This is a genomic window from Streptomyces sp. NPDC104831, assembly GCF_055583025.1.
In genome coordinates this window covers 36,013-139,161 of record NZ_JBVJOT010000019.1, presented here as the reverse complement: position 1 = coordinate 139,161, position 103,149 = coordinate 36,013, and the positions used below count along the sequence as shown (strand labels likewise).

At 73.6% G+C, this 103,149-nt stretch carries 88 protein-coding genes and 1 tRNA gene; 34 read left to right on the top strand and 55 right to left on the bottom strand.

All coding sequences use genetic code 11. From position 1 onward, the window contains the following. Positions 1-820: 820 nt before the first annotated feature. Complete coding sequence (gene trpS, locus ACZ63H_RS15990) at positions 821-1,846, top strand: tryptophan--tRNA ligase (protein ID WP_469865315.1); 1,026 nt, start codon at positions 821-823, stop codon at positions 1,844-1,846. A 53-nt stretch (positions 1,847-1,899) separates the two neighbouring features. Here the strand turns inward: trpS and proC are convergent, their stop codons facing one another. The 4 genes from proC to ACZ63H_RS15970 form a co-directional block, all read right to left on the bottom strand. Then, on the bottom strand, positions 1,900-2,712 hold the full coding sequence (gene proC / locus ACZ63H_RS15985) for a pyrroline-5-carboxylate reductase (protein ID WP_469865313.1): 813 nt from the start codon (positions 2,710-2,712) through the stop codon (positions 1,900-1,902). Positions 2,713-2,777: 65 nt separating this feature from the next. After that, positions 2,778-3,572 carry a class I SAM-dependent methyltransferase gene (locus tag ACZ63H_RS15980; RefSeq protein WP_469865311.1) on the bottom strand — a complete coding sequence of 265 codons (795 nt, stop codon included), beginning with the start codon at positions 3,570-3,572 and terminating at the stop codon, positions 2,778-2,780. A gap of 201 nt (positions 3,573-3,773) precedes the next feature. Then, entirely contained in the window at positions 3,774-4,298 is a 525-nt protein-coding gene (locus ACZ63H_RS15975; RefSeq protein ID WP_469865309.1) for an EamA/RhaT family transporter, read from the bottom strand. Positions 4,299-4,362: 64 nt separating this feature from the next. Then, positions 4,363-4,686 carry an SH3 domain-containing protein gene (locus ACZ63H_RS15970; RefSeq protein ID WP_469865307.1) on the bottom strand — a complete coding sequence of 108 codons (324 nt, stop codon included), beginning with the start codon at positions 4,684-4,686 and terminating at the stop codon, positions 4,363-4,365. A gap of 161 nt (positions 4,687-4,847) precedes the next feature. Here ACZ63H_RS15970 and ACZ63H_RS15965 point away from each other — a divergent pair, with 161 nt between their 5' ends. Then, complete coding sequence (locus ACZ63H_RS15965) at positions 4,848-7,028, top strand: serine/threonine-protein kinase (RefSeq protein ID WP_469865305.1); 2,181 nt, start codon at positions 4,848-4,850, stop codon at positions 7,026-7,028. A gap of 100 nt (positions 7,029-7,128) precedes the next feature. Here ACZ63H_RS15965 and ilvD read toward each other — a convergent pair whose 3' ends face one another. The 4 genes from ilvD to ACZ63H_RS15945 all read right to left on the bottom strand — a co-directional run bounded on the left by ilvD (position 7,129) and on the right by ACZ63H_RS15945 (position 11,595). Then, positions 7,129-8,982, bottom strand: coding sequence for a dihydroxy-acid dehydratase (ilvD, locus tag ACZ63H_RS15960; RefSeq protein ID WP_469865303.1), 1,854 nt, complete (start codon positions 8,980-8,982; stop codon positions 7,129-7,131). 120 nt (positions 8,983-9,102) lie between these two features. Beyond that, the gene (locus ACZ63H_RS15955) at positions 9,103-9,744 is read right to left on the bottom strand and encodes a TetR/AcrR family transcriptional regulator (RefSeq protein WP_469865301.1); all 642 of its coding nucleotides are present in this window, start codon (positions 9,742-9,744) and stop codon (positions 9,103-9,105) included. Continuing rightward, positions 9,741-10,568 (bottom strand): sugar phosphate isomerase/epimerase family protein, encoded by an 828-nt coding sequence (locus ACZ63H_RS15950; protein WP_469865299.1) that lies wholly within the window; start codon positions 10,566-10,568, stop codon positions 9,741-9,743. Before ACZ63H_RS15950 ends, ACZ63H_RS15955 begins: the two co-directional genes overlap by 4 nt. A gap of 94 nt (positions 10,569-10,662) precedes the next feature. Then, on the bottom strand, positions 10,663-11,595 hold the full coding sequence (locus ACZ63H_RS15945; protein WP_469865298.1) for a Ppx/GppA family phosphatase: 933 nt from the start codon (positions 11,593-11,595) through the stop codon (positions 10,663-10,665). Positions 11,596-11,666: 71 nt separating this feature from the next. Between ACZ63H_RS15945 and ACZ63H_RS15940 the strand changes: the two genes are divergently transcribed. Next, complete coding sequence (locus tag ACZ63H_RS15940) at positions 11,667-12,515, top strand: DUF3109 family protein (RefSeq protein ID WP_469865296.1); 849 nt, start codon at positions 11,667-11,669, stop codon at positions 12,513-12,515. An 81-nt stretch (positions 12,516-12,596) separates the two neighbouring features. On the opposite strand, the gene ACZ63H_RS15935 is transcribed toward ACZ63H_RS15940, so the two are convergent. Continuing rightward, positions 12,597-14,456 (bottom strand): hypothetical protein, encoded by a 1,860-nt coding sequence (locus ACZ63H_RS15935; protein ID WP_469865294.1) that lies wholly within the window; start codon positions 14,454-14,456, stop codon positions 12,597-12,599. A 187-nt stretch (positions 14,457-14,643) separates the two neighbouring features. On the opposite strand from ACZ63H_RS15935, the gene radA reads away from it, so the two are divergent. Together radA and disA are read left to right on the top strand one after the other, a co-directional pair. After that, entirely contained in the window at positions 14,644-16,053 is a 1,410-nt protein-coding gene (gene radA / locus ACZ63H_RS15930) for a DNA repair protein RadA (protein WP_469865292.1), read from the top strand. Positions 16,054-16,133: 80 nt separating this feature from the next. Next, on the top strand, positions 16,134-17,258 hold the full coding sequence (gene disA, locus ACZ63H_RS15925; protein WP_030781598.1) for a DNA integrity scanning diadenylate cyclase DisA: 1,125 nt from the start codon (positions 16,134-16,136) through the stop codon (positions 17,256-17,258). A gap of 101 nt (positions 17,259-17,359) precedes the next feature. On the opposite strand, the gene ACZ63H_RS15920 is transcribed toward disA, so the two are convergent. After that, positions 17,360-18,193 (bottom strand): hypothetical protein, encoded by an 834-nt coding sequence (locus tag ACZ63H_RS15920; RefSeq protein WP_469865289.1) that lies wholly within the window; start codon positions 18,191-18,193, stop codon positions 17,360-17,362. Positions 18,194-18,373: 180 nt separating this feature from the next. On the opposite strand from ACZ63H_RS15920, the gene ACZ63H_RS15915 reads away from it, so the two are divergent. The 5 genes from ACZ63H_RS15915 to cseC all read left to right on the top strand — a co-directional run bounded on the left by ACZ63H_RS15915 (position 18,374) and on the right by cseC (position 22,816). Further along, positions 18,374-19,249 (top strand): HhH-GPD family protein, encoded by an 876-nt coding sequence (locus ACZ63H_RS15915; RefSeq protein WP_469865287.1) that lies wholly within the window; start codon positions 18,374-18,376, stop codon positions 19,247-19,249. Positions 19,250-19,523: 274 nt separating this feature from the next. Further along, on the top strand, positions 19,524-20,063 hold the full coding sequence (locus tag ACZ63H_RS15910; protein WP_318202078.1) for a SigE family RNA polymerase sigma factor: 540 nt from the start codon (positions 19,524-19,526) through the stop codon (positions 20,061-20,063). 41 nt (positions 20,064-20,104) lie between these two features. Continuing rightward, positions 20,105-20,713, top strand: a complete 609-nt coding sequence (locus ACZ63H_RS15905; RefSeq protein WP_469865285.1) for a hypothetical protein — start codon at positions 20,105-20,107, stop codon at positions 20,711-20,713. Positions 20,714-20,751: 38 nt separating this feature from the next. Beyond that, the gene (gene cseB / locus ACZ63H_RS15900) at positions 20,752-21,450 is read left to right on the top strand and encodes a two-component system response regulator CseB (protein ID WP_469865283.1); all 699 of its coding nucleotides are present in this window, start codon (positions 20,752-20,754) and stop codon (positions 21,448-21,450) included. Between the two features lie 10 nt (positions 21,451-21,460). After that, positions 21,461-22,816, top strand: a complete 1,356-nt coding sequence (gene cseC / locus ACZ63H_RS15895; protein ID WP_469865281.1) for a two-component system sensor histidine kinase CseC — start codon at positions 21,461-21,463, stop codon at positions 22,814-22,816. Positions 22,817-23,182: 366 nt separating this feature from the next. Here the strand turns inward: cseC and ACZ63H_RS15890 are convergent, their stop codons facing one another. Beyond that, positions 23,183-24,754 carry an MDR family MFS transporter gene (locus ACZ63H_RS15890; RefSeq protein WP_469865279.1) on the bottom strand — a complete coding sequence of 524 codons (1,572 nt, stop codon included), beginning with the start codon at positions 24,752-24,754 and terminating at the stop codon, positions 23,183-23,185. 124 nt (positions 24,755-24,878) lie between these two features. Here ACZ63H_RS15890 and ACZ63H_RS15885 point away from each other — a divergent pair, with 124 nt between their 5' ends. Next, on the top strand, positions 24,879-25,478 hold the full coding sequence (locus ACZ63H_RS15885) for a TetR/AcrR family transcriptional regulator (protein ID WP_469865277.1): 600 nt from the start codon (positions 24,879-24,881) through the stop codon (positions 25,476-25,478). A 1-nt stretch (position 25,479) separates the two neighbouring features. Here ACZ63H_RS15885 and ACZ63H_RS15880 read toward each other — a convergent pair whose 3' ends face one another. After that, a complete protein-coding gene (locus ACZ63H_RS15880) occupies positions 25,480-26,031 on the bottom strand; it encodes a M23 family metallopeptidase (RefSeq protein ID WP_469865275.1) in 552 nt (183 codons plus the stop codon). A 477-nt stretch (positions 26,032-26,508) separates the two neighbouring features. On the opposite strand from ACZ63H_RS15880, the gene ACZ63H_RS15875 reads away from it, so the two are divergent. Beyond that, a complete protein-coding gene (locus tag ACZ63H_RS15875; RefSeq protein WP_469865273.1) occupies positions 26,509-27,150 on the top strand; it encodes an HAD family acid phosphatase in 642 nt (213 codons plus the stop codon). A 60-nt stretch (positions 27,151-27,210) separates the two neighbouring features. After that, positions 27,211-30,234, top strand: a complete 3,024-nt coding sequence (locus ACZ63H_RS15870; protein ID WP_469865271.1) for an NACHT domain-containing protein — start codon at positions 27,211-27,213, stop codon at positions 30,232-30,234. Between the two features lie 53 nt (positions 30,235-30,287). Here ACZ63H_RS15870 and ACZ63H_RS15865 read toward each other — a convergent pair whose 3' ends face one another. Beyond that, positions 30,288-32,813 carry an ATP-dependent Clp protease ATP-binding subunit gene (locus ACZ63H_RS15865; protein WP_189997828.1) on the bottom strand — a complete coding sequence of 842 codons (2,526 nt, stop codon included), beginning with the start codon at positions 32,811-32,813 and terminating at the stop codon, positions 30,288-30,290. A gap of 430 nt (positions 32,814-33,243) precedes the next feature. Here ACZ63H_RS15865 and ACZ63H_RS15860 point away from each other — a divergent pair, with 430 nt between their 5' ends. After that, positions 33,244-33,912, top strand: coding sequence for an SCO3374 family protein (locus tag ACZ63H_RS15860; protein WP_469865269.1), 669 nt, complete (start codon positions 33,244-33,246; stop codon positions 33,910-33,912). Here the strand turns inward: ACZ63H_RS15860 and ACZ63H_RS15855 are convergent. The 10 genes from ACZ63H_RS15855 to ACZ63H_RS15810 all read right to left on the bottom strand — a co-directional run bounded on the left by ACZ63H_RS15855 (position 33,891) and on the right by ACZ63H_RS15810 (position 42,440). Continuing rightward, a complete protein-coding gene (locus ACZ63H_RS15855) occupies positions 33,891-34,226 on the bottom strand; it encodes a histone-like nucleoid-structuring protein Lsr2 (protein WP_030606126.1) in 336 nt (111 codons plus the stop codon). The genes ACZ63H_RS15860 and ACZ63H_RS15855 overlap by 22 nt on opposite strands. 204 nt (positions 34,227-34,430) lie before the next feature. Continuing rightward, positions 34,431-34,964: an amino-acid N-acetyltransferase gene (locus ACZ63H_RS15850; protein WP_469865266.1), complete on the bottom strand. Its 534-nt coding sequence runs from the start codon at positions 34,962-34,964 to the stop codon at positions 34,431-34,433. Positions 34,965-34,973: 9 nt separating this feature from the next. Continuing rightward, positions 34,974-35,396 (bottom strand): BlaI/MecI/CopY family transcriptional regulator, encoded by a 423-nt coding sequence (locus tag ACZ63H_RS15845; RefSeq protein ID WP_469865328.1) that lies wholly within the window; start codon positions 35,394-35,396, stop codon positions 34,974-34,976. A 254-nt stretch (positions 35,397-35,650) separates the two neighbouring features. Further along, entirely contained in the window at positions 35,651-35,827 is a 177-nt protein-coding gene (locus ACZ63H_RS15840; protein WP_467936156.1) for a hypothetical protein, read from the bottom strand. Positions 35,828-36,164: 337 nt separating this feature from the next. Continuing rightward, positions 36,165-36,815: a hypothetical protein gene (locus ACZ63H_RS15835; RefSeq protein WP_469865326.1), complete on the bottom strand. Its 651-nt coding sequence runs from the start codon at positions 36,813-36,815 to the stop codon at positions 36,165-36,167. Between the two features lie 130 nt (positions 36,816-36,945). Further along, positions 36,946-37,743: a type III pantothenate kinase gene (locus ACZ63H_RS15830; protein WP_030606136.1), complete on the bottom strand. Its 798-nt coding sequence runs from the start codon at positions 37,741-37,743 to the stop codon at positions 36,946-36,948. Positions 37,744-37,748: 5 nt separating this feature from the next. Beyond that, complete coding sequence (gene nadC / locus ACZ63H_RS15825; protein WP_469865264.1) at positions 37,749-38,726, bottom strand: carboxylating nicotinate-nucleotide diphosphorylase; 978 nt, start codon at positions 38,724-38,726, stop codon at positions 37,749-37,751. Between the two features lie 5 nt (positions 38,727-38,731). Continuing rightward, positions 38,732-40,453: an L-aspartate oxidase gene (locus ACZ63H_RS15820; protein ID WP_469865262.1), complete on the bottom strand. Its 1,722-nt coding sequence runs from the start codon at positions 40,451-40,453 to the stop codon at positions 38,732-38,734. After that, positions 40,450-41,442, bottom strand: a complete 993-nt coding sequence (gene panC / locus ACZ63H_RS15815) for a pantoate--beta-alanine ligase (protein WP_469865260.1) — start codon at positions 41,440-41,442, stop codon at positions 40,450-40,452. Before panC ends, ACZ63H_RS15820 begins: the two co-directional genes overlap by 4 nt. Further along, positions 41,439-42,440 carry a Rossmann-like and DUF2520 domain-containing protein gene (locus ACZ63H_RS15810; RefSeq protein WP_469865258.1) on the bottom strand — a complete coding sequence of 334 codons (1,002 nt, stop codon included), beginning with the start codon at positions 42,438-42,440 and terminating at the stop codon, positions 41,439-41,441. Before ACZ63H_RS15810 ends, panC begins: the two co-directional genes overlap by 4 nt. Positions 42,441-42,608: 168 nt before the next feature. On the opposite strand from ACZ63H_RS15810, the gene ACZ63H_RS15805 reads away from it, so the two are divergent. Continuing rightward, a complete protein-coding gene (locus ACZ63H_RS15805) occupies positions 42,609-43,805 on the top strand; it encodes a threonine aldolase family protein (protein WP_469865256.1) in 1,197 nt (398 codons plus the stop codon). Positions 43,806-43,947: 142 nt separating this feature from the next. Here the strand turns inward: ACZ63H_RS15805 and ACZ63H_RS15800 are convergent, their stop codons facing one another. Next, complete coding sequence (locus ACZ63H_RS15800) at positions 43,948-44,154, bottom strand: hypothetical protein (RefSeq protein WP_469865254.1); 207 nt, start codon at positions 44,152-44,154, stop codon at positions 43,948-43,950. Positions 44,155-44,318: 164 nt separating this feature from the next. On the opposite strand from ACZ63H_RS15800, the gene ACZ63H_RS15795 reads away from it, so the two are divergent. After that, positions 44,319-45,422 (top strand): DUF5937 family protein, encoded by a 1,104-nt coding sequence (locus tag ACZ63H_RS15795; RefSeq protein ID WP_469865253.1) that lies wholly within the window; start codon positions 44,319-44,321, stop codon positions 45,420-45,422. Positions 45,423-45,450: 28 nt separating this feature from the next. Here ACZ63H_RS15795 and ACZ63H_RS15790 read toward each other — a convergent pair whose 3' ends face one another. After that, complete coding sequence (locus ACZ63H_RS15790; RefSeq protein ID WP_469865251.1) at positions 45,451-46,122, bottom strand: response regulator; 672 nt, start codon at positions 46,120-46,122, stop codon at positions 45,451-45,453. A gap of 107 nt (positions 46,123-46,229) precedes the next feature. Continuing rightward, the gene (locus ACZ63H_RS15785; RefSeq protein ID WP_469865249.1) at positions 46,230-47,435 is read right to left on the bottom strand and encodes a sensor histidine kinase; all 1,206 of its coding nucleotides are present in this window, start codon (positions 47,433-47,435) and stop codon (positions 46,230-46,232) included. Positions 47,436-47,553: 118 nt separating this feature from the next. On the opposite strand from ACZ63H_RS15785, the gene ACZ63H_RS15780 reads away from it, so the two are divergent. Beyond that, the gene (locus ACZ63H_RS15780; RefSeq protein WP_469865247.1) at positions 47,554-48,741 is read left to right on the top strand and encodes an SAM-dependent methyltransferase; all 1,188 of its coding nucleotides are present in this window, start codon (positions 47,554-47,556) and stop codon (positions 48,739-48,741) included. A gap of 34 nt (positions 48,742-48,775) precedes the next feature. Here the strand turns inward: ACZ63H_RS15780 and ACZ63H_RS15775 are convergent, their stop codons facing one another. Next, positions 48,776-49,927 (bottom strand): NADH-quinone oxidoreductase subunit D, encoded by a 1,152-nt coding sequence (locus tag ACZ63H_RS15775; RefSeq protein ID WP_469865245.1) that lies wholly within the window; start codon positions 49,925-49,927, stop codon positions 48,776-48,778. A 31-nt stretch (positions 49,928-49,958) separates the two neighbouring features. Here ACZ63H_RS15775 and ACZ63H_RS15770 point away from each other — a divergent pair, with 31 nt between their 5' ends. Together ACZ63H_RS15770 and ACZ63H_RS15765 are read left to right on the top strand one after the other, a co-directional pair. Continuing rightward, entirely contained in the window at positions 49,959-50,462 is a 504-nt protein-coding gene (locus ACZ63H_RS15770; RefSeq protein WP_469865243.1) for a PH domain-containing protein, read from the top strand. Further along, positions 50,459-51,796, top strand: coding sequence for a PH domain-containing protein (locus ACZ63H_RS15765; RefSeq protein ID WP_469865241.1), 1,338 nt, complete (start codon positions 50,459-50,461; stop codon positions 51,794-51,796). The genes ACZ63H_RS15770 and ACZ63H_RS15765 overlap by 4 nt, the downstream gene beginning before the upstream one ends. Positions 51,797-51,870: 74 nt before the next feature. Here the strand turns inward: ACZ63H_RS15765 and ACZ63H_RS15760 are convergent, their stop codons facing one another. Together ACZ63H_RS15760 and ACZ63H_RS15755 are read right to left on the bottom strand one after the other, a co-directional pair. After that, the gene (locus ACZ63H_RS15760) at positions 51,871-53,841 is read right to left on the bottom strand and encodes a hypothetical protein (RefSeq protein ID WP_469865239.1); all 1,971 of its coding nucleotides are present in this window, start codon (positions 53,839-53,841) and stop codon (positions 51,871-51,873) included. Between the two features lie 97 nt (positions 53,842-53,938). After that, complete coding sequence (locus tag ACZ63H_RS15755; protein ID WP_469865237.1) at positions 53,939-55,066, bottom strand: alpha/beta hydrolase; 1,128 nt, start codon at positions 55,064-55,066, stop codon at positions 53,939-53,941. A 203-nt stretch (positions 55,067-55,269) separates the two neighbouring features. Between ACZ63H_RS15755 and ACZ63H_RS15750 the strand changes: the two genes are divergently transcribed. From ACZ63H_RS15750 to ACZ63H_RS15725, 6 genes are all read left to right on the top strand, one after another. Then, on the top strand, positions 55,270-57,105 hold the full coding sequence (locus tag ACZ63H_RS15750) for a phosphatidylglycerol lysyltransferase domain-containing protein (RefSeq protein WP_469865235.1): 1,836 nt from the start codon (positions 55,270-55,272) through the stop codon (positions 57,103-57,105). Between the two features lie 106 nt (positions 57,106-57,211). After that, positions 57,212-58,126 carry a dihydropteroate synthase gene (folP, locus tag ACZ63H_RS15745; RefSeq protein WP_469865233.1) on the top strand — a complete coding sequence of 305 codons (915 nt, stop codon included), beginning with the start codon at positions 57,212-57,214 and terminating at the stop codon, positions 58,124-58,126. Further along, the gene (locus ACZ63H_RS15740) at positions 58,123-58,656 is read left to right on the top strand and encodes a nuclear transport factor 2 family protein (protein WP_469865231.1); all 534 of its coding nucleotides are present in this window, start codon (positions 58,123-58,125) and stop codon (positions 58,654-58,656) included. Before folP ends, ACZ63H_RS15740 begins: the two co-directional genes overlap by 4 nt. Before the next feature lie 309 nt (positions 58,657-58,965). After that, entirely contained in the window at positions 58,966-59,325 is a 360-nt protein-coding gene (gene folB / locus ACZ63H_RS15735) for a dihydroneopterin aldolase (RefSeq protein ID WP_469865229.1), read from the top strand. Then, complete coding sequence (gene folK / locus ACZ63H_RS15730; RefSeq protein ID WP_467936115.1) at positions 59,322-59,933, top strand: 2-amino-4-hydroxy-6-hydroxymethyldihydropteridine diphosphokinase; 612 nt, start codon at positions 59,322-59,324, stop codon at positions 59,931-59,933. Before folB ends, folK begins: the two co-directional genes overlap by 4 nt. 79 nt (positions 59,934-60,012) lie before the next feature. Then, positions 60,013-60,501 (top strand): DUF3180 domain-containing protein, encoded by a 489-nt coding sequence (locus ACZ63H_RS15725; protein ID WP_318202111.1) that lies wholly within the window; start codon positions 60,013-60,015, stop codon positions 60,499-60,501. Between the two features lie 25 nt (positions 60,502-60,526). Here the strand turns inward: ACZ63H_RS15725 and folE are convergent, their stop codons facing one another. From folE to dacB, 6 genes are all read right to left on the bottom strand, one after another. Next, positions 60,527-61,132, bottom strand: coding sequence for a GTP cyclohydrolase I FolE (gene folE / locus ACZ63H_RS15720; RefSeq protein ID WP_467936113.1), 606 nt, complete (start codon positions 61,130-61,132; stop codon positions 60,527-60,529). A gap of 134 nt (positions 61,133-61,266) precedes the next feature. Then, positions 61,267-63,306, bottom strand: a complete 2,040-nt coding sequence (gene ftsH, locus ACZ63H_RS15715) for an ATP-dependent zinc metalloprotease FtsH (RefSeq protein ID WP_469865227.1) — start codon at positions 63,304-63,306, stop codon at positions 61,267-61,269. 196 nt (positions 63,307-63,502) lie between these two features. Next, positions 63,503-64,063: a hypoxanthine phosphoribosyltransferase gene (hpt, locus tag ACZ63H_RS15710; RefSeq protein ID WP_030606186.1), complete on the bottom strand. Its 561-nt coding sequence runs from the start codon at positions 64,061-64,063 to the stop codon at positions 63,503-63,505. 121 nt (positions 64,064-64,184) lie between these two features. Further along, positions 64,185-65,213 (bottom strand): tRNA lysidine(34) synthetase TilS, encoded by a 1,029-nt coding sequence (gene tilS, locus ACZ63H_RS15705; protein ID WP_469865225.1) that lies wholly within the window; start codon positions 65,211-65,213, stop codon positions 64,185-64,187. Positions 65,214-65,405: 192 nt separating this feature from the next. After that, positions 65,406-66,506, bottom strand: a complete 1,101-nt coding sequence (locus tag ACZ63H_RS15700; protein WP_467936220.1) for a zinc-dependent metalloprotease — start codon at positions 66,504-66,506, stop codon at positions 65,406-65,408. A gap of 112 nt (positions 66,507-66,618) precedes the next feature. After that, positions 66,619-68,172 (bottom strand): D-alanyl-D-alanine carboxypeptidase/D-alanyl-D-alanine endopeptidase, encoded by a 1,554-nt coding sequence (dacB, locus tag ACZ63H_RS15695; protein WP_469865324.1) that lies wholly within the window; start codon positions 68,170-68,172, stop codon positions 66,619-66,621. A 124-nt stretch (positions 68,173-68,296) separates the two neighbouring features. Here dacB and ACZ63H_RS15690 point away from each other — a divergent pair, with 124 nt between their 5' ends. Together ACZ63H_RS15690 and ACZ63H_RS15685 are read left to right on the top strand one after the other, a co-directional pair. Continuing rightward, positions 68,297-68,788, top strand: coding sequence for an inorganic diphosphatase (locus tag ACZ63H_RS15690; RefSeq protein WP_189303680.1), 492 nt, complete (start codon positions 68,297-68,299; stop codon positions 68,786-68,788). Positions 68,789-68,918: 130 nt separating this feature from the next. Then, positions 68,919-70,580: a threonine/serine exporter family protein gene (locus tag ACZ63H_RS15685; RefSeq protein WP_469865223.1), complete on the top strand. Its 1,662-nt coding sequence runs from the start codon at positions 68,919-68,921 to the stop codon at positions 70,578-70,580. Between the two features lie 27 nt (positions 70,581-70,607). On the opposite strand, the gene ACZ63H_RS15680 is transcribed toward ACZ63H_RS15685, so the two are convergent. Both ACZ63H_RS15680 and ACZ63H_RS15675 read right to left on the bottom strand, forming a co-directional pair. Beyond that, the gene (locus ACZ63H_RS15680; protein ID WP_469865221.1) at positions 70,608-71,645 is read right to left on the bottom strand and encodes a DedA family protein; all 1,038 of its coding nucleotides are present in this window, start codon (positions 71,643-71,645) and stop codon (positions 70,608-70,610) included. A 160-nt stretch (positions 71,646-71,805) separates the two neighbouring features. Continuing rightward, positions 71,806-72,606: a MerR family transcriptional regulator gene (locus tag ACZ63H_RS15675; protein ID WP_469865219.1), complete on the bottom strand. Its 801-nt coding sequence runs from the start codon at positions 72,604-72,606 to the stop codon at positions 71,806-71,808. 114 nt (positions 72,607-72,720) lie between these two features. Between ACZ63H_RS15675 and ACZ63H_RS15670 the strand changes: the two genes are divergently transcribed. Next, positions 72,721-74,127: a glutamate decarboxylase gene (locus ACZ63H_RS15670; protein WP_469865217.1), complete on the top strand. Its 1,407-nt coding sequence runs from the start codon at positions 72,721-72,723 to the stop codon at positions 74,125-74,127. Positions 74,128-74,155: 28 nt separating this feature from the next. On the opposite strand, the gene ACZ63H_RS15665 is transcribed toward ACZ63H_RS15670, so the two are convergent. The 3 genes from ACZ63H_RS15665 to ACZ63H_RS15655 form a co-directional block, all read right to left on the bottom strand. Continuing rightward, the gene (locus ACZ63H_RS15665; RefSeq protein WP_469865215.1) at positions 74,156-74,797 is read right to left on the bottom strand and encodes a PadR family transcriptional regulator; all 642 of its coding nucleotides are present in this window, start codon (positions 74,795-74,797) and stop codon (positions 74,156-74,158) included. Positions 74,798-74,960: 163 nt separating this feature from the next. Further along, positions 74,961-76,421 carry an aldehyde dehydrogenase family protein gene (locus ACZ63H_RS15660; RefSeq protein WP_469865213.1) on the bottom strand — a complete coding sequence of 487 codons (1,461 nt, stop codon included), beginning with the start codon at positions 76,419-76,421 and terminating at the stop codon, positions 74,961-74,963. Between the two features lie 95 nt (positions 76,422-76,516). Next, positions 76,517-77,341: a helix-turn-helix domain-containing protein gene (locus ACZ63H_RS15655; protein ID WP_469865321.1), complete on the bottom strand. Its 825-nt coding sequence runs from the start codon at positions 77,339-77,341 to the stop codon at positions 76,517-76,519. A 368-nt stretch (positions 77,342-77,709) separates the two neighbouring features. On the opposite strand from ACZ63H_RS15655, the gene ACZ63H_RS15650 reads away from it, so the two are divergent. Beyond that, a complete protein-coding gene (locus tag ACZ63H_RS15650) occupies positions 77,710-78,183 on the top strand; it encodes an ATP-binding protein (protein WP_469865211.1) in 474 nt (157 codons plus the stop codon). Positions 78,184-78,325: 142 nt separating this feature from the next. On the opposite strand, the gene ACZ63H_RS15645 is transcribed toward ACZ63H_RS15650, so the two are convergent. From ACZ63H_RS15645 to rpmG, 5 genes are all read right to left on the bottom strand, one after another. Next, positions 78,326-78,595, bottom strand: coding sequence for a DUF397 domain-containing protein (locus tag ACZ63H_RS15645; RefSeq protein ID WP_030781778.1), 270 nt, complete (start codon positions 78,593-78,595; stop codon positions 78,326-78,328). Positions 78,596-79,147: 552 nt separating this feature from the next. Then, a complete protein-coding gene (gene rpsR, locus ACZ63H_RS15640) occupies positions 79,148-79,390 on the bottom strand; it encodes a 30S ribosomal protein S18 (RefSeq protein WP_469865209.1) in 243 nt (80 codons plus the stop codon). Beyond that, entirely contained in the window at positions 79,390-80,559 is a 1,170-nt protein-coding gene (locus ACZ63H_RS15635) for a CobW family GTP-binding protein (RefSeq protein ID WP_469865207.1), read from the bottom strand. Before ACZ63H_RS15635 ends, rpsR begins: the two co-directional genes overlap by 1 nt. Continuing rightward, positions 80,556-80,810, bottom strand: a complete 255-nt coding sequence (locus ACZ63H_RS15630; RefSeq protein ID WP_469865205.1) for a type B 50S ribosomal protein L31 — start codon at positions 80,808-80,810, stop codon at positions 80,556-80,558. The genes ACZ63H_RS15635 and ACZ63H_RS15630 overlap by 4 nt, the downstream gene beginning before the upstream one ends. 9 nt (positions 80,811-80,819) lie before the next feature. Next, entirely contained in the window at positions 80,820-80,984 is a 165-nt protein-coding gene (rpmG, locus tag ACZ63H_RS15625) for a 50S ribosomal protein L33 (RefSeq protein WP_469865203.1), read from the bottom strand. 61 nt (positions 80,985-81,045) lie between these two features. On the opposite strand from rpmG, the gene rpmB reads away from it, so the two are divergent. The 3 genes from rpmB (at position 81,046) to ACZ63H_RS15610 (ending at position 82,272) form a co-directional block, all read left to right on the top strand. Next, positions 81,046-81,282 carry a 50S ribosomal protein L28 gene (gene rpmB / locus ACZ63H_RS15620; RefSeq protein ID WP_469865201.1) on the top strand — a complete coding sequence of 79 codons (237 nt, stop codon included), beginning with the start codon at positions 81,046-81,048 and terminating at the stop codon, positions 81,280-81,282. Next, positions 81,282-81,587: a 30S ribosomal protein S14 gene (gene rpsN / locus ACZ63H_RS15615; RefSeq protein WP_469865199.1), complete on the top strand. Its 306-nt coding sequence runs from the start codon at positions 81,282-81,284 to the stop codon at positions 81,585-81,587. Before rpmB ends, rpsN begins: the two co-directional genes overlap by 1 nt. A 169-nt stretch (positions 81,588-81,756) precedes the next feature. Continuing rightward, a complete protein-coding gene (locus ACZ63H_RS15610; protein WP_469865197.1) occupies positions 81,757-82,272 on the top strand; it encodes a DUF4232 domain-containing protein in 516 nt (171 codons plus the stop codon). Positions 82,273-82,481: 209 nt separating this feature from the next. Here the strand turns inward: ACZ63H_RS15610 and ACZ63H_RS15605 are convergent, their stop codons facing one another. Further along, positions 82,482-83,591 (bottom strand): DUF2786 domain-containing protein, encoded by a 1,110-nt coding sequence (locus ACZ63H_RS15605; RefSeq protein WP_469865195.1) that lies wholly within the window; start codon positions 83,589-83,591, stop codon positions 82,482-82,484. A 233-nt stretch (positions 83,592-83,824) separates the two neighbouring features. Here ACZ63H_RS15605 and ACZ63H_RS15600 point away from each other — a divergent pair, with 233 nt between their 5' ends. Beyond that, positions 83,825-84,571: a Clp protease N-terminal domain-containing protein gene (locus ACZ63H_RS15600; protein WP_469865193.1), complete on the top strand. Its 747-nt coding sequence runs from the start codon at positions 83,825-83,827 to the stop codon at positions 84,569-84,571. 49 nt (positions 84,572-84,620) lie between these two features. Next, the gene (locus tag ACZ63H_RS15595; protein ID WP_469865191.1) at positions 84,621-86,309 is read left to right on the top strand and encodes a bifunctional 3'-5' exonuclease/DNA polymerase; all 1,689 of its coding nucleotides are present in this window, start codon (positions 84,621-84,623) and stop codon (positions 86,307-86,309) included. Between the two features lie 55 nt (positions 86,310-86,364). Here the strand turns inward: ACZ63H_RS15595 and ACZ63H_RS15590 are convergent, their stop codons facing one another. The 9 genes from ACZ63H_RS15590 to ACZ63H_RS15550 all read right to left on the bottom strand — a co-directional run bounded on the left by ACZ63H_RS15590 (position 86,365) and on the right by ACZ63H_RS15550 (position 102,916). Next, on the bottom strand, positions 86,365-89,604 hold the full coding sequence (locus tag ACZ63H_RS15590) for an AfsR/SARP family transcriptional regulator (RefSeq protein WP_469865189.1): 3,240 nt from the start codon (positions 89,602-89,604) through the stop codon (positions 86,365-86,367). 541 nt (positions 89,605-90,145) lie between these two features. Further along, positions 90,146-90,222: transfer RNA gene (locus ACZ63H_RS15585), tRNA-Thr, on the bottom strand. Between the two features lie 108 nt (positions 90,223-90,330). Beyond that, on the bottom strand, positions 90,331-91,968 hold the full coding sequence (locus ACZ63H_RS15580; protein WP_469865187.1) for an alpha/beta hydrolase: 1,638 nt from the start codon (positions 91,966-91,968) through the stop codon (positions 90,331-90,333). A 75-nt stretch (positions 91,969-92,043) separates the two neighbouring features. Beyond that, a complete protein-coding gene (locus ACZ63H_RS15575; protein ID WP_469865185.1) occupies positions 92,044-93,249 on the bottom strand; it encodes a DNA polymerase III subunit delta' in 1,206 nt (401 codons plus the stop codon). A 289-nt stretch (positions 93,250-93,538) separates the two neighbouring features. Beyond that, the gene (gene tmk / locus ACZ63H_RS15570) at positions 93,539-96,970 is read right to left on the bottom strand and encodes a dTMP kinase (protein ID WP_469865183.1); all 3,432 of its coding nucleotides are present in this window, start codon (positions 96,968-96,970) and stop codon (positions 93,539-93,541) included. 132 nt (positions 96,971-97,102) lie between these two features. Next, positions 97,103-99,946 carry a type I DNA topoisomerase gene (topA, locus tag ACZ63H_RS15565; RefSeq protein ID WP_469865181.1) on the bottom strand — a complete coding sequence of 948 codons (2,844 nt, stop codon included), beginning with the start codon at positions 99,944-99,946 and terminating at the stop codon, positions 97,103-97,105. 257 nt (positions 99,947-100,203) lie between these two features. Then, positions 100,204-100,401: a hypothetical protein gene (locus tag ACZ63H_RS15560; protein ID WP_469865179.1), complete on the bottom strand. Its 198-nt coding sequence runs from the start codon at positions 100,399-100,401 to the stop codon at positions 100,204-100,206. A gap of 321 nt (positions 100,402-100,722) precedes the next feature. Beyond that, positions 100,723-102,243: a DUF7059 domain-containing protein gene (locus ACZ63H_RS15555; RefSeq protein WP_469865177.1), complete on the bottom strand. Its 1,521-nt coding sequence runs from the start codon at positions 102,241-102,243 to the stop codon at positions 100,723-100,725. Between the two features lie 61 nt (positions 102,244-102,304). Then, on the bottom strand, positions 102,305-102,916 hold the full coding sequence (locus tag ACZ63H_RS15550; RefSeq protein ID WP_469865175.1) for a small secreted protein: 612 nt from the start codon (positions 102,914-102,916) through the stop codon (positions 102,305-102,307). Positions 102,917-103,149 lie beyond the last annotated feature (233 nt).

The window sequence follows — 103,149 nt, the reverse complement described above, 5'->3', positions numbered from 1 at the left end:
TAATCGGGATGAACACCACGAGAGCGGTGCGAGAGGAGGAATAGTCCCCTCGCACACAGCGTCCTCGCTGTGTTTTTTCAAAGGAACCTCGTCCCGGTCGTGATGACCGGAGACGGGGTATCAACATATCTGGCGTTGACTTTTGGCACGCTGTTGAGTTCTCAAGGAACGGTCGCTTCCTTTGTACTCACCCTCTCGGGCTTTCCTCCGGGCGCTTCCCTTCGGTCTTGCGTTTCCGACTCTATCAGATCTTTTCTCGATCCGATTTCCTCGGTGCTTTCCAGGTTCCCGCTCTCGCGTTTCCCTTTCCGGCGGTTCCGACTCTATCAGATCCTTTCGGCGACTGATCCCCGGTCAGCGGGGTTTGTCTTCCCGGCCGTTGGGCCGTTCCGACGAGTGAGACTTTAGCGGATTCCCGGCTCCCGAGCTAATCGGGGACCGACGCCCTTTCGAACGCGGATTCCTCATTTCGCAAATACGCACGCCAAAGCAGCGACGCCGGAGCGTCGACGGAGTGGGTGGTGCTTGCGGAATGGCTGTCCGGGGACCGACCGGAGTCGGCGCTCACGTCGGACAACTCGGAGAACAGTACGGATCGGCGGGGGGCGTGTCAACCCACTGCCGGACAGCACTCCCGAGGCGTACCGTGGACGGCGTGATGACGCGTACGTGCACCCAGCTCTGGTGGGCCGCCTGACGGCGGCCGTACTCACGTATGCACTCGACGGCCGCCGCTTCGGCGGCCGTTCTCGTCTCTCCCTCCGGGTCTTGAGGGGGCCGGCCGCAGGGGCGGCGGTCCCGACCTGAAGAAGGAGTGGACATGACCCGGGTTTTCAGCGGGATCCAGCCGACCGGACATCTGACCCTGGGGAACTACCTGGGGGCCATGCGCCGCTGGGCCGAGGTGGACCAGTACCGGGCGGACTCGCTGTTCTGCGTGGTGGACCTGCACGCGCTGACCGTGGACCACGATCCGGCGCGGCTGCGCAGGCTCAGCCGGCAGACGGCGACGCTGCTGCTGGCGGCCGGGCTCGATCCCGAGGTGTGCACCCTGTTCCTGCAGAGCCATGTCGACGAGCACACGCGGCTGTCGTACCTGCTGGAGTGCGTGGCGACCGACGGCGAGATGCGGCGGATGATCCAGTACAAGGAGAAGTCCGCCAAGCAGCGGGAGCGCGGTGGCGGCCTGCGGCTGTCGTTGCTGACGTACCCGGTGCTGATGGCCGCGGACATCCTGGCGTACGGCGCGGACGAGGTGCCGGTCGGTGAGGACCAGGCGCAGCACGTGGAGCTGACCCGGGATCTGGCGGTGCGGTTCAACCAGCGTTACGGGCACACGTTCGTGGTGCCCCGGTCGACGCTGCCGCCGGTGGCGGCGCGGGTGATGAACCTCCAGGACCCGACGCGGAAGATGGGGAAGTCGGACGAGTCGGGGACCGGGGTCGTCTATCTGCTGGACGAGCCGGACGCGGTGCGCAAGAAGGTGCTGCGGGCCGTGACGGACAGCGGACGGGAGGTCGTCTACGACCGCGAGCGGCGGCCGGGCGTCGCGAACCTGCTGGACGTCCTCGCCGCGTGCACGGGCGGGCGCCCCGAATCGCTGGCGGGCGGGTACGACTCGTACGGCGCGTTGAAGAAGGACACCGCGGAGGCCGTCGTGGAGGTGCTGCGGCCGGTGCGGGAGCGGCACCGGGAGCTGTGCGCCGATCCGGCGTACGTGGAGGGGGTGCTGCGCGAGGGCGCGGAGAAGGCGCGGGCGCTGGCCCGGCCGACGGTCGACGCGGCCCACCGGGCGATCGGGCTGCTGCCGCCCGTGGCCCAGCCCGCGCCGGACGCCGCTCGGTAGCCGGTCACCGGCCCGCGGGCGGTGCGGTGGGCGCCGCCCGCGGGCCGGGGCGGTCAGTCCTTCTTGCCGGAGGCGAGTTGGCGGCTGCGGTCGCGGGCGGCTTCGAGGGCGGCGATGAGGGCCGCGCGTACGCCGTGGTTCTCCAGCTCGCGGATGGCGTTGATCGTGGTGCCGGCCGGGGAGGTGACGTTCTCCCGGAGCCTGACGGGGTGTTCCCCGCTGTCGCGGAGCATCACGGCGGCGCCGATGGCGGACTGGACGATCAGTTCGTGGGCCTTGTCGCGGGGCAGGCCGAGCAGGATCCCGGCGTCGGTCATGGCCTCGACCAGGTAGAAGAAGTAGGCCGGGCCGGAGCCGGACAGCGCGGTGCAGGCGTCCTGCTGGCTCTCCGGGACGCGCAGGGTCTTGCCGACGCCGCCGAAGATCGCCTCGGCGTGCGCGAGGTGCCGCTCTGTCGCGTGGCTGCCGCCGGAGATGACCGACATGGCCTCGTCGACGAGGGCGGGGGTGTTGGTCATGACCCGGACGACGGGGGTGCCCGGGGCCAGGCGCTCCTCGAAGAAGGAGGTGGGGATGCCGGCGGCTCCGCTGATGACCAGGCGGTCGGCGGGCAGGTGCGGGGCGAGTTCGTCCAGGAGGGTGCCCATGTCCTGCGGCTTGACCGTGAGGATCAGGGTGTCGGCGGTCTTGGCGGCCTCGGTGTTGGAGACCGGGTCGACGCCGTGACGGGCGCGGAGTTCTTCGGCGCGTTCGGGGCGGCGGGCGGTGACCAGGAGGTCGGTGGGGGCCCAGCCGGCCCGGAGCATTCCGCTGAGCAGGGCTTCGCCGATCTTGCCGGTGCCGAGGACTGCGACTTTCTGGCTCATGCGGATCAGTCTGGCACCGGGGTGCGGTGTGCGGGCCGGTTGTCCGGTGGGCGGAACGGGGCGGGTCAGGGGGTTCGGGCGACGATGAGGAGGACGTCGTAGGTCTCCTCCACGACGCCGTCCGGGAAGACCTCCAGCAGGTGGGCGCGCTCCTGTTCCAGGAAGGCGGCCGCGTGCTGCGCGGGGGTGACGAGGAGGGCGGAGTGGGTGGCGACGTTGGCGAGGTGGGTGTCGATCGGGACGCGGCGGCTCCAGCGGACCGTGCGGCGGGTGAAGTCGAGGCGTCCGCTGGGGTCGGCCCGCTCGACGCGTTCGCCGGCCTTGCGCTGCTCGGCGGCGACGTCGATGCCGAGGAAGCGTGCGGCCCGGCCGGCGGCGTCGGCCATCCAGTCGACGTCGAGGGCGTTGGTGTTCCACCACAGGGCGAGCGCGCCGCCCGGCCGCAGCACGCGCAGCGCCTCCGGGACCGAGCGCGCCGGGTCGGTCCAGTGCCAGGACTGGGCGTAGGTGAGGAGGTCGGCGGTGGCGTCCGCGAAGGGCAGGGCGTTGCCGTCGCCCCGGACGAGCGGGAGGTGCGGCAGCGCGCGGCGGAACTCGGCGGCCATGCCCGCGCCGGGCTCGACGGCGAGGACGTCGGCGCCGCGGGCGTGCAGCAGGGCGCTGGCGATACCGGTGCCGGCGCCGACGTCCACGGTCCGGGCGCCGGACAGGGGGCGGCCGGCCAGTTCCTCGACGGCGTCGAGGAGGGCGGGCGGGTAGGAGGGGCGGTTCGCGGCGTACTGGGCGGCGACCGCGTTGAAGGACCCGGCCCGGGCGGCGTGCGGGTCGGCGGAGGGGGAGGGCGGGGGGACGGCTGTCATGGGATCAGGTCTACGGCATCACGGTGGGCGCGGGAAACCCCGGGCGGGCCGGGGCGGGCGGTCCCGTGGGCGTCCGGCCGGCTGCCGTGCCGGGGGGCGGGGCCGGGGGGCGGGGCCGGGGCGCGTCGGGGGAGGGAAGGGAACGGGGTCCGTTCCGCCGGGGTGAAGCCCCGTGGCCGGCGGACCCGGGCCCGGCCGGGCTCAGCGGCGGCGCTTCTTGCGGGACGGGTTGCCGGTGCGGCGGGTGGTGCGCCGGGCGTGGGCCTCGCGGGCCCGTTCGTACTCCTCGCGGTGCAGCTTCTCGCCCGGTGCCTCGGTGAGGGAGCGGACGAAGTAGGCGAGGAGGGAGCCGACGAAGCCGATGGCGAGCATGCCGCGCAGGGACGCCTGGCGCTGCGGGTCGTGCCGCTTGCCGAAGCCCTCCCAGGTGTTGCGGAAGGCGAACGCGCTGCAGATCGCGAACATCACCACGATCAGCACGGTCACGAAGGGGCCGGTGTCGGCGATCCGGATGCCCTGGAAGGCGAGGCGGAGCACCAGGCAGGAGGCCGCGGCCGCGGCGAGGGCGCCGACGGCGACACCGGCGCGGCGGGCCGCGTAGCCGTTGTCGTGGCCGACCCAGGACGTGCCGAAGAAGCGCAGGGGCTCGGGGCGGGGGCCGTCGTCCCGCGCCGCGTCGCCGGTGGAGCCCGCCGGGCTGTCCGGGGTGCCGGTTTCGTCGCTCACGGCACGATTATGGCCCCGGCCGCGGAAGGGCCGGGGGCCGGGGCCGACCTGGGTCCGCGGCGGGTCAGCCGCAGCGGGGGGCGATGTAGCCGTCGCTGCCGGTGTGGACGTAGGCGTCGGAGACGTACTCGCCGTTGTCGATGAGGTCCCAGATGTTGGTGGTGCCGTAGGTGCCGGAGACCGTGGTGCCGGGTGACTGGCAGTAGATCGGCACCCGGACGCCCTCGGGCAGCTGGCGGATCAGGTTGTACTGGGTGCCCGGGCCGCTGCGGACGTTCAGCCGGACGCCGGGCGCCACGGCGTAGGTGCGTACGGCCGCCGCCGCCTGGGCCGTCAGGCCGTCGCGGCCTTCGTCCACGCTTCCGGCCTCTGGTGTGTCGACAGACATGAAAGTGGTCCTCCCCCGTCGCTTTCCGAATGCGGTGCGAGCCGTCGCGGAAACGCGTGCGCGACTCGGACGCAGACGCTAGCAAGCCGCCTCTGTCTCGTACGAGTCATCGACTAGGCTCCGTGCGTCGCGCGCGCGGACGAACAGCACGGGGGTGGTCCATGGCGCCACAGCGCAACGCCGGAACGGACGCGGAAACGGAACTTCCGGAATACGCCGGCCACTACCCACTGGAGTCCTGTCTCGGATCGGGTGGCATGGGCGTCGTCCACCTCGCCCGGAGCACCTCGGGGATGAAGCTCGCGGTGAAGGTGGTGCACGCCGAATTCGCCCGGGATCCGGAGTTCAGGGGCCGTTTCCGGCAGGAGGTGGCCGCCGCGCGCCGGGTCAGCGGTGCCTTCACCGCGCCCGTCGTCGACGCCGATCCGGAGGCCGACCGGCCCTGGATGGCCACCCTGTACATCCCCGGGCCGACCCTCTCCGAGCACGTCAAGCGGAGCGGGCCCATGACTCCGGAGCAGTTGCGGCGGCTGATGGCGGGGCTCGCCGAGGCGCTGCGCGACATCCACCGGGTCGGCGTGGTGCACCGGGATCTGAAGCCCGGCAACGTGCTGCTCGCCGAGGACGGTCCGAAGGTCATCGACTTCGGTATCTCCCGGCCGAAGGACAGCGAGCTGCGCACCGAGACGGGCAAGCTGATCGGCACCCCGCCGTTCATGGCGCCCGAGCAGTTCCGGCGGCCCCGGGAGGTCGGTCCGGCCGCCGACGTCTTCGCGCTGGGCTCGGTGATGGTGCACGCGGCCACCGGGCGCGGCCCGTTCGACTCCGACAGTCCCTACGTCGTCGCCTACCAGGTCGTCCACGACGAGCCCGATCTGACCGGAGTGCCGGTGGGGCTCGCGTCGCTGGTGCGCAGGTGCCTGGCCAAGGAGCCCGCCGACCGGCCCACCCCGGACGAGCTGATGCGGGAGCTGCGGTCGGTGGCGGCCTCGTACGACACCCAGGCGTTCATACCGGCGCAGCGGACGGGCGAGGAGCCGGGGACGCCGGCTCCCGGGGCCGCCCCGGCACCGGCCGCCGCGGGTCCCGGCCGGCGCCGGGTGTGGCGCACGGGGCGTCGGCGGGCGGCGGCGTCCGCGCCCCGGTCGGCGCCGGGCGGCGGCGGGCGGCCCGGGCGGCGGCGGGTGGTCGCGCTGGCGGCGGGTGTGCTCGGGCTGGCGCTGGTGGGCGGGCTCGTCGCGGTGTGGGCGGCGGGGCGAAACGATCAGGCCGGCCGGGGCGGGGACGCGCCGGCCCCTACGGCGGCTGCCGGGGGCTGGACGGTCCGGCCGGCGGTCGGCGGCGCGGGCATGCCGCAGTGCTCGTACGGCGCGGGGAAGCTGCTCTGCGCGCGGCCGGGCGTCGTCTTCGCGCTCTCCCCGGCCGACGGCCGGCTGCTGTGGCGGCACGGGACCGGCACCCGGTCCACGAGCGGCCCGCCGGTCGTCTCCGGCGGGCTGGTGCTGCCGTACCCGGACGGCAGTCCCCGGCTCGCGGGGCTCGACCCGGACACGGGCGAGGAGGTGTGGCGGCGCGGGCTGCCCGCCGGGACGACGGTGCGCTACGCCGGGGACACCGCCCTGCTCGTCGGGGCCGGCGGCACGGTCACCGGCGTGGACGGCGCGACGGGCCGTACCCGCTGGCACGGCACGGTCCCCGGGCAGGGCGTGCCGTTCTTCGACGCGTTCCCCGGCGACTCGGCGGCCTACGCGACCCGTACGTCCGCCGACGGCACGCACACCCGGGTGACCGCCGTGGATCCGGTGAGCGGCCGGGTGCGGTGGGACGCCCGTCTGCGCGGCTGGCTGAAACCGGTCGCCGCGGGGGCCGACGGGTCGGTGTTCCTCCTGGCCTTCGACCGCGGCTACGGCGCCCGGGAGGTGGTCCGCTACTCCCCCGCGACGGGTGCGACCCGGCGGGTGGCGCTGCCCGCCGTGCTGGACGGCGCGCACGCCACCGTGCGCGGGAACGTCGTCTACGTCCTGGCCACCGGGGGCTCCCTGGACGCCGTGGACGTGGCGGCGGGCCGGCGGCTGTGGCACCTGGAGACGTCGGTGAGCCGGGGTTCGCTGCCGGTCGCGCGGGGCGAGCGGGTGTACCTGACCGCGAGCGACGGCCGGCTGCTCGCCGTCGACGCCGGCGCGGGGCGGCTGGTCGGGCAGACGCCCGCGCGGCTCGGGACCGACTCGGCGCGGGTCATGAGCACCCCGCCCGCCCCGGTGCCGGTCGGCTCCCGGGTCTGCGCGACCGCGCCCGACGGCACCGTGTTCACCGTGGACGGCCGCTCGCCGGGGGCGTGGTGAGCCGGGCTTCCGGCCGCCCGCCGCCGGCCTGCCGGGCCGGGCGGCCGGGCACGGCGAAGGGGCCGCCCCCGTCCGGAGGGCGGCCCCTGTCCGTGGCCGGTCAGCCCAGGCGGGACACGTCGCGCACCGCGCCCTTGTCGGCGCTCGTGGCCATCGCCGCGTAGGCGCGCAGGGCGGCGGAGACCTTGCGGTCGCGGTTCTTCGGGGCGTAGACGCCGTTCAGGGCCTGCTCGCGGCGGGCCAGTTCGGCGTCGTCGACCAGCAGCTCGATCGTGCGGTTCGGGATGTCGATGCGGATGCGGTCGCCGTCGCGGACCAGGGCGATGGTGCCGCCGGAGGCCGCCTCGGGGGAGGCGTGGCCGATGGACAGGCCCGAGGTGCCGCCGGAGAAGCGGCCGTCGGTGATCAGGGCGCAGGTCTTGCCGAGGCCGCGGCCCTTCAGGTACGAGGTCGGGTACAGCATCTCCTGCATGCCGGGGCCGCCCTTGGGGCCCTCGTAGCGGATGACGACGACGTCGCCGTCCTTGACCTCCTGGGTGAGGATCCGCTGGACGGCCTCCTCCTGGGACTCGCAGACGACCGCCGGGCCCTCGAAGGTCCAGATCGACTCGTCCACGCCGGCCGTCTTGACCACGCAGCCGTCGACCGCGAGGTTGCCGCGCAGCACCGCCAGGCCGCCGTCCTTGGAGTACGCGTGCTCGGCGGAGCGGATGCAGCCGTTCTCGGCGTCCTCGTCCAGGGCCTCCCAGCGCTCGGACTGGGAGAACGCCTCGGCGGAGCGGACGCATCCGGGGGCCGCGTGCCACAGCTCGACCGCCTCGGGCGAGGGCGAGCCGCCGCGGACGTCCCAGGTCTTCAGCCAGTCGGCCAGGGACGGGCTGTGCACGGCGTGCACGTCCTCGTTGAGCAGGCCGGCGCGGTGCAGCTCGCCCAGCAGGGCCGGGATGCCGCCGGCGCGGTGCACGTCCTCCATGTAGTACGTGCGGTCCTTGGCGACGTTCGGGGCGACCTTCGCCAGGCAGGGCACGCGGCGCGAGACGGCGTCGATCTCGTCCAGGCCGAACGGGACGCCCGCCTCCTGGGCGGCGGCCAGCAGGTGCAGGATCGTGTTGGTGGAGCCGCCCATCGCGATGTCCAGGGCCATGGCGTTCTCGAAGGCCTGGAAGGTGGCGACGTTGCGGGGCAGGACGGTGTCGTCGTCCTGTTCGTAGTGGCGGCGGGTGATGTCCATGACCGTGCGGGCCGCGTTCTCGTACAGGGCGCGGCGGGCGGTGTGGGTGGCGAGGACCGAGCCGTTGCCGGGCAGGGACAGGCCGATGGCCTCGGTCAGGCAGTTCATCGAGTTGGCGGTGAACATGCCGGAACAGCTGCCGCAGGTCGGGCAGGCGTTCTCCTCGATGCGGAGGATGTCCTCGTCGGAGATCTTGTCGTTGACGGCGTCGGAGATCGCGTCGACCAGGTCGAGCGTGCGGACCGTGCCGTCCACCAGGGTGGCGCGGCCGGACTCCATGGGGCCGCCGGAGACGAACACCGTCGGGATGTTCAGGCGCAGGGCCGCCATCAGCATGCCCGGGGTGATCTTGTCGCAGTTGGAGATGCAGATCAGGGCGTCGGCGCAGTGGGCCTCGACCATGTACTCGACCGAGTCCGCGATCAGGTCGCGCGAGGGCAGGGAGTACAGCATGCCGCCGTGGCCCATGGCGATGCCGTCGTCCACCGCGATGGTGTTGAACTCGCGCGGGATGCCGCCGGCCTCCCTGATCGCCTCGCTGACGATCCGGCCGACCGGCTGGAGGTGGGTGTGGCCGGGCACGAACTCGGTGAAGGAGTTGGCGACGGCGATGATCGGCTTCCGGCCGATGTCCGCACCGGGTACACCGGAGGCGCGCATAAGGGCGCGGGCGCCCGCCATGTTGCGACCGTGGGTGACTGTGCGGGACCTCAGCTGGGGCATCGTCGCTCGCTCCTTCAGACGGGTGTGCCTGCTGTCGAGCGTACGCCGGTCATCCAGCTGGCGGGACAAGGTGTCCGAATCCCGGGACGCCCGTTTCACCGGACGCCACCGGACGGCCCCTCACGGCGCGGTCAGGTGCCCCTGTACGACGGGGGCGACGCGGGCGATGATCCGCTCCAGGTCCGCCGACGCCAGCGGTTCGATCCGGATCACGTACCGCAGCATCGCACAGCCCACCAGCTGGGCGGCCGCCAGCTCGGCGCGCAGCTCGGCGTCCGGCAGCTCCAGCTGGGCGGCGATGCGGCGCATCAGCTGGGTGGCGACCAGGCGGCGGAAGACGGCGGCGGCCGTGTCGTTGTCGACGGCCGAGCGCACGATCGCCAGCAGCGGGGGGCGCGTGGCGGGGTCCTCCCAGACGCCGAACACGAACCGGGTCAGCCGCTCGCCGATCCCGTCCGCCGGGCCCTCGGCGATCGCGTCCGGCGCGCTCAGGGCGGGGGCGAAGGCGACCGCGACGGCCGCCTCGAAGACCTGCTCCTTGGTGCCGAAGTAGTGGTGGACCAGCGCCGAGTCCACACCGGCGGCCTTGGCGATGGCGCGCACGGACGTCTTCTCGTACCCGCGCGCGGAGAACTCCTCGCGGGCGACGGCGAGGATCCGGTCCCGGGTGCCGGCCGACTCGGTGCGCGGGGGGCGGCCCCGGCGCCGGGCGGGAGGACCGGGGGTGCCGCCGTCCGCCGCCGGGGGGCGGGGCGCGGTCATCGCCGGGGCACCCGCACGGCCGCCGTGCTCAGGTGGGCGCGGGTGAAGGCCAGGGCCTCGGCGAGGTCGGCCTCGCGCTCGGCGCCGGACATCGCCCGCCGGGTGTTGACCTCGATCACCACGTGGCCGTCGAACCCAGTGCGCACGAGGCGCTCCAGCAGCTCGGCGCAGGGCTGGGTGCCGCGGCCGGGCACCAGGTGCTCGTCCTTGGCCGAGCCCCGGCCGTCGGCGAGGTGGACGTGCCCGAGCCGGTCGCCCATGCGGCCGACCATGTCGAGGGCGTCGGCGCGGGCCGTCGCCGTGTGGCTGAGGTCGATCGTGAAGTGGCGGTAGTCGTCGTGGGTGACGTCCCAGTCGGGGGCGTAGGCGAGCATCTCGCGGTCGCGGTAGCGCCAGGGGTACATGTTCTCGACGGCGAACCGCACGTCCGTCTCGTCCGCCATCCGCCAGACGCCCTCGACGAAGCCCCGGGCGTACTGCCGCTGCCAGCGGAACGGCGGATGGACGACGACGGTGGAGGCCCCGAGCCTCTCGGCCGCCGCCCGGGCCCGGCGCAGCTTCGTCCAGGGGTCGGTGGTCCACACCCGCTGGGTGATCAGCAGGCAGGGGGCGTGGACGGCCAGGACGGGGACGCCGTGATAGTCCGACAGCCGGCGCAGCGCCTCGATGTCCTGGCTCACCGGGTCGGTCCACACCATGACCTCGACGCCGTCGTAACCGAGGCGCGCGGCGATCTCGAAGGCGGTCGCCGTGGACTCCGGGTAGACGGAGGCGGTCGAGAGCGCGATGCGCACGTCCGTTGGTTCAGCCACGTCCGTCACCATACGGCGTCGGGCGGGGCGGGTGCCGGGTGCCGATTGTCCGTTGTGAGGTATGCCATGCGGGCGCCGCGGAGGCGGTGCCCCGCGGGCCGGGGCGCTATGCCGTGACCATGTGGTCGAGGCGCCGCAGGATCACGCCCTCCCGCAGGGCCCAGGGGCAGATCTCCAGCCGCTCCACGCCGAAGAGGTCCATCGCGCCCTCGGCCACCAGGGCGCCCGCGAGGAGCTGGCCGGCCCTGCCCTCGGACACCCCGGGGAGTCCGGCGCGCTGGCCCGCGGTCATGCCGGCCAGCTTCGGGACCCATGCCTCCAGGGACTCGCGCTTGAGCTCGCGCTGGACGTGGAGGCCGTCGGCGCTGCGGGCGGCGCCGGCTATGCGGGCGAGCTGCTTGAAGGTCTTGGAGGTGGCGACCACGTGGTCGGGGGCGCCGAAGCGGGCGAACTCGCCAACTGTGCGGGCGATCTCGGTACGGACGTGGCGGCGCAGGGCGCGGACGTCCTCCGGGGCGGGCGGGTCGCCGGGCAGCCAGCCGGCGGTGAGGCGCCCGGCGCCGAGCGGCAGGGAGACCGCCGCGTGCGGCTCCTCGTCCATGCCGTAGGCGATCTCCAGGGAGCCGCCGCCGATGTCCAGGACCAGCAGCTTCCCGGCGGACCAGCCGAACCAGCGGCGTACGGCGAGGAAGGTGAGCCGGGCCTCCTCCTCGCCGGAGAGGACCTGGAGGCGTACGCCGGTCTTGTCGGCCACGCGCCCCAGGACGTCGTCGGCGTTGCCGGCCTCGCGGACGGCGGAGGTCGCGAACGGCAGCAGGTCCTCGACGCCCTTGTCCTCGGCGGCCCGCAGCGCGTCCTGCACGACCTCGATCAGCTTGTCGATGCCGCCCTCGTCGATGGCACCGCTGTCGTCGAGGAGTTGGGCGAGCCGGAGTTCGACCTTGTGGGAGTGCGCGGGCAGGGGGCGCGCGCCGGGGTGGGCGTCCACCACCAGCAGATGCACCGTGTTCGAACCCACATCCAGGACACCGAGTCTCATGTACGGAACGCTACTGCCAGAACCCGCGTACTCGGTGTCCCCGGTGCTCCCCCGCCACTTACCCTGGACGGGTGCCAAAGACGAAAAAGGCGAAGGCCGACAAAGCAGGCAAGGTCGGCAAGGCGGGCAACGAGCGTGCGGCCGCCGGAACTCCCGAGGAGGCGAGGGTGAGCGACGAGAAGGGGCTCGACTTCGCCCGCGCCTGGGTGGAGTTCCCGGACCCGGCGGACGACGAGCAGGTCTTCCGCTGCGATCTGACCTGGCTGACCTCTCGCTGGAACTGCATCTTCGGCAGCGGCTGCCAGGGCATCCAGGCGGGGCGCGCGGACGACGGGTGCTGCTCGCTGGGCGCGCACTTCTCCGACGAGGACGACGAGAAGCGGGTCGCCGAGCACGTGGCGCGGCTCACTCCGAAGATCTGGCAGCACCACGACGAGGGCACGCGCGGCGGCTGGGTCTCCGAGGACGAGGAGGGCTCCCGGCAGACGCGGCCCTTCCAGGGTTCGTGCATCTTCCAGAACCGGCCGGGCTTCGCGGGCGGCGCGGGCTGCTCGCTGCACATCCTGGCCCTGAAGGAGGGGCGCGAGCCGCTGGAGACCAAGCCGGACGTGTGCTGGCAGCTGCCGATCCGGCGGACCTACGACTGGATCGAGCGCCCGGACGACACGCGCGTGCTCCAGGTGTCCATCGGCGAGTACGACCGCCGGGGCTGGGGCCCGGGCGGCCACGACCTGCACTGGTGGTGCACCTCGGCGACGTCCGCCCACGGGGCGGGCGAGCCGGTCTACGTCTCCTACCGCGCCGAACTCACGGAACTGATGGGCAAGGCCGGCTACGACCGCCTGGCCGAACTGTGTGAGCGGCGCCTGGCCTCCCAGCTGCCCCTGGTGGCCCCGCACCCCGCGGATCCCGTGGAGTAGCCGGGGTCTTCCACCGCCGCCCCGCCCGTCCCTGCCACCTGGCCGGCGGGCTGCCCCGCCTGCGCTCCCCTCCCCCGGTCCCTAGCTCTCCGAAGGGCTCGGCACCCCTGTTTCCGAGGGGGTCGGGAGCGGGGTGTCCGGGGTGGGCGGGGGCGGGGTGGACGGGGGCGGGGTCGGAGCCGGGGGCGGGGAGGTGCCGGCCGGTGGGGTGGCCGCGGGCGTGGAGGGCGTCGGAACGGCGGACGGGGAGGAGGGGCGGGGGGCCGGGCGGGCCGGTGCCGTGCCGTAGCCGTCGATGGAGACCACCGCGCCCGCCGGGGCCACCGCCACGCGCGCGTGCCAGGGGCCGGCGGGCTCGCGGAGGTGATCGACGTACACCTTGACCGTCAGCGTCCGGCCGGGGGCGAGCGTTCCCGAGGACCGGCTGAAGTAGAGCCACGCGGCCGGCGTGGACACCGACCAGCGGATCCCGGACGACCCCGGGGAGGCCGTGAGCGTGATCAGCGTGGTGTCCCCGTCGTTCGCCGCGCCGACCGCCAGCCGCGCCGCGTCCCTCCCGTCCGTGCCGCCGACGCTCACGACCTGCACGGAGACGTCCGCCTTGCCGGCGCCGCCGGTGCGCGGGCCCCCCTTCGCCCTGGCGTTCCCCGCATTCCCGTAGCCGTCGGCCGGGCCGTCGCCGGGCGCGTCGGGCTCCTGTGCCTCGCGGGCGGTCGCGGACGGCCCGTCGTCCTGCCCGGCCGGGCCGCCCCGGTAGGCGGCCCAGAGCGCGAGGACGGGCGCGGCGACCACCGTGGCGACCACCGTGGTCGTGACGGCACGCGCGCGCATCCGGTCCCGGCGGGCCGCCCGGTCCTCGGGGTCCATCGGGAAGCCGCGCCGGTCGAAGCGGGGCAGGCCCGCGCCACGCGCACGCGGCTGGTGCGCCAGCGCCACGTGGAGGGCCGTGCGCGGCGCCTGGAGGACGGGCAGCTCGGCGGGGGTGACCGTGGCGCCGGGCCAGCGGCCGGGGACGGCGCGCCCGGCGGTGCGGCGGCAGCGCGGGCAGTCGTCCACGTGCCGGACCAGCTCGCGGCGCAGGGTCGTGCTCAGGACCAGCCGGTTGTCCCCGATGAGGTGGGCCACGCTCGGACAGCCGCCCGCCTCGACGACCGCGAGGGCCGCGCGGGTCCGCTCGACCTCGCAGGCGGCGGAGGCGAGCAGCTCGCGCGCGGCGGCGGGCTGCAGGCCGAGCACGGCGGCGACCTCGTGGGCGGCGAGGTGGTGGCGGACGGCGAGTTCCAGGGCCTCGCGCTGCTCGGGGGTGGTCCCGGCCGCCTCCGGCCAGGCCAGCAGGGCGAGTTCGCGGCGCCGCCGCTCCTCGGCCTCCGGCGTGAGAGCCGCTTCCGGGGCGCCCGCGCCCCGTCCGGCACCTCTGCCCGCGCCTCTCGCGGCACCTCGTCCGATGTCCGCGCCGGCCCCGGCACCGAACCCCGGCCCGACCCCCGCCCCTGGCCCCGCCTCGAGCCCCGCGCCCGGACCCCTCGCGGCGGCCCCGCCCCGGCCCGCCGCGTGCGTGCCCTGGCGGCGCCGCTTCGTCTCGGCGAGTTGGCGCAGGCACGCCCAGCGGGACAGGGCGTAGAGCCAGGCCCTGAGGTCGTCGGGGGACTCGGGGCGGCGGTGGCCGCGCCGGCCCGCCACGGCGAGGGCGTCGGCGAGGGCACCGGTGGCCGCGTCGTGGTCGCACAGCACCGACAGGCAGTAGGTGAACAGGCCGTCCAGATACGAGTCGTAGGGCGCCGGCGCGCGCTGGGCGATGGCGCGCGCGGCGGCACGGTCGCGCGCCTCACGGGCCTCGCGCGCTTCTCGTGCCTCACGCGCCTCCCGTCGCGCGTCACACGACTCGTTCCGCGCCTGGTGCGCCCCGGCGGTGCGGGTGGTGGTCTCCGGGCTGCTGCTCATCACCCGTGCGACCGTAGGCGGCGCCGGAGTGCCCCTTCGGGAACCTTGAGCAGTTTTAATCCGTACGGGTGAAACGATCCCTCATAAGGGGACAAGGGCGCCGTGTCCCGGCTCCGGAACCCGGGAGGGCCGGCCGGGAAACGGCCGGTCCGGTCCCGTTGTCAGTGCCGGGGGCTACGGTTTCCGCATGGCTGCCCGTACCAAGACCACCAAGGACCGCCCGTCGTACCGCTGCACGGAGTGCGGCTGGCAGACGGCCAAGTGGCTCGGCCGCTGCCCCGAATGCCAGGCGTGGGGCACGGTCGAGGAGTACGGCGCGCCCGCGGTCCGCACGACGGCGCCGGGCCGGGTCAGCACCTCCGCGCTGCCCATCGGCCAGGTCGACGGCCGGCAGGCCACCGCCCGCACCACCGGCGTGCCCGAGCTGGACCGGGTGCTCGGCGGCGGCCTCGTGCCGGGCGCGGTGGTCCTGCTCGCGGGCGAGCCGGGCGTCGGCAAGTCCACCCTGCTGCTGGACGTGGCCGCCAAGGCGGCGAGCGCCGAGCACCGCACCCTCTACGTCACCGGCGAGGAGTCGGCGAGCCAGGTGCGGCTGCGCGCCGACCGCATCGGCGCCCTGGACGACCATCTGTACCTGGCCGCGGAGACCGACCTGGCCGCCGTCCTCGGTCATCTGGACGAGGTCAAGCCGTCCCTGCTGATCCTCGACTCGGTGCAGACGGTCGCCTCGCCCGAGATCGACGGCGCGCCCGGCGGCATGGCCCAGGTCCGGGAGGTGGCCGGCGCGCTGATCCGCGCCTCCAAGGAGCGCGGCATGTCCACGCTGCTGGTGGGCCACGTCACCAAGGACGGCGCCATCGCCGGCCCCCGCCTGCTGGAACACCTGGTGGACGTCGTGCTGCACTTCGAGGGCGACCGGCACGCCCGCCTGCGCCTGGTGCGGGGCGTGAAGAACCGGTACGGGGCGACGGACGAGGTCGGCTGCTTCGAGCTGCACGACGAGGGCATCACGGGCCTCGCCGACCCCAGCGGCCTGTTCCTGACCCGCCGCGCCGAGCCGGTGCCGGGCACCTGCCTGACCGTCACCCTGGAGGGCCGCCGCCCGCTGGTGGCCGAGGTGCAGGCGCTGACCGTGGACTCGCAGATCCCCTCCCCGCGGCGCACGACGTCCGGTCTGGAGACCTCGCGGGTGTCGATGATGCTGGCCGTGCTGGAGCAGCGCGGCCGGATCAGCGCGCTCGGCAAGCGGGACATCTACTCCGCGACGGTCGGCGGGGTGAAGCTGTCGGAGCCCGCCGCCGACCTCGCCGTCGCGCTCGCCCTGGCCTCCGCCGCCAGCGACACCCCGCTGCCGAAGAACCTGGTGGCGATCGGCGAGGTGGGGCTGGCCGGCGAGGTCAGACGGGTCACGGGGGTGCAGCGCAGGCTCGCCGAGGCGCACCGGCTGGGCTTCACGCACGCGCTCGTGCCGTCGGACCCGGGGAAGGTGCCGGCCGGCATGAAGGTGCTGGAGGTCGCCGACATGGGGGACGCGCTGCGGGTTCTGCCGCGCTCCCGTCGCCGAGAGGCCCCACGGGAGGCGGAGGAGCGCCGGTAGACTTTGCCCTGGTCTCGCCCGTCCGTACGAACCGAGTGCGGGTACGGGGGCGCGTCAGAACCTGCGACCGGAGGAGTGCAGTGGCAGCCAACGACCGGGCAGCGGCTCCCGGCAAGTCCGGTGGGAGTGCCGGTTCCGACGGTCTGATGCGCGCCTCGCTGAGCGCCGTGGCGCCGGGCACGCCCCTGCGGGACGGCCTGGAGCGGGTTCTGCGCGGCAACACCGGCGGTCTCATCGTCCTCGGCTCCGACAAGACGGTCGAGGCGATGTGCACGGGCGGGTTCGTGCTGGACGTCGAGTTCACGGCCACCCGGCTGCGGGAGCTGTGCAAGCTGGACGGCGGCATCGTGCTGTCGTCGGACCTGTCGAAGATCCTGCGCGCGGGCGTGCAGCTGGTGCCGGACCCGACGATCCCCACGGAGGAGACGGGCACGCGGCACCGCACGGCGGACCGGGTGAGCAAGCAGGTCGGCTTCCCAGTGGTCTCGGTCTCCCAGTCGATGCGGCTGATCGCCCTGTACGTGGACGGTCAGCGGCGCGTCCTGGAGGACTCGGCGGCGATCCTGTCCCGGGCGAACCAGGCGCTGGCGACCCTGGAGCGGTACAAGCTGCGGCTGGACGAGGTCGCGGGCACGCTGTCGGCGCTGGAGATCGAGGACCTGGTGACGGTCCGGGACGTCTCGGCGGTCGCGCAGCGGCTGGAGATGGTCCGCCGCATCGCGACCGAGATCGCCGAGTACGTGGTCGAGCTGGGCACCGACGGCCGGCTTCTCGCGCTCCAGCTGGAGGAGTTGATCGCCGGGGTCGAGCCGGACCGCGAGCTGGTCGTGCGCGACTACGTGCCCGAGCCGACGGCGAAGCGGTCCCGCACGGTCGAGGAGGCGCTCGCCGAACTCGACGCGCTGACCCACGCGGAGCTGCTGGAGCTGGGCACGGTGGCGCGTGCGCTGGGCTACACCGCGTCGCCCGAGTCGCTGGACTCGGCGGTCTCGCCGCGCGGCTTCCGGCTGCTGGCCAAGGTGCCGCGGCTGCCGGGCGCCATCATCGACCGGCTGGTGGAGCACTTCGGGGGCCTGCAGAAGCTGCTGGCCGCGAGCGTGGACGACCTGCAGACCGTGGACGGCGTGGGCGAGGCGCGGGCGCGCAGCGTCCGGGAGGGGCTGTCGCGGCTCGCGGAGTCGTCGATCCTGGAGCGGTACGTCTGAGTTCCGGCCGGGCGCCTGACGGCTCCGGCCTTCCGGTCGGCCGGCGGCTGCGGGTTCGTCGTGGTTGCCCGCGCCGTTCCCCGCGCCCCTCCGGGGCGCTCTCAGTCCGCCGACAGCACGAACGACGCCTGGAGCTTGCCGTGGCCGGGCGCCCTGGCCTCCAGCAGGTACGTGCCCGGCTTCGCGGCACCGCCGGACGGCGTCGCGCAGTGCGCGGCACTCGGCCTGCGGTCCCACGTCACGGTGTAGGTGATGCTCTGCCCGGCCGGCACCCGGAAGGCCAGGCTGCCCGGACCCTTGGGGCAGTCGTCCGAGGACCAGAACGCGTCGTCGCCGTCCGCCGGGGTGATCGTCAACACGGCGCGCTTCGGGCCGAGATCGACCTTGCAGTCCGCCGACGAGCCGTTCTTCGCGGTGAGTTCGAAGGTCGGGGTCTGGTCCGGCGAGTAGGAGTTGCGGACGCTGCGCAGGCTCAACGCCACCGCGTCGGGGGCGCAGCCGGGCACCGTGGAGGAGCCGGGGAGCGCGTCGCCCGCGGCGACGGCGGCACCGCCGGAACCCGCGCCCCCAAAACCGCCCGAGCCGGCGGACCCGCCCGTCCCGGTCGAGCCGCCGGAGCCCGCGGCCGATCCCGGGGCACCGCCGTCACCGGAGCCCCCGGAGTCCGCGCCGCCGGTGTCCCCGCCGCCCGACTCGTCGCGCCCGCCCGGGTGTTGGGTGATCGCGGGGCCGGACGCACTCGGTCCGGGCGTGATGGTGTGCGTGGGGTTCTTGCCGTCGGACCCGGCGGTGTCCTTCTTGCCACCCCCGCCGCCGGTGGTGACGATCACCGTGATCACGAGCGCCAACAGGGCGACCACGGACAGCAGTACGACCCTCCGACGCCAGTAGATGGAGGAGGGAAGCGGCCCGACCGGATTGCGCAGAGATCCCACGCGCAAACTGTACGAGAGATCGCCGCGCTCGCTCGCGTCACCCGCCGTGCCGCGGTGAACTTTTCCGGATCATCATTTCTCCTAACTGCGTTGGACGGCGCGGTCCTTCGCGTTTCGCCACGCTCGGTGACCACCCCCTCACGCACGACACCCGGCCACCCGTGGCAGGATCGAAGGGCCATGACTGAGAAGCTCCACGCCCCCGTGATCGCCTGGTTCGACGCCCATGCCCGTGACCTCCCCTGGCGCCGCCCGGAGGCGGGCCCGTGGGGCGTGATGGTCAGCGAGTTCATGCTCCAGCAGACCCCGGTGAACCGGGTGCTGCCCGTCTACGAGGAATGGCTGGCCCGCTGGCCGCGCCCCGCCGACCTGGCGAAGGAGGCGCCGGGCGAGGCGGTGCGCGCCTGGGGCCGGCTCGGCTACCCGCGCCGCGCCCTGCGGCTGCACGGCGCCGCGGTCGCCATAACGGAGCGGCACGGCGGGGACGTGCCGACGGACCACGCGCAGTTGCTGGCGCTGCCCGGGATCGGCGAGTACACGGCGGCGGCCGTCGCCTCCTTCGCCTACGGGCAGCGGCACGCGGTGCTGGACACCAATGTGCGCCGGGTGATCGCGCGGGCGGTGACCGGGGTGCAGTACCCGCCGAACGCGACCACGGCCGCCGAACGGCGCCTGGCCCGGGAACTGCTGCCCGAGGACGAGCGGACCGCCGCGCGGTGGGCCGCCGCCTCCATGGAGCTGGGCGCGCTGGTGTGCACGGCGAAGAACGAGGGGTGCGGGCGGTGCCCGATCGCCGGGCAGTGCGCCTGGCGGCTGGCGGGCAAGCCGGAGCACTCGGGACCGCCGCGGCGCGGACAGACGTACGCCGGTACGGACCGGCAGGTGCGCGGCAAGCTGCTGGCCGTGCTGCGCGAGGCGCACGTGCCGGTGCCGCAGGCGGCGCTGGACCGGGTGTGGCACGAGCCGGTGCAGCGGGCCCGCGCGCTGGACGGGCTGGTCTCGGACGGTCTGGTGGAGCCGCTGCCCGGCGGTCTGTACCGGCTGCCGCTGGGCTGACACACAGCCAGGTCACATTCCCGGGGCGTACGTCACGAAGGAACCGATGCGCCATAACGCCCCATAAAGGGACGTAACTTCCCCGATCTCCACCCCGTCACGGCTTCCGTTACACAACCGACGGATAGCCGATTGCCGGCCGCAGGCTGGTCCGCACAGCCCCGTGACAACCGCTCCGTAGCTTCTTGTCCGTGCCCGGCGGACCACCGGGCGCGGGGACAGCGGGACTTCCGGCAGGAGCCGGAGGCACGACGGGGAACGGAGGCGGTTGATCATGGCGCAGGGCGAGGTGCTCGAATTCGAGGAGTACGTCCGCACCCGGCAGGACGCGCTGCTGCGCAGTGCCCGCCGGCTGGTGCCGGACCCGGTCGACGCCCAGGACCTGCTGCAGACCGCGCTGGTGCGGACGTACGGCCGCTGGGAGGGCATCGCCGACAAGCGGCTCGCCGACGCCTATCTGCGCCGGGTCATGATCAACACGCGGACCGAGTGGTGGCGGGCGCGCAAGCTGGAGGAAGTGCCGACCGAGCAGCTGCCGGACGCCTCCGTGTCGGACTCCACCGAGCAGCACGCGGACCGGGCCCTGCTGATGGACGTCCTGAAGGTGCTCGCACCCAAGCAGCGCAGTGTCGTGGTGCTGCGACACTGGGAGCAGATGTCCACGGAGGAGACGGCCGCGGCCCTCGGCATGTCGGCCGGTACGGTCAAGAGCACGCTGCACCGGGCGCTCGCCCGGCTCCGCGAGGAGCTGGAGGCCCGCGATCTGGACGCACGCGCGCTGGAGCGTGAGGAGCGGGAGCGTTGCGCGGCCTGACCGGGGCCGGACCCGACGGGGTCCGAGGGAGTTCACAGGCGGTGATCGCGGTGGGGACCGCGCTCGCCGCCCTCGCCCTTTCCCTCGCCGCCTGCGGCAGCGGGGGCACCGGCGCCCGGGACGAGGGCCCGGCGCACGCCTCGGCGGCGGCGGACGCCGCCGCCGCTCCCTCCCCCTCCCCCGGCACCGCCTTCGGCAAGTTCCGGCGGGTGGACGCCGTGGCGCTGCTCAAGCGCGACCCCGGGGTGTCGGCGGCGGTCAAACGGGAGCTGAAGCCGTGCGACGGCGACGACTACCAGGTCGACGTCTCGTACGCCGATCTCACCGACGCCCCGGTGGACGACGTCGTCATCAACGTGATGACCTGCGCGGACTGGGTCGGCATCGGCTCGTACGTGTACCGGGACGAGGACGGCGTGTTCCGGAACGTCTTCAAGAGCGAGGAGTCCCCGGTCTACGCGGAGATCGACCGCGGCACCCTGTCGGTGACCCGGCAGTATTACGAGCAGGACGACCCGATCTCCAGCCCGTCCGGTGACATCGTGACCCCCTACACCTGGAAGGCGGGCCGGTTCGTCCCGGGCAAGCCCACCCGCAACGAGTACGGCAAGTCCGCCGACGGCACCCCGCGGCCGGTGCCGGCCACCTGATCCCCCACACGCACACCATGAGGACTGAGAGCACCGGGATGGCAGACCAGACCCACGTCCTGTTCGTCGAGGACGACGACGTCATCCGCGAGGCCACCCAGCTCGCCCTGGAGCGGGACGGCTTCGCGGTCACCGCGATGCCCGACGGCCTGTCGGGCCTGGAGGCGTTCCGGGCGAACCGCCCCGACATCGCCCTGCTGGACGTCATGGTGCCGGGCCTGGACGGGGTCAGCCTGTGCCGGCGGATCCGGGACGAGTCGACCGTGCCGGTGATCATGCTGTCGGCGCGCGCCGACTCCATCGACGTCGTCCTCGGCCTGGAGGCGGGCGCCGACGACTACGTGACCAAGCCGTTCGACGGTGCCGTGCTGGTCGCCCGGATCCGCGCGGTGCTGCGCCGCTTCGGGCACGCGGGCGGGGAGCGGGCGCAGGAGTCCGGGTCCGCGGTCACCGGCACGCTGGCCTTCGGGGACCTGGAGATCGACACCGAGGGCATGGAGGTGCGGCGGGCCGGACGGCCGGTGGCGCTCACCCCGACCGAGATGCGGCTGCTGCTGGAGTTCTCCTCCGCGCCGGGCACCGTGCTCTCCCGCGACAAGCTGCTGGAACGCGTGTGGGACTACGGCTGGGGCGGGGACACCCGGGTCGTGGACGTGCATGTGCAGCGGCTGCGGCAGAAGATCGGCCAGGACCGGATCGAGACGGTCCGCGGCTTCGGCTACAAGCTGAAGGCCTGAGCGGGGCGGTATGCGGGGGATCCTGCGGCACCCGGTGCGGCGCGTGGAACGCGCGGGACTGCGCACGGGGCTCAGATGGAAGCTGAGCGCGGCGATCGCGCTGGTGGCCGGTCTGGTGGCGGTCGTGCTGAGCCTGGTCGTGCACAACGCGGCCCGGGTCTCGATGCTGGACAACGCGCGCGAGCTGGCCAACGACCGCCTGGTGCTGGCCCAGCGCAACTACGAACTGAACCGGGGGCCGGTCTTCCCCTACGTCCAGGTGGACGACCCCGGGCTGCCGGACGCGCTGCGCGAGAGCGTCGAGCGGGGCCGGCGGGCCAGTGACGTCTCCCGGCACGGCAAGGACCCGGACATCTGGGCGGCCGTCCCGGTGAAGGGCGGGCACGTGCTGTCCGTGCACCTGCACCTGCCGGACCGCAGCGTCGACATGCTGAGGGACCTGGACCAGGCCCTGGTCATCGGCTCGGTCGCGGTGGTGCTCGGCGGCAGCGCGCTCGGCGTGCTGATCGGCGGTCAGCTGTCCCGCCGGCTGCGCAAGGCGGCGGCCGCCGCGAACCGGGTCGCCAAGGGCGAGACCGAGGTGCGGGTGCGGGAGGCCATCGGCGGGGTCGTGCGGGACGAGACCGACGATCTCGCGCGCGCGGTGGACGCCATGGCGGACGCGCTGCGGCAGCGGCTGGAGGCCGAGCGGCGGGTCACCGCCGACATCGCGCACGAGCTGCGCACCCCGGTGACCGGGCTGCTGACGGCGGCGGAACTGCTGCCGCCCGGGCGGCCCACGGAACTGGTCCTGGACCGGGCGAAGGCGATGCGCACGCTGGTCGAGGACGTGCTGGAGGTGGCCCGGCTGGACAGCGCCTCGGAGCGGGCGGAGCTGCAGGACATCATGCTGGGCGAGTTCGTCGCGCGCCGGGTGGCGGCCAAGGACCCGGAGGCCGCCGTGCGCGTGGTGCACGAGTCGGAGGTCACCACCGATCCGCGGCGGCTGGAGCGGGTGCTCTTCAACCTGCTCGCCAACGCCGCCCGGCACGGCCGGCCGCCGATCGAGGTCACCGTGGAGGGCCGGGTCATCCGGGTCCGCGACCACGGCCCCGGCTTCCCCGAGGAGCTGCTGGCCGAGGGGCCGAGCCGGTTCCGCACCGGCAGCAAGGACCGCGCCGGGCAGGGCCACGGGCTGGGCCTGACCATCGCGGCCGGCCAGGCCCGCGTCCTCGGCGCCCGGCTGACCTTCCGCAACGTACGCCCCGTCGGCACCCCCGCCCACCTGCCCGCCGAGGGCGCGGTCGCCGTCCTGTGGCTCCCGGAGCACGCCCCCACCAACACGGGCAGCTATCCGATGCTGCCGGTGTCCGGGGGGAACCGGTGACGGACGTGGCGCCCGGGGCGGGCGAGTAGGACACGGTCGCCCGGACCGGGGTGTTCCTGTTCACCGACGGCCGCCCGACCGGTTCGCCCCGGTCCCCCCGACGGCTGCCCGACCGGTTCGCCCCGGTCTCCCCGCCGGCTGCCCGACCGGTTCCCCCCGGTCTCCCCGACGGCGGCCGCACCCTGCGCCGAGGCGCCCGGCCCCCGCGTCCCGCCCTCTCGCGGCTCGTCCCCGGCGTTCCGCCCCCGCGCGGCCCGTCCCCGGCGCCGGCGGCACACGCGGTGCCGCGGGCGGCGGGCACGGCTCGGGAAGACGCCGAAGGCCCCGGCGGCGGACACGCGCCGGGGCCTTCGGGTGCGAGGAGGCTCAGATGGCCTCGGCCATCGGCTGCGGCGCCGCTTCCGCGCCCTCGCCGGAGGCCTTCGGTCCGCCCTTGAGCGGCACCTCCTTGACGAACAGGGCCGCGATCAGCACCGGCACCGCGATCACGGCGCCGAGCAGGAACGCGGAGTGCGTGCCCGAGGAGACCGCGTGCTGGTAGGCCTCGCGGGCCGCCGCCGGCAGCTTGGCCAGGCTGTCCGCGTCCAGCTGCGCCGACTTGGCGGTGATCTTCGAGCCCAGGTCGCCGGCCCGCTCGGTCATGACGTCCTGCACGCGGTGGTTGAACAGCGCACCCATGATGGCGACGCCGAAGGAGGAGCCGAGCGTACGGAACAGGGTGGCCGAGGAGGACGCCACGCCCATGTCCTTCATCTGCACGCTGTTCTGCGCGACCAGCATGGTGATCTGCATCAGGCAGCCCATGCCGGCACCGACCACGGCCATGAAGACGCCGGAGGTGAACCGGGTCGTGCCGGTGTCCATCGTCGACAGCAGGTACAGACCGATGATCATCAGGGCGCCGCCGGCGATCGGGAAGATCTTGTACCGGCCGCTGCTGGTGGTGATCCGTCCGGCGATCATCGAGGTCACGAGCATCGCGCCGAGCATCGGCAGGAGCAGCAGACCCGAGTTGGTCGCGGAGGCTCCCTGCACGGCCTGCTGGTACAGCGGCAGGAACAGCGTGGCGCCGAACATCACGAAGCCGGTGATGAAGCCGATGACCGCCATCAGGGTGAAGTTGCCGCTCTTGAAGATGTGCAGCGGCAGGACCGGCTCGGCGGCCTTGGTCTGCCAGAACACGAACCCGATCAGCGCGGCCACGCCGATGCCGATCAGCTCCATGATCCGCGCGGAGGTCCAGGCGTACTCGGTGCCGCCCCACGTGGTGACCAGCACGATCGCGGTGATGCCGACGGTCAGCAGGACCACGCCCAGGTAGTCGATGCCCGCCTTGGACCGCTTCCTCGGCAGCTGGAGCACGACGGTGACCAGCGCGAGGGCGACCGCGCCCAGCGGGAGGTTGATGTAGAAGGCCCAGCGCCAGCCCCAGTTGTCGGTGATGGTGCCGCCGACCAGCGGGCCGCCGATCATCGCCAGCGCCATGACGCCGGCCATCATGCCCTGGTACTTGCCCCGCTCCCGGGGCGGCACGAGGTCGCCGATGATCGCCATGACACCGACCATGAGACCGCCGGCGCCGAGGCCCTGCACGGCCCGGAACCCGATCAGCTGGCCCATGTCCTGGGCCATGCCGCTCAGCGCCGAGCCGACGAGGAAGATCACGATGGAGGCGAGGAAGGCCCCCTTGCGCCCGTACATGTCACCGAGCTTGCCCCAGACCGGGGTCGAGGCCGCGGTGGCCAGGGTGTAGGAGGTGACGACCCAGGACAGGTGCTCCAGGCCGCCGAGATCGCCCACGATCGTGGGCATCGCCGTACCCACGATCATGTTGTCGAGCATCGCGAGCATCATCGCGATCATGAGTGCGAGCAGCACCACCCGCACACTCCTGGGGCGTTTGCCCGCTATGACGCCTTCGACTGTGTCCGCCATCATCTTCCCGTTTCCCCCAGGGCGGGCACTTACTTGCCGCCCGGCTAGTTCTCACTACACTGGGAAGGTAGACGGCTTACTAGCCGGGCGTCAAGTAAGTTTCCGCGGGAGCGCGAGGAGTACGAGGATGGGCGGCACCATGGACGGCACCAAGCAGCAGCGCCGCGGCAACACCCGCCAGCGCATCCAGGACGTGGCCCTCGAACTCTTCGCGGAGCAGGGCTACGAGAAGACCTCCCTGCGGGAGATCGCCGAGCGCCTCGACGTCACCAAGGCGGCGCTGTACTACCACTTCAAGACCAAGGAAGAGATCATCGTCAGCCTCTTCGAGGACCTGACGCAGCCGATCGAGGCCCTGATCGAGTGGGGCAGGGGACAGCCGGGCACCCTGGAGACCAAAGAGGAGATCATCCGCCGCTACAGCGAGGCGCTCGCGGGCGCGGAGCCGTTGTTCCGCTTCATGCAGGAGAACCAGGCGACGGTGCGCGAACTGCGCATCGGCGACACCTTCAAGGACCGGATGCGCGGCCTGCGGGACATCCTCATCACGCCCGAGGCGGAGCTGGTGGACCAGGTGCGCTCGGTCAGCGCGATGTTCACGCTGCACGCCGGGATGTTCGTGCTGCAGGACGTCGAAAGCGACTCCGAGAAGCGGCGCGAGGCCGTTCTCGAAGTCGCCCTGGACATGATCCGGCAGGCGCACGAACACGCCCGCCGCAAGGACTAGGTCAGACCGTCACGCCGTGGGAGCGCAGGAACGCGACCGGGTTGACGGCGGAGCCGTAGTTCGGGGTGGTGCGGATCTCGAAGTGCAGGTGGGGACCGGTGGAGTTGCCGGTGGAGCCGGACAGCGCGATGTGCTGGCCGGTCGCCACGACCTGGCCGATCCGCACGTCGATGCGGGACAGGTGCGCGTACTGCGAGTAGGTGCCGTTGCCGTGCTTGATGACGATGGCGTTGCCGTACGCCGGGCCGTCACCGGCGCCGTTGGGGCCGGCCTTGACCACGGTGCCGCCGTGCGCGGCGACGACGTCGGTGCCGGTCGGCACGGCGAAGTCCTGGCCGCTGTGCTTGGCGACCCAGTGGCCGCCGGCCTGCATGAAGCTGGCGGAGAGCGTGTAGTGCTTCACCGGGTCGACCCAGGACGTGGCGGACGCGGTGGCGGCGCTCGCGACCCCGGAGCCCAGGACGGCCGTGGCGCCGAGACCGGCGGCCATGACGGCCACGCGGGTGCGGAGCGGGGACGTGCGGGCGAAGCGGGACGTGAAGCGTCGGAACATCGTGACCTCGTGAACTCGGGGACTGGTCGGCCACCCGGCACACGGACGTCCGTCGAGAACGTCCACCGAAGCGGCCATTACTTGGTAACCGAGCACCCCGAGAGCTGACAAAGGGCCCCTCTACGGCACCGAGTAGTAGATGCCGCCTAAAACCGGTCGATTCCCGACACCTATCGCATTCGGCGGACACCGCTCCTGACGTCGCGCTTCTTCCCGCTTTCCACCTCCGACTTCGGTAGTAAAAGTCCCTTTTATCCGGCTATTTCCGTTCACTGTGCGGGTTAGTAGGTGACTTACCTCTCGTGCGCCATGTCACCGGCCGGATATCCGCCCGGGGGCGGAATTGTGACGCGCACCTCTATCCACCTACCGCCCGGTAACCCTACGGTTCCCCACGCGCCACCCTCGGCTCGGATCATGCCCCTGACCTTCAGGACGCGTACGGACACGCGTACGGACGTGAGAGGACCCCCACCGATGACCAGACGCCCCTGGGCGCGCCGCAGCTCCGTGACCGCCGTCTCCCTGGCCGCGCTGGCCGCGCTGGCCGTCCAGGCCGCACCGGCGCAGGCCGCACCGGCCCGGGCGGCCGGCACCACGGCCACGGCCGGGGCCACGGCCGCGAAGGTCGACCGCGCCACCTGGCAGAAGGACTGCCAGGCGGTCATGGACCAGGCCCTGCCCTATCTGAAGCAGCGCATCGCCGCCGCCCGGCCCGGCGAGAAGCAGGCCATCGTCTTCGACATCGACAACACCACGCTGGAGACCGACTTCGGCTTCAGCTACCCCCAGCCCGCCAACCGCCCCGTCCTCGGCGTCGCCCGCTACGCCCAGGAGCACGGCGTCTCCCTCTTCTTCGTCACCGCCCGCCCCGGCGTCCTGTACTGGCCCACCGAGTACAACCTCGAACACGACGGCTACGAGGTCACCGGCCTGCGCGTCCGCGGCCTGACCGACCTCTTCAAGGACGTCGCCGCCTACAAGACCGCCCAGCGCGCCGGCATCGAGAACGACGGCTACACGATCATCGCGAACATAGGCAACAACACCACGGACCTCTCCGGCGGCCACGCCGAGAAGACCTTCAAGCTGCCGGACTACGACGGGCAGTTGTCGTAACACCGCGCGTACGCGCTGACTAGGCTCACCCCATACGTCGTACGCACACGGGGGTGGCGGATGGAGCCGGCCGTACTGGGCAGCAAGCTGGCCTCCGGCCTGATCGGCCCGCTGGTGAGGAAGCTGTTCGTGCAGGACGGCCCCGGCGCGGGCCTGGCCGACCGCCCGGTACGGCTGTCGGCGCTGGTGTCGTTCCGGGGCGAGAAGCGGACACTGGGCGAGAAGGACGTCCACCGGCTGGCCGAGCGGATCGTGGCCCGGGCGGCGGAGTCGCCCGGCGAGCCCCCGTTCCCCGCCGACGAACGGGAGGCGGTCGCCGACGCGCTCGCCCGCCGCCTGCTCGCGCTCGGCGAGCTGGAGATGGAGGACGTCCAGGCCGTACGGCTGGGCAGCGCGGAGTTCGCCCGGCGACTGCGGCGCCACGCCCCGGCCCCGGACGGCCTGTCCGCCGACGCCCGCGCCTTCCTCGACTCCGCCGCCGAGTGGGCCTGCCTGCACATCCTGGAGTTCTTCACCCGGCGGTCGACCTTCGTGGCCCGCACCCTGGTGGAGCAGAGCCGCGCCCAGGCGGAACTCATCGCCAAAGTGGACGAACTGATCGCCCGCACCCCGCGCCCCGACGCCCGCGACACGGCCTTCGAACGCCGCTACCTCCCCTACCTCGCCGACCGCCACGACCACATCACCATCTACGGCATCGACCTGCGCGACTCCCCCGACCGGTGGCCGCTCTCCGTCGCCTACCTGAGCCTGGAGGCGACCACCCCGGACGAGTGGCCACGCGGTCCGGAACCCGCGGAGCGCCCGCCCGCCACGGCCGGCCGGCTCTCCGCCGAGGAGGCGCTGACCGGCGGCTCCCGCGTGCTCCTGCGCGGCGACGCCGGTTCCGGCAAGACGACCCTGGTGCAGTGGCTGGCGGTCACCGCGGCCCGCGACGCCGACCGGATCCCGTTCGTCCTCCCGCTACGCACCCTGGTCCGCACGGGCCCGCTGCCCGCGCCGGGCGGCTTCCTGACGGCGGTGAGCTGCCCGCTGACCCCGCCGGAGGGCTGGGCCGAACGGGTCCTGGCCGTGGGCCGGGGCCTGCTCCTGGTCGACGGCCTGGACGAGATCCCGGCCGCCGACCGCCACCGCGTCCGCGACTGGCTGCGCTCGCTGCTCGCCGCCTATCCCGGCAACGCCGTCCTCCTGACCTCCCGCCCGACCGCCGTGCGCCCCGACTGGCTGGCCCAGGAAGGCTTCCGGGAACTGACCCTCGCCCCGATGCGCCGTACCGAGGTGGCGACGTTCGTGCACCGCTGGCACGAGGCGGCGCGGGCACCGGAGTACGAGCAGCCGCTGCTGGACTCGCTGCGCACCAAGCGCGACCTGGCCCGGCTTGCCACCAACCCGCTGATGTGCGGCCTGATCTGCGCCCTGCACCGGGAACGCCGGGGCTATCTCCCGACCGGCCGCAAGGAGTTGTACGACGCCGCCCTCACGATGCTCCTCGCCCGCCGGGACCGGGAGCGGGGCATGGGCGCCGAACCCGGTGAGGAGGCACAGCTGGAACTGCTCCAGCGGCTGGCGTACGCGCTGGTGCTCAGCGGCCGCACGGAGATGGACCTCGATGCGGCCGAGGGCATCGTGGAGCGGTGTCTGCCCGCGATCGCGTCGGCGCCCGGGGACGCGGCCTCGGTGCTGCGTGCGCTCCTGCTGCGCAGCGGCCTGCTGCGGCAGCCGGCGGAAGGGGTGGTCGACTTCGTCCACCGCACCTTCCAGGACTACCTGGGCGCGCGGTACGCGGTGGAGGAGGGCCACCTCGACGTCCTCCTCGGCCACGCCGACGACACCCAGTGGGAGGACGTCATCCGCATGGCGGTGGCCCACGCCCGGCCACGTGAACGGGCATGGCTGCTCCGGCGGTTGCTGGCCCGGGGCACTCCCCGCCTGACGCTGCTGGCGCTGGCCTGCCTGGAACACGCGACCGCCCTGGACCCCGGGGTGCGGGCGGAGATCGAGGAGCGGGCGGGCAGGCTGATCCCACCGCGGACGACGGAGGACGCCAGAGCCCTGGCGGAAGCGGGCCCGCTGGTACTGGAGTTGCTGCCGGGACCGGAGGGCCTGACGGCCGAGGAGGCCCACGGGGTCACGGTCACCGCCTCGCTGCTGGGGGTGGAGGAACCGGACGGGGCGCTGGCGGTGCTGCGCCGGTTCCGGGACCACCCGGACCTGGATGTGCGACGGCAACTGGTGGGGACCTGGTCGCGTTTCGACGCCGGTGTCTACGCGACGGAGGTCCTGGACCACCTGGACCGCACGGACCTCGTCCTGACCTGCGAGTCGGCCGAACAGCGCGCGGCGGTGGCCCGGATGTGTCCCTGGCAGCGCCTGCACTTCCGGGGGGAGCACTTGATCGAGGACATCATCACCACGGTGCCGGACCCCGAGGCGGTGCGGGCACTCACCCTGTCGGCCAATCCGTGTCCCGTTGATCTGGGCGCCCTGACGCGGTTCCGTTCCCTGCGCGCTCTGTCGGTTTTCGGCTGTCCCGAGGCCCACGGTGTGGCCCGCCTCGCCGAACTGCCGCTCGCGCAGTTCGACTGCGCCGGCGTTACGGACCTGACCGGTCTACGGGCCTTGCGGTCCCTCACCCGGCTCGCCGTGAGCCAGCCGTTGCCGGGCACCGACCTGCGCCTCACCCTGCCCGTCAACGCTCCGCTGAGGTTCCTCCACCTCGGCGACCGCAGCGTCGACAACACAGGGCTGCGCGGGCTGGAGCACTGGACGGAGCTGCGCACGCTGAGTCTCGGACTGCTGACCACGGAGCTGACGGCCGACGACTGGAGCCGGGTCGCCCGGCTTCCCGGGCTCGTCCGGCTCCACCTGGAGTGGAGCGCCCGTTGGGACTTGCACCTCCTGCCGGAACTTCCCGGCATTCGGGACTTGCGGGTTTCCTCGTCATTCGGCGAGGGAGGGCTGTCCGTGCTGGCATCCAGGCTCCCGGGCCTGCGCTCGGTCACCTTGGTGGCCCTCCCCGGCACCGCGCTCTTCCCCGTCGCGCCCCTCTTCCCCCACGCCGAAGTGACCCTCGAACAACGCTGAAGGGGCCGGTGCCCGAAGGCACCGGCCCCTTCACCGGCTGAACCGCCGGAGGCTTACGCGTCCTTGCTCAGGTTCGGACCCGCCCCACCCGCGGCCTGCTCGATCGGCGGAGCGTCCGGCAGGGCCGACTTCTCCTCACCGCGGAAGGTGAAGGTGGCGGCGTCGCCCTCGCCCTCGGTGTCCACGACCACGATGTGACCGGGGCGCAGCTCGCCGAAGAGGATCTTCTCCGAGAGCGTGTCCTCGATCTCGCGCTGGATCGTGCGGCGCAGCGGCCGGGCACCCAGCACCGGGTCGTAACCCTTCTTGGACAGCAGCTCCTTGGCGGACTGGGAGAGCTCGATGCCCATGTCCCGGTCCTTCAGGCGCTCGTCCACCTTGCCGACCATGAGGTCGACGATCCGCAGGATGTCCTCCTGCGTGAGCTGCGGGAAGACGACCACGTCGTCGACGCGGTTGAGGAACTCGGGGCGGAAGTGCTGCTTCAGCTCGTCCGACACCTTGTTCTTCATGCGCTCGTAGTTGGTCTTCGTGTCGCCCGCGGCGGCGAAGCCGAGGTTGAAGCCCTTGGAGATGTCCCGGGTGCCGAGGTTGGTCGTCATGATGATGACCGTGTTCTTGAAGTCCACGACCCGGCCCTGGGAGTCGGTCAGGCGACCGTCCTCCAGGATCTGCAGCAGCGAGTTGAAGATGTCCGGGTGGGCCTTCTCGACCTCGTCGAAGAGGACGACCGAGAACGGCTTGCGGCGGACCTTCTCCGTCAGCTGGCCGCCCTCCTCGTAGCCCACGTAGCCGGGGGGCGAGCCGAAGAGACGGGAGACCGTGTGCTTCTCGCTGAACTCCGACATGTCGAGGGAGATCAGGGCGTCCTCGTCACCGAAGAGGAACTCGGCGAGCGCCTTGGACAGCTCGGTCTTACCGACACCGGACGGGCCGGCGAAGATGAACGAACCACCCGGACGCTTCGGGTCCTTCAGACCGGCGCGGGTACGGCGGATCGCCTTCGACAGCGCCTTGACGGCGTCGTTCTGGCCGATGACCCGCTTGTGCAGCTCCTCCTCCATGCGGAGCAGGCGGCTGGACTCCTCCTCGGTCAGCTTGAAGACCGGGATGCCGGTGGCCGTGGCGAGGACCTCGGCGATCAGCTCGCCGTCGACCTCGGCGACGACGTCCATGTCGCCGGCCTTCCACTCCTTCTCCCGCTTCGCCTTCGCGGCCAGGAGCTGCTTCTCCTTGTCGCGCAGCGACGCGGCCTTCTCGAAGTCCTGCGAGTCGATCGCGGACTCCTTGTCCCGGCGGACGGCGGCGATCTTCTCGTCGAACTCGCGCAGGTCCGGCGGAGCGGTCATCCGGCGGATGCGCATCCGGGAACCGGCCTCGTCGATCAGGTCGATCGCCTTGTCCGGCAGGAAGCGGTCCGAGATGTACCGGTCGGCCAGCGTGGCCGCCTGGACCAGGGCCTCGTCCGTGATGGAGACGCGGTGGTGCGCCTCGTAGCGGTCGCGCAGGCCCTTGAGGATCTCGATCGTGTGCGGCAGGGACGGCTCGGCGACCTGGATGGGCTGGAAGCGGCGCTCCAGGGCCGCGTCCTTCTCCAGGTGCTTGCGGTACTCGTCCAGCGTGGTGGCACCGATGGTCTGGAGTTCGCCGCGGGCCAGCATCGGCTTGAGGATGCTCGCCGCGTCGATGGCGCCCTCGGCGGCACCCGCACCGACCAGCGTGTGCAGCTCGTCGATGAACAGGATGATGTCGCCGCGGGTGCGGATCTCCTTGAGCACCTTCTTCAGGCGCTCCTCGAAGTCACCGCGGTAGCGGGAGCCGGCGACCAGGGCGCCGAGGTCCAGCGTGTAGAGGTGCTTGTCCTTGAGGGTCTCGGGGACCTCGCCCTTGACGATGGCCTGGGCGAGGCCCTCGACGACGGCGGTCTTGCCGACGCCGGGCTCACCGATGAGGACCGGGTTGTTCTTCGTGCGGCGGGACAGCACCTGCATGACCCGCTCGATCTCCTTCTCGCGCCCGATGACGGGGTCGAGCTTGGACTCGCGAGCGGCCTGGGTGAGGTTCCGGCCGAACTGGTCCAGGACGAGAGAGGTCGAGGGGGTGCCCTCGGCCGGGCCGCCCGCGGTGGCGGTCTCCTTGCCCTGGTAACCGGAGAGCAGCTGGATGACCTGCTGCCGCACCCGGTTGAGGTCTGCGCCCAGCTTGACGAGGACCTGGGCGGCGACGCCCTCGCCCTCGCGGATCAGGCCGAGCAGGATGTGCTCCGTGCCGATGTAGTTGTGGCCCAGCTGAAGGGCCTCGCGGAGCGACAGCTCCAGGACCTTCTTGGCACGGGGGGTGAAGGGGATGTGCCCGGACGGAGCCTGCTGGCCCTGACCGATGATCTCCTCCACCTGCTGGCGGACCGCCTCAAGCGAAATGCCGAGGCTCTCCAGGGCCTTAGCGGCGACACCTTCGCCCTCGTGGATGAGACCCAGGAGGATGTGCTCGGTGCCGATGTAGTTGTGGTTGAGCATCCGGGCTTCTTCCTGAGCCAGGACGACAACCCGCCGCGCGCGGTCGGTGAACCTCTCGAACATCGTTAATCGCTCCTCAGAGCGGTCAGGCAGTGGGGGGAACTTCCCCTCCCTGTCCTTCCGCAGCTTAGTCCCGCAAGCGGGGACCGCTCATTCCAACTGCCGACACCGTCGATGGCCTCCTGACCGTGTGCGCCGACATCTGCTCCAACCCGATGGTGCGAGACGATGTTCCCGCAGGCCAGGCAGTTACCCCACTCGCCAGTACGCCGTTGGCGAACGTGAGACGGCCCGTTCTGCGTGTCGCCCCCTCCCACTAGGGATGTCTTACCCGCAGGGACTGACACTCCATGCCGCGCGCCCCGGTTCCCTCCGCTACGGGCGAACAGCCTTGCGCGGCCCCCGGCCCCCACACGCCCCCTCCTCCGGCACTCACCGCAGCCGACGGGGCACCCAGCGTAACCCGGGCGCCGCTCCCGCGGTTGCAGTGGGCATGGCTGGCTCCGTCCCCGTGACGACCTCGGTCCCCCCGCCCCGCCGGTCCGTCGCGGCGGCCGCGCCGCCCGGCGGTCCGGGCACCGGCCCGGACGCCCGGGCCCGGCACCGGTACGAGAACGAACTGGGCTGGCCGACCGCGCCCGGACGGCCGCTGCGGCTGGTCACGGGGGTGCGGTTCGACGTGCTGGACGTGCCGGCCGAGGCGGGCGCGCGGGCGCTGCGGCACCTCGCGCCGGGCTCCCCGGTGATCCTCCGGGGCGATCGCATGGAGCTGCTGGTGGCTCCGGGCGGCGCGGAGGAGCTGCCGGGACTGCTGGAGTGGCTGGAATGGGGCCCGGTGTCCCTGGACCTGCGGGCCCTGGGACCGGGCGGCACGCTGCGCGCCCCGGCACCGGCCGGGAGCGGGCGGGCCGCCTCAGCGCAGGGGGCCGCCGTGTGGCTGCGGCCCCCCGGACCGGGACGCGAGGACGTCGAGTCCTCGCTGCCGGCCATGCCGGGCGTGCCCGGTGTGACGGCCGTGCCGGCCATGGGGCGCGAGGGGAGCGCCCCCGATCTCGTACGGCTGGTGGACACGGTGGCAGCGCACTGTCACCGGGTCCGGCTGCGGCGCGGGTGCGCCGGGCGTTCCGCCGGCCGGCGGGATCAGCCGTTGGCCTTCTCGTAGGCCTCGCGAATCGACGCGGGAACGCGGCCCCGGTCGTTGACCTCGTAACCGTTCTCCTTCGCCCAGGCGCGGATGGCCGCGGTGTCCTGGTTGCCGCCGGAAGCGGCACGCGCCTTTCCACGCCCGCCGGAGGCGCGGCCACCGGTACGGCGCCCGCCCTTCACATAGGGCTCGAGAAGACCGCGCAGCTTGTCCGCGTTGGCGGTCGTGAGGTCGATCTCGTACGTCTTGCCGTCCAGCGCGAACGTCACGGTCTCGTCCGCCTCGCCGCCGTCGAGGTCGTCGACAAGAAGGACCTGAACCTTCTGTGCCACCGCATTTCCTTTCATCGATAACGTTGAGGACCAGGGGTGTGCGGCGTCCGCCGTTTCGCCGCCCCTGTTATATGCAGTACTGCAGTACGTCGGAAAGCAAACCGCTTTTGCCGGAAAAACACAAACCCTCGGGAGTGACCCGGCACCCCGGCCCGGCCCGGAAACATGCGCGTTTCGGACATAGGGCACTGCGGGCAATGACGATCACAGATGCAGAAGCATCCGACTGTTGCCCAAGGTGTTCGGCTTCACTCGTTCGAGACCGAGGAACTCCGCGACGCCCTCGTCATAGGAACGCAACAGCTCCGCGTACACATCGGTGTCGACCGGCGTCTCCCCGATCTCCACGAAGCCGTGCTTCCCGAAGAAGTCCACTTCGAAGGTCAGGCAGAAAACCCGGCGAACGCCGAGCCAGCGCGCGGTCTCCAGCAACTTCTCCAGCACCTGATGTCCCACGCCGGCGCCCTTGAGGCCGGGCTTCACCGCGAGAGTGCGCACTTCCGCCAGGTCCTCCCACATGACGTGCAGCGCGCCGCAGCCGACGACCTCGGCGTTGTCGTCGCGTTCGGCGACCCAGAACTCCTGGATGTCCTCGTAAAGCGTGACGGTGGCTTTGTCGAGCAGGATGCGGTCGCGGACGTAGGCGTCGAGGAGGCGGCGCACGGCCGGGACATCGCTGGTCCGGGCCCGCCGGACGGTGATGGCTTTTGCGGAGACTTCGGCACGCTCTGCTGACATGAGCGGACGCTATCGCCCGCCGGTGCCCTCTGCCGAGCCGGGGTTCTCCTCTTGCCGGGCTTCGGGTGCTTCCTGTTGCCGGGCTTCGGCGGCTTCCCGGGTTTCTTCCGGCCCCTGGACGATGCGCACGGCGTCCCTGAGGGCCTGGCGCTGTTCCTCGCTCATCATGCCGAAGAACGCGACGAGAGCGGCCGCGGGGTTGTCGCTCTGGGACCAGGCGTCGTTCATCAGGGCGGCGGCGTACGCGGCGCGTGTCGACACGGCTTCATATCGATAGGCCCGGCCTTCCGCCTCGCGGCGCACCCAGCCCTTCTGATGGAGATTGTCCAAAACGGTCATCACGGTGGTGTACGCGATGGAGCGTTCCTGCTGGAGGTCTTCCAGGACTTCTCGAACGGTCACCGGGCGGTTCCACTTCCACACCCGCGTCATGACCGCGTCTTCGAGTTCTCCCAAGGGGCGAGGCACAGCTCAGAACAATAGTGGGAGAACCGGTCAATGGCCTGCCGGACGTGCACTAGGACGTCAAACCCGAACAAAAAGGGCGCGCCAAGGGAGAAGGCGGGCCTTGTGAGCGGGGGCGCCGGGACCACCGGGGGACGGCGCCGCCGGGCAGCGCGCGGCGGCCGCGCGGGACGCCCGCGCGGCCGGGTCCCCGCCCGGGGCCCGCGTCCGGCCGGGGTGGCTCAGACGTCGGCGGCCGGGCGCGTGGGCGCGCCGTCCACGCGGGCGAGGGCGGCGTCGACGGCCGCGTCCTCCTTGGCCTTGGCGGCCCCGCCCTGGGTCTTCACGATCACCCTGACCACACCGATGAAGAACGCGGCCATGACGACCGGGGGCACGAGCGCGGAGACGTAGTCCATGCCTCCAGAGTAGCCACGGCGACCCGCGCGAAAGGCCCGGGGTGCGACGAACCACCCCCACGCACCACAAGCCCCGCCGACGACCGCCGAAGACCCCGCCCGCCGACCGCGCACACCGGCGAAGCCCGCCTCCCCGTCGGGGCCGCCCCGCACCCGGCCACGCACCCGCGCGGACGCGGCACCCCGCCCACCGCCCGGCAGCCGCCGACGGCGCTCGGCCCGCGGCAGGGCCACTCGCCCCGGACCGCGCAGCCGCACGGCCGGCCCGGGCGGGAGAACGCCCACCCGCCCGGTCACAAGCCGTGCACGGTGAACCGCCCGGACGGGGCGGGGCTCCTCAGACCGCGGCCAGCCGCTGCGGTGCCGCCGGCTCGGCCGGCGGTGCCGGCTTGCGGCGCGGGAAGACCTCGCCCGGCGTGGGAATGGGCCGCTTGGGCGCCCCCGGGTCCGCACCGGGCCGCTCCGCCGGAGGCGCGGGCGCCGGCTTCTCCGCCGGCTTCGGCGGCTCCCCGGCCGCCCCGCCGGCCTGCCGCGCCCCACACACCCCCGCCCCGCCCGCGAGGGCCAGCAGCCGCGTCCGCGCGGCCGGCACGGCGGGCACCGGCGCCCTGCGCGCCCCCTGGGCGAACCGTGCCCGTACGTCCTGCCCGGCCGGCACCCGGCAGCGGTCCAGCAACGCCGCCGCCACCCGGTTCCCGCGCAGCGCCCGGAGCGCGGCGAGATCGTCCGGCGCCGGACGGTACCCGGCCCCGAGGGCCTCCTCCAGCAGGGCGAGGTAACCGGCGGCCGTACCCGGCAGAGCGGCCCGGTAGCGGCCCAGGTCGGCCACCAGGAAGGCGCGCAGCCTGGCCCCCTCGCACAGCGCCTCGTCCAGCGAGTCGGCGAGCCGGAGGCAGTCCTGCACGTCCTCGGCGGAGGCGTGGCCGGGGTGGAGGGCGAGGGCGAGGGCGCGGCGGAGCACACGCAGCTCCTCCGCGCCGAACGCCATGCCGCCGCGGGATCCGTATGGCGTGGGCATGCGGCGACGCTAGCGCTAATCGGACAAAAGTGACACAACAGGATGTTTTTTCGCCGCGTGTCGCTCCCCGGTTCCCTCGTCCGGGCCCTCCGGGCGCCCCTTACAGCCGGGACACGTTCCGTTCGTAGACCAGGCGCAGCCCGATCAGCGTCAGCCAGGGCTGGTGCTCGTCGATCACCGAGGACTCCCCCAGCACCATCGGCGCGAGACCGCCCGTGGCGATCACCGTCACGTCGTCCGGGTCGTCGGCCAGCTCCCGGGCCATCCGGTCCACCACGCCGTCGACCTGGCCGGCGAACCCGTACACGATGCCCGCCTGCATGGCCTCGACGGTGTTCTTGCCGATCACGCTGCGCGGCCGGGCCACCTCGATCTTCCGCAGCTGCGCGCCCTTGACGCCGAGCGCCTCCACCGAGATCTCGATGCCGGGCGCGATCACCCCGCCGACGTACTCGCCGCGCGCGGAGACCGCGTCGAACGTCGTCGCCGTGCCGAAGTCGACGACGATCGCCGGGCCGCCGTACAGCTCGACGGCCGCGACCGCGTTGATGATCCGGTCGGCGCCGACCTCCTTGGGGTTGTCGGTGAGGATCGGCACGCCCGTCTTCACGCCCGGTTCGACCAGGACGGCGGGCACGTCGCCGTAGTACCGCCGGGTGACCTCGCGCAGCTCGTGCAGGACCGACGGCACGGTCGCGCAGATCGCGATGCCGTCGATGCCGTCGCCCAGCTCCTCGCCGAGCAGCGGGTGCATGCCCATCAGGCCCTGGAGCAGCACCGCCAGCTCGTCCGCCGTGCGGCGCGCGTCCGTGGAGATGCGCCAGTGCTCGACGATGTCCTCGCCGTCGAACAGGCCGAGGACGGTGTGCGTGTTGCCGACGTCGATGGTGAGCAGCATGGCCGTTACTCCGCCTCGCGCAGATCCAGGCCGATGTCCAGGATCGGCGAGGAGTGGGTGAGCGCGCCGACGGCCAGGAAGTCCACGCCCGTGTCGGCGTACGCGCGCGCGTTCGCGAGCGTCAGCCGGCCGGAGGCCTCCAGCAGCGCCCGGCCGCCGACGATGCCGACGGCCTCCTCGCACTCGCCGGGCGTGAAGTTGTCCAGCAGGATCAGGTCGGCGCCCGCGTCCACCACCTCGCGCAGCTGGTGCAGGGTGTCGACCTCGACCTCGATCGGCACGTCCGGGAAGGACTCCCGCACGGCCGTGAACGCCTGCGCGACGCCGCCGGCGGCGACCACGTGGTTGTCCTTCACCAGGGCCGCGTCGGACAGCGACATGCGGTGGTTGACGCCCCCGCCGCAGCGGACGGCGAACTTCTCCAGCGCGCGCAGGCCCGGGGTCGTCTTGCGGGTGTCCCGCACGCGCGCCTTGCCGCCCTCCAGCGCGTCCGCCCACGCGCGCGTGGCGGTCGCGATGCCGGAGAGCCGGCACAGCAGGTTCAGCGCGCTGCGCTCGGCGGTGAGCAGGTCACGGGTGCGCGTGGTGACCGACAGCAGCTTCTGCCCGGCCTCGACCCGGTCGCCGTCGTCCACGTGCCGCTCGACTTCGAACTCGTCCGTGCAGACCACGGAGAGCACGGCCTCGGCGACCCGGAGGCCGGCCACGACGCCCGCCTCGCGCGCGGTGAAGTCGCCGGTGGCCACCGCGTCCTCGGGGATGGTGGCGACCGTGGTCACGTCGACGCCGCCGGCCAGGTCCTCCTGGATGGCGACGGTCGCGATGTCCTCGACCTCGACCGGGTCGAGCCCGGCGGCGGCCAGCAGCTCGGCGAGCGCGGGGTCCAGCCCGCACTCCAGGTACTCCTCGTCGCCCTCGGCGCCGCAGCCGCAGCCGTCGCCGCAGCCGCCGGTCGGGGCGAGAGGAAGGTCGTCGGTGCTCACGTCTGTCACTGCTCCTGGGGGCGCTGGTTGTGCCGGGTAGGGGGGAAGTCTGCGGTGTCGGTGGTGCGTACGGCCAGCGACCGGTCCGGATTCAGCCGTACGACGATGTGGCGCCGCCAGTGGGCGTCGTCGCGGTCGGCGCGGTCCTCGCGCCAGTGGCAGCCGCGGGTCTCCTCGCGCAGCCGGGCGGCGGCGACCAGCACCCGGGCCACGCACAGGAGGTTGGTCGCCTCCCACGTGTCCACGCCGGGCTCTGCGGTCTTGCCGTTCTCCTCCAGCGCATCCCGGGCCTCGGCGTGCAGCCGCTGGAGCCGGTCGGCGGCCCGGGCGAGGGACTCCTCGGAGCGCAGGACGCCCGCGCCCTCGGTCATGGTCCGCTGGACGGCGAACCGGGTCTCGGGGGCGAGCAGCGGGTGCGCGGGCCGGTCCGGCTGCGGGACCGGTACGGGCACGCGCGCGTGGAGGGTGCCGTCCGCCCGCGCGGCGGCGATGTCGGCGGCGATCCGCTCGGCGTAGACCAGCCCTTCGAGCAGGGAGTTGGAGGCGAGCCGGTTGGCGCCGTGCACGCCGGTGCACGCGACCTCGCCGCACGCGTACAGGCCGGGCACGGTGGTGCGGCCGTGGGCGTCGGTGCGGACGCCCCCGGAGGCGTAGTGGGCGGCCGGGGCGACCGGAACGGGTTCGGTGACCGGGTCGATGCCGTGGGCGCGGCAGGCGGCCAGGATGGTCGGGAAGCGCCGCTCCCACATCTCGGCGCCGAAGTGCCGCGCGTCCAGGTACATGTGCTCGGCGCCCTGCTCCAGCATCCGCCGCAGGATGCCCTTGGCGACGATGTCCCGGGGCGCCAGCTCGGCCAGCTCGTGCCGGCCGACCATGAAGCGCACGCCGTCGCCGTCGACCAGGTGGGCGCCCTCGCCGCGCACGGCCTCGGAGACCAGCGGCTGCTGGCCCTCGGCGTCCGCGCCGAGGAACAGCACGGTCGGGTGGAACTGCACGAACTCCAGGTCGGAGACCTCGGCGCCCGCGCGCAGCGCCAGCGCCACGCCGTCGCCGGTCGACACCGACGGGTTGGTGGTCGCGGAGAACACCTGGCCCATGCCGCCGGTCGCGAGGACGACCGCGGGGGCGTGCACGGCGCCCACGCCGTCGTGCTGGCCCTCGCCCATCACGTGCAGGGTGACCCCGGCCGTGCGGCCGTCGGCGTCCGTCAGCAGGTCCAGGACGAGCGCGTTCTCGATGGTGTGCAGCCCGCGCGCGCGGACCGCCTCCACCAGGGCGCGGGAGACCTCGGCGCCGGTCGCGTCGCCGCCGGCGTGCGCGATGCGGCGCCGGTGGTGCCCGCCCTCGCGGGTGAGGTGGATGTCGCCGCCGTCGTCGGTGTCGAAGTGGGCGCCGGTGGAGATCAGCCGCCGGACCGCGTCGGGGCCCTCGGTGACGAGGGTCCGTACGGCCTCCTCGTCGCACAGGCCCGCGCCGGCGACGAGGGTGTCCTCGAGGTGCTGTTCGGGGGTGTCCCCCTCGCCGAGGGCGGCGGCGATGCCGCCCTGCGCCCAGCGCGTGGAGCCGTCGTCCAGCCGTGCCTTGGTGACCACGACGGTGGTGAGACCGGCGGCCTCGCAGCGCAGGGCCGCGGTCAGGCCGGCCACGCCGGAGCCGACGACGACCACGTCCGCGGAGATGGCCCAGCCGGGGGCGGGCGCGTGCAGTCGTATGCCTGTGCTGGTCACGAGGCGGCTCCGAAGGTGAGGGGGAGGTTGTCGATCAGCCGGGTCGAGCCGACCCGGGCGGCGACGGCGAGGACGGCCTCGCCGGTGAAGTCGTCGCCGATCTCGGTGAAGTCGGCGGGGTCGACCAGCGCCAGGTAGTCCAGCCGCAGCGGCGGGTCGAGGCGGAGGGCCTCGTCCAGGACCTGCTGGGCGGCGGCGCGCACGGCCGCCGGGCCGCCGGGTACGGCGGTGGCAACGGCGTGCGCGTCGGCGGCGGCACGGGACTCGCCTATGGCGCTGAGCGCCTCGGCACGCGCGCGCGTGGAGGGCACTTCCCGGGCCCGCGCGCGCAGCGCCTCCTGGGCCGCGTGCCGGTCCCGGCCGGCGAACAGCGCGCGGGACAGCGCGAGCGCGGTCCGGCGCTCGCCGGGCGACAGATAGCGGTTGCGGCTGGACAGGGCGAGCCCGTCCTCCTCGCGCACGGTGGGTACGGCGACGATCTCGACGCCGAAGTTCAGGTCCCGCACCATGCGCCGGATCAGGGCGAGCTGCTGGGCGTCCTTCTGCCCGAACAGGGCGACGTCGGGGCGGGTGAGGTGCAGCAGCTTGGCGACGACGGTGAGCATGCCGTCGAAGTGGCCGGGCCGCGCGGCACCCTCCAGGCGCTCGCCCATGGGCCCGGCGCTGACCCGCACCTGGGGCTCGCCGCCGGGGTACACCTCGTCCACGGAGGGCGCGAACACGGCGTCCGCGCCGGCCCGCCCGGCCAGTGCCAGGTCGGCGTCCAGGGTGCGCGGGTAGCGGTCCAGGTCCTCGCCCGCGCCGAACTGGAGCGGGTTGACGAAGACCGTGACGACGACCTCGCCTTCCGGGCCCGCGATCCGTCGCGCGGAGCGGATCAGGGTCGCGTGGCCCTCGTGCAGGGCGCCCATGGTCATCACGACGGCGCGGCGGCCGTGGCGCACGCGCGCGTGCAGCTCTTCGGCGGTGCTCAGCAGGGCGGTGGTCATCGGTCGTTCCCCTCGGTGCCGGTCGTGCCGTCGGTTCCGTTCGTGCCGTCGGTGCCGGTGGCGTCGTTCGTGCCGTCGGTGCCGCGGCTCGTGCGGCACCCGTCGGCGAGTACCCCGAGGAGGTCCTCGGCGAGTTCCGGCTTCAGCAGACCGCCGGCGAGCGCGCGGTCGGCGGTCGCGCGCGCCATCGCCAGATAGCCGGCCACGGTCTGCGGGGCGTGCTTGCGCAGTTCGGTGATGTGCGCGGCGACCGTGCCGGCGTCCCCGCGCGCGACCGGCCCGGTCAGGGCGGCGTCGCCGGAGCGCAGCGCGTTGTCCAGGGCGGCGCCGAGCAGCGGGCCGAGCATCCGGTCGGGCGCGCCCACACCGGCCGTGCGCAGCAGGTCCATGGACTGGGCGACCAGGGTCACCAGGTGGTTGGAGCCGAGGGCGAGGGCCGCGTGGTACAGCGGGCGGTTCTCCTCGCTGATCCACTCCGGCTCGCCGCCCATCTCGATCACCAGGGCCTCGGCGGCCAGCCGCAGTTCCTCCGGCGCGGTGACGCCGAAGGAGCAGCCCGCGAGGCGCTGGACGTCCACCGGGGTGCCGGTGAAGGTCATCGCCGGGTGCAGGGCCAGCGGCAGGGCGCCCGCGCGCAGGGCGGGGTCGAGGACCCTCGCGCCGTAGCGGCCGGAGGTGTGCACCAGCAGCTGTCCCGGCCGCACCGCGCCGGTCTCGGCGAGGCCCGCGGCCAGGCCGGGCAGGGCGTCGTCGGGGACCGTGAGCAGCACCAGGTCGGCGCGCTGGAGCACCTCGGCGGGCGGCACCAGCGGAACGCCCGGGAGCATGGCCTCGGCGCGCCTGCGGGAGGCGTCGGAGACTCCGGAGACGGCCACCGGGCGGTGCCCGGCGAGCTGGAGGGACGCGGCCAGCGCGGGGCCCACGCGGCCGGCGCCGACGACACCGACGGTGAGCCGCGCGGGGCGGTCCTTGAGGTCTGGCTGGTGGACTGTACTCACGCGACGGAGGCCTTCCCGTTCCAGTCCGCTCTGGGTACCGGACGATTTCTCGTCATGTTAACGCTATCGGGTGCGGCGGCGGCCGGTCGTCCACAGGCTGTGGGTTTGTCCACACCCCCGGACGGAAATCCGGCCGCCCGCGCGCGCGTGGGGCGGCATGATCCGTCCATGACTGATGCGGTGGTACCTGGCGAACACGAGGACGACGACCGGCAGGCGGACACGGAGGCCCCCGCGGCGGAGCGGATGCGGCAGCGGCGCCGGGCCGCCTTCGCGAAGGCGGAACGCGTGCTGTCGCGGCCGGGCCACCGGCGCACGATCCGGGAGCGGCTCGCGGTCCTGGAGGCGGCGTCCGAGGTGTACGACCTGGACCGGTACCCGGACGTCTACGGCGACGGGATCGTGGCCGACCTGGAGGAGCGGGTCGCGGCCCTGCTCGGCACGGAGGCCGCCGCGTTCTTCCCGACCGGCACGATGGCCCAGCAGGTGGCCCTGCGCTGCTGGGCGGGCCGCACCGGGAACCCGACGGTGGCCCTGCACGCCCTGGCCCACCCCGAGGTGCACGAACGGCACGCGTTCAGCCAGGTCAGCGGCTTGCGTCCGGTGCGGGTGACCGGCGCGCCCCGGCTGCCCACGGCGGCCGAGATACGCGACTTCCCCGAACCCTTCGGGACGCTGGCGCTGGAGCTGCCCCTCCGGGACGCCGGGTTCGTGCTGCCCACCTGGGAGGAGCTGACGGAGGTCGTCGAGGCCGCGCGGGAGCGGGACGCGGTGGTGCATTTCGACGGCGCGCGCCTTTGGGAGTGCACGGTCCGCCTCGGCCGGCCCCTGGCGGAGATCGCGGGCCTCGCCGACAGCGTCTACGTGTCGTTCTACAAGTCCCTCGACGGCTTCGGCGGCGCCGCGCTGGCCGGCCCGGGGACGCTGGTGGAGGAGGCCAGGACCTGGCGGCACCGGTACGGCGGCGCGGTCTACCAGCAGTTCCCCACCGTGCTGTCCGCGCTCGTCGGGCTGGAGCGCGAGTTGCCCCGGCTGCCGGACTACGTGCGGCACGCGCGCGTGGTCGCCGCCGCGCTGCGCGAGGGCTTCGCCGCGGCCGGCCTCCCGTGGGCCCGCGTGCACCCCGGGGAGCCGCACACCCACGAGTTCCGGGTCTGGCTGCCGTACGACGCCGACGTCCTGGCGGAGGCGGCCGTGCGGCAGGCGGAGGAGACGGGCACGTTCCTCTTCGCCGACGCCTGGGACCGGGGCGGGCCGGGGCTCGCCTTCACCGAGGTCTCGGTGCGCGCGCCGGGCCTGGACTGGACGGCGGACGACGTACGGGCGGCCGCCGCCGACTTCGCGCGCCGACTGCCCGGCGCGTGACCGGCGCGCACGGCGTGTGCGCTCGCACGGCGTGTGCGTCGCGCGCCGCTACGACCGCCGGTCCGTCACGCCGTCCGCGCCCGCACGGCCCGCACGCCGTGCGTCACCGGGCACGGCGGTGTGGGCCACGGCGCGGGAGGCGTCACAGCGCTCTCGGCCGCAGCCACCGGCGCAGGGCGTACCGCAGCCGCCCGCGCGCCGGGCGCCCGGCGATGACGGCGTCGAAGCGCCGGTGCTCCCGCAGTCCGCGCAGCGCGTCCAGGTCGTGCCGGCCCGGCGCGGGCGGTGCGGGCTCGCCGTGCAGACGGGCGCGGTAGGTGTCGAGGAGGTACTGCTGGGTGACGCTCATGGCGGATCGCCTTCTCGGGACGTGAACTGATCGGGTGACTGATCGGGCTCCGCGGCTGCCCCGGTGCCCTCAGCCTGCTGTCCGGCCCGCGCGGTTGTCCCGTCGATTGACGGCTGCCGTCAATCGACGGGGGCACTGTCGGTGGGCCGGTGCACGATGGGGGCATGAGCGTGACCATCGACATCACCGGACTGCCGCTGGAGCAGGTCACCGTCGTGCCGTCTCCGCTGGCGGAACTGGGAATGGCGCTGCACGCGCTGAGCGAGCCCGGCCACCACCCCGACCTGCGGGGCTGGGCGACCGCCGTCTCCTCCCGGCTGGAGCCCTGCCTGGCCGACCGGCTGTGCGAGGCGGACTTCCTGTGGCGCTCGACGTTCTCGGACGTCTTCGCCCCGTTCGCCGGCATCCCGGGCGGACGCGCGCTGCCCGGGGCCACCCTCGCCGAGGAACTGGACCTGCTGGACAAGCTGACGGACGGGCAGTTCGTCAACGCGGCGCTGGAGTTCACCTGCCAGCTGCGCTACGACGTCCAGGAGACCGGCCCGCTGGAGGACCCGGAACTGCGCCGCCGCTCCCTGGAGCTGGCCGCCGCGCGCGGTGTCGTGCAGGAGCGGTTCACGCGCCGCCTGCTGACCGACCCGCCGGCCGTGCGCGCCTGGTTCCGGCAGCTGATGCTCGACTGCGACGACGCGTTCTTCGCCGACACCTGGGCCCGGATCCAGCCCCAGCTGGCCGCGGACGCCCGGCACAAGACCGAGCTGCTGCGCCGCAAGGGCCTCGGCGAGGCCCTCGCCTCGCTGTCCGCGGCGGTGTCGCTGGACGAGGAGGGCCGGCTGATCACGGTCGACAAGCTGCTGACCGGCCGCACCGCCACCGGCGACGGCGGCCTGGTCCTGGTGCCGACCAGCCTCGGCTGGCCGCACCTGATGGTCCTGCACCGGTACGGCTGGCAGCCGACGATCACCTATCCCGCGAGCGGTCCCCGGCCGCAGGCCCCGTCCGTGGAGCAGCTCACGCGCCGGCTGGACGCGCTGGCGCACCCGGTGCGGATGCGGCTGTGCCGGCACCTCGCGCGCGCCCCGCACACCACCAGCGAGCTGGCCGACGCGCACGGCATGACGGCGCCCGAGATATCCCGGCACCTGGCGGTGCTGAAGAAGGCGGGCCTGATCACCGACTGCCGGCGCGGCCGGTACGTCCAGCACCAGCTGGACCTGGCCGCGGTGGCCCGGCTGGGCAGCGACTTCATCGAGGGCGTCCTGCGCTGAGCCGCCGCCCCGGAACCGCCCGGGGAGGTCAGCCGTGGCCGCCCGCGCGCACGAGTCCCGTCTCGTACGCCAGGACGACCACCTGCACCCGGTCCCGGAGGCCGAGCTTGGTCAGGATGCGGCCCACGTGGGTCTTCACCGTGGCCTCGCTCAGTACCAGCCGGGCCGCGATCTCGCCGTTGGACAGGCCCTGGGCGACCAGCACCATGACCTCGCGCTCGCGCTCCGTGAGCCGCTCCAGCTCCTTGTGCCGGGGCTCCTTGCCGGTGGCGGGCAGCATCGGCGCGAAGCGGTCCAGCAGCCGCCGGGTGGTGGAGGGCGCGACGACCGCGTCACCGCTGTGCACGGCGCGGATCGCGGCCAGCAGGTCGCCGGGCGGCACGTCCTTGAGCATGAAGCCGGACGCGCCCGCCTTCAGCCCGGAGAAGGCGTACTCGTCCAGGTCGAACGTGGTCAGGATGAGCACCTTCGGCGGGTCGGGCTCGGAGCAGATCCGCCGGGTGGCCTCGACGCCGTCCAGTTTCGGCATCCGGACGTCCATCAGGATGACGTCGACGGCGGTGGACCGCAGCACCTGGAGGGCCTCCACGCCGTCGCCCGCCTCCGCGACGACGTCCATGTCCGGCTGGGCGTCGAGCACCATCCGGAACCCGGTGCGCAGCAGCACCTGGTCGTCGACGAGCATCACGCGGATCGTCATGGGTCCTCTTCCGTTTCGTCGGCCGCCGTCTCCGGTTGCCGTCCTGGGGTGCGGTCTCAGGGTGCCGTCTTGCGCGCCGGTGGGGCGCGCGGGGGCGCGTGGCGGGGTCAGTGCGCCGGCTTGAGCGGCAGCAGGGCGCTGATGCGGAATCCTCCGCCGGGGCGCGGGCCCGCGTCCAGCGTGCCGCCGACCATGCCGACGCGCTCGCGCATGCCGATCAGGCCGTGCCCCCGGCCGTCGGCGCCGCCCTCCTCGTACAGCTCGTGCGGGGCGCCCTTGCCGTCGTCCTCGACCAGCAGGCCGAGACCGTCGTCGAAGTAGACCAGGCGCACGCTCGCGCCCGCGTTGGGCCCGCCGTGCTTGCGGGTGTTGGTCAGCGCCTCCTGCACGATCCGGTACGCGGTCAGCTCCACCCCGCTGGGCAGCGGGCGCGGGGTTCCCTCCACCTTGAAGTCGACCGGCAGGCCGGAACTGCGGCACTGGTCGATGAGGTCGTCGATCTGCTCGACGTCGGGCTGCGGGACGTACTCCCCGCTCTCCTGGTGCTCGCCGGTGCGCAGCACGCCCAGCAGGCGGCGCATCTCGGCCAGGGCCTGGCGGCCGGTGGAGGAGATCGTCTCCAGGGCCTTCTTGGCCTGGTCGGGCGCGGTGTCCATGACGTAGGCGGCGCCGTCGGCCTGCACCACCATCACCGACACGTTGTGCGCGACCACGTCGTGCAGCTCGCGCGCGATGCGGGCGCGCTCGGCGGCGACCGCGACCTTCGACTGCGCCTCGCGCTCCTTCTCCAGACGGGCCGCGCGCTCCTCCAGCTGGGCGAAGTAGGCACGCCGGGTGCGCATGGAGTCACCGAGCACCCAGGCGAGGGCGAAGGGCACCGTCTGGAAGACCGCGATGGCGACCTGCCCGGCGAAACTGGCCTGCTCCTGCGGCCAGCGGATCTGCGCCATGGCCGCCGCGCAGAGGCTGACGGAGAGGGCGAGCCGGGAGGACCAGCGCGCGCCGATCGCCGCGACCGTGTAGGTGATCACCAGCATGGCGAAGTCGGCGACGGTCGTCTCGACGTCCAGGACCAGCTGGGCCAGCCCGGTCGCCACGGCGACCAGCAGCATCGGCTCCGGGAAGCGACGGCGCAGCGCCACGACCACGCACAGGACCGCGGACACGGCGATACCGGCGGGCAGCGACCCGTGGTGGTGCGGCGCCCCGGCGGAATTGACCTCGCTCATCCCGGAGATCCCGAACAGGACGACGGCCCAGAAGGCGTCGACCCAGAACGGGTGGCGGCGGAGGAAGTCATAGAGGCGCTGCACGTAACCCAGCGTAGGGAAACCGGGTGCGTGTAGGGGTCAACCGGAGGGCCGATCCGCGCCCGGCGCGCGTACTCCGCAAGGTGGATGCCGTGATCACCTGTGCGCCTACTCTGGCACCGTGACGGATGGGACGACCACGGGCGTACGCCCCGGGGAGCGCGGCCCGCGCGGCTGGCGCGCGGCGGCCGGGGCCGCGCTGTACGGGCCGGGCGGCTTCTACCTGCGCCCGGAGGGCCCGGCCGGTCACTTCCGTACGTCCGTGCACGCCTCCCCGCTGTTCGCGCGGGCCGTGGCCCGGCTTCTGTGCCGGGTGGACGCGGCGCTCGGGCACCCCGCCGTGCTGGACTTCGTGGACGTGGGCGCCGGGCGCGGGGAACTGACCGGCGGGGTGCTCGCCGCGCTGCCGGGCGAGGTGGCCGCGCGCACGCGTGCGTACGCCGTCGAACTCGCCGGCCGCCCGCCGGGCCTGGACGAACGGATCGTCTGGCGCGGCGAGCCGCCGGACGCGGTCACCGGGCTGCTGTTCGCCAACGAGTGGCTGGACAACGTCCCCGTGGACGTCGTGGAGGTGGACGCGGCGGGCGTGCCCCGGCTGGTGCTCGTCGCGGAGGACGGCTCCGAGCGGCTCGGGGAGCCCGTGACGGGGGCGGCGGCCGACTGGCTCGCGCGCTGGTGGCCGCTGCCGCCCGAGGAGGGGCTGCGGGCGGAGATCGGGCTGCCCCGGGACCATGCCTGGGCGGCGGCCGTGGCCCGGGTGACACGGGGGCTCGCGGTGGCCGTGGACTACGCGCACACCGTGGACACGCGCCCGCCCTTCGGAACGCTCACCGGCTTCCGCGAGGGACGGGAGACGGCGCCCGTGCCGGACGGCTCGTGCGACATCACGGCACACGTCGCCCTGGACGCGTGCGCGGCGGCACCGGGCGCGGAGTACCCGCCCGGCACGCCGTCGGCTCCGGGGCCGGCGGGATCCCGGGCACCGTCGGCTCCGGGGTGTACGACACCGCTCACGCGCCCTGTGGCGCCACCCTCGCCCTCCGCCACGCCCGAGACGGCGCACGTCGCCCCCGAAACGGCGCGCGAGCTTCCCGCTCCACGCCTGCTCACGCAGCGCGCTGCCCTGCGCGCCCTGGACCTCACCGGCGCACGCCCCCCGCTCGCGCTGGCCTCCACGGACCCCTCCGGATACCTGCGCGCCCTCGCGAGCGCCGGGGAGGCCGCCGAACTCACGGCACCGGGCGGCCTCGGCGACTTCGGCTGGCTGCTCCAGCCGGTCGGCGTCCCGGACCCCCTGGAGGGGCGGTAGCGGCCCCGGGGCCGGGGCGCGCCGGCCGGGCGGCCTACTTGTCGATGTCGCCGACCACGAAGAACAGCGAGCCCAGGATCGCGACCATGTCCGCCACCAGCGTCCCCGGCAGCAGCTCGGTCAGCGCCTGGATGTTGTTGTACGAGGCCGAGCGCAGCTTCAGCCGGTACGGGGTCTTCTCGCCCTTGCTGACCAGGTAGTAGCCGTTGATGCCGAGCGGGTTCTCGGTCCACGCGTACGTGTGCCCCTCGGGCGCCTTCAGCACCTTCGGCAGCCGCTGGTTGATCGGCCCGGGCGGCAGCCCGGCGAGCCGGTCCAGGCAGGCGTCGGCGAGGTCCAGGGCGTTGTGGGTCTGCTCCAGCAGCACCTCGAAGCGGGCGAGGCAGTCGCCCTCGGCGCGGGTCACCACCTTCAGGACGTCCTGGAGGGCGCCGTAGGCCAGGTAGGGCTCGTCGCGGCGCAGGTCGAAGTCGACGCCCGAGGCGCGCGCGATGGGCCCGCTCACGCCGTAGGCGTGCACCGCCTCGGGTGCGAGCACCCCCACGCCCCGCGTGCGCCCCCGGAAGATCTCGTTGCCGAGCACCAGGTCGTCGAAGACGTCCATCCGCGAACGCACCGCGGCGACGGCCTCGCGCGCGCGTGCCGTCCAGCCCGCCGGCAGGTCCTCCTTGAGGCCGCCGACGCGGTTGAACATGTAGTGCATGCGCCCGCCGGAGACCTCCTCCATGACGTTCTGGAGCACCTCGCGCTCCCGGAAGGCGTAGAACACCGGCGTGATCCCGCCCAGCTCCAGCGGGTAGGAGCCGAGGAACATCAGGTGGTTCAGCACCCGGTTCAGCTCGGCGAGCAGGGTGCGCGTCCACACCGCCCGCTCCGGGACCTCCATGCCGAGCATCCGCTCCACCGCGAGGACCACGCCCAGCTCGTTCGAGAACGCCGACAGCCAGTCGTGGCGGTTGGCCAGCACGATGATCTGCCGGTAGTCGCGCGCCTCGAAGAGCTTCTCGGCACCCCGGTGCATGTATCCGATCACCGGCTCCGCGCGGAGGATGCGCTCCCCGTCCAGCACGAGCCTGAGCCGCAGCACCCCGTGCGTGGACGGGTGCTGGGGCCCGATGTTGAGCACCATGTCGGTGCTCTCCGCCGCGCCGCCGATGCCGACCGTGGTCTCCGTCGTAGGAGTCATGGGCCCAGTTTCCCCTACGTACGCTGGGCCCATGGAAACGGGGAGCCCGGACGGGACCGGAGTGGCGGCGGACCAGCCGGCGTGGCGGCGGCTGGAGCCCGGCCTGCTGCGGGTGCGGCGGCTGCTGCTGGTGGTGTGGACGGGGGTGCTCGCGGTGGCGGCCGGGCTGCTGCCGGGGCTGTTCGCGGGGCCCGCGTGGGCGGCGTGCGCGCTGCTGCCGCCGGCGTGCGCCGCCGTGTGCTGGCGGCTGCTGGGGCGCAACTGGCACTCCTGGCGGTACGCCGAGCGCGCCGACGACCTGCTGATCAGCCGCGGTGTCCTGTGGCGCGAGGAGACGGTGGTGCCGTACGGACGGATGCAGCTGGTGGAGGTGACCTCCGGGCCCCTGGAGCGGCGCTTCGGGCTGGCCACCGTGCAGCTGCACACGGCCGCCGCCGCGACCGACGCGACCATCCCCGGCCTGGACCCGGCCGAGGCGGAACGGCTGCGCGACCGGCTCACCGAGCTGGGCGAGGCACGATCGGCGGGCCTGTGACACCCCCGGACCACGCCGAGGGCGGCATACCGGGGCGCGCGCCCGTCATCGAGCGCCGGCTGCACCCGGTCACGCCCCTGCGCCGGGCGTGGGCGCCGCTCGCCGTGCTGGCCGGCTGGGCCGTGCACGACCCGAACGGCACGCAGGAGCAGCTCGCGCGGCTCACCGACACCATGCTGCTGCTGGGGCTCGCGGTGCTGGTGCCGGCGGCCGGCCTCTACGGCTTCCTGTCCTGGTGGTTCACGCACTACGCCGTCACCGACACCGAACTGCGGATACGCACCGGACTGCTGTTCCGGCGCACCGCGCACATCCGGCTGGAGCGCGTGCAGGCCGTGGACGTCTCCCGCCCGCTCCTCGCGCGCGTGGCGGGCGTCGCGAAGCTGCGCATCGACGTCGTGGGCGCCGACGACAAGGACGAACTGGCCTTCCTCGGCGAGCGCGAAGCGCGCGCCCTGCGCGCGGAGCTGCTCGCGCGCGCGGCCGGTTTCGCTCCCGAGACGGCGCGTGAGGTCGGAGAGGCACCGGCGCACGTCCTGCTGCGCGTGCCCCCGCGCGAGCTGGCGCGCTCACTGGCGCTGACCGGCGCCACCTGGGGCTCGCTGTGCGCCGCGCTGGTCGTCCCGACCGTGCTGTGGCTCGTCACGGAGAACCTGTGGACGGTCCTCGCCACCGCCCTGCCGCTGCTCGGCACGGCCGGGGCGAGCAGTGTGGGACGGTTCGTCACCGAGTTCGACTGGACGGTGAGCGAGTCCCCGGACGGGCTGCGCATCGACCGCGGACTGCTGGACCGGGCGCACGAGACGGTGCCGCCCGGCCGGGTGCAGACCGTGCGGATCGTGGAACCGCTGCTGTGGCGGTGGCGCGGCTGGGTGCGGGTGGAACTGGACGTGGCCGGGTCCGACAACTCCGTGCTGATACCGGTCGCCCCGCGCGCGGTCGCCGAGTCGGTCCTCGCGCGCGTGCTGCCCGGGATGACGGTGCCGCCGGAGCTGTCGCCCGTGCCGCGCCGGGCCCGGTGGTGCGTGCCGGTGTGGTGGCGCGGGCACCGGCTCGCCGTCACCGGCACGGTGTTCGCCGCCCGCAGCGGCCTGCTGTGCCGCCGGCTCTCGCTGGTCCCGCACGCCAAGGTGCAGAGCGTACGGCTCACCCAGGGGCCCTGGGAGCGCTGCCGGGGACTCGCCGACGTACGGGTGGACACCGGGGCGGACAAGACCGTCACGGCCCGGCTGCGCGACGCCGGGGAGGCCGCGCGGCTGCTCGCGGAGCAGGCGGAGAGGTCCCGCACGGGCCGCCGGGACGCCCCGCCGGACCGCTGGATGACGACGGGCTGACCGGCGCGGGCCCCGGACAGACCACGGGCCCGGCTCCCTCGCGGGAGGACCGGGCCCGTCTCGCCGGCGGCGGCTCAGGAGGCCGCGCTGCGCAGCCCCTGTACGTCGATCTGCTCGGTCTCGTCGTGCGCGGTCAGGTCGATGACCTGGCCGACGCCCCGGGACCGCTCGTCGGCGGGCTTGAACGCGGCCTCGGCCTCGGCCTTGTGCACGGCGAGCGCCTCGGGGCCCACGACATCGGCCAGGTCCTCGTTCTGCACGGCGTCCAGCGCGGCCTTCGGGGCGCCCTTCTGCGTACCGAAGAAGTCGAACCCGCCCTCGGCCACCGGCCGCCGCACGGGCGCGGGCGACACGACGGCCGCGGCGGGCGGCACCACCGGCCCGGCACCACCGGCCGGCCGGTCCACGACGCCCTGCGCCTCGGGAACGGGCCGGGACGCGGGGGCGGCGCCACCGGAGCCGGAGTCAGGACTCCCGGAGGCGGACCCAGGGGTTGCGGAGACGACGCCAGGGGTTCCGGAGGTGAAGCCGGGAGCCCCGGACACGGGCCCGGCGGTCCCGGACGGGGCCCCGGCGGCGGGCAGGGGAGCGGCCCCGGAGACGGGAGCAGCCCCGGACACGGAAGCGACCCCGGTCACGGAAGCCGACCCCGACGCGGGAGCAGCCCCGGACACGGGAGCAGCCCCGGACACGGGAGCAGCCCCGGGCTTGGAAGCCGACCCGGACGCGGGAGCGGCCCCGGACACGGGAGCGGCCCCGGACACGGGAGCGGCCCCGGGCCTGGAAGCCGACCCGGAAACGGGAGCGGCTCCGGACACGGCAGCAGCCCCGGAAACGGAAGCCGACCCGGAAACGGAAGCCGACCCGGAAACGAGAGCAGCCCCCGGAGCGGAAGCGCCCTGGGAAGCGGGAGCAGCCCCGGTCACGGAAGCGGCCCCGGGCACGGAAGCCGACCGGGAAGCGGGAGTCGGGCCGGGCGCGGAAGCCGGGCCGGACTGAGGGGCGTGCCCCGTGCCGGCAGCGGGAACGGCCACCGCCTCCGCGGCGGGCCCGGCGACGGGAACCGGCCCGGCACCGCCCTCCACGACGGCCCCGGCCGCACCCCCGGCGTCCTCGGACGTCTCCTGCCCGACGACCCGTGCCGGGCCGGACACGGGCGTCGTCGCCGCCGGTGTCCCGGACCCGGGCGCCTTCGCCTCGGGCGTTCCCGCGCGGAGCCCGGTCGCGCCGGGCTCCACCGTGCCGGACTCCCCCGTCACTGCGTCCGCCGCCCCCGGCTCCGCCGTCGTGGCTTGAAGCGCCCCGGACCGCGCGGTCACGGCCTCGGGAGCCCCGGGCTCCCCCGGCACGTCCGCCACGGCCCCGGGCGCGTCCCCCGCGGGCCCGGCCCCGGCGGGCGTGTCCCTCTGGCCGCGCGGGCCGTCGCCGTCCCCCGGCTCGTGCGGGGGCTCGCGGTCGAAGCGGGACAGTGCCGTGAGGGCCCGGCGGTACAGGCGGGCGCCCTCGGGGGAGAAGGCCGCGGGTGCCGCCGGGGCGGGCGCGGGCGGCAGGGCCGGGGCCGACGGACGGGCGGGCCCCGGCTCCGGTGCCGTCGTCTCGAGTTCCAGCAGCCGGCGGCCCTCCAGGGCGCTGGCCCGCTCGGTCTCCGCGGTGGCGTACCGGCGCAGCAGGGCCGCGTGCTCGTTGCGCAGGCCGGCCAGCTCCGCGCGCTTGGCGCGCAGCCGCTGTTCCAGCTTCGAGCGCAGCTCGCGGGACTCCTCCAGGTCGGTCTCCAGTTCGGCGACGCGCTCCTCGAAGCGCCATTCGTCACCGGCGCGCGCACGCGTCAGCTCGGCGACCCGCCGGGCCGCCCGCACGTCCCAGCGGCGCATCACGAACGCGCCGAGGACCGACGTGGCCGCTGCCGCGGCGGCCAGCGCCCGCAACACCGTGGCCTCGGAGAACACCCAGGGGGCCGACGCGCAGGCGACGGAGACGCCGGCGATCGCCGAGGGAGGCAACAGCCGGTGCAGAGGAGAGGAATGGCGGTGGCGTCCACGTGGCATGGCCAGAAACTTACCGCGCGTAGGTGAATCATGGGCCCCGGGCCGCAAAAACACGGCCACGGCGGGGGCCTCACGAGCCGTCAGGGCGTCCGCCGGCTCAGCGTTCGGCGAGCCGCCCGCTGATCCACTGGAGGGTCGGCGGTATCTCGCGCCGCCAGGTGTTGAAGTTGTGGCCGCCGCTGTCGAGGATGATCGACGAGATGCGGGTCCGGTCGGTGGCCCGCACCCGCCGGATGAAGTCGAGCGTGGACTTGTAGTTGTGCTCGCCGACCTTGCTGCTGGTGACGAGCAGCGAGGTGTCCGGCGCGGGTTCGTGCCGCAGCAGCCAGAACAGGTCGGCGCGGTCGCGCAGCCCGGCGTCGCCGTGGAAGAGGTCGCCGGTCGTGGGGTCGATCGGCGCCTTGTAGTACGGCGACAGGCCCGCGCCGGCCGCGTACACGTCCGGGTGGTGCATGGCGAGCTTGAGCGCGCAGTAGCCGCCGGTGGAGTCGCCGATGACGCCCCAGCCGCCCGGCCGCCCGGCCGCCCGGTAGTGGCCGAGGACGGCCTCCGGCAGGTCCTCGGCGAAGAACGTCTCCGTCCGCGGCCCGCCCGGAACGTCGACGCACTCGGTGTCCCGCGGCGGTGCCACGGTCGGCCGCATCATCACCAGGATCATCGGCTGCGCCCGGCCGTCCCCGGCCAGCCGCTGCGCGGTGCTCGGATAGTCCAGCTTGTCGACCAGCGCCCGCGCGGTGCCCGGGTAGCCGGTCAGCACGACGGCCGTCGGGAACGTGCGCGTGCGGTACTGCGGCTGGAAGTACTCCGGCGGCAGGTACACGTACGCCGGGGTCGCGATGCGGGTCGTGCGGCCGACGATGTCCACCTTCTGGATCTGCCCGCCCCGCTCCGGCCGCGTGGCGCGCACGCCGGGCACCTCGGAGGTGGAGGTCACCCGGAGCGGGCCGCCGGCCGTGCCGTGGGCCGCGTGGTCGACGACCACGCCCTGCCCGGTCTCCGTGCCGAACAGGTCGGCCCAGCTGGCGTAGAAGCCGAAGGCCTGGTTGGCGGCGAGGCCGACGGAGGCGAAGAGGGCCACCTGGGTGGCCAGCAGCAGGCCGATCCGCCCGCTGACGGCCCGCCAGTTCCGCCGGGCCAGGCGCGGCCACAGCCACACCGTGCCGATGAACAGCACGGCGGCGATCGCTATCGCCAGCCACAGCACTGTGTTGCTCGTGAGACCCATGGGGTGTTCCCTGCCTGCGCTTTCCGCCCGCGCCGTGCCCACGCCTGGTGCGCGCGCTTGCCCGGGGCTTTCCTTGCCCTTTGACCCGACTTTCCGGTGGGGAGTGAACCTCCCTCCCCCAGACACCGTCCTAGAGGGCGCAATGTCGCCGGATGCCCCGATCGGCACCGGGTCCAAGGTCTCTCGCACAACTACGGGATGCGATGTCTGTCAGGGTAGATGGGGAAGTGTCGGGCGGGGTTCCGAGCCGATCAAGCCGTGGGCGGCGCCTGCCGCGCGGTCCGCGCCCCGAGGCCGTTCCCGTCCTGGTCGGCCGGGCGGCCACGCTCGTGGGCCTCCTGGACATCGCCGCGGGTGTCTTCCCGCGCTTCAGGCACAGCCGCATGCACGCCCTGGCCGAGGTGCTGCCGGGCTCGTTCGGGCCGTTCGCGGCGGCGCTCTCGCTCAGCTCGGGCGTGCTGTTGCTGCTGCTCGCGCACGGGCTCAAGCGGCGCAAGCGCCGGGCGTGGCGGGCCGCGGTGGCGCTGCTCCCGGTGGGTGCGGCGGCGCAGTTCGCGTACCGGCACTCGCTCGTCGGCGCGCTCATCGCGGTCGCCCTGCTCGTGCCGCTGCTGCGCCACCGGGACCAGTTCGGCGCCCTGCCGGACCCGCGCAGCCGGTGGCGCGCGCTCGCCAACTTCGTGCTCATGAGCGCCGGCTCGGTCCTGCTCGGGCTCCTCATCGTCAGCGTCCACCCGGGCCGCACGATCGGCGACCCGAGCCTGGCCGACCGGCTGACGCACGTCATCTACGGCCTGTTCGGCTTCGAGGGCCCGGTCGACTACCAGGGCAACACCTCCTGGACGGTGGCCTTCTCCCTCGGCGCGCTCGGCTGGATCACCGCGGCGACCACCGCCTACCTGGCCTTCCGCCCGGAGCACCCGGCCGCGCGCCTCACCGAGGACGACGAGGTGAGGCTGCGCGCCCTGCTGGAGCGGCACGGCGGGCGGGACTCGCTCGGCCACTTCGCGCTGCGCCGCGACAAGGCCGTGGTGTTCTCCCCGAGCGGCAAGGCCGCGGTCACCTACCGGGTCGTCTCCGGTGTGATGCTCGCCAGCGGCGACCCCATCGGGGACGTCGAGGCCTGGCCGGGTGCCATCGAGCGCTTCATGGACGAGGCCCGGGCCCACTCCTGGACGCCCGCCGTCATGGGCTGTTCGGAGACCGGCGGCGAGGTGTGGACCCGCGAGACCGGCCTGGACGCCCTGGAGCTGGGCGACGAGGCGGTGGTGGACGTGGCGGATTTCTCGCTCGCCGGACGCGCGATGCGCAACGTGCGCCAGATGGTCAAGCGCATCGAGCGGGCCGGCTACGAAACCCGGGTACGGCGCATCCGTGACCTCGGTGACGCGGAGCTGGAGCGGATCCGCCGGGCGGCGGAGGACTGGCGCGGCACGGACACCGAGCGCGGCTTCTCCATGGCGCTCGGCCGCATCGGCGACCCGGCCGACGGCGACTGCCTGATCGCCACCGCGCACAAGCAGGACGACGAGCCGGGCGAGTACGGCGACCTGAAGGCCATCCTGCACTTCGTGCCGTGGGGCGGGGACGGCGTCTCGCTGGACCTGATGCGCCGCGACCGCGCCGCCGACCCGGGCATGAACGAGCTGCTGATCGTCGCCGCCCTCCAGGCCGCCCCGAAGTTCGGCATCGCCCGGGTCTCGCTGAACTTCGCGATGTTCCGTTCCGCCCTCGCGCGCGGGGAGAAGATCGGCGCCGGTCCGGTGCTGCGCGCCTGGCGCGGGCTGCTCGTGTTCCTCTCGCGCTGGTTCCAGATCGAGTCGCTGTACAAGTTCAACGCCAAGTTCCAGCCACGCTGGGAGCCGCGGTTCGTGGTCTACCGGGCCCCCGCCGACCTGCCCCGCATCGGCTTCGCCGCCATGCAGGCGGAGGGCTTCGTCAACCTCGCCGTGCCGCTGCCGCGCTTCCTGCGCCGGCGCCGGTCCGCCGCCGGGCGCCCGTGCGCGCACGTGGGCGAGCGCGACGTCCGGGCCGCCTGAGCCCCGGGCACCGGGCGGTACGGCCCGGCATCGGCCCCGCGGCGGCCCCCTCCCCCGAGGGGGCCGCCGCGCGTTCCCGGCACCGACCTGGGCCTACGCTGAACGTATGAACAGCATCAGCGGGCGCGGCCGGGTGGCCGGCCTTCCGGCATGGGACCGGTGCGCGGTCATGGGGGTCGTGAACGTCACCCCCGACTCCTTCTCCGACGGCGGCCGCTGGTTCGACACCACCGTCGCCGTCAAGCACGGCCTCGACCTGGTCGCGCAGGGCGCGGACCTGGTCGACGTGGGCGGCGAGTCCACCCGGCCCGGCGCCACCCGCGTGGACGAGGCCGAGGAGCTGCGCCGGGTCGTCCCCGTGGTGCGCGGCCTGGCCTCCGAAGGCGTCGTCGTCTCCGTCGACACCATGCGCGCCTCCGTCGCCGAGCAGTCCCTCGCGGCCGGCGCCGCCCTCGTCAACGACGTCAGCGGCGGCCTCGCCGACCCCGCGATGATCCCCGTGGTGGCCGCCGCGGGCGCCCCCTTCGTGGTCATGCACTGGCGCGGCTTCCTCCAGGGCGGCAACGTCAAGGGGGCCTACGAGGACGTCGTCGGCGAAGTCGTCGCGGAGCTGCACGCGCGCGTGGAGGCCGTGCTCGCCGGCGGCATCGCCCCGGACCGCGTCGTCGTCGACCCGGGCCTCGGCTTCTCCAAGGAGGCCGAGCACGACCTCGCCCTCCTCGCCCACCTGGACCGGCTGCGCGCCCTCGGCCACCCCCTGCTGGTCGCCGCGTCCCGCAAGCGGTTCCTCGGCCGGGTCCTGGCCGGGCCCGGCGGCGCGCCCCCGCCCGCCCGGGAGCGCGACGCGGCCACGGCCGCCGTCTCCGCGCTCGCCGCGCAGGCGGGCGCCTGGGCGGTGCGCGTCCACGAGGTGCGCGCCACGGCGGACGCGGTCCGGGTCGCGCGGGCCGTGGCCGAGGCGCGCGGCACGGCCCGCACGCCCGGCGCGGACGACGAGCGCGGGCCGGAAGGAGCCCGGTGAGCGCCCCCCACACCGACGTCGAACAGGTGGAGGCCGCCAACACCGCCTTCTACGAGGCGCTGGAACGCGGTGACTTCGAAGAGGTCTCCGGTCTCTGGCTGACGCCCGCCGACCTGGGCGTGGACGAGACGTACCACGACCCCGCGGACACCGGCGTGGTCTCCTGCGTGCACCCCGGCTGGCCGGTCCTGACCGGCCGCGGCGAGGTCCTCAGGTCGTACGCCCTGATCATGGCGAACACCGACTACATCCAGTTCTTCCTCACCGATGTGCACGTCTCCGTGACCGGTGACACCGCCCTGGTGACCTGCACGGAGAACATCCTCAGCGGCGGGCCCGCCCCGGAGGAGGGCGCGGAGCTGGGGCCGCTGGTGGGCCAGCTCGTCGTCGCCACCAATGTGTTCCGGCGCACCCCCACCGGCTGGAAGCTCTGGTCGCACCACGCCTCCCCCGTGCTGACCGAGAGCGCCGAGGACGACGAGGACGGCGGCGTGAATGGCGTGAATCCGGACGACGGCCCCCTCGCCTGACCGGGTACCCGCACCGCGTGCGGTGGCGGGCGCGGTACGGGAGCGGGCCCCGGCCCGGCCGAACGGCGGCCGGCACCGGGCGGCGGGCACGTGGCCGGAATCACCCACCCCCGGGTAGCAGGGGCCACGGGCCCGTGACAGGGTCGGGTTCCCCAGGGGAAACCGCCGGTGAACCCTCCGGGTTCCGGCCCGGTCCCCGCCCCCGCGGCCGGGCCCTGTCGGTGTCCGCAGGTAGATTCGTCCAAGGCCGGTGTGCCGCCCGCACGCGGTACGGGCCGGCCCTTCCCGACGATTGCAGGAGTGATTCGCGTGGATCGTGTCGCGCTGCGCGGCCTCAAGGCCCGTGGGCACCACGGGGTGTTCCCCAAGGAACGCGAGGAGGGCCAGACCTTCATCGTGGACCTCGTCCTCGGTCTGGACACCCGGCCGGCCGCGGCCGACGACGACCTGACGAAGACGGTGCACTACGGCATCGTGGCCGAGGAGGTCGTGGCCGTGGTCGAGGGCGACCCGGTGGACCTCATCGAGACGCTCGCCGAGCGCATCGCCCGGACCTGCCTGAAGCACGAAGGGGTCGAGGAGGTCGAGGTGTGCGTCCACAAACCGGACGCGCCGATCACCGTCCCCTTCGACGATGTGACCGTCACCATCACCCGGAGCCGAGTATGACCCGACCTTTCCGCCAGGGTCACAGCGACCCGACCGTCCAGCCGGTGCCCGCCTCGGTCGTCGAGAAGGTGGACGCCGCCGACACCACGCTGCACAACCCCCAGTGGGCCGTGATCTCCCTCGGCTCCAACCTGGGCAACCGCCTGGAGACCCTCCAGGGGGCCGTGGACGCCCTGGAGGACACCCCGGGCGTCCGGGTGAAGGCCGTGTCCCCGGTGTACGAGACCGCGCCGTGGGGCGTCGAGCCCGGCAGTCAGCCGTCGTACTTCAACGCGGTCGTGGTGCTGAAGACGACGCTGCCCCCCGCCTCCCTGCTGGAGCGGGCGCACGCCGTCGAAGAGGCGTTCCACCGCGTCCGGGACGAGCGCTGGGGCCCGCGCACCCTGGACGTCGACATCGTGGCCTACGCCGACGTCACCTCGGACGACCCGGGCCTCACCCTGCCCCATCCGCGCGCCCACGAGCGTGCCTTCGTGCTGGCGCCCTGGCACGACGTGGACCCCGAGGCGCAGCTCCCCGGCCGCGGCACGGTGGCCGAACTGCTGTCCGTGATCACCCGTGAGGGTGTGGCGCACCGCGGGGACCTGGAACTCCGGCTGCCCGAGTAGTCGTTAAGGTCGAGACGGATCAAGTCAAGACCAAGACGACCACCGTCCGGAATGGTCCGGGGGAAACCGAAGGGACACCGTGAGAGAGCTGCGCATCAGGGTGCTGGCGGGCGTGTTCGTCGTGGCCGGCGTCCTGTCCTGGGCGGGCGCCCGCCTCTGGAACTCGATCGGGACCCTCCCGAGCGTCCCCCTGGCCGCGCCCGTGGTCCTCGCGCTGATCGCGGTGGTCCTGCTCTCGACGGCGCTCTCGCTGCGGGCCCGGCTGAAGGCCCAGCGCGAGCGCCGGCCCGGCGCCAAGGGCGTCGACCCGCTGATGGCCGCCCGGGCGGTCGTCTTCGGCCAGGCCAGCGCCCTGGTCGCGGCCCTCGTCGCCGGCATGTACGGCGGCACGGGCGTCCTGCTGCTGGAGCTGCTGGACTTCCCCGCCCGCCGCGACCAGGCGATCTACGCGGGCTTCTCGGTGCTGGCCGGTCTCGCCGTGATAGCGGCCGCCCTGTTCCTGGAGCGGATCTGCCGGCTCCCGGAGGACGACGACCAGAACCCGCCGGGGGCGGAGCCGGCGGCCTGAGCCCCGGCGCCGCCCGGCGGCCTGATCAGCGCGCCATGATCAGGCTCATGGCCTCGTTGCGCGTGGCGACGTGCCGCAGCTGTCCGCGCACCGCCGACGTTATGGTCTTCGCGCCCGGCTTGCGGATGCCGCGCATCGACATGCACATGTGCTCGCACTCGACGACGACGATGACGCCCCGCGGCTCCAGGATCTCCATCAGGGAGTCCGCGATCTGCGTGGTGAGGCGCTCCTGCACCTGCGGCCGGCGGGCGTAGACGTCGACGAGGCGGGCGAGCTTGGACAGCCCGGTGATCTTGCCGCTCTCGGACGGGATGTAGCCGACGTGGGCGACGCCCCGGAACGGCACCAGGTGGTGCTCGCAGGTCGAGTACACCTCGATGTCCTTCACCAGGACCATCTCGTCGTGCCCGAGGTCGAACGTCGTCGTCAGGACGTCCTCCGGCTGCTGCCACAGACCGGCGAAGATCTCCCGGTAGGCCCGCGCGACCCGGGCCGGCGTCTCCCTGAGCCCCTCGCGGTCCGGGTCCTCCCCGATCGCGATCAGCAGCTCGCGCACGGCGTTCTCGGCGCGCTTCTCGTCGAACTCGCCGATGCGTCCCTCGCCGTCCAGCGTCACCGGGTCGGTCATCTGGTTCCTCGTTCCTGCGCCATGACGCGCGTGTGTCTCGCGTTCCGAAACTGCGGACATGCGAAATGCCGCGCCCCCCAGGCTAGAACCCGGGGGGCGCGGCATTCATTCCGGCCCGTGTGTCCGGCGCACGGTCAGCTCTCGGAGCGGTCCTCCGGGGCCTGCTCCGTCGCCGGGGCGGACTCCGCCGCCGTCGACTTGACGGTGCTGATCGACGCCGTGGCGCCGTTCGCGCCGTTGGTCAGCGCCAGCTCCTTCGGGGAGAGCACCGGCGGGCGGGTGGACGGGGTGCGGCGGGAGGAACCGGTCCAGGCGGGCCGCGGCGGGCGCTTGACGATCGGGGCGAAGATCTCGGCGATCTCCTCCTTGCCCAGGGTCTCCCTCTCCAGCAGCTGGAGAACGAGGTTGTCGAGCACGTCGCGGTTCTCGACCAGGATCTCCCAGGCCTCGTTGTGCGCGGTCTCGATGAGCTTCTTGACCTCTTCGTCGACCAGCGCGGCGACCTCTTCCGAGTAGTCCCGCTGGTGGGCCATCTCCCGGCCGAGGAACGGCTCGCTGTTGTCGCCGCCGAACTTGATCGCGCCGAGACGCTCGGTCATGCCGTACTGCGTGACCATCGCGCGGGCCAGGTTGGTGGCCTTCTCGATGTCGTTCGCGGCACCGGTGGTCGGGTCGTGGAAGACCAGTTCCTCGGCCGCCCGGCCGCCCAGCATGTAGGCGAGCTGGTCGAGCATCTCGTTGCGGGTGGTCGAGTACTTGTCCTCGTCGGGCAGGACCATCGTGTAGCCGAGGGCACGGCCGCGGGACAGGATCGTGATCTTGTGGACCGGGTCGGAGTTCGGCGAGGCCGCCGCGACCAGGGCGTGACCGCCCTCGTGGTACGCGGTGATCTTCTTCTCCTTGTCCGACATGATCCGGGTCCGCTTCTGCGGGCCCGCGACCACGCGGTCGATCGCCTCGTCCAGCGCCTTGTTGTCGATCAGCTTCTGATCGCCGCGGGCGGTGAGCAGCGCGGCCTCGTTCAGCACGTTGGCGAGGTCGGCACCGGTCATGCCCGGGGTGCGGCGGGCCACGGCGGACAGGTCGACGTCGGGCGCGACCGGCTTGCCCTTCTGGTGGACCTTGAGGATCTCCAGACGGCCCTGGAGGTCCGGCGGGTCGACCGCGATCTGCCGGTCGAAGCGGCCGGGGCGCAGCAGGGCCGGGTCGAGGATGTCCGGACGGTTGGTGGCGGCGATGAGGATCACGCCGCCCTTGACGTCGAACCCGTCCATCTCGACCAGCAGCTGGTTCAGGGTCTGCTCGCGCTCGTCGTGACCGCCGCCGAGGCCGGCGCCGCGGTGGCGGCCGACCGCGTCGATCTCGTCGACGAAGACGATCGCCGGGGCGTTCGCCTTGGCCTGCTCGAACAGGTCGCGCACACGGGAGGCACCGACACCGACGAACATCTCGACGAAGTCGGAACCGGAGATCGAGTAGAACGGCACGCCCGCCTCGCCCGCGACGGCACGCGCGAGCAGGGTCTTGCCGGTACCCGGGCGGCCGTAGAGCAGCACACCCTTGGGGACCTTGGCGCCGACGGCCTGGAACTTGGCCGGCTCCTGGAGGAACTCCTTGATCTCCTGGAGCTCCTCGACGGCCTCGTCACAGCCGGCGACGTCGGAGAAGGTGGTCTTCGGGGTGTCCTTGGTGATGAGCTTCGCCTTGGACTTGCCGAAGTTCATGACCCGGGAGCCGCCGCCCTGCATCTGATTCATCAGGAACAGGAAGACGACCACGATCAGGACGAAGGGGAGCAGGGACAGCAGGACGCCGACGAACGGGTTCTGCTTGGACGGCGAGACCGTGTAGCCGTCCGTGATCTGCTTTTCCTGGTACTTGGTCTGCAGCGTGCCGGCGAGCTGCACACCCTGGTCGCCGATGTAGCTCGCCTGGATCTTCGAGCTGCCCTCGACCTTGTAGCCGTCCTTGAGCGTGACCTTGATGCTCTGCTCGTCACCGGTGGTGAGCTTGGCCGACTCGACCTTGTTGTCGTTGATCGCCGCCACGACCTGGCCGGTGTCCACCGTCTTGTAGCCGCCGGACGAGCCGACGACCTGCATCAACACGACCACGGCAAGGACGGCCAGCACGATCCACATGACCGGCCCACGGAAGTATCGCTTCACGTCCATCCATACGGAGCGGTGCCGCCCCGTCCCTCCTGCCATAGTGAGTTTGATAAGACAGTTCTTCTGACGGTACCCCAGCATTGTTGCCCGAAGCCGCACGGAGCCGATTCGGCGGCTGGGAAAACCCGTCTCCGCTTGCTTCAACGGCAGGGAACCCGCTGGGGTTCCCGATCGTCCTAATGGGCTTGGGCCGACTGGCTCAGCCGCCGTAGACGTGAGGCGCGAGCGTACCGACGAACGGCAGGTTGCGGTACTTCTCGGCGTAGTCGAGGCCGTAGCCCACGACGAACTCGTTCGGGATGTCGAAGCCGACCCACTCCACGTCGATGGCGACCTTGGCGGCGTCCGGCTTGCGCAGCAGCGTGCACACCTTCAGGGACGCGGGCTCGCGCGAGCCGAGGTTGTTGATCAGCCAGGACAGGGTCAGGCCGGAGTCGATGATGTCCTCGACGATCAGGACGTGCCGGCCCTTGATGTCGGTGTCGAGGTCCTTGAGGATGCGGACGACACCGGAGGACTGGGTGCCCGCGCCGTAGGAGGACACGGCCATCCAGTCCATGGTGACGGGGGTGGACAGCGCCCGGGCGAGGTCCGCCATGACCATCACCGCGCCCTTGAGGACGCCGACGATGAGCAGGTCCTTGCCCGCGTATTCCGCGTCGATCTTCGCGGCCAGCTCGGCCAGCTTCGCGTCGATCTCTTCCTTGGTGATGAGCACCCGCTGGAGGTCGGCACCCATGTCTTTCGCGTCCACCCGCATCACTTTCGGTCGTCCCGCACTTACGGCCGCGAGCGCGGCCACCGGCTACGGCCGCAGGTACGGCCCGTGGGCCGCCCGGCCCGCCGGGGCACCGGGTGAGGGCACTCCGCGGGGCCGGTCGTCAGCCTTGCCGAATCACCAGTCTGCCACCCTGGCGCTGGGCGACGACCCGGCCGGGGAGGTTGATGGCCCCCTGGCCGCGCCAGCCGGTGATCAGACGGTCGACTTCCTCGATGTGGCGGGCGAACAGCGCACCGGCCGGGGCTCCCGCCTCGATGGCCGCGCGGCGCAGGATCCGGCGGCGCACGGCGGGCGGCAGGGCGTACAGCTTGGCGCACTCCAGCAGGCCGGCCGCGTCCCGTACGGACGCCTCTGCCTGCCGGGCCCAGGCGTCCAGGGCGTCGGCGTCGTCGCGGGAGAGCTGGGCGGTGCGGGCCAGCGCCTCCACCACGCCCTTGCCGAGGGCCTTCTCCAGGGCGGGCAGGCCCTCGTGCCGGAGCCGGGAGCGGGTGTAGGCCGGGTCGGTGTTGTGCGGGTCGTCCCAGACCGGCAGGGACTGGACCATGCAGGCCTTGCGGGCGGTCTGCCGGTCCAGGTGCAGGAAGGGCCGCCGGTAACGGCCGTCGGCCCCCGAGACCGCGGCCATGCCGGACAGGGAGCGGATGCCGGAGCCGCGGGCGAGTCCCAGCAGGACGGTCTCGGCCTGGTCGTCGCGGGTGTGGCCGAGCAGGATCGCGGCGGCGCCGTGGCGTTCGGCGGCGGCGTCCAGGGCGGCGTAGCGGGCGTCGCGGGCGGCGGCCTCGGGGCCGCCTTCGCGGCCGACGGTCACGGCGACGGACTCGGCCGGGTCGAGGCCCAGTTCGCGCAGGCGCAGGACGACCTCCTCGGCGCGGAGGTCGGAGCCGGCCTGGAGGCCGTGGTCGACGGTGACACCGCCGGCGCGGACGCCGAGCTTGGGGGCCTCGAAGGCGAGGGCGGAGGCGAGGGCCATGGAGTCGGCGCCGCCGGAGCACGCGACGAGGACGAGCGGGGAGGGGGGCCGCTCGGCCGTCCGGCCCGCGGGCGCGCGGGAGGTCTGGTCGTTCAGGATGTCGTGGAGGACGCGGCGGACCGCCAGGCGTATCGCCGCGACCGCAGGATGGGGACCCATGTCCGGTTCCCTTCATGAAGTTTTCCGGGGGGCGGGCCCGGGACGGTCACTCAGAGTGTGTAGATGGTGACAGAACCGGGCCGTTCCCCGAGCATCGCACGCCTACGCATGGCATACGGTCCCTCGGACGGGTGATTGGAGGGGCGTTCGCCTGCCGTCGGCCGGACTCGCTTCACGACTCTCCCGCGCCGTTCACCCCTCGGCCCTGCCGTGCACCCGCGTGACCCAGTCCGCCGGTTTGGCGATCTCCGCCTTGGTGGGAAGGGTGTTGGGCGAGGTCCACACGCGGTTGAAGCCGTCGGTGCCGACCTGCTCGACGACGGCCCGTACGAACCGTTCGCCGTCGCGGTACTGCCTCAGCTTGGCGTCCAGCCCGAGCAGCTTGCGCAGGGCGGCGTCCAGGCGGGAGGCGCCCTTGGCCCGCCGCTGCTGGAACTTCTCGCGGATCTCGGCGACGCTCGGCACGACGCTGGGGCCGACGCCGTCCATGACGTAGTCGGCGTGGCCCTCCAGCAGGGACATCACGGCGGTGAGCCGGCCGAGGATCTCCCGCTGGGCCGGGGTCTGCACGAGTTCCACGAAGGAGCGCCCGCCGTCCTCCTCCTCGCCCTCGGGACGGCCGCCGACCAGGGACTGGGCGGCGTCCCGGATGCGCTCCAGGAAGGTCATCGGGTCGACGTCGGTCTCCGCGAGGAACGACTGGATCTCGCCCTCCAGGTGGTCCCGCAGCCAGGGCACGGCGGTGAACTGCGTGCGGTGGGTCTCCTCGTGCAGGCACACCCACAGGCGGAAGTCGTGCGGCTCGACGTCGAGTTCGCGCTCCACGTGCACGATGTTCGGCGCCACGAGCAGCAGCCGGCCGCCGCCGTTCGCGCCGGCCGGCAGGTCGCGGGCGGCCGGGGCGAAGGTCTCGTACTGGCCGAGGACCCGGGAGGACAGGAAGGACAGGAGCATGCCCACCTCCACGCCGGTGACCTTGCCGCCGACGGCGCCGAGGACCGCGCCGCCCGGGCCGCCGCCGCGCCGTTCCTGCATCTTCTCCAGCAGCGGCTTGAGCAGTTCCCGGAAGCCCGCGACGTTGGCGCGGACCCAGCCGGGGCGGTCGACGACGAGGACGGGGGTGTCGTGGGTCTCCTCGGTGCCCATCCGGGTGAAGCCCCGGACGTGCTCCTCCGAGGCCTTCGCGTGCCGGCGCAGCTCCGCGACGACGGCCCTGGCCTCGTCGCGGCTGACGTCGGGGCCGGGCCGTACGAGCCGTGTCGCGGTCGCCACGGCGAGGTTCCAGTCGACCATCCCGGGAGATGCGGTGCCACCGAAGCCAGTCATGCTGTCAACCGTACGTGCTCGCCGCCGCTTGGGGCAGGCCGTGGGGGGCCGACGGGGGCCGGTGCCCCGGCCGGGGCGCTCAGCCCGCCAGTGCCGTCGCCGCCTCGTCCAGGGCCGACTGGGCCTCGGCCGGGTCCGTCGTGCCGGTGGCCAGGAAGGCGAAGGCCAGGAGGTGGCGGGTGGGCGTGACGACGGTGCCGGCGAGGGCGTTCACGCCGGTCAGGGTGCCGGTCTTGGCGCGTACGACACCGGAGGCGCCGTCGGCGTAACGATTGCTCAGGGTGCCGGTGAAGCCCGCGACGGGCAGGCCCGTCAGGACCGGGCGCAGGCCGGGGCGGTCCGGGTCGGCGGCCCGGACCAGCAGGCCCGTCAGGAGGCCGGCGGTGAGCCGGTCGGCGCGGTTCAGGCCGCTGCCGTCGTGGAAGACGGCGCCCGCCATCGGCAGGCCCAGCTCGCGCAGCTGGGTGGCGATGGCCCCGGCCCCGCCCGCGAAGCTCGCCGGCCGCCCGCCGGCCAGGGCCGTGTGCCGGGCCAGGGCCTCCGCGATGTCGTTGTCGCTGTTGGTCAGCATCCGCTCGACCAGGGCGGACAGCGGGGGCGAGGAGACGCCGGCGAGGGTCTGCGCGCGCGTGCTGGCCTTGGACGGGCCGGGGTGCGTGGCCGTGATGCCGGCGTCCTTCAGGAGGCCCGCGAACTTGGCCGCCGCGTCCGCCGCCGGGTCGCCCACGCGGACCACCGGCCCGCTGGTGGAGTCGTCGGTGCGGCCCTCGTCGACGGTCAGGGCGGTGACCGGGGCGAGGTTGTCGTTGACGCCGACGGGGTGCAGGGCGGGACCGGTGAACAGGGTCGTGTCGTAGGACAGGGTGACCTTGCGGATGCCGCGCTCGGCGAGGGCCTTCGCGGTGTCCGCGGCCAGTACCCGCAGGCTCGCCCAGCCGCCGCCCCGGGCGTGCGCGGTGAGGGTGGGGTCGCCGCCGCCGACCAGGACCAGTTCCCCGGTGTCGGGTTCCAGGGCGGTGCGGGTGGTGAGGCGGTGGTCGGGGCCGAGGGCGGACAGGGCGGCGACGGCGGTGGCGATCTTGGTGGTGGAGGCGGGGGTGAGGGCCTTGCCGCCGTCGGCGTCGTACAGGCGTTCACCGGTCGTGACGTCGACGACGGCCGCCGCCCGGCCGTCGCCGAGCGCGGGGGCGTCCAGCAGGGGCTCCAGGGCGTCGGAGACGGCCTGGGCGTCCGGCGCGGCCCGCTTGGTGCCCACGGCGCCCGAGGTGCCGCCGAGGCCCGTCAGGACGGGTCCGGCGCTCGGCGCGGTCCTGGGCGCCCCCGCGCCCGTGCCGGCGCGACCGTGATCTGCGCCACCTGACCGTTCCAGGGCGGCGGCGCGGTGCCGCTCGGCCGTACGCTGACCCGTGGCGTCCCAGGGCCCGGCCACGGTCACCGCACCGGCGGCCAGTGCCAGGCCGGCGGTGGCGGCGCCCGCGGTGTACCGCCAGGCGCGGGCGTTGCGCGGACGGGGGAGACGGGGGAGGTGCGCAGGGCCGGTCCACACGGCCTTCGGCAGCCGCGCGAGCGACGGCCGCACGGCCGTCACGGCGCGCGTGAGACGTGGTCGGACGGCGTTCGCGAGCCGCGCCACCCGCGGTCTCGCGGCTCGCCAAGGCCCCAGCTCTGGCACGACCACCAGCCCCTTTCGCGATCACACACCTGCGTGAGGGACACTTAACCACCAGAACTATGTGCTGATCATGGAGGAGCCACCGGTGGAGTTCGACGTCACGATCGAGATCCCGAAGGGTTCGCGGAACAAGTACGAGGTGGACCACGAGACCGGCCGGATCCGCCTGGACCGTCGCCTCTTCACCTCGACCGCCTACCCGACCGACTACGGCTTCGTCGAGAACACCCTCGGCGAGGACGGCGACCCGCTGGACGCGCTGGTCATCCTGGACGAGCCGACCTTCCCGGGCTGCCTGATCCGCTGCCGCGCGATCGGCATGTTCCGGATGACGGACGAGGCCGGCGGCGACGACAAGCTGCTGTGCGTTCCGGCCACCGACCCGCGTGTGGAGCACCTGCGTGACATCCACCACGTGTCGGAGTTCGACCGCCTGGAGATCCAGCACTTCTTCGAGGTCTACAAGGACCTGGAGCCCGGCAAGTCGGTCGAGGGTGCCAACTGGGTGGGCCGTACGGACGCCGAGGCGGAGATCGAGCGGTCGTACAAGCGCTTCGAGGAGCAGGGCGGTCACTGAGCCCCCTTCCGCGAACGGGCCGCACGCGCAGGCGTGCGGCCCGTTCGCGTGTGTGCACGCATGCGGCCGGACGGGGTACGCGTGCGCATACTGAGGCCTAGCGAAGGTGTCGTGCAGGGAGCGGTGCGAAGTGACGGAGGCGGAGGACCGCAAGCCCCGGTCCGACGAGGCGCGGTACGACCCGGAGATCACCTCCGAGTTCGCCATTCCCCGGGGCCTCGACGTCCCGAAGGGCCCGGGCGAGGGCGAGACGACCTCCGAGTTCGCCATGCCGGAGGGGCTGCCGGCGCCGCCGCAGCCGCCCGCCGCCGAGCCGGAGGGCTCCGCGTTCAGCCCGCCGCGGACCTACAGCGCGAAGGACGCGCCGGCCGCCTTCACCCCGCCGGCCGGGGTGCCGCTGGTCAGCCTGATCAAGGACGCGCCCTGGCAGGACCGGATGCGCACGATGCTGCGGATGCCGGTCACCGAGCGGCCGGCCCCGGAGTCGGTGCAGCGCGAGGAGGAGGGCGGCCCGGCCGTCCCGCGCGTGCTGGACCTGACCCTGCGCATCGGCGAGCTGCTGCTGGCCGGCGGCGAGGGCGCGGAGGACGTGGAGGCCGCGATGTTCGCGGTGTGCCGGTCCTACGGCCTGGACCGGTGCGAGCCGAACGTCACCTTCACCCTGCTGTCGATCTCGCACCAGCCCTCCCTGGTGGAGGACCCGGTGACGGCGTCGCGGACGGTGCGGCGGCGGGGCACCGACTACACCCGGCTGGCGGCCGTCTTCCGCCTGGTGGACGACCTGACCGACCCGGAGACCGAGGTCTCCCTGGAGGAGGCCTACCGGCGCCTGGCGGAGATCCGCCGCAACCGGCACCCCTACCCCGGCTGGGCGCTGACCCTGGCCGGCGGTCTGCTGGCCGGCGCGGCGTCCGTGCTGGTCGGCGGCGCCGATCCGATCGTGTTCGTGGCAGCGGCCGTCGGCGCGATGCTCGGCGACCGGCTGGCCTGGCTGTGCGCGGGACGCGGACTGCCGGAGTTCTACCAGTTCACGGTGGCCGCGATGCCGCCGGCGGCGATCGGGGTGGCGCTGACCCTGGCCCACGTGGACGTGAAGGGCTCTGCGGTGATCACCGGTGGACTGTTCGCGCTGCTGCCCGGACGGGCGCTGGTGGCGGGGGTGCAGGACGGGCTGACGGGCTTCTACATCACCGCCTCCGCGCGCCTGCTGGAGGTCATGTACTTCTTCGTCGGCATCGTCGTCGGGGTGCTGACCGTCCTGTACTTCGGGGTGCAGATCGGCGGCAAGCTGAACCCGGAGGCGAAACCGGGCAGCTACGACCAGCCGCTGGTCCAGCTGGCGGCCTCGATGCTGCTGTCGCTGACCTTCGCCGTCCTCCTCCAGCAGGAACGTTCCACCGTGCTGTGGGTGACCCTCAACGGAGGCGTCGCCTGGACGGTGTACGGCGCGATGCGCTACGCCGGCGACCTCTCGCCGGTGGCCTCCACGGCGGTGGCGGCGGGCCTGGTGGGCCTGTTCGGGCAGTTGCTGGCCCGGTACCGGTTCGCCTCCGCGCTGCCCTACACCACGGCGGCGATCGGGCCGCTGCTGCCCGGCTCCGCGACCTACTTCGGACTGCTGTCCATGGCCCAGAACGACGTGGACGAGGGGCTGGTGTCACTGGCCAAGGCCGCGTCGCTGGCCATGGCCATCGCCATCGGGGTCAACCTGGGATCGGAGATCTTCCGGCTGTTCCTGCGGATCGGCTCCGCCGGCAAGCGCCGGGCGGCGAAGCGGACGAGGGGCTTCTGAGCGGCGCCCGGCCCGGGGGCCGGGCGGTCACCGGCGGCGCTGGTCGTACGGGTAGCCGTTCTCGTCGTACTGCTGCTGGTCGTAGCCCTGCCGCCGGTCCCAGTCCTGCTGCTGGTACTGCTGCTGGTCGTACGGCTGCTGGTACTGCTGCTGTCCGTCGTAGTACTGGTCGTAGCCCTGCTGCTGGTTCCAGTCCTGCTGCTGCGGCTGCGGCTGCTGGTACGGGGGCTGCCCGCCGTACGGGGACTGTCCGTGCTGGGGCTGTCCGTGCTGCGGCTGCCCGTACTGCGGCTGCTGTTCGTGGGACGGCTGGTCCGGCTCGATGCGGCGCAGCCGGGTGGTGGCGTCGTCCATGACCGGGGGCTGCTGCGGCTGCTGGTACCGGGGCTGCTGCTGCGCGGGCTGCTGCTGCGGGAGCGGCCGCGGCCCGGCCTGGGCGGCCTTCTTCTCCTTGGAGCGGGCCCGCAGGAACTCGATCGCGATCGGGATCACGGAGACGAGGACGATCAGGATGAGGATCGCCTCGATGTTGGTCTTGACGAAGTCGATGTTGCCGAGCCAGGAGCCGAGCAGGGTGACGCCGGCCCCCCACAGGACGCCACCGATGACGTTGAAGACCAGGAACGAGCGGTACCGCATCCCGCTGACGCCCGCGATGATCGGCGTGAACGTGCGCACGATGGGCACGAAGCGCGCCAGCACCAGGGACTTCGGGCCGTACTTCTCGAAGAACTCGTGCGCCTTGGTGACGTTCTCCTGCTTGAACAGGCGGGAGTCCGGCCGGTTGAACAGGGACGGGCCCACCTTCTTGCCGAACATGTAGCCCGCCTGGTCGCCCAGGACCGCCGCGAGGCAGATCAGGCCGATCGCCGCCCACAGCGGGAAGTCCAGATCGCCCGAGGTGATCAGCAGACCGCAGGTGAACAGGAGCGAGTCACCCGGCAGGAAGAAGCCGATGAGCAGGCCGGACTCGGCGAAGACGATGAGCAGCAGACCCCAGATGCTGTACGTGTCGAGCAGGTAGTTCGGATCGAGCCAGCTCGGGCCTAGGGCGAGTGTCATCACGGGTCCGGGCTCCTGAAGGGGTGAGGGCGGCTACGGCGTCCAAGTGCGGCCGCACAAAGCTATCAACGCGATGTGCCCGCCCCAGGTTCCACCGGTGGCTCCAGGATGCCCTGTGCGGGGCCCCGGAGGAAGCTGCGACTCCGGGGGCCCCCGTGACCTTTCAGGACGCGGTGTGCCGGGCCGTGTTCGCCGCGATCGCGTCCCGCATGTACCGGGCCAGACCGGGACGGATCGCCTCGTAGGTGGCGGTGAATCGCTCGTCGGTGACGTACATCTCGCCGAGGCACGCGTGCAGCTCGTGCCCGCAGTCGTAGTACGCGCCCGTGATGAACCGGCGGTGCTCCTCGGCGACGTCCATGGCCGCCCGCGAGTCCGCGGGGACGCCCTCGGCGAGCAGGGCGGCCATGCGGCCGTGCACCGCGTCCAGCTCGCCGTTGATCCGCTTCCAGTCCTCCTTGGTGTAGGCGGCGGTCCGGCGCCGCGACTGCCGGTAGGCCTCGGTGCCGCCCCAGCGCCGCTCCACCTCGTCCTCGTGCCGGTCCGGGTCGAAGTCGCCGAAGACCTCGAACTTCTCCTCGGGTGTCAGGTTGATGCCCATCGTGCGTGCCTCCATGGCGTGCTCCACGGCCGCGGCCATCTCGCGCAGCTTCTCGATCCGGGCGGTCAGCAGGCCGTGCTGCCGGCGCAGGTGCGCGCGCGGGTCCGCGTCCGGGTCGTCGAGCAGGGCCGCGACCTCGTCGAGCGGGAAGCCGAGCTCCCGGTAGAACAGGATCTGCTGGAGCCGGTCGAGATCGGCGTCGGTGTAGCGCCGGTGCCCGGCGTGGGTGCGCTCGCCGGGCACGAGCAGGCCGATCCCGTCGTAGTGGTGCAGGGCGCGCACCGTGATCCCGGCGAACCCGGCGACCTGCCCCACGGTGTAGACCCGCCCCACGGGGGGCTCCCGGTCCACGGGGTGACTCACTGCTTCCGCTCCTTCGGTCGGTACGCCGTCCACACTGGGGCCTCACGTCGCGTGAGGTGCAACCCGGTTCCGATTCGGGATGTTGATGGCGTTCTGTCCGTTTATGGTGTGTCCATGGCGCTGCACAGAGGTTCCGGCCGGCACGAGGCGCGGACGGTGTCGGTCAACCCGTTCTTCGGGGCGGCCGACCCGGTCGGCGGCATGACCGAGGCCCCGCCCACGCACCGGCTGCCGGACACCCCGCTGCCCCCGTCCACGGCGTACCAGCTGGTCCACGACGAGCTGATGCTGGACGGCAACTCCCGGCTGAACCTGGCCACCTTCGTCACCACCTGGATGGAGCCGCAGGCCGGGGTGCTGATGGCGGAGTGCCGGGACAAGAACATGATCGACAAGGACGAGTACCCGCGCACGGCCGAGCTGGAGCGGCGCTGCGTGGCGATCCTCGCCGACCTGTGGCACGCGCCGGACCCCTCGGCGGCCGTCGGCTGTTCCACCACCGGGTCGAGCGAGGCGTGCATGCTCGCCGGGATGGCGCTGAAGCGGCGCTGGGCGAAGGCCAACGCGGACCGGTACCCGGGGGCGCGGCCCAATCTGGTGATGGGGATCAACGTCCAGGTGTGCTGGGAGAAGTTCTGCGACTTCTGGGAGGTCGAGGCCCGGCAGGTGCCCATGGAGGGCGACCGCTTCCACCTGGACCCGGAGGCCGCCGCCGGGCTGTGCGACGAGAACACCATCGGCGTCGTCGGCGTCCTCGGCTCGACCTTCGACGGCTCCTACGAACCGGTCGCCGGCCTGTGCGCGGCCCTGGACGCCCTCCAGGAGCGCACCGGGCTCGACGTCCCGGTGCACGTGGACGCGGCGTCCGGCGGCATGGTGGCGCCCTTCCTGGACGAGGATCTGGTGTGGGACTTCCGGCTGCCGCGGGTGGCCTCCATCAACACCTCGGGGCACAAGTACGGCCTGGTCTACCCGGGCGTCGGCTGGGCCCTGTGGCGGGACGGCGCGGCCCTGCCCGAAGAGCTGGTCTTCCGGGTCGACTACCTGGGCGGGAGCATGCCGACCTTCGCCCTGAACTTCTCCCGGCCCGGCGCCCAGGTGGTGGCGCAGTACTACACGTTCCTGCGGCTCGGCCGGGAGGGCTACCGCGCGGTCCAGGGGGCGACCCGGGACGTGGCGACCTCGCTGGCCCGGCGGATCGCGGAACTCGGCGACTTCCGGCTGCTCACCCACGGCGACCAGCTCCCCGTGTTCGCGCTGACCACGGCCGGGGACGTCACGTCGTACGACGTCTTCGACGTCTCCCGGCGGCTGCGCGAGCGCGGCTGGCTGGTGCCCGCCTACACCTTCCCGGCGCACCGCGAGGACCTGTCGGTGCTGCGGGTCGTGTGCCGCAACGGCTTCTCGCACGATCTCGCCGACCTGTTCCTGGCCGACCTGACCCGGCTGCTGCCGGAGCTGCGCCGGCAGCCGTGTCCGCTGACCCGGGACAAGGCGGCGGCCACCGGCTTCCACCACTGAAAACCGCCGCGGGCGCCGCGGGCGGCGTTCAGCGGTCGTCCCCCGGGTGCCGCTCCCCCGTCGCGTAGGGGTTCTCCTGGCCCTCGGCGAGGACCCCGACGAACGGCTCGCCCTCCCCCGCGAAGGTGTACGCGCCCCCCTCCAGGCGGTCGATCAGGCCCTGGGTCCACGCCTCGTCCGAGTCGGCCGTGTGCAGCCACATGCGCATGATCTCGCCGATGTGACCGAGCTGTTCCGGGCCGCCCTCGGGGACGTAGTGCCCGGTGACGGAGTCCCGCCACCGCCCGATCCGGCGGATCCGCTCCCGCAGCAGCTCCAGGGCCTCCGCGCGGGGCAGCTCGACCAGGAAGCCGACGGCCGCCGACTGGACGTCGGTCTTCTGGTCGTAGGAGACCAGGGACTCGCGCAGCAGCCGGAGGAACTCCTCCTCGCCGCGGGGGGTGATCTCGTACTCGGTGCGCGGCGGGCCGCCGGCCGTGGACGGCGCCGTCTCGTGCGCGTGCAGCAGTCCCTGCCGGGCCATCTGCTTCAGGGCGTGGTAGACCGAGCCGGGCTTGGCGTTGGACCACTCGTGCGCGCCCCAGTACTCCAGGTCGTTGCGCACCTGGTAGCCGTGGGCCCGGCCGTGCTGACGGACCGCGCCCAGCACGAGGAGACGGATCGCTGACATGGGGTCCAGGTTAGGACCCGGGACGAGGCCGGGACGCGCCCGGCCATGCCCCGCCGCCTCTCCTCCGGCTCCTCACCGGGGCGCTTCCCCGGCCGGACGGACGTGAGGGGCCCTTGCGGCCGGGTACCGGGCGCAAGGGCCCCTCACGGGACACCAGGCGGATCTAGAACGGGAACCCGCTGCGGCCGTGCTGGATCGAGATCCACTTGACCGTGGTGAACGCCTCCAGCGTGGTCTCGCCGTTGAGGCGGCCGACACCGGAGTGCTTCTCCCCGCCGAAGGGCACGATCGGCTCGTCGTGGACGGTGCCGTCGTTCACGTGGAACATGCCGGTGTCGATCCGCTTGGCGAAGGCCACACCGCGCTCGATGTTCCCGGTGTGGACGGCGCCGCTGAGGCCGTAGGGGGTGCCGTTGACGATCCGCACCGCGTCCTCCTCGCCGTCGAACGGGATGAGGAAGACGACCGGGCCGAACACCTCCTGCTGGAGCAGCGGGGAGCCGGCCGGGATGCCGGTCAGCACGCTCGGCTCGACCAGGTTGTTGGTCGTGGTGCCGTGCACCAGGGCGGTGGCGCCCTCGGCGAGCGCCTGCTCGACGGTGCCGGAGATCGCGTTGGCCTGCGCGGAGTTGATCACCGGGCCGATCACGGTCTGCGGGTCGCGCGGGTCGCCGACCTTGAGGCCGCGGACCTTGGCGACGAACTTCTCGGTGAACTCCTCGTGCACGGAGCGGTCCACCAGGACCCGGTTGGCGGCCATGCAGACCTGCCCCTGGTGCACGAACCGGCTGAAGACGGCCGCGTCCACCGCGTAGTCGACGTCGGCGTCGTCCAGCACCACCAGGGCGCTGTTGCCGCCCAGTTCGAGGACCGAGCGCTTGAAGTGCTTGGCGCACACGGTGGCGACGTGCCGGCCGACCTTGTCCGAGCCGGTGAAGGAGATCACCTTCGGGACGGGGTGCTCGATGAACGCGTCGCCGATCTCGGCGATGTCGGTGACCAGGACGTTCAGCAGGCCGCCGGGCAGACCGGCGTCCTCGAAGATCTTCGCGATCAGGGTGCCGCCGGCGATCGGGGTGTTCTGGTGCGGCTTGAGCACCACGGCGTTGCCGAGCGCGAGGGCCGGGGCGACCGACTTCAGCGACAGCAGGAAGGGGAAGTTGAACGGGCTGATTACGCCCACGACACCGACCGGGACGCGGTAGACGCGGTTCTCCTTGCCGTCGCCCGGGGAGGGCAGGATCCTGCCCTCGGGACGCAGCGCGAGGTGGATCGACTCGCGCAGGAACTCCTTGGCGAGGTGCAGTTCGAAGCCGGCCTTCACCCGCGTGCCGCCCAGCTCCGCGGTGATCAGGTCCGCTATCTCCTGCTCGCGGTCCTCCACCAGCCGCAGCGCCCGCTCGAAGACGGCCCGCCGGGTGTAGGGGTTGGTCTCGGCCCACTCCTTCTGGGCGCGGGCGGCCGCCTGGTAGGCCAGGTCCACCTCGTCGACGGTGGCCACCGTGATCGAGGCCAGCTTCTCGTCGTTGTAGGGGTTGAAGTCGATGACGTCCCAGGAGCCCGAGCCCGGGCGCCATTCGCCGTCGATGTACTGCCGGGCCAGGTCACTGAAGTAGGACGACATGTGATCCCTCGATCGCTAGCGGACACCAGATCTACGCCACGTCTGATTGGACGTCATCGTACTTGTGACCGTGCGGAGTTGAGGGCCGCAATCGCTCAGGAGAGTTGCCGCAGGCCGCGGAGCAGGTCCCGGCTCTCGTCCGGGCCGGGGCTGTCCTGCTGGAGTTCCTTCAGGGCCTGCTCGTACTGGGCGACGTCCTCGCGCTTGTCCAGGTAGAGGGCGCTGGTCAGCTGTTCCAGGTAGACCACGTCCGACAGGTCGGACTCGGGGAAGCTGAGGATGGTGAAGGCGCCGCTCTCACCGGAGTGCCCGCCGAAGCTGAACGGCATGACCTGGAGCCGCACGTTGGGCCGCTCGGAGATGTCGATCAGGTGCTGGAGCTGGCCGCGCATCACGTCCCGGTCGCCGTAGGGGCGGCGCAGGGCGGCCTCGTCCAGGACGATGTGCAGCTCCGGGGCGTTGTCGGAGAGCAGGTGCCGCTGCCGCTCCAGGCGCAGGGCGACCCGGCGCTCGATGTCGGCGACGCTCGCGCCCTTCATGCCGCGCCGGACCACCTCGCGGGCGTAGTCCTCGGTCTGCAGCAGGCCGTGCACGAACTGCACCTCGTAGACCCGGATCAGCGAGGCGGCACCCTCCAGGCCCACATAGGTGGGGAACCAGCTCGGCAGGACGTCCGTGTAACTGTGCCACCAGCCCGCCACGTTCGCCTCCCGGGCGAGGGAGAGCAGCGACTCGCGCTCCGACTCGTCGGTGATGCCGTAGAGCGTCAGCAGGTCTTCCACGTCTCTGGTCTTGAAGCTCACCCGGCCCAGCTCCATCCGGCTGATCTTCGACTCGGAGGCGCGGATCGAGTAACCCGCCGCCTCGCGCGTGATCCCCCGCGCCTCCCGCAGTCGCCTGAGTTGCGAGCCGAGCAGCATCCGCCGCACCACCGATCCGGGCTCTCCCGCGCTCACTTTCGCCAGCCTCCCCAACCGTCTCCCAGGGGCCGAAGTCTGCCACTAAAACACTCCGAGCAGTACTCGCCCGGTTACGGAAACGGAAAGAGCTCGGCCGTTTCCGCCTGGCCCGGACCGGGAAAGAGGTCCGGACCTCTGGCGGGTGACGAGGTGAACTCGGCGGAAAAAATGGCCAAGAAGTGGTACGGGCAGTGCTATTTCGGTCACGTGCACGTGCATCTGCCCTTGCATCTGCTCTGCGCTTCCGAAACCATGGTGCCGCGCCACCGCTGCATCGCAACGACCGCGAATTCCCGGGAGTGCCTCGCATGGGGACGAATGGATCGACCATGCTCAAGCCGTTACGGCAGGGCCTTCCGCCGCTGGATCCCGCGGCCGTGTCCGATGCCGCCTCCTGCGCCCTCCCCGCCCGCTACGAGGCGGTGCGCGAGGCCCGGCGCTTCACCCGGGACACCCTGGCCCAGTGGGACGTCGGCGACCGCTTCGACGACGTGTGCCTCGTCGTCTCCGAACTCGTCACCAACGCCCTGCGCCACGCGGCGCCGGCGGACCCGTGTCCCGTCGGCGGGCTCCCGTCCGTTCGGCTGCACCTGATGCGCTGGCGCGAGCGACTGGTGTGCGCGGTGCGCGACGCGAGCGACGAGACGCCCGTGCCGCAGGACTCGGACGACTTCTCGGCCGAGTCGGGCCGCGGCCTCTTCCTCGTCGACTCCTTCGCCGACAGCTGGGGCTGGCACCCGCTCGCGGGCACGCTGGAGGGCAAGGTGGTCTGGGCGCTGTTCCGGCTGCACCCGGCGGGCTGATCCGGTCCGGCGCGGGCGCGCGGGATCTGCGCGCGTACACCCCTCGCCCGGGCGGTGACGTCCCCGGCCGGTGTTCGCCCGTCGGCCGTGCGCGGGACCCGGCGCACGCTTGCGCGCACGCGCGGCCCGGGCCGTCGGGCGGTCAGCTCGCGATCAGGTGGTCGAACTCGCCGTCCTTGACCCCGAGGAGCATGGCCTCGATCTCGGCGCGGGTGTAGACGAGCGCCGGCCCGTCCGGGAAGCGCGAGTTGCGCACGGCGACATCGCCGCCCGGCAGCCGCGCGAACTCCACGCAGGAACCCTGCGAATTGCTGTGCCTGCTCTTCTGCCAGGCCACTCCGTCCAGCTGCGTGGCAGCCATGCCGTTGTACACGTCGTACCCCCCGTACACGCCGTCAACGTCGCGGTCCACAGGTCGCTCCCCGGTGGTGCACTGGCTGTGTGGCCATAGGTGCTGTGGTCAACTGACCCGGATCATAACTCTGTTCACGTGCGCATGCATGAGCAGATGCACGTGCACGAGCGGTGTTCCCGCGGTTACAGCTTTGACGTGTGCTTTACCAGAGCCGCTCCCGCGCCTGCCCCGGAGCAGGCACGACATGCCCGGCCCCGCACTAGGGAGAGACGCGTGCGGCGGCCTTCTTGTTCCATCCTCCGGGCAAGTGACGGCCCGCCGGACCGGCCGGAACGGCGTCCGCCCACCGGAGGGACGGCCTCCGCCCGGTGGCGTAGACCGGCCGCCCCGCCGCTACGGCGGCGGGTCGCGGGGGCCGGGACACGTGACGGAGATCATCCGGTGCCGGTCGGCGTAGCCCGCCGGAGCGAGCCGTTCCGCGGTACTCCCCGGTACGGCGAGAGGCAGGCCCGCCCTGGGGGCGGAGCCTGCCTCGGCGCGGGCGGAGCCTGCTTGGGCGGGAGCGGTCGGCGGCCCTTCGCGGAGCGGCCGGCGGCTCTGGCGGGGCGGTCAGCGGCCGGGGTAGGGCAGCAGTGCCATCTCCCGGGCGTTCTTCACGGCCCGTGCGAGCAGCCGCTGCCGGCGGACGGTGAGCCGGGTGACCCGGCGGCTGCGGATCTTGCCCCGGTCGGAGAGGAACCTCCGCAGCAGTTCGGTGTCCTTGTAGTCGATGTAGTCGATGAAGGTGATCCCGGACACGTCCAGGGGGTCGGGGCGGTTCCGGGCGGACGGGCGGTCGCCCTTGCGGGGCATCAGACCTCCAGCAGGGTGTCGAAGGCGGGCGGGAGCCGGCGCCAGGAGTCCCGTCCGGCGGCGTACTCGGCGTCGGTGAGCAGGCAGGAATCCAGCAGCCGGACCAGACCCTCGCGGTCGAGGCCGGGCGAGGTGAACACGAGGTGGTTGCGGCGGTCACCGTGCTCGGGGTGCCAGTCCAGCGCGGCGGCGGCGCGGCGCACCGGTGGGACCAGCTCCCAGGCCGCGTCCGGCAGCGCGGCGAGCCAGGGCCCGGCGCTCTCCACGCACAGTGCCCCGCCGGCCGCGTCCCAGTGCAGCAGCGTGTCCGGCTTGTCGGCGAGCCAGAACCGGCCCCGGCTGCGGGCGGCGGCACAGGTCAGGTCCTCCAGCGCCGTGTACAGCCGCTCCGGGTGGAAGGGGCGGCGGTGGCGCCAGACCAGGGTGGTGACGCCGTGGTCGTCGGCCTCCTGGGGCAGCAGGGCACAGGCCGGGTGCTGGGCTGCGGCGGCGGCCTCCACGTCGAATCCGGCGAGGGCGGCCCGGGCGAGCGGCCCGGGAGCACCGGCGCCGGCCGGGTCCCCGCGGTCGCCCTCTGCCACGCCGACCGGGATCCGGCGGGCCGTCGGGTGGAGCTGGGCCAGCAGTTCGCGGTCCTCGTCGTCGGCCTCCGGGGAGTCGGCGACGGCGAGCACCGGGGCGTACTCCAGCTGCCGGGCGAAGGTGTCGGCGACCGTGCGCCGGTCGGTGGCCGCCGCGGCGAGCCCGGCCTCGGCGAGGTCGTCGCCGTTGCCGAGGTACGGCAGCACCAGGGCCGGGTCCACGGCGGTGATCACCGAGGTGACGGTCAGCCCGCCGGACGCGATCACCTCGGCCATCGCCTTGGGCTCGACCGAGTCCCACAGCTCGACGATCGCCAGCCGGGTGGTGCCGGCGCCGGCGAGCCGGCGCAGCTCGGGCACCAGGTCCTCGCGCAGCGCGCAGCAGGCACAGTCGTCGACCAGGGGCGCCGTGCCGCTCGACACGACGCCGTCGGGGCCGCGGACCGTGCGCGCGACGATGCCGGCACGGGCCGTGGACAGGTCGTGGTGGAGTACGACGCTCCCGGGCACGTCGGCGAGCAGCCGGTCGACGGCCGCCGAGCGGGCGGCGGCGTGCAGCCCGCCGACGACGGCCACCGCCAGGCTCACGCCCCGCCCCGCTTCCCGAACCGGCGCTCGAAGCGCTCCACGCGTCCGGCGGTGTCCAGCACCCGCGCGGTACCCGTGTAGAAGGGGTGGCTGACATTGGAGATCTCCACGTCCACGACGGGATGGGTGTGCCCGTCCTCCCACTCGACCGTCTTGCCGCTCGTCATGGTCGACCGGGTGAGGAAGGCGTGTCCGGCGGCGCGGTCGCGGAAGACGACCGGTCCGTAAGGGGGGTGGATTCCCTTGCGCATGGCGGAGGTTCAGCGCTCCTCTCGGTAGTCGACGTGCCGGCCGGCGACGGGGTCGTACTTGCGCAGCGTCAGCCGGTCGGGGTCGTTGCGGCGGTTCTTGCGGGTCACGTAGGTGTGGCCGGTTCCGGCGGCGGACTTCAGCCGGACGACCGGGCGCAGCTCGTTGCGTGGCATGCTGCTACCTTACTGAAAATGAATTCCATTTGCTGACTCGTTCGAGGAGAGCTGCGTCACCATGTCCGCGCACTGCATGCTCACCGGGGCCCGGCCGGGCTTCGGCAACCGCGTGTCCCACTCCCACCGGCGCACCGCCCGCCGCTTCGACCCCAACATCCAGACCAAGCGCTACTGGCTGCCCGGCGAGGGGCGGTACGTCCGGCTGCGGCTGAGCGCCAAGGGCGTCAAGACGGTGGACGCCATCGGCGTCGAGGCGGCCGTCGCCCGGATCCGCGCCCGGGGGGTGCGGGTCTGATGGCGAAGAAGAGCAAGATCGCGAAGAACGAGCGGCGCAAGGAGGTCGTCGCCCGGTACGCCGAGCGCCGCGCGGAGCTGAAGGAGACCGTCCGCCGTCCCGCCACCCCGGAGGCCGAACGGCTCGCCGCCCGGCGGGAGCTGCGCGCACAGCCGAGGGACGCCAGTGCCACGCGCGTCCGCAACCGCGACGGGATCGACGGCCGCCCGCGCGGTCACCTGCGCGCCTTCGGGCTGTCCCGAGTGAACCTGCGCGCGCTCGCGCACCGGGGTCTTCTGCCCGGGGTCCGCAAGTCCTCCTGGTGACGGCACGGCTCCGCCGGTCGCGAAGACGCCGCTTCGCACCCCGGTGACCAGCACGTCCGCGAGGCCGCGAGCCGGCCGCCGCCGGGGATGCGGAGGGGCGCGCGCACGGGGCCCGGGGGCAGGCGCCATGATGCAAGGGCACCGTCACGACCAGGACAGGGACCCGCTCATGCGCGCCATTCCGCTCACCGTCACCGCTCTCGCCGCCGCCTTGCTGCTGACCGCCTGCGACGACGGTGGCGGCAAGAGCGGTGACAGCGCCGGCTCGGCCTGCGAGATCGGCGGGGTCTCCGTGCAGATCGGCTCGGCGAGCGTGGCCCCGGCCGCCGGGGACACCGGCGAGATCCCGGTCAGCCTCACCAACCAGAGCACGCCCTGCACCCTGGACCACTTCCCCGAGGTGGTCCTGGGCGGCGGCGGCAGCGATGCCACCGTGCCCACGCTCAAGGGCGCGAAGGCGCAGAAGCTGAAGCTCGCCAAGGGCGACTCCGCCACCTTCTCCCTCAGCTACGTCCGCGGCGAGGACGGCGCGAAGAACGCCCTCGCGGCGCAGACCGTGAAGATCACCCTGCCCGGTACGGACACCGGGCGGAGCTTCCCGTGGAAGTACGGCCCGGTCGCCGGCAAGGCCGACGGGAGCGGACCGGACGCGTCGGTGAGCGCCTTCCAGCAGGTCGGCGACTGAGGCTCCGGGCGAGGCCGCGGGGCGGGCCGGCGACCGGGGCTACGGGCGGGCCGGCGACGAGGCCGGGCCGGCGGGGTTCCGGCGCGGTACCGGGGTCCGGCGCGGCACCGGCGAGATCCGGTGCGACACCGACGCCCGGTGCCGCACCGCCGGGGTCCGGCGCGGCACCGGGGTCCGCACGACACCGGGGCCGGCCGCGGCACCGGGGCTCACTCCAGCCGGGGGCGGGCCCTGACCTGGGCCCGGTCCGCCGCCCGGGCGCCCTCGGTCCAGCCCGCCGCGTCGCCGACACCCCGCAGCCGGGTCGTCGTGGTCTCCGGGAACATGTGCTCCAGCCGGCCGGTGACGGCTATCGCGCGCGTGGCCAGCACCGGCAGCAGGTCCCGGGTCACCTGGGTCTCGGCGGCCGCCGCGAGCCGGTCGCCCACGCGGTGCGCGTAGGCCGCGAGGAACGACTGCCGGAAGGTCTTGGTCCGCTTGCGTCCGCCGGCCCGCTGGGCCGCTTCCGCCTTGGTCATCGCGTGCGTGGCCTGCACCAGCAGCGAGGTGTAGAGGAGTTCGACGGCCTCCAGGTCCGCCTCGAAGCCGACGACCGTGGAGAAGCCGAGCGGTTCGTTCCACACCGCGCGGCAGTGGTTGGCCGTGGCCACCGCGTCCAGCAGGACCGCCTTGGCCTGTTCGTACGGCGGCTCGACCCCGATCCGGCAGGCTCCCGGCGCGTCCGGCGCGGGCGCCTCGGCGGCGAGCAGCGCCTCGTCGACGCTGTGCCGGGCCATCAGCTCCTGCGCCTTGGCGCTGAGTGCCTCCGCCTCCTCGGGATAGCCGGTCGCCTCGGCCTTGGCGAGCAGCGCGCGGATGCGGGTGAGCATGCGGGAGGCGGCCGGGCCGGGGGTGCGGCGGGGCTCGTCCTCCAGGGGCTCCAGGGCGGGCAGGCGCAGCAGCAGGCGGTACAGCTCCAGGACGGCCGTGGCGTGCGAGAAGCGGTCGGCGGTGCCGTCCGGACCGGCGGGCAGCGCGGCCAGCTGGCCGGTCCAGCGGCGCCCGCGCGGACGGTCCCGCCCGGCCTGCGCCCGGATCAGCCCGGCGGCGAGGCGGACGTGCGGGTCCGCCAGCTCGCGCCGCACCAGCCGCACGACGTCGGCGGGCTGCCAGCCGCGCCTCCAGGCCGCCGCCACGAATTCCTCGCCGCGCCGAGCGAGTTCGGCGTCGCTCCCCGGGTCGGCGGCGAGCAGGGAGGCGCCCGTGTCGAGCCCGGTGTCGGTGTCGTCGTAGAGGGCGGCCCGGAAGGCCCGCTCGACGGTGCTGGCGGTACTGGTCACAGGCTCGATCGTGCCACGCGCCACCGACAGCGGGGGACGGCCGTCCACAGCCTGTGGACAACTCCGCCGACGGCACGGCCCCGGCCGGGCGGTCCGGGCCGCTCCGGCAGGACGGCGTTCGCCGGAGCCACCGTACGGCCACGGCGACCCCCGGGCAGACCTGTTCCCGACGCGAAGACGTGACTGACAACCAACGGTTGACGCTCTCGGAGAGGCAACCTACGGTTGACGCTATGGCGACCAACCCAAAACCCACGGCCCCCGTGCGCCTCGACGACCTCATCGAGGCCATCAAGAAGGTCCATCACGAGCCCCTCGACCAGCTCCAGGACGCGGTGATCGCCGCCGATCACCTCGGTGACGTGGCCGACCACCTGATCGGGCACTTCGTCGACCAGGCCCGCCGCTCGGGAGCGTCCTGGACCGACATCGGCCGCAGCATGGGCGTGACCCGGCAGGCGGCGCAGAAGCGGTTCGTGCCCAAGGAGTCCGCCGACCTCGACCCCGGCCAGGGATTCAGCCGTTACACCCCCCGCGCGCGGAACGTGGTCATGGCCGCGCACAACGAGGCGGTGGCCGCCCGCAACACCGAGGGCCGCCCGGAGCACCTGCTCCTCGGCCTGCTGTCCGAGCCCGGGGCCCTGGCCGCGCAGGCGATCACCGCGCAGGGCGTGCTCCTGGACTCCGTACGCCAGGCCGCGACCGCCGCGCTGCCGCCGGCCGCGGACGACGCCCCCGACCTCGTCCCCTACGGGCCCGCCGCCAAGAAGGTCCTGGAACTCACCTTCCGCGAGGCCCTCCGGCTCGGTCACAACTACATCGGCACCGAGCACATCCTGCTGGCCCTGCTGGAGCACGAGAACGGGCACGGCGTCCTCAGCGGCCTCGGCATCACCAAGCCCGCCGTCGAGGCGGAGGTGGGCAGGATGCTGGCCCTGCTGCTGGAGAACACCTCCGAACCGGGCGGCTCGCAGGGGTAGATCCGCAGGTCACGGCCGATTGTCAGACCCGCCTGCCACACTCGCGGACATGACGGACCGGTGGGCTCTCGCCCCGGCCGAGGACGGAGGCGTGGACGTCGCCCCCCTCGGCCCGGACGGGCTGCCCGCCGGACCGGTGCGGCGGGAGAGCGATCTCGCCGGGGCGGTGCGGAGCCGCCCGGAGGTGACGCGCTGGGTGTGGCGGTCGACCGCCGAGGTCTACCCGCGCCTGCTCGCCACGGGGGTGCGAGTGGAGCGGTGCTACGACATCGAGGACGCCGAGACACTCCTGCTGGGCCACGAGGGCCGGTACGGCGAGCCACGCTCGGCCGCCGCCGCCCTGGCCCGCCTCCGCGGCGGCCCCGTCCCGCCCGACCCGCCGCAGCGCGCGGCCGAGCCCGGCGCCCAGTCCCCCTTGTTCGAGCCCGCCGGCCTGCGCCTGCCCCTGCCGGACCTGCTCGCGGTCTACGCCGACCAGCAGCGCCGCCACCAGCGGGCCGCCCACCCCGACCGGATGCGGCTGCTGACCGCGGCCGAGTCGGCGGGCATGCTGGTGGCCGCCGAGATGAACCGCTCCGGCCTGCCGTGGAGCGCCGGGGTCCACCGCGAACTGCTGCACGAACTGCTCGGCGAGCGGTACGCGGGCGGCGGTGAGCCCCGTCGCCTCGCCGAGCTGGCCGACGAGGTGTCCGCCGCCTTCGGCCGCCGGGTGCGGCCGGACCTGCCCGCCGATGTGGTCAGGGCCTTCGCGCAGGCCGGGATCAAGGTGAAGTCCACCCGCCGCTGGGAGCTCAGGACCGTCGACCACCCGGCCGTCGCGCCCCTGCTGGAGTACAAGAAGCTGTACCGCATCTGGGTGGCGCACGGCTGGTCCTGGCTCCAGGACTGGGTGCGCGACGGCCGCTTCCGCCCCGAGTTCCTGGCCGGCGGCACGGTCACCGGGCGCTGGGTGACCAACGGCGGGGGCGGGCTGCAGATCCCCAAGGTGATCCGCCGGGCCGTGGTCGCCGACCCCGGCTGGCGGCTGGTGGTGGCCGACGCCGACCAGATGGAACCGCGCGTACTGGCCGCGATCTCCCGCGACCCCGGCCTGATGGAGGTGGCCGGCCGCGACAGCGACCTCTACCAGTCCGTCTCCGACCGCGCCTTCTCCGGCGACCGCGAGCAGGCCAAACTCGCCGTGCTCGGCGCGGTGTACGGCCAGACCTCCGGCGACGGCCTGAAGAACCTCGCCGCGCTGCGCCGCCGCTTCCCGAAGGCCGTCGCCTACGTCGACGAGGCCGCCCGCGCGGGCGAGGAGGGCCGGCTCGTACGCACCTGGCTGGGCCGCACCTGTCCGCCGGCCGCCGGTTCCGGCGAGGACACGGCCCAGGAGGCGGGCATCCCGGTCGGCGAGGAGGAACCGGAGGCCCAGTCCGGCTGGGTCCCCGGGTACGCCTCGACGAACGCCCGCGCGCGGGGCCGCTTCGCCCGCAACTTCGTCGTCCAGGGCAGCGCCGCCGACTGGGCCCTGCTCCTGCTCGCCGCGCTGCGCCGCGCCCTCGCGGACATGGCGGCCGAGCTGGTCTTCTTCCAGCACGACGAGGTGATCGTGCACTGCCCCGCGCAGGAGGCCGACGCGGTCGTGCGCGCCATCCGCGACTCCGCCGCCCTGGCCGGCCGGCTGACGTTCGGCGACACCCCGGTGCGGTTTCCGTTCACCACGGCGGTGGTCGAGTGCTACGCCGACGCCAAGTGAGCGGGTCCCCCCCCCGTCCCTCGGGCACCTCCCGGCCGCCGCTCGACGGCCCACTTCACCCGGCTTCGCCGGGAGCCTCGCCGCCCAGCAGCTCCCGCAGTTCCGCCAGGACCGCCTGTTCGTCCGTGCCCTCCAGCGCCTCCCGCGCCGCGCGCCAGGCGTCGTACGCCTCCGTCCGCCGCCCCCGCTCCCGCAGCAGGAGCCCGTGCTGGTGCAGGGCCAGCCCGCCCGTGTAGCGGTCGGCGCGGGCGTCGGCCCGGCGCAGCAGCTCGGCGCACTCGTCGGCCGCCCGTCCGGTCTGCCCGAGCTGCCGCAGCGCGCGGACCAGGCCGAGCCGGGTCTGGGCCTCGCCGTGCCAGTCGCCGTGGTCGCCGAGGATGCGCAGGCTCTCCTCGAAGTGCCGGGCGGCGGCCTCCGGTTCGCCGAGGGTGAGATGGGCGTAGCCGATGTTGCAGTGCGCCGAGTGCCGCACGATGACGGCGCCGATCCGGTCCCCGATCGCCAGCGAGCGCCGGTGCTGCTCGATGGCGGCGCGCGGGTCGGTGTGCTCGTAGAGGTTGCCGAGGTGGCTGCGGGTGACGGCCTCGCCGTAGGGATCGTTCAGCAGCCGCGAGTAGACGAGGCTCCGGCGCAGCGCCTCCCCCGACTCCGCGAACCGCCCGAGCCCCTCCAGCAGCAGCCCCCGGTTGTTCAGGCAGCGCCGGATCCGGGAGACCATGCCGAGCCGCCCCCAGATCTCCAGGGCCTGGTCGGTGAGGGTGAGGGAATCGTTCTGCCGGCCCGTCAGGAAGTGCAGGGCGGCGAGGTCGCACAGCGCGTACGCCTCGGCGGCCGGATCCTCGAGCCACCGCGCCGCCCGGAGCCCGGCCCGCCCGAGCACCTCCATCTCGGCGACCCGGCCGCTGCGCTGCACATAGGGCAGCAGCAGCCGCGTGAGCACCGAGAGGTGCGCGGCGGTGCGCGGATCACCGGTGTCCGCGTTCCGCGCCACCAGCGCGACGACGTTCTCCAGTTCCACCTCGCCCCAGGCGAACGCCTCCTCGGCCGACTCGAAGGGCGCGAGGGCGGCCACGTCCGCCGCGTGCCCGGCGGGCTGGGCGGCGGTCGGCCGCCGCCGGTCGTCCTGGTCGACGCCGGGCCCCGTGATCGCCGTCAGCACCCGCTCGGCCACGGCCGCGAACCAGCGCAGGGCGACGAGATCGGCGGTGTCCGGGGGCGAGTGCGCGTCCGGGGCGGTGGCCCGCGCGTCGGCGTCGGCCAGCTCGCGGGCGAAGTCGCGGACGAGGTCGTGGGGCGCGTACCGGCCGTACGCCGTCTCCTCCAGCAGGGCGACGTCGACCAGGCGGTCCAGGGCGGCCTCGGCGCGCCGCTCGTCGGTGCCGGTGAGGCGGGCGACCAGCGGGGCGCCGTAGGTGGGCAGGTCGAGCGCGCCGATCCGGCGCAGGGCGAGGGCCGCGTCCCGGTCGGCCTCGCGGTCGGCGGCGGCCAGCGCGTCGTGGGCGACGGCCAGGGAGCGGCGGACGCTCAGATCGTCGTACTCCAGGTGGTGCAGTCGGCTGCCGGTGTCGGCGAGCTGCCCGGCCAGGACGTCCGGGGTGAGGGGGCGGCGGGCGGCGAGCCGGGCGGCGACCACGCGCAGCGCCAGCGGGAGCCGGCCGGTCAGCTCGACCAGCGGATGGCCGGCGTCCAGCCCCGCGCGTCCGCTCACCGCGCGCAGCAGGGCCGCGCTGTCCTCACCGGTCAGCGGGGAGAGCGGGAAGCGCCGGGCGCCGTCGAGGGCGGTGAGCGGCGAGCGGCTGGTGACGATCACCGCGCAGCCGGGTCCGGCGGGGAGCAGCGGCCGCACCTGGGCCGCGTTCGCCGCGTCGTCCAGTACCAGCAGGAGGCGGGCGGGGGCGAGCAGCGAGCGGAGCAACGCGGCGGCGGCGTCCGGGTGTTCGGGGATGTTCCGGGGGCCGACGCCGAGGTCGCGCAGCAGCGCGGTGAGCGCCTGGCCGGCGGTGAGCGGGGTCATGCCGGGGGTGGCGCCGTGTAGATGGACGTAGAGCTGGCCGTCGGTGAAGCGTTCCCGCAGCTCGTGGGCCACGTGCAGGGCCAGGGCGCTCTTGCCGACCCCGGCCATGCCGCTGATCACCGCGACGCCGGGGCCCGGGGCGGACGGCGCGGTCAGCGCGTGGCGCAGCTCGCGCCGTACGTCCGCCCGCCCGGTGAAGTGGGCCGGCGGGGCGGGCAGCTGGGCCGGACGCGGGGTCTGCGGGACGGGCGGCGCGGCGTCGTCGCGCGGGGAGCCGGCGGCCGCGGGTTCGGCGGCGGGGCTGCCGGCCGGGCGGGCGGGCGTGGACGCGGGGAGGGTGGTGCCGGGCGACGCGACCGAGGCGGGGCCGGGGACCGGGTGATCGTCGGCACCGCCACCCGTGGAGGGAGCGCTGTCGTCACCGGTACCCGGCTCCCCGCTCGTCCGGCCCTCCGGCCGGTCGTCGCCACGCGCCTCGCCGTCGCGGCCGCGGAGCACCTCGACATGCGCCTCGCGGACCGCCGGGCCGGGTTCGATGCCGAGTTCCTCCACCAGGCGGGCGCGCAGATCGCGGTGGACGGCGAGGGCCTCGGCCTGGCGCCCGGTGCGGTGCAGGGCGAGCATCAGCTGACGGTGGTATGCCTCGCGCAGCGGATGCTCGGCGACCAGCGCGGACAGCTCGGGCACCAGGGCGGCCAGGCGGGCGCCGCCGAGGGCGAGTTCGGCGTCGTAGCGCCACTCCAGCAGGAGCAGCCGGGCCTGCTCCAGACGCTGTGCGAAGGCGTAGCCGCCGATGTCGGCGGGGAGCCCGCCGAGCGGGGCGCCGCGCCACAGCGCGAGCGCGCCGGAGCAGGCCCGCAGGACGCCCGGCCAGTCCCGCCGGGCGTGCGCGGCGCGCGCCTCGGCGACCCGGGCGTCGAAGACGTGCACGTCCAGCTCGCCGTGGTCGACCCGCAGCACGTAGCCCGGTGGTACGGCCCGGAGCCGCTCGGGATCGTCCAGGAGCCGGCGCAGCCGGGTGACGTGGTTGTGCAGGGATGCCCGCGCGGAGACGGGCGGCGCGCCGCCCCACAGCGCGTCCTTCAGCACCTCGACCGACACGACCCGGCCGGGCTCCAGCAGCAGCGCCGCGAGCAGGGCACGCACCTTGGGGCTGCCGATGGACCGGACGTGCCCGTCGCCCGGGGCTCCGGCAGCGATGTCGTACGGCGCTCCGTACGACGGTCGGTCGTAGAGGACCGGCGGTCCCAGCAGTCCGAAGCGCAGCTCGCACCGCCGCATCACGCCGCTCCACAGCCTTCCCGCACGGTCGGGGCCGACCGCGCTCCGCGGCGGGTGTGTGCCCGCCGTCGCCTGGCGGAAACCCGCCCTGTCCACAACGGCTTCCCGCCACTCGTCGCCCACTGAACGGCCGCCGGAATCCACCCTTCCGAGGGTCTTTTCCCGCTATCGAAAGGCCACTTCCGGCCAGCCGCCCGGCGGCCCGCTGACGAACCGTTGGCCACATGTTAGCGATCCGTTGGCGAATCCTGATGTGATCATTCCATCGGATCTGGCTCGACGGCGCGCGCGTATGTCGCGTAACTCGGGGGAGTGTCGCCGCAGGCCGGATCCGGGGACGACAAGGGCCCCGGCCGGCGGAGGTGAACGACCGGGGCCCCGTCCCGCCTTTCCCTGACACCGCGCTCACGCGCCCCTGCCGGCCGGACCCTCCCGCCGCGCCCCCCACCAGACCCACAGGCCCCATCCGGCGCCACCGGGACGCCGCGCCCCCTGAACGACAAAACCCCAGGTCAGACGACGTCTGCCCTGGGGTTTCCAGTGGAGCCGCTTTCGGGATTCGAACCCGAGACCTACGCATTACGAGTGCGTTGCTCTGGCCATCTGAGCTAAAGCGGCGTGCTGCTCGCACCATGGTGCGATCGGCAACGTCGGTAAGTCTACACAGTTTCCCGGGGTGCTTCGTACCCACCCCGGAGCGGGGGCTTCCGGGGTGGGTGGCAGGGGCTATGAGCAGCGCTTTCCGGCGGGTGGCGGGGTGCCTCGGAGGAGGTAGGTGTCGATCGCCGTGTCGATGCAGCCGCTGCCCCGCCCGTACGCCGTGTGGCCGTCGCCGTCGTACGTCAGCAGCCGGGCCGAGGAGAGCTGTCCGGCCAGGGACCGCGCCCAGCGGTAGGGCGTCGCCGGGTCGCGGACGGTGCCGACCACCACGATCGGCGCCGCTCCCCTCGCCTCGATGCGGTGCGGCTCGCCCGTGGCCCGCACCGGCCAGTACGCGCAGTTCAGGGAGGCCCAGGCGAGGCCCGGACCGAAGACCGGGGACGCCTTCTCGAACGCGGGCAGCGCCTCCTCCACCTCCTCGGGACCCGAGAACGCCGCGGGCAGGTCCAGGCAGTTCACCGCCGCGTTGGCCATCATCAGGTTGCTGTAGCGCCCTTCGGCGTCCCGCTCGTAGTAGCTGTCCGAGAGGGACAGCAGACCCGCGCCGTCGTGGTCCTCCATCGCCGAGGTCAGCGCCTCGCGCAACTGCCCCCAGGACCCCTCGTCGTACATCGCCGCGATCACCCCGGTCGTGGCCAGCGCCTCCCCCAGCCTGCGGCCGTCCGCGTCGCCCGTCGGCAGCGGCCGGGCGTCCAGTTCCCGGAAGAACGCCCGCAGGCGCTCGCCGACCCGCGCGGGCGTCGTGCCCCGGCCGCCGAGCGGGCAGTCGGCGTGCCGCACGCAGTCCTTCGCGAACGCCTGGAACGCCGTCTCGAAGCCCGCCGTCTGGTCCAGGTTCAGCCTGCGGGCGTCCAGGGACGGGTCCATCGCGCCGTCCAGCACCATCCGGCCGACCCGCTCCGGGAACAGCCCCGCGTACGTCGCCCCGAGGAACGTGCCGTACGACGCCCCGACGTAGTTCAGCCTCCGGTCGCCGAGCACCGACCGCAGGATGTCCATGTCCCGTGCCGCCTCCACCGTCGAGACGTGCCGCAGCAGGCGCGCCGAGTGGGCCCCGCAGCTCTCCGCGAACCTCCGGTCCGCCGCGACCAGCGCGTCCCGCTCCCTCTGGTCGTCGGGTGTCGGGTCCGTCTGCGTGTAGGTGTCCATCCGCCGCCCGTCGAGGCACTTCACGGGCTCGCTGCGGGCGACGCCCCGCGGGTCCATCGCCACCATGTCGTAGCGGGCGCGGACCTTGGCCGGGTAGCCGAGGGCCGCGTACTGCTGGAGGTACGCCACCGCCGAGCCGCCCGGGCCCCCCGGGTTGACCAGCAGCGAGCCGAGCCGCCCCGTCGTGCCGGTGGCCTTCTTGCGGGCGACGGCGAGCCGGACGGTGCCCGCCTCGGGGCGGGCGTAGTCCAGCGGGGCCTTGATCGTCGCGCACTCGAACCCGGGGAGACCGCACGCGCGCCAGCGCGGCCGTTGGCTGTAGTACGGCGTCAGCGCCGCCGGGGTCGAACGCGGCAGCGCGGCGAGCGCGGCCTGCACCGTCCCCGCGGCCGACGTGGCCGGGTTCCCGGGGGAACAGGCGGACACCAGCAGCGCGCCGGCCGCGAGGAGGGTGGCCGTGAGCCGGGCCGCCGTCCGCGAGCGGACGCCCCGGATCCGGTGGGCACGGCCGGAACCGCGGGGACCGCGGGGAGGGGGAGAATGCCTGGTTCGCATCAGGCGAGCGTAACGCCGGGCGACCAATCAGGCGCGGCGCGTAGTGAATGTGCCCCCTACGGGGGACACTTCCCCTCACCCCGCCCGCAGGGCCATCGTCATCGCCTCCACCGCCAGCAGCGGGGCCACGTTGCGGTCCAGCGCCTCGCGGCACGCCGAGATCGCCTCGATGCGGCGGAGCGTGGACTCGGGGGTGCTGCCGCGCGCCAGCCGGTCCAGGGCGTCCTCGGCGTCGGCGTTGGCGATCGCCACACGCGTGCCGAGCTGGAGGGCGAGGACGTCGCGGTAGAAGGCGGTGAGGTCGCCGAGGGCCACGTCCAGGCTGTCGCGCTGCGTCCGGGTCCTGCGGCGCTTCTGCATGTCCTCCAGGTCCTTCATCACCCCCGCCGTCCCGCGCGGCATCCGGCCGCCCTGGGCCGCGCCTAGCGCCGCCTTCAGTTCCTCGGTCTCCTTGCCGTCCATCTCCTCGGCAAGCTGCTTGGCGTCCTCCGCCGCCGCGTCGACCAGTTCCTGGGCGGCCTTGAGGCACGCGCCCACCTCACCGAGCCGCAGCGGCAGCCTCAGCACGGCGGCGCGGCGCTCGCGGGCCGCCGGGTCGGTGGCCAGCCGGCGGGCCCGGTCGACATGGCCCTGGGTGGCGCGGGCGACGGACGCGGCGACCTCGGGCTCGATGCCGTCGCGCCGTACGAGCATGTCGGCGACCGCGTCGACGGACGGTGTGCGCAGGTTCAGGTGGCGGCACCGGGAACGGATGGTGGGCAGGACGTCCTCGATGGAGGGGGCGCACAGCAGCCACACCGTGCGCGGGGCGGGCTCCTCGACGGCCTTGAGGACGGCGTTGGCCGACTTCTCGTTCAACCGCTCGGCGTCCTCGACCAGGATGATCTGCCAGCGGCCGTTCGCCGGGGCGGTGAACGACTTGCGGACCGTGTCCCGCATGTCCTTGACCAGGATTTCGGAGCCGACCGCGGCGACCGTCGTGACGTCCGCGTGGGTGCCGAGCAGCGCCGTGTGGCAGCCGTCGCAGAAGCCGCAGCCGGGGGCGCCGCCCAGGGCCCGGTCGGGGCTCACGCACTGCAGGGCGGCGGCGAAGGCCCTGGCCGCCTGGTTCCGGCCGGCGCCGGGCGGGCCCGTGAACAGCCAGGCGTGGGTCATCTTCGACGCCTCCGGCGGCGGCTGCTCCGCCGTGGCGGCCGTGACGAGGGCGTCGGCGTCCCGCGCGGCCGCGTCGAGCACCGCGCTCACCTTCTCCTGCCCGACGAGGTCGTCCCACACGGTCATGGGTCACGCCGCCCTTCCGTCACACTCCGCGTTCCGGGATCCATTGTGCGGGTGCGCACTGACAACGGGAGACGACCCGGGTCGCGGGCGTGCGGGGAGCCCCCTGCCCCCTGCCCCCCGGGGCGGCGGGGAGGCGATCGGGCCCCGACGTGCCGACCGGCGCCCGGCGGTGACGGCCGGGGACCGGCGGAGGCGGCCCGGACTCGAGCGGCGCGACCGGCCGGTGCGGCGCCCTGGTCGGTCAGCCGAGCCCCGCCGGCCTCCTCAAGCCCCTCGGCCCCTCAGCCCCTCAGCCGCGCCGGCCCTTCCCCCGGCCCCGGCCCCGGCTGCCCGGCTGCCCGTCCTCGCCCCCGTCGCCGTACTCCCGCTCGGCGTAGCCGCTCTCGTCGTACGACCCGAGCAGTTCGTCGGCCAGCGACGGCAGGTCGTCCAGCGGGGTCTCCTCGGCCCAGTCGGAGCGCGGACGGCGGGGGGTGCCGTCGGCGTCGAGCCGGGGCATCTCCCGCGTGCGGGGCTCGGAACCGTCGGGTCCCGCGGCGGGTCGCTCGTCCCGGAAGAAGCCGGGCGGCACCCGGTCCGCCGGGTCGTCGCCCCGCACGGGCGGCAGCACGGCCGTCTCGTCCCCGGCGCCCGGGCCCGGCGCCGGCGACCCGGCCCGGCCGTCGGCGGACACCGGTGGCAGCACGGCCGTCTCGTCCGCCGCGCCGGAAGGCACCTGCGGCAGCACCGCCGTCTCCTCCCCCGGCCCGGAGGGCACCGGCGGCTGCGGCAGCTCGGCGGTCACCTCGGAGTCCGGGAAGGGGTCCCGGGCGTCACCGGCGAAGCGGTCGCGCACCGGTCGCAGCACCGTCGTGTCGTCCGTGGCCGGGCCGTCCGCGGGGCGTTCCGTCCCGCCCGGGGTCCGCGCGTCCGGCGACACCGCCGGCGTCGGAACGGTCTCGTCGACGGCCGAAGCGCCGCCGAAGGTGCGCCCGGCGTCCTCGGTGTTCCGGGCCGTGCCCGGTGCCGTGGGCAGGGACGCGCCGGGCCTGCGGGCCGCCGCGTCGGCCGCCGCCGCGGCCTCGGCGGCCTGCCGGCGGGCCTCCTCGGCGCGGAGCAGCGCCTCCTCGGCCTTGCGCTGCGCCTCCAGACGCCGCGCCTCCTCCTCGGCACGCAGCTTCGCCTGACGGGCCTCTTCCTCCGCCCGCAGCCGGGCCTGACGGGCCTCTTCCTCGGCGCGCAGCCGGGCCTCCTCCTCGGCCTGCTTGCGGCGCCGCTCCTCCTCGGCCTTGCGGCGGGCCTCCTCCTCGGCGCGCGCCTTCTCCTCGGCGAGCAGCCGCTGCCGCTCCTCCTCCGCGCGCCGGCGCGCTTCCTCGGCCCGCTGCCGGGCCTCCTCCGCCTGCCGCTCGGCCTCGCGCCGCTGCGCCTCCTCCAGCTCGCGCCGCTTGCGCTCCTCCTCCTCGGCGCGCAGGCGGGCCAGCTGCTCCTGGCGCTCGCGCTCCAGGCGCTCCTCCTCGGCCTTGCGGGCGGCCTCTTCCTCGGCCTTGCGGCGGGCCTCCTCCTCGGCCTTGCGGCGCGCCTCCTCCTGGGCCTTGATCTCGGCCTCGGACAGCGGCAGCACGATGTCCAGCCGGTGCCGGATCACGGTGGTGACGGCCTCGGGCTCCTGCCCGGCGTCCACCACCAGATAGCGGCCGGGGTCGGACGCGGCCAGCGTGAGGAAACCGGCCCGCACGCGCGCGTGGAACTCGGCCGGCTCGGACTCCAGCCGGTCCGGTGCCTCGGTGAACCGCTCGCGGGCGGTCTCCGGGGAGACGTCCAGCAGCACGGTGAGGTGCGGGACCAGTCCGTCGGTGGCCCAGCGGTTGATGCGGGCGACCTCGGTCGGGGACAGGTCGCGGCCGGCGCCCTGGTAGGCGACGGAGGAGTCGATGTAGCGGTCGGAGATGACCACCGCGCCGCGCTCCAGGGCGGGCCGTACGACCGTGTCGACGTGCTCGGCGCGGTCGGCGGCGTACAGCAGTGCCTCCGCGCGGTGCGACAGGCCCGCCGAGGACACGTCCAGCAGGATGGAGCGCAGCCGCTTGCCCACCGGGGTGGCGCCGGGTTCGCGGGTGACCACGACCTCGTGGCCCTTGGCTCGGATCCACTCGGCGAGCGCCTCGGCCTGGGTGGACTTGCCGGCGCCGTCACCGCCCTCCAGGGCGATGAAGAAGCCGTTGGCCGCCGGTGCCGTGACCGGGTCGTCGCCGCCGAGCAGCGCGTCCTTCAGGTCCTGGCGCAGCGGTACGCCGGAGCGGTCGTCGACCTTCGCGAGCACCAGCGCGGCCACCGGCAGCAGCAGCGCGCCGACCAGCATCAGCGTGAAGGCCGCGCCGCCGTGCGCGAAGACGAACTTGCCGTTCTCCAGCCGGTGCGGGCCGATCAGCGCCGCGAACAGCGGTGCGATCAGGACGCCGAGCGCTATGAAGACGCGGACCACGGCGTGCAGGTGCTCGGTGGTGCGCGCCCGGCGGAAGTCCTCGGTCTCCTGGTCGAGCAGGGTGTGCCCGGTGTTCGCGGCGACGCCCGCGGCGGCACCGGCCAGCGTGACGATCAGCAGGACGGTGGTGACGTCCGGGACCAGTCCGGCGGCCAGCAGCGCGATGCCGGTGACGGCGATCGCCAGGGCCAGCAGACGGCGGCGGGACAGGGAGGGCAGCAGCGCGGGGGCGGTCCGGATGCCGACGGCGACGCCGCCGGTCAGGCCCAGCACCAGCAGCCCGTAGAGGACCGGGCCGCCGCCCAGGTCCTTGGCGTGCAGCACGCACACCGAGACGGCCGCGGCGATCGCCCCGGCGACCCCGGCGCAGGCCGGGACCAGCAGCGGGGTGGCGCCCGTGCGGCCCTTGTCGACGCCGGTGCCGGTGCGCGGCCGGCGCAGGCCCTCCAGCGGGGACCGCGCGCGGGGGGTGTGGGTGCCGGGCACCTCCAGGGAGGTCAGCACGGACAGCGAGGCGGCGAACAGGCCCGCCGCCACGTACGACGCGAGGGCCGCCTGATGCTGGTCGAACCAGGCCACGCCCGTGCCCAGCAGGTTGTTCAGCAGGGCGGCGCCGACCAGGACGGCGGCGGCCAGCGGGACGGTCAGGAAGGTGGTGCGCAGCGCCAGGCGGCGCAGGGCGTCCAGGTGGTCCGGCAGCGGCCGCACGGTCGCGCCCTCCGGGGGCGGGGCCGGCAGCAGGGCCGGGGCGGCGCTCTCCCGGCACACCGTCCACAGCCGCTCGGCGACGCCGGTCACGAAGGCGGTGACCAGCAGGACGGCGAGCGCGTCGCCCGGGATCCAGGCGATCCACAGGGGCGCGACGATCAGCAGCGCGGCCCGCACGCCGTCGGCGCCGACCATGGTCCAGCGCCGGTCGAGCGGGCCCTCCTGGGCGGTGAGCGTGGTCAGCGGGCCGAGGAGGACGGCACCGAAGAGCAGCGTGGCGAGGACGCGCGCGCCGAAGACCGTCGCCACTGCGAACGCCACGCCTCGGTAGCCACCGCCGAAGGCGCCCTCTGCGATCGCCGCCTGGAGGACCAGGACGACGAGGACGAGAAGGGACAGGGTGTCGCCGACCCCGCTGACCAGCTGCGCGCTCCACAAGCGCCTCAACTGCGGTCGGCGCAGCAGGGAACGGACGGCGCGCTCGCGGGAGTCCGCGACCAGGGCGTCGTCCGGGGCTGTGGGGTGGGCCGTTGGCTGCTCGGCTCGCGTCATGCGTTCAGCCTATCCGCAGCCGCTGACACCACACCTCGCGCGTCCGCGCACGCGTCCGCCCCGGCACCACGCGGGCACCGGGGCGGACGTTCGTTTCGCGAAGCGCCGAGCGAAGAAGCCGGGATCCTCCGCTCAGTCCTCCGACCCGGAAGCCGTCGCCTTGGAGGCGGCCGTCTTCTTCGTGGCCGTCTTCTTGGCGGTCGTCTTCTTCGCGGTCGTCTTCTTCGCCGTCGTCTTCTTGGCGGCCGTCTTCTTGGCGGCGGTCTTCTTCGCCGGGGCGGTCTTCTTGGCCGCCGCCTTCTTCGCGGTCTTCTTGGCCGGGGCCTTCGCGCGCTTCTCGGCGAGCAGCTCGAAACCACGCTCAGGAGTGATCGCCTCGACGCTGTCGCCGGAACGGAGGGTCGCGTTCGTCTCGCCGTCGGTGACGTACGGGCCGAAGCGGCCGTCCTTGACGACGACCGGCTTGCCGGAGACCGGGTCCTCGCCCAGTTCCTTCAGCGGCGGCTTGGCGGCGGCCCGGCCCCGCTGCTTGGGCTGGGCGTAGATCGCCTGGGCCTCTTCCAGCGTGATCGTGAAGAGCTGTTCCTCAGACTGGAGCGAACGCGAGTCCGTGCCCTTCTTCAGGTACGGGCCGTAGCGGCCGTTCTGCGCGGTGATCTCCACGCCGTCGGCGTCCGTGCCGACGACCCGCGGCAGCGACATCAGCTTCAGCGCGTCCTCGAGCGTCACCGTGTCGAGCGACATGGACTTGAACAGCGACGCCGTCCGCGGCTTGACCGCGTTCTTGCCCGTCTTCGGGGTGCCCTCGGGCAGGATCTCCGTGACGTACGGGCCGTAGCGGCCGGCCTTGGCGACGATCTGGTGGCCCGTCTCCGGGTCGGTGCCCAGCTCGAAGTCGCCGCTCGGCTTGGCCAGCAGTTCCTCGGCCAGCTCGACGGTCAGCTCGTCCGGGGCCAGGTCGTCCGGGATGTCGGCGCGCTGGTGCTCCTCGGTGTCCTTCTCGCCGCGCTCGATGTACGGGCCGTAGCGGCCGACGCGGAGCACGATGCCGTTGCCCACCGGGAACGAGGAGACCTCGCGGGCGTCGATCGCGCCCAGGTCGGTCACCAGTTCCTTGAGGCCGCCGAGGTGGTCCCCGTCGCCGTTGCCCGCCTCGGCCGCGCTGCCGACGCCGTCCCGGCCCTCGCCGAAGTAGAAGCGCTTCAGCCACGGCACGGCCTTCGCCTCACCGGCGGCGATCCGGTCGAGGTCGTCCTCCATCTTGGCGGTGAAGTCGTAGTCGACGAGCCGCCCGAAGTGCTTCTCCAGGAGGTTGACCACGGCGAAGGACAGGAAGGACGGCACCAGGGCCGTGCCCTTCTTGAAAACGTAGCCGCGGTCCAGGATCGTGCCGATGATCGAGGCGTAGGTCGACGGGCGGCCGATCTCGCGCTCTTCCAGCTCCTTGACCAGGCTGGCCTCGGTGTACCGGGCCGGGGGCTTGGTCGCGTGGCCGTCGACCGTGATGTCCTCGGCGGACAGCGCGTCGCCCTCGGCGACCTGCGGCAGCCGGCGCTCGCGGTCGTCCAGCTCGGCGTTCGGGTCGTCGGCGCCCTCGACGTAGGCCTTCAGGAAGCCGTGGAAGGTGATCGTCTTGCCGGACGCGCTGAACTCGGCGTCCCGGCCGTCGGCGGACGTGCCACCGATCTTCACCGTGACGCTGTTCCCGGTCGCGTCCTTCATCTGGGAGGCGACGGTCCGCTTCCAGATCAGTTCGTACAGCTTGAACTGGTCGCCGGTCAGGCCGGTCTCCGCGGGCGTGCGGAAACGATCACCCGAGGGGCGGATGGCCTCGTGGGCCTCCTGCGCGTTCTTGACCTTGGCGGCGTACGTGCGCGGCTGCGGCGGCAGGTAGTCGGCGCCGTACAGCTGCGTGACCTGGGCGCGGGCCGCGGAGATCGCGGTGTCGCTCAGCGTCGTGGAGTCCGTACGCATGTACGTGATGTAGCCGTTCTCGTACAGCTTCTGCGCGATCTGCATCGTCGCCTTGGCGCCGAAGCCGAGCTTGCGGCTGGCCTCCTGCTGGAGTGTCGTCGTACGGAACGGGGCGTACGGCGAGCGGCGGTACGGCTTGGACTCGACGGACCGGACGGAGAAGCGGGTGTTCTCCAGGGCGGCGGCGAGGCCGCGGGCGGTCGCCTCGTCGAGGTGGAGGGTGCCGGCGCTCTTGAGCCGGCCCACGGAGTCGAAGTCGCGGCCCTGCGCGACCCGCCTGCCGTCGACGCTCTGGAGGCGGGCGACCAGCGACGACGGGTCCGACGTGTCTCCCGCGCGGCCGGTGGCGAAGGTGCCCGTCAGGTCCCAGTACTCGGCGGAACGGAAGGCGATGCGCTCGCGTTCCCGCTCCACGACGAGTCGCGTGGCGACGGACTGCACGCGGCCGGCCGACAGCCGGGGCATGACCTTCTTCCACAGGACCGGCGAGACCTCGTAGCCGTAGAGGCGGTCGAGGATGCGGCGGGTCTCCTGGGCGTCGACCAGCTTCTGGTTGAGCTGGCGCGGGTTGGCGACGGCCGCGCGGATCGCGTCCTTGGTGATCTCGTGGAACACCATCCGCTTGACGGGGATCTTCGGCTTCAGGACCTCCTGGAGGTGCCAGGCGATCGCCTCGCCCTCCCGGTCCTCATCGGTGGCGAGGAACAGCTCGTCGGAGTCCTTCAGCAGGTCCTTGAGCTTCTTGACCTGGGCCTTCTTGTCGGCGTTGACGACATAGATCGGCTGGAAGTCGTGTTCTACGTCCACACCGAGGCGACGGACCTCGCCGGTGTACTTCTCGGGTACCTCCGCGGCACCGTTGGGAAGGTCGCGGATGTGCCCGACGCTCGCCTCGACGATGTAACCGGGGCCGAGGTAACCCTTGATCGTCTTCGCCTTGGCAGGCGACTCGACGATGACGAGTCGGCGACCGCCGTGTGCGGTCTCGCTGGTCGGGGACAACTTCGCTCTTCTCTCCGGTCGACGCTGGGGCCTCCCCAGGCCTTGGTCCCGGGGTTCGCGGCGTACTGCTGGCTCGTGTGACGCTGCGGAGTGTGACGCTACATCCCGCCCCCGTGTCAAACGGGAAAAGCCCACAACGGCCACTCGAACGGTAACCCGACTACCGGCATTCCTGCCGCCCGGACTGCCCGGCCGCCCGCGCGGCCCTGTCCGGAGCGTAGCGCTCCCCTTACCCGGCGGAGCGGTCTCGAACGGGCTCAGAGCCGGGTCAGGCAGTACCCGCCGAGGGTCAGGGCGGCGGTCGCGGCCACGCCCGCGAAGGCGGTGGATGCGACCCGGCTCACACCGAGGGCCACCGGTTCGCGGCGTCGCAGCCGCCTTCCGGTCCAGGCCAGCAGACCGGCTCCGAACAGGGCGAACACCACTCCCGCGAAGATCGCCGGCCCACTCTCCATCGCCCGCCCCCCTCTTGCCCGCCACCGGTTCCGCCCGGCGCGGGGAGCGTGGCACGCACGGGAGACGGGCGGGCGACATCGGGGTGAACGGAAGGCCGACACCAAATCGCACATACGAACGAACGAGAAGGTCCGGGCCCGTCGGCCATATTTTTCCGGCCGTTTTCCGGAGACGGACCCGGCAACGAGGCTCCCGCGGTCCTCCCCGGCCCCGCGCTCATGGTGCAAGGCGGTGGCACGCGGCCGGGCCATGACGATCCGGCCGCGCCCGCGACGCCCCGGGCACCGGGAGCCGGGGGCGGCAGCCCCCTGACGGCCCGCTCAGCCCGCCGGCTCCAGGAAGCCCTGTTCCACCAGCAGCCGGATCTGGGCGGGGGTGCGGTCGCGGAGCAGCACCGCGTCCTCGCCGACGAGCTGGGCGATGGCGTCCAGGATGCGGCCCGCGCTCAGCGTGCCGTCGCACACGCCCGCGAACCCGGCGCCGACCGTGTCCACCTTCGTCGCCCGCCGCATCCCCCGGTGCTGGCGCAGCACCACGTGCTCCGGGTCCTCGGCGCCGGGCAGCCCGACCTGCTCCTGGACCACTTCGGGGGCGAGCCTGAAGTGGCTGTCCAGCAGTGCCGCGTCATCGTGGGCCCGGAGGTAGTCGAGCCGGTCGAAGTGCGCGCGGATCGTCTCGCCGAGCGGCTGCTCGACCGGGTGCGGCCACTCCTCCACGGTGACGACGGGCTCGGCGGAGCCGGTCCTGCGCAGGGTGATCCAGCCGAAGCCGACCGCCCTGACCTTGCGCGCCTCGAACTCGTCGAGCCAGGCGTCGTAGCGCGCCTGGTACTCCGCCGGATCTCCGTGGTGGTCGCCGGCGTCCCGCAGCCACAGCTCGGCGTACTGCGTGACGTCCTGCACCTCGCGCTGCACGATCCAGGCGTCGCACCCGCGCGGCACCCAGGACCTGAGCCTGTCCTGCCAGTCCTCCCCCGCCACGTGCTGCCAGTTCGCGAGGAACTGCGCGAACCCGCCTTCGTTCAGCCGTTCCCCCGCCTGCTGGACGAGCGAGCGGCACAGGTCGTCCCCGCCCATGCCGCCGTCCCGGTACGTCAGCCGGGCCCCCGGGGAGATCACGAACGGCGGGTTGGAGACGATCAGGTCGAAGGTCTCGTCGTCCCGGACCGGCTCGAAGAGCGAGCCCTCGCGCAGATCGGCGGCGGGCGCCCCGGACAGCGCCAGCGTGAGCGCCGTGATGTGCAGCGCGCGCGGGTTGAGGTCGGTCGCCGTCACGCGCGTGGCGTGCCGGGCGGCGTGCAGCGCCTGGATGCCGGAGCCGGTGCCGAGGTCCAGGGCGGAGGCGACGGGCGTGCGCACGGTGATGCCGGCGAGGGTCGTGGAGGCGCCGCCGACCCCGAGGACGACGCCCTCCTCGCGCTGCCCGATGCCGCCGGCCCCGCCGACCGCGCAGCCCAGGTCGGAGACGATGAACCAGTCCTCGCCACCGGGACCGCCGTAGGGGCGCACGTCCACGGTCGCGGCCACCTCGTCGCCGCCCACGCGCCGCAGCCAGCCGGCCTCCAGTGCCTCCTGGACCGGCAGCACGGCCGTCACGCGCGCGTGCGGCACCGGCTGCTGGAGCAGGAACAGCCGTACGAGCGTCTCCAGCGGCGTGTCGCCGCGGGTCGCCCGCAGGGCGGGCACGGTCTCGCTGCGGGCCAGTGCCGCGTACGCGGCGGCACCGAGCAGGTCGAGCAACCCGTCGGCGGTGAAGGAGGCGGCCAGCAGCGCGTCCCTCAGGCGCGCGGCGGTGTCGGGCCGGTCGACGGCGGGCAGGGAAGCGGGTCCGGTGTCAGTCACGCCCCCATTGTGGCCCGCGACGGCCCGCCGGAGCGGACCCCGCGCGGGCCGTTCCCCGACGTCAGCCGGTCGTCGCCGGGGCCGTGGAGTGCGCCGTCGCGGACGCGGCGACCTTGCAGCTGGGCTGCTCGGCCATGGCCTCCTTGACCTCGCCCTGCTCCAGCCGCTTCAGCGCCTCGGTGCCGTCGTCGCCCTGCTTGCCGACCTCCTTGGTCTGGCCGGCGACCTCCTTGAGGCCCTTGGCGAACTTGCCCTGGTCCTTGGTGTCGAGCCCCTCGACCGTCTTCTTCAGGCCGGTGTACGACGTGGAGAGGCCGGCGAGGTTGCCGGCCGCGTCCTTCTGGAGCTTGGCGCCGCCGTCGATCCCGGGGGGTGCTCCGGCGCTGTTCAGGGCGTCCGCGAGGGCCTTGTAGCCGTCGGCGAGGTTCTGGAAGGCCTCGACGTACGTCTTCTGGGCGTCCTTGGGCGGAAGGTTGCCGTCCGTGGCGATGGACGCGATCGAGGCGTTGGCCGACTTGATCCTGGCGCTCTGCGCGGGCACGGCGTCGCAGACCGTCTTGGCCCAGGACACCAGCTTGGGGTCGGGCCCCTTGTCACCGCCGCCGCCGCATCCCGTCACCGCCACCGCCAGTACCGCACCGCTGGACAGCGCGGCCGCGAGCTTCTTGTTCACCGGATTGGTCCCTTCCATGGCTCTCGGCCCCCGGAATCTACACGGCGGACGGCCGCACCCCCGCCACCGGACGAGTGATCAGTCGGATTTTGTGACCTTTTGCCCCCTGGGAGAGAAGGCTCACGACGTGGCCGAGCGCACACGAGGAGGCGGGGGGGGGGGGGGGGGGGGGGGGGGGGGGGGGGGGCGGGGGGGGGGGGGGGGGGGGGGGGGGGGGAGAAAAGGTACGGGTG

Coding starts and splice junctions, on each gene's coding strand:
- ACZ63H_RS15955 (WP_469865301.1), bottom strand. CDS start 9,744: ATGACCGCGCCCCGCCCCCCGGCGGCGGACGGCGGCACCCCCGGTCCT.
- ACZ63H_RS15750 (WP_469865235.1), top strand. CDS start 55,270: ATGTCTGTCAGGGTAGATGGGGAAGTGTCGGGCGGGGTTCCGAGCCGA.
- ACZ63H_RS15775 (WP_469865245.1), bottom strand. CDS start 49,927: ATGACTCCTACGACGGAGACCACGGTCGGCATCGGCGGCGCGGCGGAG.
- ftsH (WP_469865227.1), bottom strand. CDS start 63,306: ATGGACGTGAAGCGATACTTCCGTGGGCCGGTCATGTGGATCGTGCTG.
- ACZ63H_RS15670 (WP_469865217.1), top strand. CDS start 72,721: ATGGCGCTGCACAGAGGTTCCGGCCGGCACGAGGCGCGGACGGTGTCG.
- folK (WP_467936115.1), top strand. CDS start 59,322: ATGACCCGACCTTTCCGCCAGGGTCACAGCGACCCGACCGTCCAGCCG.
- ACZ63H_RS15910 (WP_318202078.1), top strand. CDS start 19,524: ATGGCGCAGGGCGAGGTGCTCGAATTCGAGGAGTACGTCCGCACCCGG.
- ACZ63H_RS15915 (WP_469865287.1), top strand. CDS start 18,374: ATGACTGAGAAGCTCCACGCCCCCGTGATCGCCTGGTTCGACGCCCAT.
- ACZ63H_RS15970 (WP_469865307.1), bottom strand. CDS start 4,686: ATGTCTGTCGACACACCAGAGGCCGGAAGCGTGGACGAAGGCCGCGAC.
- proC (WP_469865313.1), bottom strand. CDS start 2,712: ATGAGCCAGAAAGTCGCAGTCCTCGGCACCGGCAAGATCGGCGAAGCC.
- ACZ63H_RS15870 (WP_469865271.1), top strand. CDS start 27,211: ATGGAGCCGGCCGTACTGGGCAGCAAGCTGGCCTCCGGCCTGATCGGC.
- ACZ63H_RS15560 (WP_469865179.1), bottom strand. CDS start 100,401: ATGGAGAGTGGGCCGGCGATCTTCGCGGGAGTGGTGTTCGCCCTGTTC.
- rpsN (WP_469865199.1), top strand. CDS start 81,282: ATGGCGAAGAAGAGCAAGATCGCGAAGAACGAGCGGCGCAAGGAGGTC.
- ACZ63H_RS15840 (WP_467936156.1), bottom strand. CDS start 35,827: ATGGACTACGTCTCCGCGCTCGTGCCCCCGGTCGTCATGGCCGCGTTC.
- ACZ63H_RS15700 (WP_467936220.1), bottom strand. CDS start 66,506: ATGGTCGACTGGAACCTCGCCGTGGCGACCGCGACACGGCTCGTACGG.
- ACZ63H_RS15655 (WP_469865321.1), bottom strand. CDS start 77,341: ATGCTGCTCGGCTCGCAACTCAGGCGACTGCGGGAGGCGCGGGGGATC.
- cseB (WP_469865283.1), top strand. CDS start 20,752: ATGGCAGACCAGACCCACGTCCTGTTCGTCGAGGACGACGACGTCATC.
- radA (WP_469865292.1), top strand. CDS start 14,644: ATGGCTGCCCGTACCAAGACCACCAAGGACCGCCCGTCGTACCGCTGC.
- ACZ63H_RS15760 (WP_469865239.1), bottom strand. CDS start 53,841: ATGCCACGTGGACGCCACCGCCATTCCTCTCCTCTGCACCGGCTGTTG.
- ACZ63H_RS15950 (WP_469865299.1), bottom strand. CDS start 10,568: ATGGTGACGGACGTGGCTGAACCAACGGACGTGCGCATCGCGCTCTCG.
- folE (WP_467936113.1), bottom strand. CDS start 61,132: ATGACCGACCCGGTGACGCTGGACGGCGAGGGACGCATCGGCGAGTTC.
- ACZ63H_RS15630 (WP_469865205.1), bottom strand. CDS start 80,810: ATGCGCAAGGGAATCCACCCCCCTTACGGACCGGTCGTCTTCCGCGAC.
- ACZ63H_RS15595 (WP_469865191.1), top strand. CDS start 84,621: ATGACGGACCGGTGGGCTCTCGCCCCGGCCGAGGACGGAGGCGTGGAC.
- panC (WP_469865260.1), bottom strand. CDS start 41,442: ATGACCACCGCCCTGCTGAGCACCGCCGAAGAGCTGCACGCGCGCGTG.
- ACZ63H_RS15980 (WP_469865311.1), bottom strand. CDS start 3,572: ATGACAGCCGTCCCCCCGCCCTCCCCCTCCGCCGACCCGCACGCCGCC.
- ACZ63H_RS15610 (WP_469865197.1), top strand. CDS start 81,757: ATGCGCGCCATTCCGCTCACCGTCACCGCTCTCGCCGCCGCCTTGCTG.
- cseC (WP_469865281.1), top strand. CDS start 21,461: ATGCGGGGGATCCTGCGGCACCCGGTGCGGCGCGTGGAACGCGCGGGA.
- ACZ63H_RS15945 (WP_469865298.1), bottom strand. CDS start 11,595: ATGAGACTCGGTGTCCTGGATGTGGGTTCGAACACGGTGCATCTGCTG.
- ACZ63H_RS15590 (WP_469865189.1), bottom strand. CDS start 89,604: ATGCGGCGGTGCGAGCTGCGCTTCGGACTGCTGGGACCGCCGGTCCTC.
- ACZ63H_RS15660 (WP_469865213.1), bottom strand. CDS start 76,421: ATGTCGTCCTACTTCAGTGACCTGGCCCGGCAGTACATCGACGGCGAA.
- ACZ63H_RS15575 (WP_469865185.1), bottom strand. CDS start 93,249: ATGACCGTGTGGGACGACCTCGTCGGGCAGGAGAAGGTGAGCGCGGTG.
- ACZ63H_RS15885 (WP_469865277.1), top strand. CDS start 24,879: ATGGGCGGCACCATGGACGGCACCAAGCAGCAGCGCCGCGGCAACACC.
- ACZ63H_RS15650 (WP_469865211.1), top strand. CDS start 77,710: ATGCTCAAGCCGTTACGGCAGGGCCTTCCGCCGCTGGATCCCGCGGCC.
- ACZ63H_RS15665 (WP_469865215.1), bottom strand. CDS start 74,797: ATGTCAGCGATCCGTCTCCTCGTGCTGGGCGCGGTCCGTCAGCACGGC.
- ACZ63H_RS15770 (WP_469865243.1), top strand. CDS start 49,959: ATGGAAACGGGGAGCCCGGACGGGACCGGAGTGGCGGCGGACCAGCCG.
- trpS (WP_469865315.1), top strand. CDS start 821: ATGACCCGGGTTTTCAGCGGGATCCAGCCGACCGGACATCTGACCCTG.
- ACZ63H_RS15880 (WP_469865275.1), bottom strand. CDS start 26,031: ATGTTCCGACGCTTCACGTCCCGCTTCGCCCGCACGTCCCCGCTCCGC.
- ACZ63H_RS15835 (WP_469865326.1), bottom strand. CDS start 36,815: ATGGCGTTCGGCGCGGAGGAGCTGCGTGTGCTCCGCCGCGCCCTCGCC.
- ACZ63H_RS15865 (WP_189997828.1), bottom strand. CDS start 32,813: ATGTTCGAGAGGTTCACCGACCGCGCGCGGCGGGTTGTCGTCCTGGCT.
- ACZ63H_RS15845 (WP_469865328.1), bottom strand. CDS start 35,396: ATGACGCGGGTGTGGAAGTGGAACCGCCCGGTGACCGTTCGAGAAGTC.
- rpmG (WP_469865203.1), bottom strand. CDS start 80,984: ATGCCACGCAACGAGCTGCGCCCGGTCGTCCGGCTGAAGTCCGCCGCC.
- ACZ63H_RS15600 (WP_469865193.1), top strand. CDS start 83,825: ATGGCGACCAACCCAAAACCCACGGCCCCCGTGCGCCTCGACGACCTC.
- ACZ63H_RS15890 (WP_469865279.1), bottom strand. CDS start 24,754: ATGATGGCGGACACAGTCGAAGGCGTCATAGCGGGCAAACGCCCCAGG.
- ACZ63H_RS15875 (WP_469865273.1), top strand. CDS start 26,509: ATGACCAGACGCCCCTGGGCGCGCCGCAGCTCCGTGACCGCCGTCTCC.
- rpmB (WP_469865201.1), top strand. CDS start 81,046: ATGTCCGCGCACTGCATGCTCACCGGGGCCCGGCCGGGCTTCGGCAAC.
- ACZ63H_RS15830 (WP_030606136.1), bottom strand. CDS start 37,743: ATGCTGCTCACCATCGACGTCGGCAACACGCACACCGTCCTCGGCCTG.
- ACZ63H_RS15805 (WP_469865256.1), top strand. CDS start 42,609: ATGACTGATGCGGTGGTACCTGGCGAACACGAGGACGACGACCGGCAG.
- ACZ63H_RS15800 (WP_469865254.1), bottom strand. CDS start 44,154: ATGAGCGTCACCCAGCAGTACCTCCTCGACACCTACCGCGCCCGTCTG.
- ACZ63H_RS15755 (WP_469865237.1), bottom strand. CDS start 55,066: ATGGGTCTCACGAGCAACACAGTGCTGTGGCTGGCGATAGCGATCGCC.
- rpsR (WP_469865209.1), bottom strand. CDS start 79,390: ATGCCCCGCAAGGGCGACCGCCCGTCCGCCCGGAACCGCCCCGACCCC.
- ACZ63H_RS15790 (WP_469865251.1), bottom strand. CDS start 46,122: ATGACGATCCGCGTGATGCTCGTCGACGACCAGGTGCTGCTGCGCACC.
- ACZ63H_RS15935 (WP_469865294.1), bottom strand. CDS start 14,456: ATGAGCAGCAGCCCGGAGACCACCACCCGCACCGCCGGGGCGCACCAG.
- ACZ63H_RS15580 (WP_469865187.1), bottom strand. CDS start 91,968: ATGCGAACCAGGCATTCTCCCCCTCCCCGCGGTCCCCGCGGTTCCGGC.
- tilS (WP_469865225.1), bottom strand. CDS start 65,213: ATGGGTCCCCATCCTGCGGTCGCGGCGATACGCCTGGCGGTCCGCCGC.
- ACZ63H_RS15965 (WP_469865305.1), top strand. CDS start 4,848: ATGGCGCCACAGCGCAACGCCGGAACGGACGCGGAAACGGAACTTCCG.
- folP (WP_469865233.1), top strand. CDS start 57,212: ATGAACAGCATCAGCGGGCGCGGCCGGGTGGCCGGCCTTCCGGCATGG.
- ACZ63H_RS15795 (WP_469865253.1), top strand. CDS start 44,319: ATGAGCGTGACCATCGACATCACCGGACTGCCGCTGGAGCAGGTCACC.
- ACZ63H_RS15860 (WP_469865269.1), top strand. CDS start 33,244: ATGGCTGGCTCCGTCCCCGTGACGACCTCGGTCCCCCCGCCCCGCCGG.
- ACZ63H_RS15850 (WP_469865266.1), bottom strand. CDS start 34,964: ATGTCAGCAGAGCGTGCCGAAGTCTCCGCAAAAGCCATCACCGTCCGG.
- tmk (WP_469865183.1), bottom strand. CDS start 96,970: ATGACGCGAGCCGAGCAGCCAACGGCCCACCCCACAGCCCCGGACGAC.
- ilvD (WP_469865303.1), bottom strand. CDS start 8,982: ATGCCCCAGCTGAGGTCCCGCACAGTCACCCACGGTCGCAACATGGCG.
- hpt (WP_030606186.1), bottom strand. CDS start 64,063: ATGCGGGTGGACGCGAAAGACATGGGTGCCGACCTCCAGCGGGTGCTC.